109 protein-coding genes, 4 pseudogenes and 1 riboswitch (2 of these 114 cut by a window edge) are annotated in these 115,343 nt (G+C 37.7%); of the genes and pseudogenes, 64 read left to right on the top strand and 49 right to left on the bottom strand.

Going from position 1 to position 115,343, the window contains the following annotated elements:
* On the bottom strand, positions 1 to 839 hold the 5' portion of the coding sequence (locus DLJ74_RS03435; RefSeq protein WP_109983366.1) for a hypothetical protein. 319 nt of this gene lie to the left of the window's left edge; 839 of the gene's 1,158 nt are visible here — the first part of the coding sequence; the start codon lies at positions 837 to 839; its stop codon lies off the left edge, out of view.
* A gap of 173 nt (positions 840 to 1,012) precedes the next feature.
* Positions 1,013 to 1,261, bottom strand: a complete 249-nt coding sequence (locus tag DLJ74_RS03430) for a hypothetical protein (RefSeq protein ID WP_181397420.1) — start codon at positions 1,259 to 1,261, stop codon at positions 1,013 to 1,015.
* A 394-nt stretch (positions 1,262 to 1,655) separates the two neighbouring features.
* Here DLJ74_RS03430 and bla point away from each other — a divergent pair, with 394 nt between their 5' ends.
* From bla to blaI, 3 genes are all read left to right on the top strand, one after another.
* Positions 1,656 to 2,585 carry a class A beta-lactamase gene (gene bla / locus DLJ74_RS03425; protein WP_109983364.1) on the top strand — a complete coding sequence of 310 codons (930 nt, stop codon included), beginning with the start codon at positions 1,656 to 1,658 and terminating at the stop codon, positions 2,583 to 2,585.
* Positions 2,586 to 2,731: 146 nt separating this feature from the next.
* Positions 2,732 to 4,504, top strand: coding sequence for a BlaR1 family beta-lactam sensor/signal transducer (locus DLJ74_RS03420; RefSeq protein WP_109983363.1), 1,773 nt, complete (start codon positions 2,732 to 2,734; stop codon positions 4,502 to 4,504).
* A gap of 21 nt (positions 4,505 to 4,525) precedes the next feature.
* Positions 4,526 to 4,909, top strand: a complete 384-nt coding sequence (gene blaI, locus DLJ74_RS03415) for a penicillinase repressor BlaI (protein WP_109983362.1) — start codon at positions 4,526 to 4,528, stop codon at positions 4,907 to 4,909.
* A 311-nt stretch (positions 4,910 to 5,220) separates the two neighbouring features.
* Here the strand turns inward: blaI and DLJ74_RS03410 are convergent, their stop codons facing one another.
* Positions 5,221 to 6,171: a zinc-binding dehydrogenase gene (locus tag DLJ74_RS03410; protein WP_109983361.1), complete on the bottom strand. Its 951-nt coding sequence runs from the start codon at positions 6,169 to 6,171 to the stop codon at positions 5,221 to 5,223.
* Positions 6,172 to 6,301: 130 nt separating this feature from the next.
* On the opposite strand from DLJ74_RS03410, the gene DLJ74_RS03405 reads away from it, so the two are divergent.
* Positions 6,302 to 7,204 (top strand): hypothetical protein, encoded by a 903-nt coding sequence (locus DLJ74_RS03405; protein WP_109983360.1) that lies wholly within the window; start codon positions 6,302 to 6,304, stop codon positions 7,202 to 7,204.
* Between the two features lie 304 nt (positions 7,205 to 7,508).
* On the opposite strand, the gene DLJ74_RS03400 is transcribed toward DLJ74_RS03405, so the two are convergent.
* The gene (locus tag DLJ74_RS03400) at positions 7,509 to 8,420 is read right to left on the bottom strand and encodes an SDR family oxidoreductase (RefSeq protein WP_109983359.1); all 912 of its coding nucleotides are present in this window, start codon (positions 8,418 to 8,420) and stop codon (positions 7,509 to 7,511) included.
* Positions 8,421 to 8,555: 135 nt separating this feature from the next.
* Between DLJ74_RS03400 and DLJ74_RS03395 the strand changes: the two are divergent.
* Positions 8,556 to 8,753 (top strand): annotated as a pseudogene (locus tag DLJ74_RS03395) (helix-turn-helix transcriptional regulator); the annotation flags it as partial.
* A 736-nt stretch (positions 8,754 to 9,489) separates the two neighbouring features.
* Positions 9,490 to 10,053, top strand: a complete 564-nt coding sequence (locus DLJ74_RS03385) for a dihydrofolate reductase family protein (protein ID WP_109983357.1) — start codon at positions 9,490 to 9,492, stop codon at positions 10,051 to 10,053.
* 518 nt (positions 10,054 to 10,571) lie between these two features.
* Here DLJ74_RS03385 and DLJ74_RS03380 read toward each other — a convergent pair.
* The gene (locus tag DLJ74_RS03380; protein ID WP_245902250.1) at positions 10,572 to 10,781 is read right to left on the bottom strand and encodes a DinB family protein; all 210 of its coding nucleotides are present in this window, start codon (positions 10,779 to 10,781) and stop codon (positions 10,572 to 10,574) included.
* 181 nt (positions 10,782 to 10,962) lie between these two features.
* On the opposite strand from DLJ74_RS03380, the gene DLJ74_RS03375 reads away from it, so the two are divergent.
* Positions 10,963 to 11,469: a hypothetical protein gene (locus tag DLJ74_RS03375; protein ID WP_109983356.1), complete on the top strand. Its 507-nt coding sequence runs from the start codon at positions 10,963 to 10,965 to the stop codon at positions 11,467 to 11,469.
* A gap of 270 nt (positions 11,470 to 11,739) precedes the next feature.
* Positions 11,740 to 12,198, top strand: a complete 459-nt coding sequence (locus tag DLJ74_RS03370) for a helix-turn-helix domain-containing protein (RefSeq protein WP_109983355.1) — start codon at positions 11,740 to 11,742, stop codon at positions 12,196 to 12,198.
* Positions 12,199 to 12,315: 117 nt separating this feature from the next.
* Here DLJ74_RS03370 and DLJ74_RS03365 read toward each other — a convergent pair whose 3' ends face one another.
* The 5 genes from DLJ74_RS03365 to DLJ74_RS03345 all read right to left on the bottom strand — a co-directional run bounded on the left by DLJ74_RS03365 (position 12,316) and on the right by DLJ74_RS03345 (position 15,706).
* Positions 12,316 to 12,681, bottom strand: coding sequence for a GntR family transcriptional regulator (locus tag DLJ74_RS03365; protein ID WP_109983354.1), 366 nt, complete (start codon positions 12,679 to 12,681; stop codon positions 12,316 to 12,318).
* Positions 12,681 to 13,334 carry an ABC-2 transporter permease gene (locus DLJ74_RS03360; RefSeq protein WP_109983353.1) on the bottom strand — a complete coding sequence of 218 codons (654 nt, stop codon included), beginning with the start codon at positions 13,332 to 13,334 and terminating at the stop codon, positions 12,681 to 12,683. Before DLJ74_RS03360 ends, DLJ74_RS03365 begins: the two co-directional genes overlap by 1 nt.
* Positions 13,327 to 14,181, bottom strand: coding sequence for an ABC transporter ATP-binding protein (locus DLJ74_RS03355; protein WP_109983352.1), 855 nt, complete (start codon positions 14,179 to 14,181; stop codon positions 13,327 to 13,329). Before DLJ74_RS03355 ends, DLJ74_RS03360 begins: the two co-directional genes overlap by 8 nt.
* Positions 14,182 to 14,327: 146 nt before the next feature.
* Positions 14,328 to 15,113, bottom strand: a complete 786-nt coding sequence (locus DLJ74_RS03350; RefSeq protein ID WP_109983351.1) for a MerR family transcriptional regulator — start codon at positions 15,111 to 15,113, stop codon at positions 14,328 to 14,330.
* 116 nt (positions 15,114 to 15,229) lie between these two features.
* On the bottom strand, positions 15,230 to 15,706 hold the full coding sequence (locus DLJ74_RS03345; protein WP_109983350.1) for a DinB family protein: 477 nt from the start codon (positions 15,704 to 15,706) through the stop codon (positions 15,230 to 15,232).
* 216 nt (positions 15,707 to 15,922) lie between these two features.
* Here DLJ74_RS03345 and DLJ74_RS03340 point away from each other — a divergent pair, with 216 nt between their 5' ends.
* Positions 15,923 to 16,576: a hypothetical protein gene (locus DLJ74_RS03340; RefSeq protein ID WP_109983349.1), complete on the top strand. Its 654-nt coding sequence runs from the start codon at positions 15,923 to 15,925 to the stop codon at positions 16,574 to 16,576.
* A 113-nt stretch (positions 16,577 to 16,689) separates the two neighbouring features.
* Here DLJ74_RS03340 and DLJ74_RS03335 read toward each other — a convergent pair whose 3' ends face one another.
* From DLJ74_RS03335 to DLJ74_RS03310, 6 genes are all read right to left on the bottom strand, one after another.
* Complete coding sequence (locus DLJ74_RS03335) at positions 16,690 to 17,478, bottom strand: alpha/beta fold hydrolase (protein WP_109983348.1); 789 nt, start codon at positions 17,476 to 17,478, stop codon at positions 16,690 to 16,692.
* A gap of 61 nt (positions 17,479 to 17,539) precedes the next feature.
* On the bottom strand, positions 17,540 to 17,998 hold the full coding sequence (locus tag DLJ74_RS03330; protein ID WP_109983347.1) for an SRPBCC family protein: 459 nt from the start codon (positions 17,996 to 17,998) through the stop codon (positions 17,540 to 17,542).
* Entirely contained in the window at positions 17,991 to 18,308 is a 318-nt protein-coding gene (locus tag DLJ74_RS03325) for an ArsR/SmtB family transcription factor (RefSeq protein WP_219987214.1), read from the bottom strand. The genes DLJ74_RS03330 and DLJ74_RS03325 overlap by 8 nt, the downstream gene beginning before the upstream one ends.
* A gap of 190 nt (positions 18,309 to 18,498) precedes the next feature.
* Positions 18,499 to 19,278, bottom strand: a complete 780-nt coding sequence (locus tag DLJ74_RS03320) for an AraC family transcriptional regulator (RefSeq protein WP_109983469.1) — start codon at positions 19,276 to 19,278, stop codon at positions 18,499 to 18,501.
* A gap of 11 nt (positions 19,279 to 19,289) precedes the next feature.
* Positions 19,290 to 19,865: a LysE family translocator gene (locus tag DLJ74_RS03315; protein WP_109983346.1), complete on the bottom strand. Its 576-nt coding sequence runs from the start codon at positions 19,863 to 19,865 to the stop codon at positions 19,290 to 19,292.
* Positions 19,866 to 19,942: 77 nt separating this feature from the next.
* Positions 19,943 to 20,725: a PhzF family phenazine biosynthesis protein gene (locus DLJ74_RS03310; protein WP_109983345.1), complete on the bottom strand. Its 783-nt coding sequence runs from the start codon at positions 20,723 to 20,725 to the stop codon at positions 19,943 to 19,945.
* A 105-nt stretch (positions 20,726 to 20,830) separates the two neighbouring features.
* Here DLJ74_RS03310 and pdxR (DLJ74_RS03305) point away from each other — a divergent pair, with 105 nt between their 5' ends.
* Positions 20,831 to 22,309, top strand: coding sequence for a MocR-like pyridoxine biosynthesis transcription factor PdxR (gene pdxR, locus DLJ74_RS03305; RefSeq protein ID WP_109983344.1), 1,479 nt, complete (start codon positions 20,831 to 20,833; stop codon positions 22,307 to 22,309).
* Between the two features lie 44 nt (positions 22,310 to 22,353).
* Here the strand turns inward: pdxR (DLJ74_RS03305) and DLJ74_RS03300 are convergent, their stop codons facing one another.
* From DLJ74_RS03300 to DLJ74_RS03290, 3 genes are all read right to left on the bottom strand, one after another.
* Positions 22,354 to 23,193, bottom strand: a complete 840-nt coding sequence (locus DLJ74_RS03300; RefSeq protein WP_109983343.1) for a Cof-type HAD-IIB family hydrolase — start codon at positions 23,191 to 23,193, stop codon at positions 22,354 to 22,356.
* A gap of 87 nt (positions 23,194 to 23,280) precedes the next feature.
* Complete coding sequence (mgrA, locus tag DLJ74_RS03295) at positions 23,281 to 24,273, bottom strand: L-glyceraldehyde 3-phosphate reductase (protein ID WP_109983342.1); 993 nt, start codon at positions 24,271 to 24,273, stop codon at positions 23,281 to 23,283.
* Positions 24,274 to 24,298: 25 nt separating this feature from the next.
* Positions 24,299 to 24,658, bottom strand: a complete 360-nt coding sequence (locus tag DLJ74_RS03290) for a Lin0512 family protein (protein ID WP_054861303.1) — start codon at positions 24,656 to 24,658, stop codon at positions 24,299 to 24,301.
* Between the two features lie 163 nt (positions 24,659 to 24,821).
* Here DLJ74_RS03290 and rlmH point away from each other — a divergent pair, with 163 nt between their 5' ends.
* Entirely contained in the window at positions 24,822 to 25,301 is a 480-nt protein-coding gene (gene rlmH, locus DLJ74_RS20705; protein WP_109983341.1) for a 23S rRNA (pseudouridine(1915)-N(3))-methyltransferase RlmH, read from the top strand.
* A gap of 639 nt (positions 25,302 to 25,940) precedes the next feature.
* Here the strand turns inward: rlmH and DLJ74_RS20700 are convergent.
* From DLJ74_RS20700 to DLJ74_RS03270, 3 genes and pseudogenes are all read right to left on the bottom strand, one after another.
* Positions 25,941 to 26,969 (bottom strand): annotated as a pseudogene (locus DLJ74_RS20700) (recombinase family protein); the annotation flags it as partial.
* 5 nt (positions 26,970 to 26,974) lie between these two features.
* Positions 26,975 to 27,157, bottom strand: a complete 183-nt coding sequence (locus DLJ74_RS03275) for a hypothetical protein (RefSeq protein ID WP_109983339.1) — start codon at positions 27,155 to 27,157, stop codon at positions 26,975 to 26,977.
* A complete protein-coding gene (locus DLJ74_RS03270; RefSeq protein WP_109983338.1) occupies positions 27,144 to 27,716 on the bottom strand; it encodes a helix-turn-helix domain-containing protein in 573 nt (190 codons plus the stop codon). Before DLJ74_RS03270 ends, DLJ74_RS03275 begins: the two co-directional genes overlap by 14 nt.
* 290 nt (positions 27,717 to 28,006) lie before the next feature.
* Here DLJ74_RS03270 and DLJ74_RS03265 point away from each other — a divergent pair, with 290 nt between their 5' ends.
* The 3 genes from DLJ74_RS03265 (at position 28,007) to DLJ74_RS21010 (ending at position 29,678) form a co-directional block, all read left to right on the top strand.
* Positions 28,007 to 28,957, top strand: a complete 951-nt coding sequence (locus DLJ74_RS03265; protein ID WP_109983337.1) for a hypothetical protein — start codon at positions 28,007 to 28,009, stop codon at positions 28,955 to 28,957.
* A 423-nt stretch (positions 28,958 to 29,380) separates the two neighbouring features.
* Positions 29,381 to 29,569: a hypothetical protein gene (locus DLJ74_RS03260; RefSeq protein WP_109983336.1), complete on the top strand. Its 189-nt coding sequence runs from the start codon at positions 29,381 to 29,383 to the stop codon at positions 29,567 to 29,569.
* Positions 29,529 to 29,678 carry a helix-turn-helix domain-containing protein gene (locus DLJ74_RS21010; protein WP_109983335.1) on the top strand — a complete coding sequence of 50 codons (150 nt, stop codon included), beginning with the start codon at positions 29,529 to 29,531 and terminating at the stop codon, positions 29,676 to 29,678. The genes DLJ74_RS03260 and DLJ74_RS21010 overlap by 41 nt, the downstream gene beginning before the upstream one ends.
* A gap of 242 nt (positions 29,679 to 29,920) precedes the next feature.
* On the opposite strand, the gene DLJ74_RS20350 is transcribed toward DLJ74_RS21010, so the two are convergent.
* From DLJ74_RS20350 to DLJ74_RS03240, 4 genes are all read right to left on the bottom strand, one after another.
* Complete coding sequence (locus DLJ74_RS20350) at positions 29,921 to 30,079, bottom strand: hypothetical protein (RefSeq protein ID WP_181397418.1); 159 nt, start codon at positions 30,077 to 30,079, stop codon at positions 29,921 to 29,923.
* A 56-nt stretch (positions 30,080 to 30,135) separates the two neighbouring features.
* Complete coding sequence (gene radC, locus DLJ74_RS03250; RefSeq protein ID WP_109983334.1) at positions 30,136 to 30,744, bottom strand: RadC family protein; 609 nt, start codon at positions 30,742 to 30,744, stop codon at positions 30,136 to 30,138.
* Between the two features lie 195 nt (positions 30,745 to 30,939).
* Positions 30,940 to 31,653: a hypothetical protein gene (locus DLJ74_RS03245; RefSeq protein WP_109983333.1), complete on the bottom strand. Its 714-nt coding sequence runs from the start codon at positions 31,651 to 31,653 to the stop codon at positions 30,940 to 30,942.
* Positions 31,646 to 31,927 (bottom strand): hypothetical protein, encoded by a 282-nt coding sequence (locus tag DLJ74_RS03240; RefSeq protein WP_109983332.1) that lies wholly within the window; start codon positions 31,925 to 31,927, stop codon positions 31,646 to 31,648. The genes DLJ74_RS03245 and DLJ74_RS03240 overlap by 8 nt, the downstream gene beginning before the upstream one ends.
* A gap of 227 nt (positions 31,928 to 32,154) precedes the next feature.
* On the opposite strand from DLJ74_RS03240, the gene DLJ74_RS03235 reads away from it, so the two are divergent.
* From DLJ74_RS03235 to DLJ74_RS03220, 4 genes are all read left to right on the top strand, one after another.
* Positions 32,155 to 33,639, top strand: a complete 1,485-nt coding sequence (locus DLJ74_RS03235; RefSeq protein ID WP_109983331.1) for a type I restriction-modification system subunit M — start codon at positions 32,155 to 32,157, stop codon at positions 33,637 to 33,639.
* Positions 33,632 to 34,870, top strand: coding sequence for a restriction endonuclease subunit S (locus tag DLJ74_RS03230; RefSeq protein ID WP_109983330.1), 1,239 nt, complete (start codon positions 33,632 to 33,634; stop codon positions 34,868 to 34,870). The genes DLJ74_RS03235 and DLJ74_RS03230 overlap by 8 nt, the downstream gene beginning before the upstream one ends.
* Positions 34,867 to 37,812: a type I restriction endonuclease subunit R gene (locus tag DLJ74_RS03225; protein WP_109983329.1), complete on the top strand. Its 2,946-nt coding sequence runs from the start codon at positions 34,867 to 34,869 to the stop codon at positions 37,810 to 37,812. The genes DLJ74_RS03230 and DLJ74_RS03225 overlap by 4 nt, the downstream gene beginning before the upstream one ends.
* A gap of 72 nt (positions 37,813 to 37,884) precedes the next feature.
* On the top strand, positions 37,885 to 39,531 hold the full coding sequence (locus tag DLJ74_RS03220) for a hypothetical protein (RefSeq protein WP_109983328.1): 1,647 nt from the start codon (positions 37,885 to 37,887) through the stop codon (positions 39,529 to 39,531).
* Here the strand turns inward: DLJ74_RS03220 and DLJ74_RS03215 are convergent.
* Positions 39,520 to 40,251: a M48 family metallopeptidase gene (locus DLJ74_RS03215; protein ID WP_109983327.1), complete on the bottom strand. Its 732-nt coding sequence runs from the start codon at positions 40,249 to 40,251 to the stop codon at positions 39,520 to 39,522. The two genes, DLJ74_RS03220 and DLJ74_RS03215, sit on opposite strands and share 12 nt — an antisense overlap.
* Before the next feature lie 322 nt (positions 40,252 to 40,573).
* Here DLJ74_RS03215 and DLJ74_RS03210 point away from each other — a divergent pair, with 322 nt between their 5' ends.
* Complete coding sequence (locus DLJ74_RS03210; RefSeq protein WP_109983326.1) at positions 40,574 to 42,736, top strand: MarR family winged helix-turn-helix transcriptional regulator; 2,163 nt, start codon at positions 40,574 to 40,576, stop codon at positions 42,734 to 42,736.
* A gap of 341 nt (positions 42,737 to 43,077) precedes the next feature.
* Here the strand turns inward: DLJ74_RS03210 and DLJ74_RS03205 are convergent, their stop codons facing one another.
* Positions 43,078 to 43,527: a competence protein ComK gene (locus tag DLJ74_RS03205; RefSeq protein ID WP_109983325.1), complete on the bottom strand. Its 450-nt coding sequence runs from the start codon at positions 43,525 to 43,527 to the stop codon at positions 43,078 to 43,080.
* Positions 43,517 to 43,810 (bottom strand): helix-turn-helix transcriptional regulator, encoded by a 294-nt coding sequence (locus DLJ74_RS03200; protein WP_181397417.1) that lies wholly within the window; start codon positions 43,808 to 43,810, stop codon positions 43,517 to 43,519. Before DLJ74_RS03200 ends, DLJ74_RS03205 begins: the two co-directional genes overlap by 11 nt.
* A gap of 419 nt (positions 43,811 to 44,229) precedes the next feature.
* Here DLJ74_RS03200 and DLJ74_RS03195 point away from each other — a divergent pair, with 419 nt between their 5' ends.
* The 6 genes from DLJ74_RS03195 (at position 44,230) to DLJ74_RS03170 (ending at position 52,253) form a co-directional block, all read left to right on the top strand.
* Positions 44,230 to 45,666: an ABC transporter substrate-binding protein gene (locus DLJ74_RS03195; protein WP_245902249.1), complete on the top strand. Its 1,437-nt coding sequence runs from the start codon at positions 44,230 to 44,232 to the stop codon at positions 45,664 to 45,666.
* A gap of 71 nt (positions 45,667 to 45,737) precedes the next feature.
* Positions 45,738 to 46,679 carry a carbohydrate ABC transporter permease gene (locus DLJ74_RS03190; protein WP_109983323.1) on the top strand — a complete coding sequence of 314 codons (942 nt, stop codon included), beginning with the start codon at positions 45,738 to 45,740 and terminating at the stop codon, positions 46,677 to 46,679.
* Positions 46,676 to 47,491, top strand: a complete 816-nt coding sequence (locus DLJ74_RS03185; protein WP_109983322.1) for a carbohydrate ABC transporter permease — start codon at positions 46,676 to 46,678, stop codon at positions 47,489 to 47,491. Before DLJ74_RS03190 ends, DLJ74_RS03185 begins: the two co-directional genes overlap by 4 nt.
* A 31-nt stretch (positions 47,492 to 47,522) precedes the next feature.
* The gene (locus DLJ74_RS03180; RefSeq protein ID WP_109983321.1) at positions 47,523 to 48,530 is read left to right on the top strand and encodes a zinc-dependent alcohol dehydrogenase family protein; all 1,008 of its coding nucleotides are present in this window, start codon (positions 47,523 to 47,525) and stop codon (positions 48,528 to 48,530) included.
* 169 nt (positions 48,531 to 48,699) lie between these two features.
* Positions 48,700 to 50,841 (top strand): BglG family transcription antiterminator, encoded by a 2,142-nt coding sequence (locus DLJ74_RS03175; RefSeq protein WP_109983320.1) that lies wholly within the window; start codon positions 48,700 to 48,702, stop codon positions 50,839 to 50,841.
* Positions 50,838 to 52,253, top strand: coding sequence for a PTS transporter subunit EIIC (locus DLJ74_RS03170; RefSeq protein WP_109983319.1), 1,416 nt, complete (start codon positions 50,838 to 50,840; stop codon positions 52,251 to 52,253). The genes DLJ74_RS03175 and DLJ74_RS03170 overlap by 4 nt, the downstream gene beginning before the upstream one ends.
* A 126-nt stretch (positions 52,254 to 52,379) precedes the next feature.
* On the opposite strand, the gene DLJ74_RS03165 is transcribed toward DLJ74_RS03170, so the two are convergent.
* Positions 52,380 to 53,825: an aminotransferase-like domain-containing protein gene (locus tag DLJ74_RS03165; RefSeq protein ID WP_109983318.1), complete on the bottom strand. Its 1,446-nt coding sequence runs from the start codon at positions 53,823 to 53,825 to the stop codon at positions 52,380 to 52,382.
* A gap of 132 nt (positions 53,826 to 53,957) precedes the next feature.
* Here DLJ74_RS03165 and DLJ74_RS03160 point away from each other — a divergent pair, with 132 nt between their 5' ends.
* The 3 genes from DLJ74_RS03160 (at position 53,958) to DLJ74_RS20875 (ending at position 56,593) form a co-directional block, all read left to right on the top strand.
* Positions 53,958 to 54,578 carry a LysE/ArgO family amino acid transporter gene (locus DLJ74_RS03160; RefSeq protein ID WP_109983317.1) on the top strand — a complete coding sequence of 207 codons (621 nt, stop codon included), beginning with the start codon at positions 53,958 to 53,960 and terminating at the stop codon, positions 54,576 to 54,578.
* A 334-nt stretch (positions 54,579 to 54,912) separates the two neighbouring features.
* Positions 54,913 to 56,361: a carbon starvation CstA family protein gene (locus tag DLJ74_RS03155; protein ID WP_109983316.1), complete on the top strand. Its 1,449-nt coding sequence runs from the start codon at positions 54,913 to 54,915 to the stop codon at positions 56,359 to 56,361.
* Between the two features lie 109 nt (positions 56,362 to 56,470).
* Complete coding sequence (locus tag DLJ74_RS20875) at positions 56,471 to 56,593, top strand: hypothetical protein (RefSeq protein ID WP_281269900.1); 123 nt, start codon at positions 56,471 to 56,473, stop codon at positions 56,591 to 56,593.
* Between the two features lie 252 nt (positions 56,594 to 56,845).
* On the opposite strand, the gene DLJ74_RS03145 is transcribed toward DLJ74_RS20875, so the two are convergent.
* Complete coding sequence (locus DLJ74_RS03145; RefSeq protein ID WP_109983315.1) at positions 56,846 to 58,042, bottom strand: MFS transporter; 1,197 nt, start codon at positions 58,040 to 58,042, stop codon at positions 56,846 to 56,848.
* Positions 58,043 to 58,107: 65 nt separating this feature from the next.
* A riboswitch (purine riboswitch) is annotated at positions 58,108 to 58,206 on the bottom strand.
* Positions 58,207 to 58,482: 276 nt separating this feature from the next.
* Here DLJ74_RS03145 and iolG point away from each other — a divergent pair.
* The 12 genes from iolG (at position 58,483) to DLJ74_RS03085 (ending at position 72,680) form a co-directional block, all read left to right on the top strand.
* Positions 58,483 to 59,493, top strand: a complete 1,011-nt coding sequence (gene iolG / locus DLJ74_RS03140; RefSeq protein ID WP_109983314.1) for an inositol 2-dehydrogenase — start codon at positions 58,483 to 58,485, stop codon at positions 59,491 to 59,493.
* Between the two features lie 15 nt (positions 59,494 to 59,508).
* On the top strand, positions 59,509 to 60,306 hold the full coding sequence (gene iolB / locus DLJ74_RS03135; protein ID WP_109983313.1) for a 5-deoxy-glucuronate isomerase: 798 nt from the start codon (positions 59,509 to 59,511) through the stop codon (positions 60,304 to 60,306).
* A 36-nt stretch (positions 60,307 to 60,342) separates the two neighbouring features.
* Positions 60,343 to 61,335 carry a 5-dehydro-2-deoxygluconokinase gene (iolC, locus tag DLJ74_RS03130; RefSeq protein ID WP_109983312.1) on the top strand — a complete coding sequence of 331 codons (993 nt, stop codon included), beginning with the start codon at positions 60,343 to 60,345 and terminating at the stop codon, positions 61,333 to 61,335.
* A 13-nt stretch (positions 61,336 to 61,348) separates the two neighbouring features.
* The gene (locus DLJ74_RS03125) at positions 61,349 to 62,188 is read left to right on the top strand and encodes a class II fructose-bisphosphate aldolase (RefSeq protein WP_109983311.1); all 840 of its coding nucleotides are present in this window, start codon (positions 61,349 to 61,351) and stop codon (positions 62,186 to 62,188) included.
* 21 nt (positions 62,189 to 62,209) lie between these two features.
* A complete protein-coding gene (locus DLJ74_RS03120; protein WP_109983310.1) occupies positions 62,210 to 63,655 on the top strand; it encodes a CoA-acylating methylmalonate-semialdehyde dehydrogenase in 1,446 nt (481 codons plus the stop codon).
* 36 nt (positions 63,656 to 63,691) lie between these two features.
* Complete coding sequence (iolD, locus tag DLJ74_RS03115; protein ID WP_109983309.1) at positions 63,692 to 65,614, top strand: 3D-(3,5/4)-trihydroxycyclohexane-1,2-dione acylhydrolase (decyclizing); 1,923 nt, start codon at positions 63,692 to 63,694, stop codon at positions 65,612 to 65,614.
* 11 nt (positions 65,615 to 65,625) lie between these two features.
* Entirely contained in the window at positions 65,626 to 66,522 is an 897-nt protein-coding gene (gene iolE, locus DLJ74_RS03110) for a myo-inosose-2 dehydratase (RefSeq protein WP_109983308.1), read from the top strand.
* Positions 66,523 to 66,632: 110 nt separating this feature from the next.
* On the top strand, positions 66,633 to 67,640 hold the full coding sequence (locus DLJ74_RS03105; protein ID WP_054861327.1) for a LacI family DNA-binding transcriptional regulator: 1,008 nt from the start codon (positions 66,633 to 66,635) through the stop codon (positions 67,638 to 67,640).
* Between the two features lie 285 nt (positions 67,641 to 67,925).
* Positions 67,926 to 69,176: an ABC transporter substrate-binding protein gene (locus tag DLJ74_RS03100; protein ID WP_109983307.1), complete on the top strand. Its 1,251-nt coding sequence runs from the start codon at positions 67,926 to 67,928 to the stop codon at positions 69,174 to 69,176.
* A 67-nt stretch (positions 69,177 to 69,243) separates the two neighbouring features.
* A complete protein-coding gene (locus DLJ74_RS03095; RefSeq protein ID WP_109983306.1) occupies positions 69,244 to 70,113 on the top strand; it encodes a carbohydrate ABC transporter permease in 870 nt (289 codons plus the stop codon).
* Positions 70,106 to 70,939 (top strand): carbohydrate ABC transporter permease, encoded by an 834-nt coding sequence (locus DLJ74_RS03090; RefSeq protein WP_054788779.1) that lies wholly within the window; start codon positions 70,106 to 70,108, stop codon positions 70,937 to 70,939. Before DLJ74_RS03095 ends, DLJ74_RS03090 begins: the two co-directional genes overlap by 8 nt.
* A 28-nt stretch (positions 70,940 to 70,967) precedes the next feature.
* Positions 70,968 to 72,680, top strand: coding sequence for a hypothetical protein (locus tag DLJ74_RS03085; protein WP_109983305.1), 1,713 nt, complete (start codon positions 70,968 to 70,970; stop codon positions 72,678 to 72,680).
* 161 nt (positions 72,681 to 72,841) lie between these two features.
* Here DLJ74_RS03085 and DLJ74_RS03080 read toward each other — a convergent pair whose 3' ends face one another.
* A complete protein-coding gene (locus DLJ74_RS03080) occupies positions 72,842 to 73,867 on the bottom strand; it encodes a sensor histidine kinase (protein WP_109983304.1) in 1,026 nt (341 codons plus the stop codon).
* On the bottom strand, positions 73,864 to 74,535 hold the full coding sequence (locus DLJ74_RS03075; RefSeq protein ID WP_109983303.1) for a response regulator transcription factor: 672 nt from the start codon (positions 74,533 to 74,535) through the stop codon (positions 73,864 to 73,866). The genes DLJ74_RS03080 and DLJ74_RS03075 overlap by 4 nt, the downstream gene beginning before the upstream one ends.
* A 176-nt stretch (positions 74,536 to 74,711) precedes the next feature.
* Between DLJ74_RS03075 and DLJ74_RS03070 the strand changes: the two genes are divergently transcribed.
* Positions 74,712 to 75,479, top strand: coding sequence for an ABC transporter ATP-binding protein (locus tag DLJ74_RS03070; RefSeq protein ID WP_109983302.1), 768 nt, complete (start codon positions 74,712 to 74,714; stop codon positions 75,477 to 75,479).
* Positions 75,466 to 77,391 (top strand): ABC transporter permease, encoded by a 1,926-nt coding sequence (locus DLJ74_RS03065; protein ID WP_109983301.1) that lies wholly within the window; start codon positions 75,466 to 75,468, stop codon positions 77,389 to 77,391. Before DLJ74_RS03070 ends, DLJ74_RS03065 begins: the two co-directional genes overlap by 14 nt.
* A 108-nt stretch (positions 77,392 to 77,499) precedes the next feature.
* Here the strand turns inward: DLJ74_RS03065 and DLJ74_RS03060 are convergent, their stop codons facing one another.
* The 4 genes from DLJ74_RS03060 to DLJ74_RS03045 form a co-directional block, all read right to left on the bottom strand.
* The gene (locus tag DLJ74_RS03060) at positions 77,500 to 77,622 is read right to left on the bottom strand and encodes a hypothetical protein (RefSeq protein ID WP_342767708.1); all 123 of its coding nucleotides are present in this window, start codon (positions 77,620 to 77,622) and stop codon (positions 77,500 to 77,502) included.
* A gap of 52 nt (positions 77,623 to 77,674) precedes the next feature.
* The gene (locus tag DLJ74_RS03055; protein WP_109983300.1) at positions 77,675 to 78,196 is read right to left on the bottom strand and encodes a DUF4352 domain-containing protein; all 522 of its coding nucleotides are present in this window, start codon (positions 78,194 to 78,196) and stop codon (positions 77,675 to 77,677) included.
* 548 nt (positions 78,197 to 78,744) lie between these two features.
* Positions 78,745 to 79,209 carry a phage tail protein gene (locus DLJ74_RS03050; RefSeq protein WP_109983299.1) on the bottom strand — a complete coding sequence of 155 codons (465 nt, stop codon included), beginning with the start codon at positions 79,207 to 79,209 and terminating at the stop codon, positions 78,745 to 78,747.
* Positions 79,210 to 79,231: 22 nt separating this feature from the next.
* On the bottom strand, positions 79,232 to 79,711 hold the full coding sequence (locus DLJ74_RS03045; RefSeq protein ID WP_054859980.1) for a GyrI-like domain-containing protein: 480 nt from the start codon (positions 79,709 to 79,711) through the stop codon (positions 79,232 to 79,234).
* Positions 79,712 to 79,820: 109 nt separating this feature from the next.
* On the opposite strand from DLJ74_RS03045, the gene DLJ74_RS03040 reads away from it, so the two are divergent.
* The 4 genes from DLJ74_RS03040 to DLJ74_RS03020 all read left to right on the top strand — a co-directional run bounded on the left by DLJ74_RS03040 (position 79,821) and on the right by DLJ74_RS03020 (position 83,742).
* Positions 79,821 to 80,780 (top strand): helix-turn-helix transcriptional regulator, encoded by a 960-nt coding sequence (locus DLJ74_RS03040; RefSeq protein ID WP_109983298.1) that lies wholly within the window; start codon positions 79,821 to 79,823, stop codon positions 80,778 to 80,780.
* A 438-nt stretch (positions 80,781 to 81,218) separates the two neighbouring features.
* Positions 81,219 to 81,698, top strand: coding sequence for an IS200/IS605 family transposase (gene tnpA / locus DLJ74_RS03035; protein WP_109983297.1), 480 nt, complete (start codon positions 81,219 to 81,221; stop codon positions 81,696 to 81,698).
* A gap of 462 nt (positions 81,699 to 82,160) precedes the next feature.
* Complete coding sequence (locus DLJ74_RS03025) at positions 82,161 to 83,000, top strand: hypothetical protein (RefSeq protein ID WP_109983296.1); 840 nt, start codon at positions 82,161 to 82,163, stop codon at positions 82,998 to 83,000.
* A gap of 16 nt (positions 83,001 to 83,016) precedes the next feature.
* Entirely contained in the window at positions 83,017 to 83,742 is a 726-nt protein-coding gene (locus tag DLJ74_RS03020) for a hypothetical protein (protein ID WP_054789290.1), read from the top strand.
* Between the two features lie 86 nt (positions 83,743 to 83,828).
* Here the strand turns inward: DLJ74_RS03020 and DLJ74_RS03015 are convergent.
* Positions 83,829 to 85,141, bottom strand: a pseudogene (locus DLJ74_RS03015) (ISL3 family transposase).
* A gap of 595 nt (positions 85,142 to 85,736) precedes the next feature.
* Positions 85,737 to 86,660, bottom strand: coding sequence for a DMT family transporter (locus tag DLJ74_RS03010; RefSeq protein ID WP_109983295.1), 924 nt, complete (start codon positions 86,658 to 86,660; stop codon positions 85,737 to 85,739).
* 141 nt (positions 86,661 to 86,801) lie between these two features.
* On the opposite strand from DLJ74_RS03010, the gene pdxR (DLJ74_RS03005) reads away from it, so the two are divergent.
* Positions 86,802 to 88,217: a MocR-like pyridoxine biosynthesis transcription factor PdxR gene (gene pdxR, locus DLJ74_RS03005; RefSeq protein WP_109983294.1), complete on the top strand. Its 1,416-nt coding sequence runs from the start codon at positions 86,802 to 86,804 to the stop codon at positions 88,215 to 88,217.
* An 85-nt stretch (positions 88,218 to 88,302) separates the two neighbouring features.
* On the opposite strand, the gene DLJ74_RS03000 is transcribed toward pdxR (DLJ74_RS03005), so the two are convergent.
* Entirely contained in the window at positions 88,303 to 88,902 is a 600-nt protein-coding gene (locus tag DLJ74_RS03000) for a hypothetical protein (protein WP_054789292.1), read from the bottom strand.
* Positions 88,903 to 88,922: 20 nt separating this feature from the next.
* Positions 88,923 to 89,519, bottom strand: coding sequence for a TetR/AcrR family transcriptional regulator (locus DLJ74_RS02995; protein WP_109983293.1), 597 nt, complete (start codon positions 89,517 to 89,519; stop codon positions 88,923 to 88,925).
* 172 nt (positions 89,520 to 89,691) lie between these two features.
* Between DLJ74_RS02995 and DLJ74_RS02990 the strand changes: the two genes are divergently transcribed.
* Entirely contained in the window at positions 89,692 to 90,261 is a 570-nt protein-coding gene (locus tag DLJ74_RS02990) for a hypothetical protein (RefSeq protein WP_054859985.1), read from the top strand.
* Positions 90,262 to 90,498: 237 nt separating this feature from the next.
* Positions 90,499 to 91,482 (top strand): DUF3231 family protein, encoded by a 984-nt coding sequence (locus DLJ74_RS02985; protein WP_109983292.1) that lies wholly within the window; start codon positions 90,499 to 90,501, stop codon positions 91,480 to 91,482.
* A 60-nt stretch (positions 91,483 to 91,542) separates the two neighbouring features.
* Here DLJ74_RS02985 and DLJ74_RS02980 read toward each other — a convergent pair whose 3' ends face one another.
* On the bottom strand, positions 91,543 to 92,394 hold the full coding sequence (locus DLJ74_RS02980; RefSeq protein WP_109983291.1) for an aldo/keto reductase: 852 nt from the start codon (positions 92,392 to 92,394) through the stop codon (positions 91,543 to 91,545).
* Between the two features lie 170 nt (positions 92,395 to 92,564).
* Here DLJ74_RS02980 and DLJ74_RS02975 point away from each other — a divergent pair, with 170 nt between their 5' ends.
* Positions 92,565 to 92,978: a MerR family transcriptional regulator gene (locus DLJ74_RS02975; protein ID WP_054859986.1), complete on the top strand. Its 414-nt coding sequence runs from the start codon at positions 92,565 to 92,567 to the stop codon at positions 92,976 to 92,978.
* Between the two features lie 160 nt (positions 92,979 to 93,138).
* On the opposite strand, the gene DLJ74_RS02970 is transcribed toward DLJ74_RS02975, so the two are convergent.
* From DLJ74_RS02970 to DLJ74_RS20345, 3 genes are all read right to left on the bottom strand, one after another.
* Entirely contained in the window at positions 93,139 to 94,764 is a 1,626-nt protein-coding gene (locus DLJ74_RS02970) for a type 2 periplasmic-binding domain-containing protein (protein ID WP_109983290.1), read from the bottom strand.
* A 93-nt stretch (positions 94,765 to 94,857) separates the two neighbouring features.
* Positions 94,858 to 94,986 carry a hypothetical protein gene (locus tag DLJ74_RS20870; RefSeq protein WP_281269899.1) on the bottom strand — a complete coding sequence of 43 codons (129 nt, stop codon included), beginning with the start codon at positions 94,984 to 94,986 and terminating at the stop codon, positions 94,858 to 94,860.
* Between the two features lie 305 nt (positions 94,987 to 95,291).
* Entirely contained in the window at positions 95,292 to 95,486 is a 195-nt protein-coding gene (locus DLJ74_RS20345; RefSeq protein WP_181397416.1) for a hypothetical protein, read from the bottom strand.
* Between the two features lie 557 nt (positions 95,487 to 96,043).
* Between DLJ74_RS20345 and DLJ74_RS02960 the strand changes: the two genes are divergently transcribed.
* A complete protein-coding gene (locus tag DLJ74_RS02960; RefSeq protein WP_109983289.1) occupies positions 96,044 to 96,607 on the top strand; it encodes a dihydrofolate reductase family protein in 564 nt (187 codons plus the stop codon).
* 344 nt (positions 96,608 to 96,951) lie between these two features.
* Here DLJ74_RS02960 and DLJ74_RS02955 read toward each other — a convergent pair whose 3' ends face one another.
* Positions 96,952 to 97,833: an AraC family transcriptional regulator gene (locus DLJ74_RS02955; RefSeq protein WP_245902248.1), complete on the bottom strand. Its 882-nt coding sequence runs from the start codon at positions 97,831 to 97,833 to the stop codon at positions 96,952 to 96,954.
* 170 nt (positions 97,834 to 98,003) lie between these two features.
* Between DLJ74_RS02955 and DLJ74_RS02950 the strand changes: the two are divergent.
* From DLJ74_RS02950 to DLJ74_RS02940, 3 genes and pseudogenes are all read left to right on the top strand, one after another.
* Positions 98,004 to 98,281, top strand: a pseudogene (locus DLJ74_RS02950) (Atu4866 domain-containing protein).
* A complete protein-coding gene (locus DLJ74_RS02945; RefSeq protein WP_109983288.1) occupies positions 98,281 to 99,012 on the top strand; it encodes an SDR family oxidoreductase in 732 nt (243 codons plus the stop codon). The pseudogene DLJ74_RS02950 and the gene DLJ74_RS02945 overlap by 1 nt, the downstream one beginning before the upstream one ends.
* Positions 99,013 to 99,322: 310 nt before the next feature.
* On the top strand, positions 99,323 to 100,840 hold the full coding sequence (locus DLJ74_RS02940) for a bifunctional metallophosphatase/5'-nucleotidase (RefSeq protein WP_109983287.1): 1,518 nt from the start codon (positions 99,323 to 99,325) through the stop codon (positions 100,838 to 100,840).
* Between the two features lie 180 nt (positions 100,841 to 101,020).
* Here the strand turns inward: DLJ74_RS02940 and DLJ74_RS02935 are convergent, their stop codons facing one another.
* Positions 101,021 to 102,181: an MFS transporter gene (locus tag DLJ74_RS02935; RefSeq protein ID WP_109983286.1), complete on the bottom strand. Its 1,161-nt coding sequence runs from the start codon at positions 102,179 to 102,181 to the stop codon at positions 101,021 to 101,023.
* A gap of 82 nt (positions 102,182 to 102,263) precedes the next feature.
* Between DLJ74_RS02935 and yeiL the strand changes: the two genes are divergently transcribed.
* The 6 genes from yeiL (at position 102,264) to DLJ74_RS02905 (ending at position 109,657) form a co-directional block, all read left to right on the top strand.
* On the top strand, positions 102,264 to 102,932 hold the full coding sequence (gene yeiL, locus DLJ74_RS02930) for a transcriptional regulator YeiL (RefSeq protein ID WP_054789027.1): 669 nt from the start codon (positions 102,264 to 102,266) through the stop codon (positions 102,930 to 102,932).
* A 258-nt stretch (positions 102,933 to 103,190) separates the two neighbouring features.
* Positions 103,191 to 105,242: a choice-of-anchor J domain-containing protein gene (locus tag DLJ74_RS02925; protein WP_109983285.1), complete on the top strand. Its 2,052-nt coding sequence runs from the start codon at positions 103,191 to 103,193 to the stop codon at positions 105,240 to 105,242.
* Between the two features lie 479 nt (positions 105,243 to 105,721).
* Positions 105,722 to 106,459: a MerR family transcriptional regulator gene (locus tag DLJ74_RS02920; RefSeq protein WP_109983284.1), complete on the top strand. Its 738-nt coding sequence runs from the start codon at positions 105,722 to 105,724 to the stop codon at positions 106,457 to 106,459.
* Positions 106,456 to 107,391 (top strand): ABC transporter ATP-binding protein, encoded by a 936-nt coding sequence (locus DLJ74_RS02915; protein ID WP_109983283.1) that lies wholly within the window; start codon positions 106,456 to 106,458, stop codon positions 107,389 to 107,391. Before DLJ74_RS02920 ends, DLJ74_RS02915 begins: the two co-directional genes overlap by 4 nt.
* Positions 107,391 to 108,122, top strand: coding sequence for an ABC transporter permease (locus DLJ74_RS02910; protein WP_109983282.1), 732 nt, complete (start codon positions 107,391 to 107,393; stop codon positions 108,120 to 108,122). The genes DLJ74_RS02915 and DLJ74_RS02910 overlap by 1 nt, the downstream gene beginning before the upstream one ends.
* A 527-nt stretch (positions 108,123 to 108,649) precedes the next feature.
* On the top strand, positions 108,650 to 109,657 hold the full coding sequence (locus DLJ74_RS02905) for a DUF3231 family protein (protein WP_109983281.1): 1,008 nt from the start codon (positions 108,650 to 108,652) through the stop codon (positions 109,655 to 109,657).
* A 296-nt stretch (positions 109,658 to 109,953) separates the two neighbouring features.
* Here DLJ74_RS02905 and DLJ74_RS02900 read toward each other — a convergent pair whose 3' ends face one another.
* Positions 109,954 to 110,670 carry an AraC family transcriptional regulator gene (locus DLJ74_RS02900; protein ID WP_245902247.1) on the bottom strand — a complete coding sequence of 239 codons (717 nt, stop codon included), beginning with the start codon at positions 110,668 to 110,670 and terminating at the stop codon, positions 109,954 to 109,956.
* A gap of 234 nt (positions 110,671 to 110,904) precedes the next feature.
* On the opposite strand from DLJ74_RS02900, the gene DLJ74_RS02895 reads away from it, so the two are divergent.
* The 4 genes from DLJ74_RS02895 (at position 110,905) to DLJ74_RS02880 (ending at position 115,092) form a co-directional block, all read left to right on the top strand.
* Positions 110,905 to 112,449, top strand: a complete 1,545-nt coding sequence (locus DLJ74_RS02895) for an MGH1-like glycoside hydrolase domain-containing protein (protein ID WP_109983280.1) — start codon at positions 110,905 to 110,907, stop codon at positions 112,447 to 112,449.
* 379 nt (positions 112,450 to 112,828) lie between these two features.
* Positions 112,829 to 113,629 carry a basic amino acid ABC transporter substrate-binding protein gene (locus tag DLJ74_RS02890; RefSeq protein WP_109983279.1) on the top strand — a complete coding sequence of 267 codons (801 nt, stop codon included), beginning with the start codon at positions 112,829 to 112,831 and terminating at the stop codon, positions 113,627 to 113,629.
* Positions 113,630 to 113,710: 81 nt separating this feature from the next.
* Positions 113,711 to 114,367 carry an amino acid ABC transporter permease gene (locus DLJ74_RS02885; RefSeq protein ID WP_054789022.1) on the top strand — a complete coding sequence of 219 codons (657 nt, stop codon included), beginning with the start codon at positions 113,711 to 113,713 and terminating at the stop codon, positions 114,365 to 114,367.
* Positions 114,368 to 114,369: 2 nt separating this feature from the next.
* Positions 114,370 to 115,092 carry an amino acid ABC transporter ATP-binding protein gene (locus tag DLJ74_RS02880; protein WP_109983466.1) on the top strand — a complete coding sequence of 241 codons (723 nt, stop codon included), beginning with the start codon at positions 114,370 to 114,372 and terminating at the stop codon, positions 115,090 to 115,092.
* Between the two features lie 47 nt (positions 115,093 to 115,139).
* On the opposite strand, the gene DLJ74_RS02875 is transcribed toward DLJ74_RS02880, so the two are convergent.
* Positions 115,140 to 115,343 carry the end of a glycoside hydrolase family 1 protein gene (locus DLJ74_RS02875; protein WP_109983278.1) on the bottom strand. The gene runs 1,266 nt beyond the window's last position, so only the last 204 of its 1,470 coding nucleotides appear in the window; the start codon falls outside the window, past its right edge; it ends in the stop codon at positions 115,140 to 115,142.

Here is a 115,343-nt window from a genome sequence, read left to right as displayed (position 1 = left end):
AACTCGTTCTCTCTCTTTTTCATTTCCAATCGAATTTTTTCTAATTCCTCATTTTTCCGTTGGATCTCGACATCTCTTTCTTTAGCAATTCTGTCTTTTTCAGCTTGTTCCTGTCGTTCTTTCTCAGCCAATATCTCAGAAATTGTGCCAACAGTAATCACATCTGGATCACCTTTTGATATATCCATCAGCATTTCTTGAGCAGATGCAGTATATCTTAGAAAATATATATCATCCTCTTTATATTGACTTTCATGAAGTTTAATTACTTCAATGAATTTCGCCCACACAGATTCTGGAGGTCTTGTTGCTGCAAAGGTCTCTGCGATTAATCTTTTTCTTGGTAGATCAGGTACATCAGAAGGGTTTTTTAACCACATAATATTAGTAAGTATTGAATCATGTAAAACTGGTGGAATTATTCTTGAAGTCTCTTCAGTGTAAAAATGTTTTTTCACATTATAACTAAGTAAATAATTATTTGTAATAAATATAGCTCTACATCTTTTTATTTCTTTAAATTTCTCTCCCTTTCTTAAACGCTCTATTGCTGAGATCGAGTTGACATCTTTTTCGATTGCAGTATCTCTATGATATTTAATATTATTTTTTAAACAATCATATAAGTCTTTATGTGATATTACAGAAGAGTGGTCATCATAATCAACTGATCCTTTCACTCTAATGGGTATCCTAGAAAGATCTTCTTCCAAACTACAAATAATACGATTTATAGCAACGTCATCCATTTTGTTATCTAAAAAATATTGAATAGTGCCATGTGGATCTGGAACATTCTTAGTTAGGTTATTTATGCAGTATTGTAAGGTACCTTCCATCTCTTCTATATTATTCCTAAAACCCTTAAAATAGAATTATTAGCTTTTAGCATATCTATAAGTTCAAGGCATGGCTGTTGCCTCGCTTTCCCTGAATAACCAAGGGCATAAATTAAAAATGGAGAGTCAAAATACACTTCTGTTCCCTTAAACTTCATCTTCATTCGTGACAATCATCTATTCTGTGTTTGAAAATCTTTTTTGGTTGTAATTAAAACATTAGCACCAGGATAAAGCCGCATAAATTCTTTAGCCCACTGATCTACTGTATGATTTATAGGCTTTTTAACAGCTCCAATTTGTTTCAGTTTCATTCCAGCAGCAATCATTGCAGCTGTTTTTCTAGCTCCTACTTCTAATAATCCTGTTCCTGTTGTCATAATTCTAGCCACTACATTTTTCTGGTGCTCTCGCAATGCCATTTCTTCATTCATTTCTGGAAATGTCAGATTCTGGCCATTGTATGTCCGAGGACGGATAGATTCTCATACGTTCTGTATTCAACAGTTTTTCTTCACTGATGCCGGAAATTGTTTCTACCCATCGACTGATTCACCAAAAGGAATTTTTCTTGTTCCTTGGTGATAGCTATGATTAGCTCGTTCACATAAGTTTTGAACAAGTTCATATGGCACATCACTCTCCATTTTCAGAGAAAAATACTTCAAGATTGTTTTGACTTGACATTTTATAGACTACAATTGTAATATTGTACTACAGTTGTAATCCATAGAGTAATAAGGTATAAAATGCTTATGGTTGGTGACTGAAGAAACAAATAAGAGAGATTCAATCTAATAGAGAGAAGGTATCAATATGAGAAAAACTAGCCCACACAAAATCGGCATGCTTCTTTTTATCATGTCCATCACATTGCTTTTACTAACAATACTAACCGCATGCGTAAATGCAGATAATAAGACCGATGCATCATCCAACAAAGAAAATGCATCAAAAGAAACGATCAGTAAGGATGAAAAGTTTGCACAGCTTGAAAATGAATTTAATGTCCAGCTAGGTGTCTATGCAATGGATACAGGGACGAATCAAACAGTCGAATACCGACCAGAAGAACGTTTTGCTTATTCATCCACCTTCAAACCATTGGCTGCAGCAATCTTGCTTGAGCAAAATAACATAGAAGATCTGGAAAAAATCGTTACGTATACCAAAGATGATTTGGTTACTTATTCTCCGGTTACTGAGAAACATGTAGATACCGGAATGACGCTATTGGAAATCAGTGAAGCGGCCATTCGAAAAAGTGACAACACTGCGGGGAATCTCCTACTTGAGGCTCTTGGGGGTCCAGATAAATTTGAGCAAGCCTTACGTGACATTGGTGATGACATTACCCAGCCCGAACGATACGAAACAGAATTGAATGAATTCATACCGGGGAATAATCGTGATACAAGCACACCGAGAGCTATGGCCACCAATCTGAAGAAGGTCACCCTTGATGACTTTCTTTCAGATGATAAGCGTGAATTACTTATTGACTGGATGAAAGGAAATGCAACAGGAGATGCACTAATACGTGCAGGCGCACCAGAAGGATGGATAGTTGGTGACAAAAGTGGTGCAGGAAGCTACGGAACAAGAAATGACGTTGCCATTGTATGGCCACCGAACAGAGAACCAATCGTCATGGCAATTATGTCTCGGCACGATACAGAAAATGCGGAATATGATGATGCGCTGATTGCAAAGGCTGCCGAAATCACACTGAACGCTTTAAAATAAGAAATTCGGGATAACACAGGTCCGTTAGGGAGAGACTGTGTTATCCTTCTTTGTTATAGTATTTCTTTCCATGGCGATAAAATGGACTCAAGTGGTAAAATGGAAGAGCTTTGAGTAAATAACTTCGTGGTTAAGGAGATGAAGAAATGTCTGTCCTCCATCTGGCTGTTAGCTTGTCCATATCTTCTATCATGGTCATTGTTATCATGCTGATCCGAAAGATTTTTAAGCATCAATTGTCATCCAAATGGAAATACAATCTCTGGTTCTTGTTACTGATTGCTTTACTATTACCTTATCTTCCTACAAAATTATTAAAATTCGGGGATAATTTCACGTGGAATGGGAACCGAAACAGTAATCCGTTACCATCCGTTACCAAAACCGAAAACGTTAGTTCATGGGAAAATAGTAACTGGATGCACGATTTTTCAATATCTGTTCACCGGGTTGATTTGACATGGATGAATCATGTTTTAACCATCATATGGATTCTAGGCATGCTTGTGCTTATTGCTTTTTCCTTTCACGCATGGATAAAACTGCGACAAATAAAAAGGTCCACAAGCCCAATAAACAATAACGAAGTGATTTCATTATTCGAAGAGTGCAAACAACGGATGAATGTATCACGGCAACTGCTGTTGGGGGAATCACCACTAGTCAAATCCCCAATGACGTTCGGGATATTTAAAACCTATATAATACTGCCGAGTCATGCTAAAGCATGGCTGTCCACGGATGAAATTAAATACATCTTGCTACATGAATTACATCACTATAAAAATAAAGACATCGCCACAAATTTCCTGATCGTCCTATTCCAGATTTTATACTGGTATAATCCATTGATTTGGATGGCGTTCAGGGAAATGCGATTGGACCGGGAAATCGCATGTGATCGTGCTGTCCTAAATACATTGGATCAAAATCAGCATGTAGCATACGGAAACACGATTATAATGTTTGCGGATAAATCCTCTCTTTCAAGGCAATTCGCAATGGTTAACCAGCTCACTAGTTCAAAAAAGCAATTAAAAAAACGGATCGAGCGTATTGCTGCTTTTACAATGGAAACAAAGCTGTTACAACTGAAAAGTATTCTGATTTTTATACTTCTTGCCGGATTTGTCGTGAGTCAGATACCGATTGTCTCTGCAATGACTTATGATGATGACCGGATTGATTTTGACAATAATAATACAGTATATGAGGATTTAAGTGCATTTTTCAATGGATATGAAGGAAGCTTTATACTGTACGATTTGCAAGAGAAGCAATACAATATCTATAATAAAGATAAAAGCACATTACGGATTTCCCCCAATTCTACGTACAAAATTTACAGTGCATTATTTGCTTTAGAGTCTGAGGTCATCACACGAAACGACAACACCTTAAAGTGGAATGGGGAATCTTATCCTTATCAAGTCTGGAACCAGAGTCAAAATTTATTTACTGCACTTGAAAATTCCGTAAGCTGGTACTTCCAGCAGCTGGATGAAAAGGTGCAAATAAAAAACATTGAATCTTACCTTGATAAAATACAGTATGGTAATCAAAATCTGTCGGGTGGAATTGAAGACTATTGGCTCGAATCTTCCTTAAAAATTTCACCGATTGAACAGGTGCAGACACTTAGAGACTTTTATACAAATAAATTTGGGTTTGATGGTAAGAACATTCAATTCATAAAAGATGCCATCAAACTGGAGACGAAAGCCAATGCAACCCTCTATGGCAAAACTGGCACAGGCACGGTTAACGGGAAAAATGTGAATGGCTGGTTCATAGGATATGTAGAAATGGAAAACAATACGTACATTTTTGCAACTAATATCGAAAGCGGCCATCATGCCAGTGGCAGTAAAGCTGCTGAAATTACGAAAACCATTTTGCGCGATAAGGGCATCTATTAAAAGGTAAAGGTAGGGAATAACGTGACGAATAAAATACCCACTATTTCAGAGTCGGAATGGGAAGTCTTAAAAGTGCTCTGGGAACAAGCGCCGCTAACAGCAAATGATATTATTTCATCCTTGCAGGCACAAACGAACTGGAAGCCGAAAACCGTACGTACACTGTTGGATCGGCTCACTAAAAAAGAAGTCGTCGGCGTCCATAAGAATCAGAGAGTTTATACATTCTATCCGCTTTATTCCCAAGACGAATGCCAGCGTTCCAAAACAGAATCCTTTGTAAAACGATTCTATGACGGTGCCTTAAAATCGATGCTCGTTCAATTCATTCAGGATGAAGACCTGTCTGAAGAAGATATTAAAGAACTAAGGTCCATCCTGGATAAAAAGCAGAATGAAAAATAAGACTAACACAGCTTCAGTGGAGTTCAACCAGATTCAACTTATGATTACCGAATCCTTAATGAATACAAGAACGTTATTAAATGGGAGAAAAGCTATGTAGAATAAAAGCAATGATTTTAGAGGTATCTAAGAGGTTTTACGAGTATATTGTTAGTAATAAGAAAGAAGTTTTGCTTAGAAAACAAAACTTCTTTCTTATTTATGAAGATTCGTTTCTGCTATTCGTGACAATCATTTGGCGAACCTTTTGAAATGTTTCTCTCTATCTTTTAAAGTAATCTCTCTAAACAACCTCATCTAATAAACTTTTTTTAATTATCTCCATTAATCAAAAGTACAGCTTTACCTGAAAACTTTCGATCGATTAATTGTTGGGCGATTGTTCCGATAGTCTCCCATGGTGCTTCTACTGCTACAAGTGGTTTCAACTGGCCGTTCGCAATCAAGTCTCCTAAAATCTTCAAATCTTCCTTTGGTGAAAAACGATTTACCTCTTCTCCTAGATAAAAACGATGCAAGTTTACCCCACCTACATATGCGAGTTTAGAAAGATCAAAAGTAGCGATTGGTGATGCAGTATAGCCAACAGATACAAGTACCCCACCAGGCATCAGTTGAGATAGCAGAGATGGTAATGTTTCACCACCTAGAGAATCGATAATGAGATGATATGGACCATATTTTTCTACCGATTCCGTAATAGATTCACCTATAATGACCTTATTGGCTCCCGCCTCTAATATCATGTTAGCTTTCTCTTCAGTTCGTGCTATACCTACATTGAATGCCCCACTTAGGGATGCAAGCTGATGCGCAAAAAGCCCAACCCCACCGGTCGAACCAGTAATAAGTATTCGTTTACCTAGAAGCATTCCACCTTTTCTAAGTGTATAAAGGGCAGACAAGCCAGCTACTGGCAATGTTGCAGCTTGAGCATATGACACTGTATCAGGAATTTCAGCTATGAAGTTTACGGGGACCGCAACCTTTTCTGCCCATGAGCCCGATGGTAAAAGTCCAACAACTCGACTTCCTTTTCGTGGACCTTCTCCACTTTTTGCTTGCTCGATAACAATACCAGAAAAATCCCATCCAGGTCTCATTTGTTCCTCTTGAGTCTTCGCATTGGTAACTTCTCCCCGATTAAGAGAAAATGCTCTAACTTCAACCATCGCTTCCCATGGTTTGGGGTGAGGTGCACTCACCTCCTGTATTGTTAAGTGTCCTGAAGCCAATTTATCTGTTACAACTGCACGAATCATATTAATTCCCCCTTAGCTTTATTTTAGCTATGATAATAACTAAAGTGATGCTTCCTAATATACTATTTGATATTACTTATACCAAGTGTATAATTACACCTAATCGCTAGTTAAGAGTCAGGAGGATACCATGCAAAAGGAATTAAATGTTCAACATAACAAATTAAAGCAATTATTAGTTGAAATTGAAACAATTCGGATAAAGCGTCAGCAAGAATATTCTAATCCACAAACGCATCATCCATTATTAAAACGGTTTACCCAACAAGAGCTTAATGATGTAGCTTGTACAACATATAAAAATTTACTGGTTGGACGTTCCTTAAGAATGCCTAATCGTCAAACCCTAATAAATATTGCTGACTATCTAGAATGTACTCATGTTGAGCGTAATGACCTCCTGATCACTGCAGGTTACCTACCTGTTCAAAATTACTTAGAAGAGCAAACGAGCAATATTGCATTAGATCAAGCTCGTGATACCCTGAATACCATTCCTTTTCCGGGGATAATTGTAGATTATAACTTGGAAGTTAAAGCAATAAATAGGCCGTTTCACTATTTATTTGATATCCCTCTAGACATCAATAACAAATTAAATATGGTAGATTTGCATTTCAATCATGAGCTGCCTATACGCTCTCGTTCTACTTTTAATACAAATTCCTATCAACAATGGGAATTACATGCCATATCTGGTATACAAGCATTTAAACTAAATAATATGCTATTTCACAATGATGACTGGTATCAGTCCTTAACTAAAGATTTTCGGCAAAATTATGATGTGAATAAGTATTGGAAAATGTCCACAAAAGATTCGGATAACGAAGCTATGAAATCAAGACAAATTTTAGCGAAAACTGGAAATTCAAAGGCTCTAGTTCCTATTCATTATCGGGAAATTCATATTGCTGTAAGTAATCGTAAGTACCCTGAAATCGTAGTTTACTTACCTGTTGACACACTAGCGCGCAAGGCATTCGAATTTATAGGCTGTCCAACAGACTGTCTTTTCCCAAGTAATAACTAACCCTAAGATATGATTTCTTGTCCAGAATTAGACAAGTGAAAAGCGGAGTCGGTGGAGTTTATCCGAGGATTGGGATGTAGCTATAAAATAAAGTTTAATCAAAAATGGCCTCGTAAATTAAGTTTTATGGTAAATAAAAACAATCCATTTTGAAAATAAGATTAATCAAAATGGATTGTTATCCAGCAGATTTAAGTTTAGTTTTTATAAAAAAGTTTGATCATTTTCTACTTGTGTTGCTCCACAATCGCGCCCTATAATGGAACAAAAAAGATTATCTTTAACACTGAATCTAGCTGTTATTTTAACGATAACCTGTAGCATTTGCAGGCTTACCTGCATCTTGAACTTCCACAACATAACGCCAACAATCTGGCTGTGAACCATCAATATCAGTGAAACCATAAACTTGTGCAAGCTTTCCGCTCGACAGAGATTGACCGTTCCAACGTGAGACTTCGTGATCTCCGGCAAGGGCTGCAACGGCGCGCCCTACATAACGTGGTGTTTCTGAGATAACGAAATGAGGTTCCTCCTCAGTAGCGTCACGCCAATTTTCTTCCTTGACACCATAATGATCGAGCATGATTTCGGATCGCATCCAGCCTGGGGTTAAAGAGACAGCTGTGCAATTATGCTGTTTTAATTCGTGAGCGAGCCCTTCTGCTATACGGATGACTGAGCTTTTCGCTAGATCATAAAACATTGGAAAGCGATAGTTCTCACTATTATACTCCTTTGTACCATCGGTCATTTCAATGACAAGTCCGCCTTCGTTTTTGATGAGCAACGGTAATGCGTAGTGGTTCGTAATCAAATGAGTATCGATAGCTAAACGAAGCATTCTTAAGCCTTTTTTCAGCGAATGCTCCCATACTCTCGTATTCCCGTCAACGAGATACTCACCTCCCCAAATATCATTTACAAGTATATCTAACCTTCCATGTTCTTTCTCAATTCTTTCTATTAAGGTCTGTACTTCTTCATGTATAAGATGGTCAACTTGAACTGCTATACCTTGACCGCCTAACTGATTGACCAATTCAGCTGTTTCCTCAATCGTTTCAGGGCGCCCGTATTCAGAAATCTCGTGTCTTGTCGTACGGCCAGTGATATAGACAGTAGCTCCTGCAGCACCTAATTCCATAGCAATGCCACGTCCTGCTCCTCTTGTTCCACCAGCTACCAATGCTATTTGTCCCTTTAAAGATTTCATTTACATTCTCCTCACTTTACATAATTAAAATATTTTTCCATTGCTTCAATTCATAATATCTATAGTATAATCTATAATAATGACACCTTATGTCATATTAAACTTTTTAATATATTTTTTTTTAGGTGGGTATCCATGCGAGCAGACAGACTTATTACCATAATATTGTTGCTACAAAATAATAAAAAATTAACAACCAAAGCATTGGCGAGAGAATTAGGAGTGACCGAACGTACAATTCATAGGGATATGGAATCTTTAAGTACAGCAGGTATACTTGTTTTGGCAGAACGGGGAAAATTAGGCGGCTGGAGATTACTTGAGCACTATAGAAAGTAATTGTGGAGGAAAAACCATATCCGTCATAAAGAATTTGAAGTGATAGAACCAGTTAAGAGATGTATAAAGTACTTGGATAATAAGGGCAAAGCTCCAAATACCATTAAAAACATATTGTTATCATCTTTAGTTGTTTTATGAATTTATGAGCCAGAGAGGAATTGGATTAATGTATCAGAACTAGGGTAGAGACCTTAAGAGGGATGCAAATAAGTGAAGTAGCCCCTCTTAAATCAAAGTCCCCCGTTCAGAGGATGTATTAATAAAGACCTTTAAAAAGCCGTATAAAGGCACGAAGAGAACAAACAATTAAAGGATCCAGTTCAAAAATCACATGGTAAACTGTTTTAGCGTTATTGTATAACTCAGTACCAATATGGCGTTCGGATTAGTGTGAACTTTCGCTATGGGTTGTCAATATAAACTTATGAAGTATAATTTACGAGATCGATTTTCAACAATCGGGCCATTTAATTGAATAAATAGGAATGATGACACGGAATAGAGAAGGAATTTTGAGCAATCGAGAAGAAGTCCTTCGTATTTATGCGTGATAAACTATGAATGTATAAGTTAACAATAGCGAGAGGAGATAATTACAATGAATCAAAATTACAACACTTCTGCACTGTCTACATTGGTCGACCGGGCCACCTGGAAGGCCGAACTGCGAAAGGAAGGATCTCTATGGGTAAAGTAATCGCTGGTAAAAATGGAAGGGGTTACTGAAATGGCTAAACTGATCTACCCTATTAACGTATCTTTGGACGGTTACACTGAGGACAAGCAAGGCGATTTAGAGTGGTCGATATCCGATGACGAGGTGTTTGCGTTCTGGACTGACTTCCAGCGGCCGATTGGCACCTATCTATACGGGCGGCGGATGTACGAGTCGATGGTGTACTGGGAGACGGCGAGCGCCAAACCTGGCGATCAACCGGAGGTAATGCGGGAATTCGCGCAGATCTGGCGAGCGGCTGATAAGATCGTGTATTCTCGAACACTTCAGACGGTGCCAAGCGCCAAATCTAGGATCGAGCGTGAATTCGATCCTGATGCGATCCGACGGCTAAAGGAGTCCTCAGAAGCCAACATTACGATTGGCGGCCCTGAGCTTGCTGGGCAGGCGATGAGTGCGGGACTAATCGACGAGTGTCATCTGCTTATTAATCCAATCGTCTTGGGTGGAGGTAAGCGAGGATTGCCGGACAACCTCCACACGCGGCTCGAACTTCTCGGTGAGCGCCGCTTCCGAAGCGGCGTTGTTCATCTTCACTACCGCGTGATTGTCTGACCGAGATGCTAGAATGAAATTCAGGAGATACGCTTCAGACTTACTATAATCAAGTAAAATTTATGCCAATCCGTCTCGATTTGAAGAAAATTCTATTCAATAAAAGGGCGCGATTGTTGCAGATAAAAAGCCTAATTCCCCGATAAAATATAAAGAGGAGTTAGGTTTTTTATTTATGGTTCATTCTTATTGCCTGTAATCCATTGTCTTCTAACAATTACATTGTATTTTTCCGTTTGATTTAAAGTAAAAGTATTGATGTTAATGGATTTTTAGTAGTTTGCTCTTGATAAGACCCTTCTCCGTCACAAGAGGATATTCATGTAACGAAAAGCTAAATAGAATCAGGAAGGATCATGTCGTTGTAGGTGACATTGGCATGTCAGCCGAAAAGGAAAAAGTTATCTATAAGAAAAAAGGAATTATCCCCTCTAAAAAAGTATTTAGTAAAGGATTGTCTGAGAGTCTAATGAAAATCGGCAAAATAATTATCTTCCGGATAAAAGTTTAGGAAAAAACTATTTCGTGGAGCTGATTTCATAAAGATAGAAAACATAATCAGTAGGTACACTTGAATAACCTTGTTGACGTATCATTGCCGTAAGACTTCCGCGATGATATGTGCCGTGGTTAACAACATGCTGAACCAATTCAGAAAGATGAGTATCTAAACGCCCAAATTGAGGATGTTCGGGGGAAATCTTCTTATCCAAGTCATTTTCATACATAATTTCCTTTTAGGGAAGCCATTTCAATGACATCGAATACACCTATCTCCCTCACATATAAGAAAAGGCTAAGCCTCAAGCCCTAGCTTAAATACTTCTAAAGTTTATTACCATTAAGCCAAAAAGCAACTAAAATGAAAGTATTCAGGTTAGTACGAGTATAGGGATGGGGAGTGGGAGGATGAAAAGAACTATTCGTTTTTCTGAGAGATTACTAATCTTTGGTTATGCTATGATATTGCTGTTCATGATCGTACAGGATTTAGTTCCATTGGGGCCATTCAATGACATTCAAGCTATTGCTTCTGTACAGTCTTTGAGCGATACATTAGCAGTAACAATGATTGGCGTTGTTCAAATATTGCTTTTAATAGGAGGGGTTTTTCTTTTTATAGGAAAAAGATATCCGATTTGGGTAAGGATTTGGTTGATCGTACATCCATCATGTATTTTATTCGGAGCAATTATGTCATGGTGGATTCCATATTTATTTGGAATTGGTGCGGAGGAGAAAGTTGAGAGATACCAGATTATGTTTGGAGATACCCATGCTTTCTTCCCTGTTATGAACGGAATAGTGCCGAATACTCTCCACACTATTTTTCACTTGGCACTCCTTGCTTGTATCATTTTAACGATCTTTATCTTTTCAACAAAACCTCCCATAGTTTTACCAGAAAAAAGATAAAATTTTCATTAATAGGTCAGATGGTATGAAAAAAATCAAACAGATAATGTTCTATCTCTGCATGGTAAAGTGTGTTAGCTAAATTTGTCCCTTTACAATAAAATCATTTCATATAAAATAAAGATGTCTCATAATCGGGCCAGAATGCCTGAAAAGAGAGAAATGAAAGAGGGGTAACCAGAGGTTGCGCCTTGATGCGCGTATAACGATCTTTACTTTAATGACTCACTCCTATCATACTGGGATTGGAAGAGAAAGGGAGAGGATAACATGTTTTTTGGCGAAAAGTTGAAAAAAGAGAGGGAAAAAAGAGGTTGGTCACAAGTAGATCTCGCTGAAAAAATACATGTTAGTCGCCAATCCGTTTCAAAATGGGAAACTGGTAAGAATTATCCCAGCATCGAAGTGATTATCGATTTAAGTGATTTATTCGGGATCACCATTGATGAATTATTAAGGAGTGATGAAGAATTGAAGGAAAAAGTAATTCAAGATAGTAAGCAATTGGCGCACCCAAAATGGAAGGCGTTTTTTGATGGTGTATTTTTACTAGGAGTGTTTTTATTAGTCCTCAAACTACTGATCTTAGGTTTACATCATTTATTTGGTGCAACTATTATGATTCCAGATGGTCTGCCGAAAATCATATCTAACTTTTTGCCATTAGCTTTAATGGTCATCGGTGGCATTGGTTCAGATAGCCTGAAAAAGAAATATATCGATGAATGAAGCTAAAATATGCTTCTCCTATATAAAGGAATATAATTCACCTTAAAGAATATCTCCGGGTATTTCATCTACCCGGAGAAAAAGCTGGAGAGCGCAATGGAAACATTTTAAATGCTGTTAATTAATCTCTTTTAACAGATTAATGATTTCATCCATAGTCAACCCAAAGGATTTATAGTAGGAAACATCTTTCATCATTTGCTTCCTAATCATGTCATTACGTTTTTGAAGCTTATCATCGGAGGATAGTTCGGAGACAAAACACCCTTTACCAGTTATCGTATAAATCAAACCACATCGTTCGAGCTCTTCCCAAGCTTTTTTTATGGTAATAATACTAACACGTAGTTCCTTGGCTGCTTGTCGTATTGGTGGTAAGTTATAGCCTTGGTCTATCTCACCCATAAGAATTTGGGCGCTAATTTGTTCAAAAAGTTGCTGATAGATTGGTTTTTCAGATGTGTTTGAAATATCTATTTTCATTAAATATCCACTTTCTCAAATCGTTTAATGGCTATATTGTAGGATACAATAGTGAATACTGCAAATATTGCAATTCCTACAAGTAGAATCGTTAGTTGAAGCATCGTATTATCAGCACCAGTACCATTAAACGTATCAAATATGAAAGAATTCTGGATTGCCAACCATTGTACACCTATAGAAAAAAGTAAAGTAGCCACAACAGATGCAATCATCGCAGCACCATATTTATACGCCGTTTTGTAAAACATTGGTATAAAAATAATGTTGAAGATTCCAAGCATCACAAAACAGACTCCCCAAAAGCCCATATGTGGAGCGAAGAAAAGGTAGTCCACATTCGGGTATAAGTGAATTGTGAACAAACCAAAGATCATGGCAACCCCAATATGCAATAATTCCAAGATAACCATAACGATTACCCTTGCCTTCACCTTGTCTTTTTTGGATACAGGCAATGTCATGGTAAGCATCAGATCATTCTGTGCTTTAAATTGACCAAAAATATTCGGTACCGATATCCAAAAAAAATACTGAGGAACTAATAAATAAATCCAACCGGGAATAAGCATTAAGGCACCTAATAAAAAAGGCATTGCCAGAAACCAAGGATTGATACCTAATTTAAAGTCCTTCATCACTAAATTATACATACATATCCTCCCTTTTCGCGAAGAAAATCATAATTTCCTCCAAGGTCGGTACGGATGCTTTCATATCGGAGGACGGGTCGAAATCCTTGAGGTGGATCAATCCTGTAAAGCCGAATGAATTGATTTTGTAGGAAATCAGCTTTTCTTTTACTTGGTTTAGCTGGCTTTCGTTACCGTTCAACAGGCGATAGGACTCCTTAAATTCTTCTTTTTCCATGCTTTGAATGATTTGGCCATCTTCGATAAACGTAATAAAATCGGCGCATTTCTCCAAATCAGATGTGATATGGGTAGAGAAAAGAATACTGATCTCTCCATCTACTACGAGTTCTTGAAAAATATCCAACAGATTGTCTCTAGCAACCGGATCCAGACCGCTTGTCGGTTCGTCAAGGATGAGAAGCTTCGCGCCATGGGACAGGGCAAGAGATAAGCTGTATTTTATTTTCATTCCCTCCGACAATTCGATAATTTTCTTGTTCTCGTCTAACTTGAATTTCCTCAAACAGTTGCGATAGGTCACCTCATCCCAATTCTTATAGAACTTCTTAATCCTATTGGTCAATGTCTTGATTTTGCTTCTCGTATAGAAATTCATGCCACCAACGGCGACCCCGATGTCCTGTTTCAATTCTAGCTCATGTTCGACCATATTCTTACCTAGAATATGTATTTCTCCACTATCGAGATGAATCATATTCAAGATCGATTTTATAGTGGTTGTTTTTCCTGCACCATTGGCACCGATAAAGCCCATAATATAACCCTTTTCCAGCTGAAAGGATACATCCTTTAAATGAAAATCTGGATACTTTTTGTTTAAGTCCTTCACTTCTAAAGCAATCATCTGGCATCCCCTTTTGTGTATATCGTATATGCACAATGTAACAAATGTGAGGATGGTTGTCAATAAATTTATAACCCTAAAATTGCGAAGTGGGCGCTATCCTTTATACGAATAAGCGCCCACTTCTTAAAAATATTAGGTTAACGTTAGGATCTATCATGCTGACTAAGGTTTATTTTCCTGCTAATCAGTTCATCCATAACCTTCTCCATAAACTTTTCCTCTTCTTTAGTAAAAGCACTAGGAAATAAATAAGGATGAAGCTCTTCGAAAGAACCATCATTATTCGCGAGCGGCTTCTTTGCTTCATCGTCTAGATGGGGCTCGACTAAAGGCTTCATCATCGACACCATGGCTTCTGTGTGTTCAAGCACCTCAGGATCACTCGGTTTTCTTCCTTCTCGAATGAATCGCTTCATTTGACTATTCCATGTGGCCATTTCCTTATCTGATTCAAGCTGGACAATGTACGAGTGTAGCTTATTATTCACCGAGTCGCCCGCATGCTCATTTATCCAGCGGTTTCGTTCCTCTTCATTTTTTAAGGCGTGAATGAGTACGAGGAGGGAATCAGGATCGACGGATTCTGGCCCGGAAACAGTGCCTTGAACACGGGAAATGGTTTGTAAAACCGTTTCAATCTGTTTTCGTTTTTCTTCCAGCATCCTCGCCTGATGGTCCAGTATCTTCGAAAAATCCTGCTCAGGTTGCTTAAGATATTCGGAAATTTCCTCCAGTGACAAATCCAAAAATTTTAGCATTAATATTTTTTGAAGCTCTGCAATGGAATGGTTGTTATACTTCCGATGTCCATGTTCTGTGTACTCCGAAGGCTTCAACAGCCCAATCTGATCATAGTGACGCAGTGTACGTTCCGTGATTCCTGTTAGTTTTGCAAATTCTCCAATAGAGTATTTTTTCTCCATTGTCATTTGTCCTCACTTCCTTTCCTTTTGAACTATATCACTTGACGTTACGTCAATAGCAAGGACATTTTGAGATTTTATGTTATTGTGTAGAAATGAGCGCCTAATAACAAGGCAACTTATTAATCAAATAATCCTCTTCCAATTAAATTTGCAGTCACCGGCTCCTTCCCCAATTCACGCGACCATACCGATAATTGACCAATGTGATGGATTTCGTGAGCAATGACATGACGCATAATCTCTCCATACTTAAAGTTAATCGTCTCTCCACTAGAATTCGTTTCTGAAAGTGTCTGAGATTCTATTTCGCTTGTCCAAGATATAACAAAAGGTTTCACTTCCTTGTGGCAAAGTTTTGAAAATTCCTTCACTCTTGCTAGGCTGGCATAGGCTTCAAAAGGTGGCTCCTCGGGCTCTGGTTCACCTTTTAGACTTAAAATCCAACTGTACTCCACATCCACAATGTGAAACAAAGTGTAAAGGATACTGCCAACTCCTCCTGTTCGTTTCTTTAATAATTCTTCTTCAGGAACATCCTCACACCATGTAAACCAATCCTCACGAACTTGCCAGTTATATTGAAACAGTTTTAACATCACGACGTCCTCCTTATCATAATTTCGTATCTATACTTCTTCTTCAAAAAGCTTTAAATTCCTTTTTATTCAATACTAATTAGAGTGTTTTCCATGCCTCTCGAAAAGAAACTATTACAACGAGTTTGCCATTAATGTATAAATAAGGGATAATTTAGTAAATAGAATGGGGCGTTCTTTTGAAGAAGAGTCGTATAAAGCGGAAGGGGGATTAAATTGATTAAAAGCAAATCCATGTTTTATATTTCACTCGTTTTTCTGTTCGTTGCTATCCTATTAAATTTTCCTTTTCCACATTCGTATCCATTTGGGGAAGTAATTTTGATCGCATGGAATATACCAATTAGATTCGCTGATGGGCTTATTACTGTGGGAATTGTTGTGATATTTTTACTAATAATAGGTCTGTTTTTGTTGGTGAGCTCCCTTAAGAAATATCGTGGCAGAATCGGATTCCTTGTTTTTATCCTTATTATTTTTACTCCAGGGTTTATGGTTAATGCCTATCAAGAGAACTTTGCAACAGGGATATATGCCGTTTCCTACGCGGCTGAAGAAAGTGAGTGTAGGTTTGAAATGAAAAGCGGGGAAACTGTACATGGAGAATGTGAGCTATCCTTTATAAACTATAGCAATCATGATGTTCCATTTACGGTTGAATTTAATGAATATGATGATCCACCAATGGTTTCCCTTATGAATAACAACGCCCCTTATAAAATAACGCTGGGCGCGAATGAAACGAAACGAATTAGATTGGAAACGGATATTGATGTATCAGATATTCAAAACCATGTTGAAAGTGGCGAGGCGATGGGTATGGATATTATTATAAGATCAAAAGGGAAGCATAGAGATATAGGAATTTAATCTGATATTATCTGGAGGCAAAGAGCAAGCCGAACGCCAAGCTTGCTCATCGGGAGTGGCTTGAAATGATGTAATGCACGACATCCCTCCGTTTATCAGGAGAAGTCATTCGTTTAGTCTCCAATGTAAAAACTTTTTAAGCTCGGAGCAAGCACCTCCGGATCGACATCATGTGTTTGTCCTTCCAGTGTGGACCGGCTCCCTAATGGCAAAGCCTTTGTAAGTGTATCCGCTGCTTCGTGCATAAATGCGGGACTATTGCCACCATCTAGCACGAGGGTAGGAATCTTGACAGACTCTGCATCTGCAATGGGGACCGAGCTATCACCCATAATGGCGTTATCGTATGCAAGCGTAGGTGCCAAAGCCTCCGACGCTGACCACATTGGTGACTGACGCATACCAGCGATCGCCTCGGACGGTACGCCAACCTTTTTCATGAAGAGTTCTACAGCGTCACCCCGTCGATCAGCAGAAAGTAATTCGTTAAGCGAGTTAGTGTAAGCTTCCGATTCTTTTCGGGCATCGTCTCCGAACGTAAAGGGTGGTTCATACAACGCCAGCTTTTGAATGTTATGTCCGAGGGCCCCAGCTGTTTTTAGTGCCAATACCGCACCAGACGAAATACCATACATAAACACGGAACTACCCGTCTTTTCAATAATTGCTTTTATATCCTCTATTTCTCGTTCAATCGCATATGGCTGTGTGTCACCGCTTTCACCTCGGCCGCGACGGTCATACGTATAGACGGTAAACCACCTGGACAACTGTGATGCGAGCGGGTCCATTGGACCTGATGAGCTATAGCACATTGCCCCATCTACGAGAATGAGTGGAGGCCCAGCTCCAATTTTGTTATAAGCAATGCGTGTTCCATCTTTTGAAATTACATTCTTCATAATTTTTCTCCTTTGATTATTTTTTATAATTAGTCACAGGGGAAGGGCCTGATCCTAAATATTAAAGGACAATTTCGGGCAGTATCCTTTCGGTTTCGAGTAAGCTCTTCAAGTTACTCATTATAGCAGGCCATCCATTATTGATTCCTATAAATCCTTCGCCCTCATCTTTAAACGCACCTTCCGAAAGATATTCGTGTTTAAGTGTTAATTTCACAATCGATCCCATTTGCTTCAGTTCAAAAGTCACCTTCGGCATGACTTGGTATTCTGTTGCATCTTGCACACATTTTAGCGTGTAAGAAAGGAGGTGATACGGATTGCTCTTTATTACGATTCCTTGGTCTGTGATTTCTTTATTTTTGTCCAGAAAGGTAACAGCTGAGCCCTCTTCCCAATCAGATTGCAGTTCTTTACCAAACCAATATTGTTTGGTGAATTCACTACTAGTTAAAGCTTTCCATAGTTTTTCGGGTGATGTCCGGATATAAGTCGCATAGACAAATGTAGAATTATTCACGGTTCTCCTCCTTCAAGCTATTTTTTAATTCTTTCAATGCTACGATGCGATGATGTTCGAATTTTTTAACCCATCGTCCATAAATTTCGCCAATAGGAGCAGTATTCAAGTAATGAAGTTTACTTCTTCCTTGCCACTCAACAATGATAAGGTTCGCCTCCTCTAATATGGTTAAGTGCTTTGTAACTGATTGGCGGGTCATATCCAAATGCCCGCATAGCTCGTTTAGCGTCTGCCCGTTCTTTTCGAAAAGCTGATCAAGCAGTTTTCTTCGATTGGAGTCAGCAAGCGCTTTAAATATCTTGTCCATCTCATCCATCTTTTCCATAATTTTATTATATGCAACCATATGACTGCATGTCAATACTAATTTGGCAAAACCTCATCTAACAGGCAAAAACCGCATTCTTCCATTGGAAAAATGCGGCTGATTAAAAAAGTTATTAAGTTTTTATCTTATTAGGTAATCTTGTTCTAAGGAATTTATAAAAAGGAAAGGTTCAATTCATATGCGAAATATACTCCAATGCTGTGGTCCCATAAACACTCTTAAAATGTTTATTTAAATGGGCTAAATCAACAAAGCCACATTCCGCAACAGCTGTATAAATATCACGATGTTCTTCGATTAATGCCTTGGCGCGCTCCACCTTACAGTTAAGAAAATATTGGTAAGGGGAAATACCGGTATGGGATTTGAATAATCGAATAAACTGGAATTTCGATAGCCCAAGCTCTTTACATATTTCATCAAGCTTTAGCACATTTTCCATGTTGGCATGAAGCATTTCCTTCGCTTTTCGTATCAGCACATTATCTTTTTTCGTATCTGCAGCAAGGTTATTTCGCATCATAAGACTATCTGTCAAAGATAGGAACCATTCACTACATAACGCCTCATCTTTTTCATTTAAAATCGCATGAGATAGACGCAGTATTTTTTGTTGGATATTCACATCATAGACAACAGGGGTGGAAAAATGAATCAAATCCTTCTTTTCCGTTGCTTCAAAGAGTAATTCAGGATCAATGTATAGCATAACGTAGTCCAGCCCTGTTTCATCATGGGCCATTCCATCATGTGCCTGTTCTGGATTAAATAGCATCACACCATTTTGATAGGACAATTGCAAGCTACCGTCCATGTTAAAGTGTTGAATACCACGTAAGGTAACCCCCATCGCATATTCCTTATGGGAATGTTTTTTATAGGAAAATTCAGAAATGCTCGCTGACAATGCCGTAATACCGGCAGCTTTTTTATAAATAAATTTGTCCAAATCAATCACCTCTACATCCAGATCATCACAGCAGAATAAGCTAAAAATAATGCCATCACTACATTCACTATTTTACTATGCTTCTGTAAAAACGTCCTGAAAATGGAACCGAAAAGCAACCATGTTATAAATGCCAAAAATCCAATCACCGTGATCCCGATAACGCTAATTGTTAGCGCAGATGGTGCTTTTGTGTACGGTAGAATAAAGCTAGGGATGACTGTCATACAAAACAGTAGTACCTTCGGATTTAAAAACTGCATCAGGAATCCTGATAGAAAGGTGCCGGTATCGTGTACCTTTCGGTTGGAGGCATCTGATTGATAGATTTGATAGGCAAGATAGAGCATATAAAGTGTTCCAATGACCTGCATGAAAATTAAAAGCTTAGGAATGACCGTAACAAGTAATGTATTTAGCATCGCAGAGAGACCGAGTAGTAAACCAAAGGCAATCGTAGCCCCGTAAGTATATCTCAGTGCTTTTTTCGTCCCTGATTGATGAACGGTCGATAATATCACAATATTCGTAGGTCCAGGGGTAAAGGTCACAATAAAACAATATGTTAAAAAAGATAGGATATTCATAAGGATAACTCCCTTCCGTGTTTCTTCTGTTATTTTACAGTGAAAGAGGGAAGGGGTTATAGTATATTATTGCAGAATTAAATCTCAATAGTTAATTCGGCTTCTGAATATAACACTGCTCTTCCAGCAATTTTCACTCGAGTATCCTCGTATTTACAATATAGCGTCCCACCTCTATCTGATATTTGTCTCGCCACCATTTCCTTTTTCCCTAGTCTATTCGACCAAAGCGGAATTAAACTACAATGTAAAGAACCTGTTACGGGGTCTTCCTTTACCTTTAGCTTAGGAAAAAAACCTCGAGAAACAAAATCATAGTCTCTCCCTTTCGCTGTTACACAAACCCCCAATCCATCTGGTAATGCTTCTAATTTGGCAAAGTCAGGACTTATGTTTCTCACTTCTTCCTCCGAATCTAATACGAAAATAAGATCTCTATTTAAGAATGCTTCTTTTGGCACGATTCCCAGAGCATGGATCATTTCTTCAGAAACCTCCATCTCTTCGGAAGGAACAGCAGGAAAGTCCAATTCATATAAATTATCTTGTTGATTTACAATTAACTCCCCACTGATTGTGCGAAACTTGACTTGATTGGATTTCCTTTCATGATTATTTAATAATATAAATGCTGTTGCTAATGTAGCATGACCACAAAGATTAATTTCTGCTCCAGGTGTAAACCATCTCAGTCCATAATGTGTTCCTTCCTTTACGGCAAATGCTGTTTCCGAGAGGTTATTCTCCATCGCTATTTTCTGCATGAGCTCATCCGAAATCCAATCCCTCATGATACAGATGCCTGCTGGATTTCCTTCAAATACCTTTTCTGCAAAAGCATCTACTACGAAATATTTCATTTCATTCCCTCCAGTGTTATACTATTTTAATCATTTGCGGTTATTTTACATCTACAAAGGTATAACACTCAATGTCAGAGTATAACACTTAAAGGAGGTAAACTCATGCACATAGAAATACAACGTAATGCTGACATGTCTATTACGAACCAAATATATCATTCTGTTCTCGATCAAATACGTTCTGATTTCTTAGAAGAAGGATCGCCTCTGCCATCTGTTCGCAAGCTCTCAAAACAGCTTGGTGTAAGCTTAGTTACAGTAGTGAAAGCCTATCAAAAGCTAGAACAGGATGGATTTATCACATCTGTTCAAGGTAAGGGAACTTTTATAAAAAAGACAAAAAAGGAAGTGGTAGAAGGGAAGAAAGGGAGCAGTTCATACGATTGGCAACTGTCAGTAGAAGATTATTTACCAAGGTCTCAATTTGCTCGCTTTCATCAAGTACCAGAGAAAATCCATCTTTCCTCTTCTATGATCGATCCTGGACTTTTACCTAATCGATACTTAGAACAGGAAATTCATCGCATGCTTTCTAAAAATCCAAGGGTTCTATCGAAATATGGGGAGATCCAAGGTGATAAGGCACTTAGGCAGGCAATGGTGGAGTATTTACAGAAAATGAACTTGTCGACAGATCCGGAAAATATTTTAGTGACAAATGGTTCACAGCAAGGAATTGACCTCATTGCTCGTACTTTTGTTGGCCCAGGTGATGTAGTAGTGATGGAAGCTCCAACTTATCCAGGAGCTATTGATGTGTTTCGCGGTAGAGGTGCTACCATTCTAACTGTTCCAGTTGATAGTGAAGGAATGAGGGTAGACTTACTGCACCATTTGTGTGATAAATATAAACCAAAAATCATTTATACTGTTCCTACATTTCATAACCCTACTGGGGCCGTAATGCCGACTAAGCGTCGTAGAGAGATTCTTGAAATTGCCGAAAGTACGCAGAGCTTAGTCATTGAGGATGATCCTTGCAGTGAAATCTATTTTGACAGAAAGCCTCCAGCAGCCATGAAAAGCCTTGATAAAGAAGGACATGTCATTTACTTAAAAGGCTTAAGCAAAATATTAGCACCGGGTTGTAGAATAGGAATTTTAGCAGCCTCTGGTTCTATATTCAAACGTTTATTAGCTGCGAAAGCTAACACCGACTTAGGAAGTCCCTTATTAACGCAGAAAGCCATCATTCCATTTATTACTTCCAAAAGAATGATGGATCATTTAAAAAAATTAAGAATAGCTTTAAAAATTAGGCGGGATCTTGTTCTGGATATTTTGTCACAACACGCACCTGAAGAAGTTTCTTGGTTCCTACCAAAAGGAGGATTAAATATATGGCTCACTCTCCCTTCTTGGATGGACACCAATCACTTCTTAGTCGAAACAAAAAAAGAACAAATCACTTTTTTACCGGGAGCAGCTTGTTATCCAGCAGACCAAGAGAATCATCATTTGCGGTTGAGCTTTTCTTATATGAATGAACAACCATTAACACAAGGAGTAACCACCATTTGTCATCTCCTGCAATCAGCTGTTTATTTGAAGAACAAACAAGGTAGCTCTCCTCACTTTTGAAAAGAAAAGCCCTTGGATAACGCTTATCCAAAGGGTTCCATTATTTAGTCTATTAACCCATATTTCAAAAAGCTATTCCAGATCCCAGCCTCATCATGTGTATCGGTCACATCATCTGCTGCTTGCTTTAAGGCTTCCTTGGCATTGCCCATCGCAATTCCGTGCTGTACGTATTCGATCATTTCTAAATCATTCATCCCATCTCCATAGGCAAAGGTATCTTTCTTATCTATGTTTAGATGCTCCAGCAATTTGGCGATGGCTGTAGCTTTATGAATTCCTGGAATCGAGAGCTCACCACTATTTTCTCCAAATAAAGGAACCGTACTACGAATGACGGTAAATGTTGAAGCAAATTCCTGCTCGATTCGCTCGAACGGTAGGTCAGATGCAAGGAAGGAAATCTTGTTAATATCCTCTCTGATTAAATCCTCGTCATCGATCAAAGTATCATGAAATGGTTGCAGTCCTTTTTCGACTTCTTCCTTTGCCTCGGGCTTTTCCTGGACATAATCCTCGATAATCGAACGAAGGTGCTGCTTACAGTTTTTGCTTGCAAACAGCCCACCATTGGACTCTAAATAAAAGTCGACGCCATGTTCATCAAAGAACGCTACAAGCTGTCGTACATCCTCAGCCTTGACATTCTCATGGAAAATAACCTCTTGATTCACTTCTATATATCCACCAGCTGCCCCAATAATACCATCAAAGCCCACCTCTAATATGTCGTCAAATAGCTCTGCCTTCGAGCGACCTGTACAGATAAATACGAGATGTCCATTTTCTCTTGCCTTCTTTACCGCAAGCCTTGCTGATTCTGGAATCACGCCATTATCATTCACGAGTGTTCCGTCTATGTCCATAAAAATAACCTTTGTCATATTCCCACCTGCTAACATTATGTCTATTCTTGATCGTTTAGAAAAAATGAAACAAACACCTCGATTTAGTGAGGTGTCTGATCTCTTTTATATTAACACATCATCAATTACTTTTAATTCTTCCTCTGTAAAAGTTAAGTTCTGTAATGCCTTCACATTTTCCTCGATTTGACTGACACGGCTTGCACCAATTAATGCCGAAACAACCGTTTTCTCCTGTAATACCCAGGCTAGTGCCATTTGGGCAAGTGATTGTCCACGTGATAAGGCCAAATCATTGAGGCGTTTAATTTTTTGTAGTACATCAGAGGATATATCCTTTGAATTAAGGAAAGGAATATATTCTTTTGCCGCTCGTGAATCCTTAGGAATGCCATTTAAATATTTATTGGTTAGAAGCCCTTGTGCTAATGGTACATAGGCAATACAGCCAACACCATGCTCCTCGAGTACATCTGTTAAACCCGATTCAATCGAACGATCTAGCATTGAATAAGCAGCTTGATGAATAATAAATGGTGTCTTTTGTTGTTCGAGAATTTTCACTGCTTGTTTGGTTTGTTCTGCATTATAGTTGGAGATTCCGACATATAAGGCTTTTCCTTGTCGGACAATGTGATCGAGCGCGGCCATTGTTTCTTCAAGGGGTGTTTCCGGATCTGGGCGGTGGTGATAAAAGATATCGACATAATCAAGACCCATTCTCTGTAAGCTTTGATCCAGGCTAGAGATTAAGTATTTACGTGATCCCCAGTCTCCATACGGACCATCCCACATTCGATAGCCAGCCTTGGTCGAAATAATCATTTCATCCCGATAGGCAGAAAAGGTTTCCTTTAAAATTCGCCCAAAATTACGCTCCGCTATACCTGGTGGTGGACCATAATTGTTCGCAAGGTCAAAATGGGTAATTCCTAAATCAAATGCCTTCATCAGCATTCTCCGCTGATTAGCAATCGCATCCTCGCAACCGAAATTATTCCACAAGCCAAACGAAATAGCTGGTAGCTTAATCCCAGACCTCCCACAACGATTGTATGTCATTTCATGATAACGCCTTACCTTCGCGATATACTGCATCGACATTCCTCCCTGAAAAATTTTTCTAGTAGCCTACTTCTACGGCGGCATTAACAATATACATCAGATCATTCTTGTCCTCTTTATCCTCTAAGACAATACCTGAAGTTGTCGCCATTCCTCCATCGATTACTTCGACCGTAACCGTACCATAAGGGATCTCTGCTTTGACTTTCTCAATGTCGACTTTTTCCTTGTCCATTGGTACAGCCAATCGGACATTGACCTTCATATTATGTAGATCTTGTTCTGGTAAGTAATCCTTAATCCCTGGCATCGAATTATAATGAATGGCGTTTTCCACCGCCCGTAAGCAAGCTTTCGTCACATTCTGACCATGGACATCAATTCCTGTCCCTGTTTCAATAAAGATGATTTTCTCCATGTAATCGCCTCCAGTTCCAAATGGAGTGCATCGTTTTCGCTACGACTCCTACTTATAAGATTAAGGTAAAAGTGGGGGAAAAGCAATAAGCGTGATTCGTGTATGGGATGAGAATTTGCTACAATAGCAGTATGAATGTTAACGGAAGGGATGTTATTAGCCAGTGAAAATAACGATCATAGCGGTTGGAAAATTAAAGGAGAAATATTTAAAACAGGGTATACAAGAGTATATGAAGCGATTAAGCGCATATGCCAATATGGAAATAATCGAAGTCCCCGACGAAAAAGCCCCAGAAAACATGAGTGAAGCAGAGCAAGAGGAAGTCAAACGCAAGGAAGGCGAAAAAATATTGTCGAAAATTCCCCGAGATGCGTATATTATTTCCCTGGAAATAAAGGGTCAAATGATCACCTCCGAGAAATTTGCCGAAAAATTGGACCAGCTTATGATTCATGGGAAGAGTAAAATTGTGTTTGTTATTGGGGGATCACTTGGGTTGAGTGAGGAAGTTAGGCAGCAAAGTGATTATGCGTTGTCTTTTTCGAAGATGACGTTTCCGCATCAGTTGATGAGACTGGTTTTGGTGGAGCAGGTTTATCGGGGGGTTCGGATTTTGAAGGGGGAACCGTACCATAAGTGAGGGTAAAACTGAGAGGGACCTCAATGTGTCCCTCAGCTCTTTTTCTGTAGGATTCACTTTATTCAAGGGCGCCAAATCAACATTCTTATCATGAGCATAGCTCGCCATCTTTAGGAGCAGGCTTTTTGACTTTTTTTTTACTGCTTCTGGAGTAAAGTCAAAGTATAACTTAATGTTAGTAACCTCCCGTCCCTTCTGTCTACTGTGGCTCCTTTTCTCAGCCGACGGCGTAATCTCAATCTGTTCCACAATCATACGTAATAGCTCTTTCTTTTCTTCACCACTTACTTTTTCCAGTATTTCATCGATATTTTTAATAAAATGATGAAGCGCCATTAAATTAATTGGTTTTGTATTGATGTTTGCGAGCTCTTCCTCGATTCTTTCTAACTTTATTTGACTGGCTGCGATTACTTGTTGGTGTTCTTTTATTTTCTCTGTAATAAGCGGCTTTAAATCTGTGTCATCCATTAGCTCCTCTATTGCATTATTAATCTTTTTCTCATTTTCCTTTATTTTTGATTCAATATATTCCTTCTGAGCTATTAGTGGTTCAAAGGCATTTTTTCTCTCTTGATTCATTTTTTGGACCAATTGTTGTATGAAGTTAGAATCTGTGACTATACGTTTAATTTCCTCAAGTACTTGCGCCTCTGCCAGGTCAGCATTAATACTATTGGATGAACATACAGATGCACCTTTGTTATGGAAGTTACCACACTTGTAATATCGGTATTTTTTGGTTTTTCCATTAGATGTTCCAGCTACCATACCAGCGCCACATTGAGGACAACGTATTAGTTTAGATAGAAAATAAGGGTTATTGGACTGCACGGCTTTAAATGAGCGTTCTTGTCTTTTTATTTGCACACGTTCCCATAAATCTGTATCAATAATTGGTTCGTGTTTACCATCAACAATGATAGGGTCTTTATTTTTTCCTTTCCGCCTTTTTTCCGCCCAATTCTCATGTTGATTAAATCGGACTTTTCCAATATAAACAGGATTATCTAATATCCCTTTTAATGTAGCAATGGAAAATTCCCTGCCTCGTTTCGTTTTATACCCTTTACGGTTTACGATTCCAGCTATTTTTTTGTACCCGTATCCTCTGTCGGCAAGTTCGAATATCTCTCTTACTATTTTTGCTTCATCATGATTTACAAAAAGTTGCTTTTCTTTGGAATCGTAACCAAGACATAGACCACCATTCCATTTGCCTTCTTTTGCTCTCTGAGTCATACCCATTTTCACACGGCCAGCTATCTGCTCGCGTTCGTTTTCTGCAATAGCACTTAAAATATTGTAAATTAACTTTCCATGTATTGTTGTTGTATCAATACCCTCTGATAAACTAATCAACTGTACATTGTGAGTTCCTAAAGTTTCGACTATAACAGATGCATCACTAACTCTTCTCGCAATACGGTCTAATTTATAGGTCATAACAGCATCAAATTTATTTTGACTAGCATCTTCTAGCAGACGAGTCATTTGAGGGCGCCCATCTATACTTTTTCCACTTTTCCCTTCGTCAATATATTCATCTATAATTGTGAGTCCATGTCTTTCTGCATATTCTACTAACAACTCTTTTTGAGCTGCAATACTATAGCCTTCTCTAGCTTGGTCTTCTGTACTAACACGTGCATAAATAACGGCATTCATTGTTTTCATTCTAGCTCCTCCTTTGCTTGAGTTGGTATTTCTACTTCCACTATTGCTTGTTTTTCTGTGTTGTGCTGGTATTCATTCATCACTTCTTTTGCTATGGTTGTAAATCTTTTAAGAAACTGTGTTTGTCTAATAGTTAATTTTTCTTTATTTGGGGCGCTTTCTGGATTAGTCATTTTCATCATTTACTCCTTTCAAACGATTATAAGCATTTCTTTTTAATTCCCAAGTTTGTCTCCTTTTCTTCACCTTTTCTACAAGAGTAGTTAAATCATCGATAAACTCCTCATAATCTAGTGCTGTTAATTCAACTTTATCTTCGAAGGTAACTTCATTGGTGTTTGCCATGATTGACTTTGTTAATGCAGTTAGTTCTACCACATATGAAACGCCTTCTAAGTCTATTTCTTTGATTGATTCATCTTCTGGTTCACATATTATAAAGCTTTTTGTCTCACCCACATAAAAATCATCGAAAAATGCTTCAACAGGAACTCGAAGATATGCTGCAATACCCTCCAGTTTTTTGCGTTGCGGGTTTGTTACTTCATTTTCTTCAATACGTTTAATGGTTGATTGGGAAAGGTTGCTTTTTTCAGCTACACGATACCTAGTAAAAAATGCTGGATTCATTTCATTAGCTTTTTCTCTTATCCACTGCACTCTCTCACCAATCGATGTCATTTTCTTTAATGCATTGAAGTCTTCATGTTTTATTACGTACGGCTCTAGTTTATTCATTTCATTCACTCCTTGTTATTTCTATTGTAATCATACTGAAGAAAAAAATAATTTGCAAGTAATTTAGTTTAATAATTCCAAAAGTACTTCCATTTATAACGGAATGATGTTATAATCCTGAACAACATGAACCTGATGATTTATTGCAGGAGCCGATGAATCAATAATCAGTATGGGTTTTACTCATATTGAGCCAAAATAATGAGGCAGAACTAATAAAAGAATCATTTTATTGGCTTCTTGTGAATACATCGGAGTTCAGACTTTAACGATATCGGAGGTATTATGAAATGGGAACAAAAGATGAGAATTTTGATGAAGTAATTGATTTGTTTATGAAGGAATTAACAAACTTTATTAAGCAGTTATTGAGTATTCATCTAAAAGTATCAAAGAATGGACCATTAAGCTTACAAGATGAAACTCCAAAAAATAAATTACTCTTTCTACAACAACAACTAGTAAAAGGAAAGCTTGATAAAGTACCACTAGACTATGGAGTGCAAAGGGCGGCAAGAGAAATCTCACAATCAGAAATGCTTGCTCTAGCGAAAGTATTTAATTCAGGTCCATTCTCAAAAGATAAGAAAGGTGTTGAGTATGATGCCATATTTGCAAACATTGCTGTGCAATATTGTGTCCATAATGCCATAATGCAAAATGAACATGAAATATACAATGGAGGCTTTACTCATTATATGGATGATGCTTTAAGTGAAGCGTATTTTATGGTGAGGGGGTTTTTTAACTTCTACAATCCTAATAAAGCAAGAAAGACTGACATTGGACTTGAAGACAATGTAGAGTGGAAATTTATTATGTTTACGAAAAAATTGTTGCCTTCTAAAATAAGGCATTGGTATTTAACGAAAATACAATCGTATAGTTACGTCCAAACGAAATATCGACTCGCCAAACAAAAAAAGAAGTATAGAAGAAGAGTCGTACCAGTAGAGGATAAAACTCTAATGGAAATGCAAGCTAAAGAAATTCATCATAGAACAATAGTAGACAAATATGGTGAAACAATAGGAGACAAATCTTACTGTCAGTTGATACAGGAAGTTAAAGAAGAGCGTAACCCACAGTATGCTTTGTATATGGATGGTAGTTATAGAGAAAGAAAGACCTACAAAATGATAGCCCATGAATATGAAGTATCTGAAGGTGCTGTCAAAGCAGGTGTCAGTAGAGGGGTAGCCTATTTAAGAAAAAAGTATTATAAAACTGCAACCAATTAGTGACTACTGTAACTATTAATAAGTAGAGGTAACATTAATCGTACTACTCACAATCAGATGCAGCAGATGGTAACTAGTGAACTGACTACTCTAGCGAGAAACAAATACTACTAAAAGTGGTTGTGGAGTCACACCAATTAAGAGTATATAGAATGTGCACAACAACTTGTTAGTATTAATCGGCGTATATAAAGTTACTGATTGAGGACGGTTCCATAAGTACCACCTAGTAATAATAAATAAGTCTTTGTATTTGCTTAGGGGAAAGTATGGGTGCGGGGAAAACTCTTTCAAATGGTCAAGAGGGGAAATCTCCCTTCCATTGGATATTATTTTACAGAAATGATTTTTATTTCAGTAATTACTAAGTAGTCAGTATTGCTGACGAATAGCATGAGAACTTGAAAAGGAGAATATTGTAATATGGTCTATGAACATAATTTAGATTCAACATGTGAGAATTGCTGGGTAGATGAGGCAGATGATATAACAGAAGAGGAGATGGAAGCGTTTCGTGCATTACAAGAGAACCCTGAGCATCAAAACCGAGTATTGGGAATGCACTTACAGGATGAAAGGAAAGCACTCGGTATGTCTCAAAAGTATGTTTGAGAAAATTGGAATTAGTGTAGATACAATATCCAAATTGGAAAAAGGACACACAAACTTTAGAAAAGCAACATTAGATAAGGTCAAGCTGTTTCTGGGGATAGAAGAATAATAACTATTCGTCTATGGTTTATATATTGCCTTCATTATTATATGGGTACACGCTCAGGGGAAAGTATAAACTATATGATATACGAATAAACTGATGGCTAAATTTAAGTCCATACCAGTTAAGGGTTCTGCGACTATTTTGAATAAATTTATTCGATATAGGTGTAAGCAATGTTATTTTTCATAGATTAATTAATGGGGGCAACCTATTTAGCTGCCCCTGTTGTTTAATGAGTTCCTATATTAATAGCTGATAGATGTTATGAACGATATTGCTAGTATAAACACTAGTAATATAACAAGCAGGCATCCAACAGCAAAATGACTAGTTGATTCTCTATCTGAATCGTAAAATACAGCAAAGCAAATAATGATGCCGACGATTATCGCTCCAATACTCATATGGCATATCCCTCCTTCTATTAATTGTTAGACTGCATAGAAGCTATCATTAACTCTTAAAGGTATCCTTTTTCTTTTAGGCTAATGTATTTTCCACCAGCTATAATAAGGTGGTCAAGCACTTCAATACCTAAAACTTTGCCTGCTTCACCCAGCCTTTTTGTAACATGTACATCTTCTTGGCTTGGCGATGGCGAACCACTGGGATGGTTGTGTGCTACAATAGCTGATGCACAGCTTCTTCTGATTAATTCCTTGAACGTTTCTCTTGGATGAACAATGCTAGAATTCAGCGACCCAGTAAAAACTGTTTTCTTAAACATAATCTCATTCTTCGTATTCAGCCCAAGAACAACAAATTCTTCACGTTGCAAATACTGCATGTCTGATAAATATTCATACGCATCTTCAGGACTTCGAATTGTGAAGCGTTCTTCTGCGCAAACTGGATTTAATCTAGCTAATCTTAGTGCAGAAACAATCTGTTGTGCTTTGACGTTACCAATACCTTTAATAGCAACCAGTTCCTCCTCTGTAACGTCTAGTAGTTCTTGGATAGAAGGATAACGGTTAAACAATTCAGACACGATGTAGCTATCATCCTTTTCACGTAAAGTGGTTGTTAGTAATGATTGGAAAGTTGTTTTATCAATAAAATTCTTCATTATAGTTTCCTCCTTGAAATAGAAAAAGGAGAGACCATTACAGCCTCTCCCTCTTGAAATTATTAGTTATTTTGTTAAACTTAAATTAATTGGTTAGGGCTCTTTATGAGCTCTTTTTTTGTGCATAAAAATAACTCATTAAATTGTCGTTACAATGAGTTAATCAGTGGTATATTCTGTTATTCAACTTATCATTCACCTCCTTGATTCACTTAATAGCAAAAGGTCTTGGATGAAGGATGATGCCTGTGTCTTGGATAGTTTCGTGCTATGGTCCACTCCAAACATTAGCCTCATCATTTCTCTTGCTGTGTCTGGATTCATCCGTTGGCCGTTTACTAGTTCATGAATCTTCTTTAATTGGCGCTTCGTAATAGTTCCATCACCTCCTTTGAGTTCTGTTGATTTAGGCATATCTTCAATGTCCTGCGTAAAGATACCACTTGTAGCAGATACGTTTAATACAGCATCAACTAATGCACGTTTCTTTGCCATTTTAAGAACGGTATTAACGATTGTGTAAGGACTTTGTTCGTTGTATTGTTCTTCTTTTGTATTTGATGAGCCGATGCCTTCAGCAATTTTTTGTGTACTATTAATAGCTGTTAAAGTTACACGCACTTCATAATGAAAGATGCCTTGTTCCCAATCTTCAAATCGATGATTTACTTCATACTGAATCGTGAGCTTTAAATGCTGGCATATCTTTTCTGCTCCAGGTTTAAGTAAGGTTGGTCTGGAATAACCTGTGACCTTACCATAATCAATTCCTTCAACCATTTGTTCCTGTATGAATTTAGCTAAATATTTACCTGTCTTTCTGGCATCTGGTAACGAGTCAGTAATACGTGATTCAAATGGCTGCTCGTGTTGGGTTAACGTGACGATATTGTTTTGATTTCTAGACACTTCTGACCCTCCTTTCATTGACTAAACGGTTGTTTTGTAATTGGTAGAAATGCACTTGCTTTCTTAATCCATTACCGTTTATGTCGGTTACATACTTTTTAACCACTTCTTCCAGTTCCTCCAGTTCCTCTAAGCTTGGAATCGTCACTCTCCTTCCACAGCACCATAGTCCATTACATTGTGTTGAGTTGACCATACTTACCATTAAGAATCCAGTCCAATAACCTTTAAACTGAATGACATTGGCTACGGCCCTTTTATCCTGACTTAACATATTCTCACCTCCTTTCAATTCAAATAAAAAAGCCTCTATAAAAGAGGCGGTGGGCAACAAACAAATTCATTAGGAAATCAACCATACATAACTTGGGATTGGATTTATTGTGTAATTTTTCTTCGTATAAGGGAATTATCTGTCAATTTAGTATCAATTCTATCTATTTCACCCTAAATTTGATATATTTGTAATATAGGTAAAAAGAAATATATGGGGGTAAAGCAATGTCTAAGTTGACGTTACAACAATTAGAATCACATTTATGGGAATCAGCTAATATCTTACGAGGAAGCATTGATTCATCTGATTATAAAAATTACATATTTGGTTTGTTGTTTTTAAAACGATTAAGTGATGTTTTTATTGAAACTGCGAAAGAAATAGAACGAGAAGAAAATGATGATTATGGTTGGTATGACCGTGATGAACACCAATTCTTTGTTCCAGAAAGGGCTCGCTGGACACATATTCAAATTCAAACACAAGATATTGGTAATACAATTAACAAAGCCTTTGAAGCATTAGAAGAAGAAAATCCGTCATTAGATGGTGTGTTAGCTAATATTGATTTTAATGATAAAGATAAATTACCTGATAAGTTATTAATGCAGCTTGTTCAACATTTTTCATCCATAGATTTAAGTAATGGCAATCTATCGGAACCAGACATGTTAGGTCGTGCTTATGAATATTTAATTAAACAGTTCGCTGATGATGCTGGAAAAAAAGGTGGCGAATTCTATACACCTACAAAAGTCGTAGAACTGATTGTCAACCTAATTAAACCTGAAGAAGGAATGCGGGTATGTGACCCAACGGTTGGTTCTGGTGGTATGCTGATTCAATCAGTAGATTTTATTAAATCACAAGGTGGCGATGCACGTAATTTGACGTTGCATGGTCAAGAGAGAAACTTAAATACGTGGGCAATTTGTAAAATGAATCTATTATTACATGGTTTAAGTGACCACAGAATTGAGCGTGGGGATACGATTCGTGACCCTAAGCTTTTAGGTGATGATAAAGAACTTCTATTATATGACCGTGTCATTGCGAATCCACCTTTTTCATTAAAGAACTGGGGAAGGGAAGAAGCTGAAGCCGATGAATATGGGCGTTTCCGTTTTGGCATCCCGCCTAAAAATGCTGGCGACTATGGATTTGTTCAACACATGGTATCGACACTAAACCATGAAGGGAAAGCGGGTGTGGTTATGCCACATGGTGTATTATTCCGTGGTGGTGCAGAAGGAAAAATTCGAGAAGGGCTGATAAAAGAAGATTTAGTTGAAGCCATTATTGGTTTACCATCGAATCTCTTCTATGGTACAGGTATTCCAGCTTGTATCTTAATTTTAAACCGCAAGAAAACAGATAATCACAAAGGTAAAGTTTTTATTTTAGATGGGTCGAAAGAATATCAAGAAGGAACAAATCAGAATATTCTTGGAGATAAAGATATTGAGAGAATTGTACAAGCTTATGATGCATGGGAAGACAAAGACAAATACTGTCGTGTAGTTGACTTAAAAGAAGTTGAAGAAAATGAATACAACTTAAACATTGCCCGCTACATTGACACAACTGAAGAAGAAGAGGAGATAGATGTTAATTCTGTTTTGAAAGATTTAAAGCAACTGGAAAATGAAAGAAATGATATTGAATCCAAGATGAATATGTATTTAAAGGAGTTGGGGTTCGATGAGTAGTAATTTTAAAAAGACCCCGTTTGGGTTTGTGCCTCCTAATTGGAGTTTAAATCCACTACATTCAATAGTTGAAAGAGTAACGGAAAAAAATGAGAATCGTTCTGAAAATGTACTAACAATATCAGCTAGAGATGGACTTGTTAATCAAAAAGATTATTTTAATAAATCAGTAGCTAGTAAAAATTTATCTAAGTACTTCTACTTAAGAAAAGGAGATTTTGCTTATAATAAAAGTTACTCCAAAGGATACCCATACGGCGTTATAAAAATGCTTGAAAAGTACCCTGTAGGTGTTGTATCAACTTTGTATATTTGTTTCAGAAATAAGAAGAAAGATGTTAATAATGAATTTCTGAAATATCTATTTGAAAGTTCTCTCTGGTATAACGAGGTCAGAATGATTGCAAAAGAGGGTGGAAGAGCTCACGGCTTATTGAACATAGGTGTAAAAGAATTTTTTGATATTATGCTTCCTTTTCCGACAATCAAAGAACAACAAAAAATTGCAGCAATCCTAACCTCCGTTGATGAGGCCATTGAAAAAACAGAACAAATCATCGAACAAACAGAGACGGTAAAAAAAGGATTAATGCAACAGTTGTTTACAAAGGGGATTAAACATACGGAATTTAAGGATTCAGACATAGGTGAACTCCCAGTAAGTTGGAGTGTAATTGAATTATCTGAGGTAGTTGAAATATTAGATGGGCAAAGAAAGCCAATTAAAAAAGCAGACCGTGAACTGATAGATGGTGAAATTCCATATTATGGCGCATCAGGAATAATTGATTGGGTTAATGATTTTATTTTCGATGAACCATTAGTACTGTTAGCAGAAGATGGGGAAAATTTAAAGTCAAGAAATTTGCCAATTGCTTTTAAAATTGTCGGAAAAACTTGGGTTAATAATCATGCTCATGTGCTAAGACCCACATCTATTAACATAGATTATTTGGAATACTATTTAGAATCAATTGATTATGAAAAATATATTTCAGGGTCTGCACAACCTAAATTGAATCAACAAACTATTAGGAAGATAAAAGTAGCATATCCCAGCGAATTAGAACAAAACAAAATTGCTAGCATATTAAATGAAATAGACGAAAAATTAATATCTGAAAAAAAAGGAATTGAATATTTAAATAGTTTAAAACAAGGGCTTATGCAACAACTCCTAACAGGCAGAGTCCGTGTCCCAATCAACGATAACGAGGAGGTTTCGTCATGAGTGAAGCGCAAGCTTGGAATGAAGAGACGTTAGTGGAAAATCGAATGATTGACCAACTTCAGAAGCTTGGCTACACCTATGTTCATGGCACAGAACTTGACGACGAACGCTCCTCTCAAACAGAGGTTGTTTTGAAAGGGCGTCTTCAAGCAGCAATTCAGCGCTTGAATCCATGGATTAATGAAAATAACTTAAACAAAGTCGTTCGTAGCCTTACCCGTATGGAAGCAACGAGCCTCATGGAAGCAAATCAACATTTTCATGAATTATTAATTAATCAACTATCAGTGCAACAAGATGTCGGGAGTGGACGAAAAAACCAGACGGTGAATCTGGTTGATTTTGACAATATTGATAACAACGATTTCATCATCACGAGTCAATTCAGTTATACCCATGCGAATGATACGATTCGTCCAGATATTATGCTGTATGTTAATGGTTTACCATTAGTCATCATTGAGTGTAAAAGCCCAGCTTTACCACCCGATGAACAAATCGGACAAGGGGTCAAGCAATTACGTCGCTACCAACAAGAAAACGAAGCACTTTTCCATTATAATCAGTTTGTTATTGCTACGAGTAATGACCGTTCAAAAGTGGGAACTATTGGTGCTAAAGCCCAACATTATAGTGCTTGGAAAGAACCTTATCCTTTATCCGTTCAAGATGTCGGTGAGAACGCAACTTCCCAAGATATTTTAACAACGGGTATATTGGATAAAGAGAGACTTTTCGATATCATTTTAAACTTTATCGTTTATGAGCCAGAAGATGGTCGAGTGATTAAGAAAATGGCTCGTTATCAGCAGTATAGAGCTGTGAACAAAGCAGTAGAACGAATCATGATTGGTGAACACCCACAAGCTCGTGGTGGGGTTGTATGGGCAACTCAGGGTTCAGGTAAATCATTATCAATGGTCTTCTTATCGATGAAATTACGTCGTTTGAAACAGTTAGAAAACCCTGTAATAGTCGTTGTCACGGATAGACAAGATTTAGATGCGCAAATAACAGCTACCTTTAAACGGTGTGGATTCCCGAACCCGAAACAAGCGGAGTCTGTAGAAGAACTCCAAAAGTTACTACAACAAGGCCCAGGTTCTACGGTAATGACCTTAGTACAGAAATTCCAAACAGAAGAAGATGAGGAATACCCATTACTGACAGATTCAGATAATGTCATTGTGTTAGTCGATGAGTCACACCGTTCCCAGTATAGTTCGCTAGCGATGAATATGCGCATTGGCTTGCCAAACGCAACTTATATCGGATTTACAGGTACACCAATTGATAAAGAAGATAAAAGTACCGTTCGAACGTTTGGGACGTATATTGATAAGTATCCTATCGAAAAAGCGGTACAAGATGGAGCTACCGTTCCTATCTTTTACGAAGCTCGATTGGTTGATTTACATGTCCAAGGGGAAACGATTGATACATTATTTGACCGTTTCTTTCGTGATTATTCGGATGAAGATAAAGAACGGATTAAACAGAAGTATGTCACAGAGGAAGCATTAACAGCATCACCTAAACGTCTTAAAACTGTTGTCCTTGATATGATAGAGCATTATGAACAACATATTCAGCCAAACGGATTTAAAGCCCAAATTGTTTCTGTATCTCGTCAAGCAGCAGTTGCATATAAGAAATTAATGGACGAACTAAGTGATTATGAATCAGCAGTTATCATTTCAAGTGGTCATAACGATTCGGAGGAAATGAAACAATATGGCATATCACGAGCGGAGGAAAAAGAACTCATCCAACGCTTTAAGAAACCATTAGATGAAGACCCATTAGCCTTTTTAATTGTATGCGATAAATTGCTAACAGGCTTCGATGCACCTATTGAACAAGTGATGTATTTGGACAAACCTTTGAAAGAACATAACTTGCTTCAAGCCATTGCTAGAACGAACCGAACCTATGATAAAAAAACACATGGATTAATTGTTGATTATTATGGTGTATCGCAATTTTTAGAAGAAGCATTGGGTATTTTCCATGAAGAAGATATTAAAGGCGCCATGCATCACGTAGATGAAGAGTTACCACGATTACAATCTCGTCATCGCCGAGTGATGCAATTCTTTGATTATATTAATAAGAGTGACCTTGAAGCTTGTTTGAAGGTGCTGGAACCAGAAGATGTTCGTAATAAGTTTGATACAGCCTTTAAGAAGTTTTCAGAAAGCATGGATATGGTGATGCCTAGTCCGAAAGCGAAAGCATATGTTGATGATTTGAAATGGCTAGGTAAAATAAGAAAACTAGCAAAGTCTCGTTACTATGTCGATGATGGCACGATGGATATATCCGACTGTGGTGGAAAGGTACGTGAACTTATTGAGGAATATGTGTACGCATCAACACCTGAGATTCTATTTGAGCCAGTAAATATACTGACAAATAAATTTGATGAGAAGCTAGATGAATTGAAAACACCTGAAGCTAAAGCAGCTGAAATGGAACATGCCATTAAGCATGAAATAAGAATCAAGTTAGATGAGAATCCAGTCAAATATACCTCATTAAGAGAACGGTTAGAGCAACTAATCGAACAACGAAAGGCACGTCAATTAACGATTGAAGAACTACTAGAAGAATATCATGCTATGCGAGAAGAAATGATGGACATGGAACAAGAAAGTCAGTCTTTTGGGCTAAAGGATGCCAAGCAGTTACCGTTTTATCAGTTACTAGAACAACAAATTCCAGTTGAAATGGAACTAGAAAGTTTAAGAGATTTAACTGAGATTATTACAGATATTATTCAAGCCAATGCAGTGATAGATTGGATAGAAAAAGAAGACGTGAAACGTGAAATGCGAAAGAAATTGAAGAAACAACTTAGAGCAAGCTCCGTTCCTAATAAGCAAGTTGAACAAGTAGCTAGGCAATTAATGGAACTGGGTGAAATACATTATAAACAATAGCTCATTCAACAAGAGAGGCATAACATCATGAGGAGGTGTTATGTCTTTTTTAAAATACGAAAGGAGGTCCGTATGAATATATTGAAATTTTTAAGTAAAGAATGTCATTTTACGCTTGTTAATTATGGACCAAATGATTTAAGTACAGGCTACAATATTCGTAAATTAATGGACAACTCCAAGGAGATTATTAGTTATTATACAGCGAAAGAAAAAACCGAAATAAACGATATAGATGATTATATTGATTTATTGTTTTTAGATTTTGTAAAAAGTTTCGACGAATTTGTAGATATTATTAAGCCTCCACACAATACAACTATTAAAAATATAATAAACAATGCTTCGGCTTTTAGACTAGATTATAACAATAAACAAATAATTACATTTATTAATGAGCGTTATGACGTGATTTTATCTTATAAAGATAAGTATATTAGAAAAGGGTTAAAAGAAAGAACTTTAGATTACATTATTGAATTTAATAAAGGATTAGACTTTGAGAAAATAACTAATTACTTACTACAACAGCATATTATCTTCTTTATAGATAACATAGAATCTCTTTATCCCATTGTAAAAAAGTATAATAAAGGAATAATGGAGAATCTTTTCGATGAAAATGTACCATTTTATAAACTTGTCAATTACAGGTTTGAAGATGTGTGTAAGCTATGTATTAATTTTTATAGGCTAAATGAAAGTAGGCTTTCACAACGACTGGCCAATAAAATATACTCTTTTATAAAAATTGAATATGATTCATTCGTGGAGAAAGAACAACCGTATGGACTCGTGAATAATTTTAAAATAATTACACGCACACTTAAAATTATTAAGAACAAACATTATTATGAATCAAAAGAGATATTCAATAGACTTGAACAACTGTCAAATGACTTCCTAAAGAATCATGGCCAAGTTCACAAATATGAAATATCGAATAAAGAATACATAAATCTAATTGAAAAAAACGAAGCATCAAAACTGCATGATATGGATAAAGTTTTTTTGTTAAGTCATAGATTTGATAGTAATAGATTATGGGCATCACTCTTAGAAGAATTTAATAATCAAATTGAGCCCAGTATAATTGATATGGCTTCATCACCAACTGATACAAATGATTATTTCACGTTAAGTCGACAACAAATGAATTACGAATTTATTGATAAACAATCAGTAAATGTAGCTTATTGGTTAACAGAAGACAAAATAAATGTTTTTTTCTCTGTATTAATATCTAATGTTCAAGTATTATCATCTGAGCTACGACTTACGTTGGAACTAGCCGAGGAAATGAACTATTTGCAAAGTGCTATAGCCACGATATATGAATCGGAAAATACGAGGCAAGATATCTTAATCTATAACACCATTTTTTATGTTATAACATTAATTGAAAGAATCCTAAGAGAACTATTTGTTTATTTTGAAGAAGATGCAATATTTAATATTGAACAGCACACCATGTCTAAATTGCTTGATGAAAAAAGTCCAATCGTAAATATAGTTGGACAGCACCAAGTCAATTGGCTAAGGTTTTATCTGTTAAAAAGAGACAATATTGGGTTTGATTTAAGAAATAGAATAGCACACATGCGAGACATCTCAATAAGTAACTTTATCATCTTTGATTTATATAGAATGCTATGGTTTCTTACTTCAACCATTAATTCTATCTTAATAAATAGTATTAACAAGGAATTAAATAAATAGGTTTGCTACTGAATAACCGTTTACTCGCAGCCATTCTTTTGCTTCCTTATAGTGAGGAAGAGTCGTTCTGACTAAGCGCCAAAATTTATCGTTATGTTCAGGAACAACTAAATGAGCTAATTCGTGAACGATAATATAATCAATCACTCGTAAAGGCGCCATCACAATTCGCCAATTTAGATAGATATCGCCATTTGGGGTGCATGTTCCCCAACGTTTATGTTGCGTTTTTAATTGTAAGGAATGAGGTTCTATACCTAATATTGATTGATAATAGCTAGCTCGTTCTGCTATTTTTTTTGAACCGTGAAGTTGGTACCATTTTATGAGTTGTTTTTTAAGTGTTTGTTGTATGTATTCTTGAGACGAGTTTAGTGTCACCGTCGCTATAAAACGCCCTTGTAATAATTTGATATTTGAATCTTGAATTGGCTCTCTGAAAACTTTTAGTTTGTAATAACGCCCTAGATAAGGGAGTTTTTCACCACTTACGAACTCTATTGGATGAATTGTAGTTTTGATTTCATTAAGTTCCATAAGCTTTTGAGTAATCCATGGTGCTTTTTGCCTTACTATATTAGCTAATTTGGCATCACTCACATTTATAGGAGTGTAAACTTCAATTCCATTAATGAGGTCAACTGATATCTTAATATCTTTTCGACTTTGCTTAAAATGAAAATAATGTATTATAGTTTCTCCATAATTGATACTAGGCATGTTACGTCCCACCTTCTCTTTGCTTTATTTTACATTGATGCGAAGGTTTGGGCAATAAAATTAGAATTAACTATACACGAACTAATTGGTAGCATCGCTGATTATATATATCTACATGAATCTTCTATGCAAAAAATTTAATTAATAAGGTCATTTAGGCTTATCTAAAGAATTCCTGGGGTTTTTAAATATAGTTATATTATGGTAGATTTATAAGATAAATAAAAAGTTGTTAAAATGGAGAACTATTGATTTAAATCAAGCAAAATGAAAGCACGTTTTAACCAAAAAATATTATGGTAAACCTTAAGGGGGGAAGGTTATGTATTCGCAAGAACAACGAGAGGGTTTTATAAGAGTATACGAAACTTTAAAATTGTACAAACGAATTACTCCAAAGAAGTTAAATGGAGAAGAATCAATAGATAAACAAAATATTATTAAGGATTTATACGTAGATTTATTACCTAATAAAGGAATTATAAGGAAATTATTATCTGATGAAACTTTTATATTATTAGGCCGAAGAGGTACTGGAAAATCTACGCTATTTGCAAGAGCTCAATATGATATTATAACTCAAAGAAAAAATTTATCTGCATATGTCAATGCAAAGTCGGTTGTAGACGATATGAAATTTCAGAATAATAGTTTGAATATACCAGATTTAGAGGGTGTTTTAGAGTCTGAACAATTGGGAAGGTTGTTATTAATAAAAAAATTCTTAAACGACCTATTTGAAAGTATTGTTGTCGAATTAAAAAGAGAAGAGCAAAATCTTTTTGAGAAGATAACTAGTAGGTTCAGAGATAACAGAATAGACTCTTTAATAAAAAGAATAGAAGATAAAATCGAAAATCCTGATATTCTAAATATAAATAGTATAGTTTCTAAGCAAACAAGAGAAACTGAAACTACTAATAAAACTAAGTCAGCTGAGGCAGGAGCAACAGGAAGTACTAGTGCAAATGGTGTCAAAGATGCGTTAGTAAAGATATATGCAAAGGCTGGATACAAGAAAGAAATAGCAAGTGGATTAGAAAATGAATCGTTAAATATTTTTGCCAAACTTTTTAATGTAGGAGATATTATAAGCGACATCAAACAGTTACTGGACATTACCAGTAGGGACAAGTTATATATTTTTATTGATGACTTTTCAGAGCTTACAGAAGGTGACATGGAGCTCTTCTATCAAACATTACTTAATCCAATATATAATTCAGCGAGAGATGAAATAGTTTTGAAAATCGCAGCTTATCCAGGAAGAATAACTTACGGAGAGTTAGAAGCAGGTAAATACGATTCTATTCAAATTGACGCTTTTGAGTTATATGGCCAAAATATAGTTGAAATAGAAAGGAAATCCAGTGATTTCATAAGAAGGTTGATTAAAAATAGAATAAGTTTTTATTGTAAAACCACACCAGATACATTCTTTGATACTAGTGAGCATTCCATGGAAGAGTATTATCTTTTATTATTTGAAGCCTCTATGAACATCCCAAGGACCCTAGGACATATACTTAGTCAGTGTTATGATAATGTAGTATCGTATGATAAAAAAATTACTAAATCTGATATTCTCAATGCTGTGGAAATGGTATACAGAAAAATTACTAAAACATATTTTGATAAAGAACATAAAAGTCAAGGAGTTTATAAGGAAAAATTGGACGTATATACACAGCATAATTTAATTGAGGCTTTATGTGAAATGGCATTAGAGTTAAAAGTTGAACTACCCAAAACTAATAATCAACATTTTAGTAAATTGGAGTATGCCCATTCGAGTCATTTTCAGATTAGAGCTGAGCTAGTTTCTTTCTTGGAATCTCTAGAATTTAACGGTCTAGTTCATAAGGTGAGTACAATTGCTCCAAAATCAACTAAAAATAAAAAAGCTAATATAGACGTATTTATTTATGCTTTTGATTATGGCCTATGTCAGTTTAATAAGATTTTATATGGAAGACCCGAAAGAACCTCAAGATATTCAAAGTATTATCAACAAAGAAGGTTTGATTTAAGCGAAACATTGATTAATACATTATCTAGTAATAAAAAAATTGTTTGTAAAAATGCTGATTGCGGAGCCCAATATGATATTAATGAGTTACCAATGATTGAACAGTTTGATATGATGTGTAGAAAATGTTATCAGAAGACCTGTGAGGTTGATTATGATGAGAGTATAACAGAATTAGTGAAGGAAAACTTAAAAAAGGCACAGTTTACTAAGGAAGAATTAGATATTTTGCAGGTTTTGGAAATGTACGTTGTTACATCGACAAATTTTAAAGCATACCCATTAGAAATTGGACAAGAACTTGATATTTCGTATCAACTTGTTTCAAGGATAGCAAGAGGGCTTATTGATTCCGAATTAGTAATAAGGAAGGAAGACAAAACAAATAATAATAGGCCATATTATGAAATAACTGAGAAAGGGAAAAAGACATTATCAACTATTTTGGAAATATGAAGAGAGCCGATAATGCCTTTCATATATATTACCCTATCCAACGTCACTTTAATCCTTCTAATTATGTAATATTGTTGTTAAAAAATCATATTATGCTAATATAACTAGAAGCATATTTTATTATAAATCGTGTGCACTAGTGAGACACGAAACTAATTAAATATTGTGATGGTAAGGGTTCTGGAGAATTGAAGTAAGGCACGATATATTAAATAGAGTTAGGGTAGCAATCATTTAATAAAGCTACCCTTTTTTATATGTTATTTTACCCTAACCAACGTTACGGTGAACCGTACCATAAATACAACTCAATTCATTTTGAAATATATTATATCCTCATCCTACATCAACTGCTCCATTAACACTTTAACCATCCCAGTTCGATTATATTGTTTTTGAATCGTGTAATAGGACGTCTCCATATTCACTGTTTGACCATTAATAAAGGTAATAGTGGACTGTTGTTCTTTATTTTCTATATATTTAATAGCGTGAAAAAATAACCAAATACAATCAAACGATGTAGTGGATTGTGTAGGAAAAGTATAGATATTTTGGGTAGGTTGTATGGGAACGGGGATTTTCTGTCTGAATTCTAAATGGTGTTGGACAGCTACTTTTCGGCCATGATAGCTAGATCCGTAGTGTAAACAATTTTCTTGGATAATATCAATTGGTCTTTCTTCACTTGAGATGATTTGATCATATTCAAGGATGGACGATTGATACATCGCATCATACAAGGGGAAAATGGCCATTGTATCTGGGGTAATTCGATAATTATTCCTCATCTACTTCACCAGTTCTTCTCTTATATGCTAAAAGTTCTCTTTCGTAATTTTCAAAAAGGGTATCTAGAGAGCAATTTAGTGCTTTTGCTATTTTTGCTATCGTAAGAAATGAGGTTTGAGGGTATTTACCACGTTCAATTTTGCCATAGTGCCTTTCATCAATCCCAGCAAGTCTGCCAACATATTCTTGCGTCCATTTTGGATCCTCTGCTTTTAAATTTTCTCGGAATTGTCTGATGCAATACCCAAGTATTTTTCCCTCAATATTATCGTGATACACCACAGTTTTACCCCTCATTATCCCTTTTCATCTATTATCATGGAAATGATTTTGGGTTAACACGTGGAGTATCACGTATTGGGGAGGTAGGAGCTTAACTCTTACTTGTTCTGCAATAGCTCGTTTTTCACAGGCTATGCTTCGAATAAAACAAGAGTGATGGATTAAAATTATTACTTAAATAGATGGGGAATGCCTTCATTCTCAAAGTGCAGTTAGCTGATAACAAATAGGAGAAAACACGTCAACTCTGAGCCTTTAAACTTAGCAAAGAAAGACCGCGAATCTGTTATAAAGGAAGTGGATTAAATTTTGTCACCAACTAATTGTGACAAATATATGACAAGTTACATGACAAAGGTAATAGGTAATTTGCTATGATTAAAAATGTAAGCGCGCTCAAAAATTAAGGAGGGAAATTGATGAAGAAATTTTGGGGTCTAATATTTGTCATGGTCATTATGCCAACATTGATTTTAGCAGGATGTAATACGAGTTCTCCTAATAATGCAACAGGACCATCAGGTAGTCCAAGTACCGGAACGGAAGATGCAAATGGGGGAACTGATTCCGAATCGGAAACTGGGTCAGATGGTGATACACTTACTGTTGCAACAGTAAATAATCCAGATATGAAAATTATGCAGAGAATGACAGAGGAGTTTTTTGAAAAGGATACTGGAATTAACGTAGAATTTGTTGTTTTACCTGAAAATGACCTTCGTAAAAAGGTAACAGAAGATGTGGCACTTGGAGCAGGACTATTTGATATTGTCACAATAAGTACTTACGATACACCAATTTGGGCGGAAAATGGATGGATTGAACCATTAACTCCGATGTTCGAGGAATTAGATGCTGATGAATTAGAAGCATATGACATGGAAGATGTGTTCCAAGTACTAAGAGATGCACTTTCGTATGAGGATACGCAATACGCCTTACCATTCTATGGGGAAAGTAGTATGCTCTACTACAATAAAACAATCTTTGAAGAGCTTGGACTAGAAATGCCATTAGAGCCTACATGGGAAGAAATTGGAGAACTAGCTAGAACGATCAAGGAGGAAACTGGAAAGCCTGGTATAACGTTAAGAGGTTTACCTGGTTGGGGTGAAGTAATGGCACCTTTAACAACGGTTATCAATGCGTTCGGAGGTTCTTGGTATGACATGGATTGGAATGCACAATTAAACAGTGAAAAAACGGTAGAGGCAGTTCAATTCTATGCTGACTTAATTCAAGATGCAGGACAGCCTGGAGCAATTAATACAGGGTTTACAGAAGCGCTAACATTAATGTCTACAGGAGAAACTGCTATGTGGTACGATGCGACTGTTGCAGCAGGTTTCTTAAACAACCCTGATGACTCTCAGGTTGTAGGTGAAATCGGATATGCATTTGCACCTAAAATGGAAAAAGAACATACAGGATGGCTTTATGCATGGTCACTTGCAATAGAATCTGCAAGTAAAAACAAGGATGCTGCTTTTGAATTTATCAAGTGGGCAACAAGTAAAGAATATATTGAGTTAGTTGGTGAAAAGGAAGGCTGGGTTGTTGCTCCATCAGGAACACGGACATCAACGTATGAAAATCCAAACTATCAAGAAGCGGCACCATTTGCTGAAATGGTATTAGAAGCAATTGAAAGAGTAGATTACGAACAGCCAACAGTTGATCCAGTTCCGTATGAAGGGGTGCAATATGTGGTTATTCCTGAATTCCAAGAGCTAGGGACAGAAGTAAGCCAGCATATCGCATCTGCCATTGCGGGAGATGTCACAGTAGAAGAAGCAATGAATGAAGCCCAGAAGCTAGCAGAAGCAGTCGCAGAAGAAGGCGGTTATAAAGAGTAGGGCAGTATAGTAGAAGGGGATTGAAGGATCCTCTTCTTACTATTCTAAATGTAAGCTGAGGAGAGTGAATCATGAATCAAAATGAGGCTGTTCAACAAAAATTAAAACCAAGAAGGGTATCTAAGCAGAACAGAAAAGCCCTAAATAACCCCCCAGTGAAAAGATTATTACTACCAACGGTCATCTATCTTATTATTGCAACCCAAATTCCGTTTATTGTTACCATTTATTATAGCTTTCAAGAATGGAACCTAATGAGGCCTGATAAAGGCGTAACCTTTACTTGGTTTGCAAATTTCATGAAAGCTTTACGTACACCTTCTTTTTATGAAGTGGCAATGAACACGTTAATTTTAACGATATCGGTACTAACGATTTGTTTTGTATGCGGCTTATTACTAGCGCTATTAATGAATCGAAACTTCATAGGCAAAGGAATTGTTAGAACCATGTTTATATCCCCGTTTTTCATTATGCCTACCGTTTCAGGTATTATTTGGAAAACAATGATCTACAACCCAAGTTTTGGATTCTCCTCTTATTTCGCTGAGTTATTTGGAGTAGAGCCATTTGATTGGTTTACGCAAAATCCACTGCTGGCAGTTATTTTTATTATTTCATGGATGTGGATTCCGTTTTTTATGCTGATACTGCTTGCAGGTTTGCAGTCATTACCGATCGAATTAATCGAAGCGGCACAATTAGATGGAGCAAATCGGTTGCAACAATTTTTTAATGTAACGATCCCACATCTTGTACGATATATCGAAGTAGTAGTTTTACTTGGATTAATGTTTATCCTACAAGTATTTGGTGAAATTTATGTAACCACTTCCGGTGGTCCAGGATTTGCGTCTACCAACCTATCCTTCTTAGTGTACCGTACAGGCTTCCAAAGTTGGGATGTTGGTGGAGCTTCAGCAATTGGGGTAATTACCGTTATTTTAACCATCGTTATGATGATGTTAATGTTTAAAGTCTTACGACGGATGTTTAAGGAGGAACAAGCATGAAAAAACTTACGTCAGGTGGATTGACTTTTCTTACCTATCTCTTAGCATTCTTGTTCTTCTTCCCTATTTTATGGGTGCTCATTACAGGGTTTAAAAGTGAAGGAGAAGCCGTCATTATACCACCAACGATTGCTTTTAAACCAACATTAGAAAACTATCAGATGATTTTGGATTTAGGTGTAGTTGGTTATTTCTTAAACTCGGTCACTGCTACTTTAGTATCCACATTGATTGCCTTATTAATTGGTGTACCAGCAGCATATGCCCTGACCATGTATCGTGTAAAAAAGAGAGACGATATTTTGTTCTGGATTATCTCTACTCGTTTTTTGCCTATAGCGGGTGTAATTATCCCACTATATCTCATTTTTAAAAATATGAATTTATTAGATTCCTTGACAGGATTAATTATTTTATATGCTGGGATGAATATTCCTTTAATTATCTGGATGATGCGTTCTTTCTTTAATGATGTATCCTATGAAATTATCGAAGCAGCTCAGATTGATGGTGCTACAGGAATTCAAAGTTTCTTTCAGATTGTTTTACCATTAGTAAGACCAGGGCTTGTTTCTACTGCGCTATTATCCATGGTATTTGCGTGGAATGAGTTTTTCTTCGCAGTTACGTTGAGCTACCATAAAGCAGCTACATTGCCTGTATATATGGCATCTTTCATGACACAAGAAGGATTATTCTGGGCAAGTATGTCAGCAGCAGCTACTATTGCCATTCTACCTGTTTTAATTTTAGGTTGGTTGACACAGAACCAACTTGTTAGAGGGTTAACGATGGGTGCTGTGAAAGGATAAAAGTATTAACATAAAATTGGAGGTAATTGTTATGAAAGCATTAGTTATTGAAAAACCAAATCACGCCGTCATTAAGGAGGTTCCATATCCTAAACCAGGGCCAAATGATGTAACCATCCGTGTGAAAAACGTAGGGATTTGTGGCACAGATATCCATATATTTTTAGGTGAGTTTATTTCACCATATCCTATTATTCCGGGGCATGAGTTCTCTGGCGTAGTGGAGGAAGTGGGGGCAAATGTAACAGAATATCAAGTAGGTGATCGAGTAACGGCAGATCCTTCCTTATTTTGTGGTCATTGTGAATTTTGTTTAACGAATAGGGGTAATCAGTGTGAGAATTGGGGAGCGCTTGGGAACACAGTTGACGGTAGTATGGCGGAATTTGTAAAGGTTCCAAGTAGCAATGTTGTCAAAATTCCTGATACTATGACATTTGCGGAAGCTGCCTTTATTGAACCAATGGCTTGTGTCGTCCATGGTATGAATCGATTACAGCTTCAAGTCGGTGATCGGGTGCTAATGTTTGGTGCAGGGGCAATGGGACAACAACTTATTCAATCCGTAAAAATGGCCGGAGCATCCGAGTTAGTAGTGGTTGATATTTCTCCAGATAAACTGGACATGGCTTTAAAATGGGGCGCTACCAAGGTGGTTACAAGTGATAATGTAAATGACGAATTATCAGATGAGTATTATCCGAATGGATTTGATGTCGTCATTGATGCTACTGGTATTCCTAAAGTAATTGAACAAGCATTCGGATTCATGGGCAAAACGGCTAAATACTTGCAATTCGGCGTGACACCAATAGGGTCAACTGTACCACTAGACCCTTTTCGGTTATATAATAAAGATTGGACATTAATTGGTTCCATGGCTATTAATCATACCTTTTATCCAGCTTTTCATTGGGTGAAGGAAGGCCGAATACAATTAAACCATTTAATCTCAAAGGAAATTTCGCTAGAAGAAACAGTAGATTATTTGAAGGGACCAAGAGATCCGAACAATCTTAAAGTTCAAATCAAAATATAATATTTAAAAAATACGCATTCGCTCATTCTTTCGCCAATGAGTTCATTTCTCTTATCCTTTAGACTATTGCATTGTAATTTTATATTCACTGTAAACGTACGAAAAGCCACAATATTTCTGTGGCTTTTCATCATATTATTCTCTAAAAAGGCGTTTAGGAGGGATTCAAGTGCAGCAATCGATGATGCTTAATTCTAGACAACGAGAGTTGTTGAGAGTGTTATTAAGTATGGATAAACCCATTTCCTATAAAGAATTATCCGAAATCTTTAAGTTAAGCATACGAACGATTCAAAGAGAAATGAAAGCGTTACATTCCTATTTCGATGCTTATAATTTGAAACTAGTCAAAAGAATGGGAAAAGGGATTGAACTAAATGGAGAGTTACAAGATAAACAAAAGTTAAATCAAGCATTAGAACAGGTGAAAATTTTAAACGCCTACTCACAAAGTGAACGTCAAGAAGGAATTATTTATGATTTATTGCTTGCGAAAGAACCTATTAAACAATATACGTTAAGTAAGAAATATGATGTAGCGGAATTAACGATTAGTAATGATCTGGAGAAAATAAGCAAATGGTTAGAAAAGGATACGGTAGAAATAGTAAAGACTCCAGGAATTGGAGTGTACATAGACGGAACGGAACAACAACGCAGAACGATCTTATCTCGTTTGCTTCATCGAGATATTACCTTTGAGGATTGGATAGAACTATTTCAAGGGAAAAAAGGGGAAGATAGATTGAATGGGAAGTTAGGGTTAGTCATTCGTAATCGCTTATTAAAATTTGTTCAGACTGACAAAATTCTAGATATTGACCGTGTTTTACAAAACGCACTTCTTGAACATCCTCATATCGTTCTAACAGATCGAAATTATGTTAACCTTATTGTCCATGTTATTCTTGCCTTGGAGAGAATCCAAAGTGGTGAAGTGATAGAGGAGGACACTACCATAGCTAGTGATGACTGGCATGATCCAGAGATATATTCATTAGCAGTATTAATAGTAGAAGGCTTAGAAAAATTGACGTCTCTGAGAATTCCAAGAATAGAGATAAACTATATTGCGCTTCATTTAGCAGGAACGAGAATCGATTATCAGAAGAAGCCGTTTGAAGATGATAATCAAGAGTTTACATGGATTGAACTAACGAAAAGTTTTATACGTGCGATAGAACATCATCTAGATGAAAGTCTAATAGAAGATAAGATTCTCTTTGAGGGGTTACTCTCACATTTTGCACCTGCATTTAACCGGTTAAAGCATGGGCTTCAAATTCATAATCCCATGCAAGATAAAATAATGGAGATGTATCCCGAGATATATCAAGCTTGTCAGAAGGCATGTGAATTATTAGCTAAAAAAACAGGTTATCATATTCCAGAAGAAGAAGTAGGTTATTTAGCCATGCATATCGGAGCATCCCAACTGAGAAAACATGAGCAAATCAGGCAATCCTATCGATGTATTGTTGTTTGTACAAGTGGTGTAGGATCCTCTACGTATTTAGCAACAAGAATTCGAACAGAAATGCCTAATCTTAGTGTAGAAGCGGTGTTATCATTAAAAGAACTTGAAGAGTGGTTAGAGAAGGATGAAAATTTTGATATTGTCATTTCGACTGTAAATGTTCCTTTTTTACAAGAGGAAAAAATCGTGATTGTTACCCCTTTTTTAAAGAAAGAGGATATTAAAGATATTGAACATGCACTAATAGAAATTGACAAGCATCAATTGGTTTTGAAAAGTGAAGAACAGACCTCACGGCAACCTTCACCAATACTTCCATTAGCGAAGTATGGCGAAGCACTACTCCAAATCTTAAAGAACTTTGTTATGTTTCAAGAAGTGAGATTAATGGAAAAAATGATCGATCAAATGGCTAGCTTATTAGTAAGTCATCAGGTTGTACGCGATATTAAAAAAATAGCAGTTGATTTAGAAAAAAGAGAAGAACAAGGTGGCTTCGTGCTAGGAAACCTGGCCATGATGCACGCTAAAACGGAAGGGGTTAATGAAATAATTGTCGCGATTTATCGCACGGAAGAACCAATATTATGGGAAAACGATAACGAAGAATTGTGTAGGATAAACGTAATATTAATGTTAGCTGTACCTGTTGAGGCGCCAAAGGAACATAAGGAGATGATAAGCGAAATTACGGCAATGTTAGTGGATGATCAGTTTGTCAATACCATTATGAATGGATCGCAAGAATCAGTGGGAAATTCACTGAAGGATATTTTATTAAATGCCTATGAATTAAAAATAACTGCATCTATAAAGGAGTTACAAAGACAATGAAGAAATTAGCACAAATATGGAGTGCTATGGTATACCAAAACATTGTTATTATTATAGTTGTTGGAGTAATTCGTGAGTTATTTGGAAATTATGGCTGGTGGTATAATCAAGAAATATTGAATATCGTCAATCCTGCTTACCACATTTTATTACCAATATTAATAAGTCACACAGGTGGGAGAATTATTGGTGGTCAAAGAGGAGCAGTGGTTGCTTCCATTGTTACATTTGGTTTGACTCTTTCCAGCACAGTTCCAGCGATAATGGGGGCCATGATAATTGGTCCACTAACTGGTTGGATTATAAAAAAGTTAGATCAAATGATTAAGAAAAAGCTCCCTGGTGTTGGATATGAACTGCTTATCAGTAATGTCTTGGCATCAGTAGTTGCCATTGCCCTCACTTTAATTAGTTATCATTATATTGGCGAGATCTTATCTGTTGGAGTGGAACGAGCAACTGACATATTAGCATCTATTATTAATTCTCATTGGCTTCCTTTAGCTGCAGTTATTATAGAGCCAGCCAAGGTAGTATTTTTAAATAATATTATAAATTTCGGTTTCCTATCACCTCTAGGCATACAACAAGCTAATGAGCTAGGTAAGTCTATTTTATTCTTGTTAGAGGCGAATCCTGGACCAGGGTTAGGGGTTCTCCTTGCTTATTGGATGAAAACAAAGGGGGAGCAAAGGAAGGGAGCGAAATTAGCTACATATATCCACTTTTTAGGTGGTATACATGAAGTTTATTTTCCTTACGTATTGAAGAATCCTCGACTTATTATTTCGCTAGCCTTAGGTGGAATGGCTGGAATCTACGTTTTTCAATGGTTTAAAGTAGGGCTTGTTGCTGTATCATCTCCTGGAAGTATTTTTCTAATTGTCGGGTTAGCTCCTAGAAATGATATGCTTTATGTCGTATTAGCTGTTTTAATTTCTGCACTTATTTCTTTTGGTTTAAGTTTAATTCTAATAAAAAGCGTATCTAACTCACCTACTGTTTCCGAAAATGAGAATACAATTATTGAATTCTACCAAATAGATAAAGAAGATGTATTAAACGAGACTAAGCAAAATGAAGACATTCATTCGATTAAATCAGTGGAAGGCAGGAACCCCTTTAATGACAAAAAGATAAAAACTATTTATTTCGTTTGTGAAGCAGGTATTGGATCCAGTGCCATGGGGGCTTCCATGCTAAGAAAAAAACTAGAACAAACTAGTCATCACATTACTGTTGAGAATGCCTCGATTGACGAAATTCCTGCGTATGCAGATTTAGTTATTTGTCATCAAAAGCTGTTACAAACTGTTCAAAAGGAGTTTCCTAAAAAGTCGATCTATCCACTGCCTACTTTTACTGACATGAAGGAATATGATTATCTAGTTAATAAGTTGATAGGGACATAGGGACAGGTCCCTTGTCCCTTTTTCGTTGAGATATTTTCTCCATATAATTATAACTTAAGCTAAAATCATTTGGAATAAAAGCAGAAGGCGGTTATTAGCTGAGTAAGACATCAAAAGTAATCCTGTTTATAAAACCCCCTTAATCAATCGAGCCAACCCAACCAATCCTTCCTCTAACTCCCCCAATGAAGCATAAGAATACGACAACCGAAGATGCTTATAGTCACTCTTATCATACACAATCCCTGGATTTAATAAGATATGCTCTTTCAGTGCTAGTCCAAACAGCTTCTTCGTGGAAATATCTATTTCCAGCCTAAGCCATATATAAAATCCACCTTCTGGAATACTCCAAGTAGCGATCTCCGAAAAATACGCTTTTAAAAGTTGAATGGTAAAATCCCTTCTATACATTAATTCTGCTTTTATTTCTTTTAGGTAATCTGTGTATAATCCATTAGAAAGCCACTTCTCTACAGCATATTGGGATAAAGAACTGGAACCATAGTCTGTTTGCATTTTGATATCGGCTAAGCGATCTATCACAGGTTCAGGACCTACAATCCATCCTACTCGTAGACCGGGGCTTAGTGTCTTCGATACGCTCCCAATATATAAAACATTTCCTTGCGTATCATCTGCTTTTAAAGGCTTTGGTGGAGGATTTTCGAACCATAAGTCCCCATAAACATCATCCTCAATAATAGGTAACGATATATTTTGGCACACCTTTAAGAGATTCGCGCGCCTTTCTTCCGTCATTAGGGTACCTGTTGGATTGTGGAAGTTAGGAATGGTGTACAGTAAAGCAGCAAGTTGTTGTTTCTTTAAACGTTCGATTTCCTTTATTTTGATCCCTTCTTGATCCATTGGTACGCCAAATAAATGCATTCCGGCTGATTGGAAAACATGAACAGAGTTTAAATAGGACGGTGTTTCATGAAGGATGGTGGAGCCCCTTTCTAATAGTCCCATAGAAATTAATTGGAGTGCTTGTAGTCCTCCCGAAACAATTAAAATCGATTCTGGAGATGCTACCATTCCTTTTGTTTTCAAATATTCACTAACCGTCTTACGAAGAGATAATAGCCCTTTTGGTTCCACATATCCAAGCGATAGGTTCTCGTGACCTGTTCGTAATATCTTCCTCATTCTATCATTCGGTAGTAGGCTTGGAGACAGTTCGCCAGTTCCTAGTCTAATAAATGTTGGATCTGCTTCTGCTCGATTAATTTCTTGGATAATATCGATGTTTGGCTTATAGATGCCGGAAGAAACATAGCTTTTCCAATCAGGAGGAGGTGTTGAAGTAAGTAAGCTCCACGTATTATTGATAACCCTCGTTCCATCCCCTACTTTGGTTTCTAATAAACCGTCTGCAATCAAACCTTCTAGAGCATACACGACAGTGCTCCGATTTACCTGGAATTGTTTCGCCATTTCCCTTTGGGTGGGGATTTTCGTTCCTACGGTCCATTCCCCATGCATTATTTTCTGCTTTAAGTAATGATAAATTTGTAAATGTAGTGGCTCGGAAGAATCTTTTAGTGGCTTCCATTGCATTTCATTCATAAGGGACCCCTCTATCTTATTTGTACTTTCTTTCTATACTATCAAATTGGTTGGGTCAATTACCATCCAATTGGTTGAAGACATCTTAAAACATAGGAAGTATGCTAGAAGAAAAAGTTGGGGGATGAAAAAATGCAGGCACTTATTCATGGAATCATTTTAGCGTTTGGGCTCATCTTACCATTAGGAGTCCAAAATGTATTTATTTTTAACCAAGGGGCAACACATAAGAAATTCATAGATGCTTTTCCTGCTATCATTACGGCGGGGATTTGTGATACGATCCTTATCTTTATGGCTGTCAGAGGGATATCGGTCGTGGTATTTAATGTGGAGTGGCTCTCGACTTTGTTATTTTTAGTTGGATGTATCTTTTTAATCTATATGGGATTTGTGATGTGGAGAAGTAGTCCAGAAGCAACGAACACGGAAGAGCAACACCCTTTTTCTTTAAAGCGACAGGTTACTTTTGCTGCTTCGGTATCTATATTTAATCCACATGCTATTCTAGATACGGTTGGTGTGATTGGGACTAGCTCTCTTGCTTACACTGGTCATGAAAAACTGCTCTTTACTGTTGCATGTATAGTAGTTTCTTGGATTTGGTTTTTCCTATTAGCAATTTTAGGTAGCAAGATTGGGAAGCTTGGAAACAGTGGGATGCTGTTAAAGCGAGTGAATCAAATTTCAGCAATGATTATTTGGGGGATGGCTGTCTATTTAGCGTATAATTTTTATTTGTTTTTTGATTAATTTTTATTCGAAATATAGTTCGTTCTCTATAGATTTAAAAACTTCTTAGAATATCCCGAAAAGAAGTCACAAAGTTGTACTTTTTGAAACGCTCCTCTAGTTGTCTCGTCCATTGGATAAAATGGGTTTTTTATAAGAAAAAGGATGGAGACACCCCCATCCCTTTCATTTGTCTTCATTAAAATAAGAACTACCTTTAAATTTGATACGCATAACTGCACCACAAGTAAAGGAGATTCGGAAAAAGTATCTGAAAATTTCGAAATAACATTGCTTTTTCCTCCTATACTATATTATTATAATACTACTTTTCAAATAAAGGGAGGGTTCAGCGGTGGTTACTTTTATAGCATCTATTGTATTGTTAATTGTTGGCTACATTGTTTACGGGAAGGTGGTTGAACGAATTTTTGGCATTAATGACCAGAATGCAACACCTGCCTATACAAACAACGATGGTCTTGATTATATGCCAATGAGTTGGTGGAAAGCGAGTTTGATTCAGCTATTAAATATCGCTGGAACCGGCCCGATATTTGGTGCAATAATGGGCGCACTATATGGTCCAGTCGCATTTATATGGATTGTTATTGGTTGTATTTTTGCTGGGGCGGTACATGATTACTTTTCAGGGATGATATCGCTTAGACATAATGGAGCTCAATTTCCGACACTTGTCGGTAAATATTTGGGCGGTAAAATGAAATTCTTTACGACGATTGTTTCAATTATTTTAATGGTGTTGGTAGCAGCAGCTTTTACGGCAGCGCCTGCCCAGTTATTAACACAAATAACACCACTTAACACGACGACTTGGTTGGTGATCATTTTCGCGTATCTTATACTTGCGGCGATTCTACCAATTAATAAAATAATCGGAAGAGTCTATCCTATATTTGGAGCTATCTTAATTTTTATGGCTGTATCAATCGGTATTGGAATGTTCTTCTTTTTTGATCATCCCATTCCAAATTTAACATTAAGCAATTTACACCCTGGGGAAATGCCTATTTGGCCATTGTTAATGGTAACCATATCTTGTGGAGCGATTTCTGGATTTCATAGTACACAAAGTCCAATTTTAGCTCGAACTTTAAGAAAAGAAAGTGAAGGTAGAAAAGTATTTTATGGAGCAATGATTGGTGAAGGCATTATTGCTATGGTTTGGGCAGCAGCAGGGATGACCTTTTTTGGTAGTACGGGTGCATTACAATCAGCACTTACAGCAGGAGGTCCAGCGGGAGTGGTTAATGAAATCAGTATAATCACGTTAGGTGCATTTGGCGGATTCATCGCCATTTTAGGTATTGTTGTTCTCCCAATTACCACGGGTGATACGGCATTACGTTCTTCCAGAATGATGTTGGCGGAAATGTTAACCCAACTGACGAAGAAAGATTTTAATGGGAAAAAGAAATTAGCTTTACTTACCATACCTGTGACTGGTGCAACACTATATCTAATGACGATTGATTATAGCTTCCTCTGGCGTTATGTTGGGGGCTCGAATCAGATTGTTGCTGCGGTGATGTTGTGGACAGCAACCATGTATTTAGTAAAAAATAACAAGTTTCATTGGATCTGCAGTATTCCCGCTTTGTTCATGACAGCGGTAGTAAGTACGTATTTCTTCTATGCACCAGAAAGCTATAACCTAGACTATGGTATTTCTCTGGTTTTAGGAATGGTTATTTGGTTGGCTGTACTTGCTTGGTTTGTATCGCAACTTATTAAACATAAAAGAGCTAGCACTCGTGAAGATTCGCAGTTAAGAGTAGGATAGTGAGGGAAATTGCTAACCTCATGTAGAAAAACGCTATGTTGAAAAAGAGGGAATATTTGAGGATGGCCGTCAAAATAAAGTAATAACAGCTTATACAGAGGAAGCTACCATGAAATCGACCGAGCAAAATTTAGATCGTCTTAACACAGGTCATTTAGATATGGTCTTCGTTCATGATGTTTCGCTTAATCCCCATAGAGATGAATGGATTACAAAATTTGATGAAGTTTGAAATGGCGCCTTTCGTATCTTAAGCCCCCTTCGTGAAGAGGGGGTGATCAAATCATGGGAGTTGGGGTCAATACAACCGAACCTATGGAACTAGTGATGGATCTGGAAGAAGCTCAGCTTAATGTCGGCTTATCTGCCACTCAATCCACGCTTTTACAGCATGAGCATGCCTTAGAGCGCATGCTGCCAAAAGCTGAGGAAAAAGGTGTAGGAAGTCCATTTTCTAGGCTGTCTTCTACTATTTTCGCTTCGGTTAATCATTCATTTGATTTTGCAAAGCTATGGTCGCACGATTATTTTCTCTTGCAGTCGTTTTCCTTGTTAAAGAAAAAACAGCACACCCTAAAGATACGATGATAAGAACCCCACCAAACCAAGACGTATGAGCTACAGTACCAGTTTGACTTAACACAATACCCCCAAAACCTGATCCAATCGAAATACCTACTTGCAAGGCTGAATTATTAAAGCTTTGTTGAATATCCGATGTAGCAGGATCAGTTTGAATCAAATAGCTTTGTTGTGGAGGAGCTAAACTCCAGCTTAACGCAGCCCAAATCATCATAATTGGTATAAATACAATAAGCGAAAAAGTAGTGAATGGTAAGAGGAATAACACGACAGCAAAAGAAAAAATAACGACAATGATACTTTTTTGAGCTCCCATCGAATCGGAAAGAGCCCCTCCGAATGCTCCACCACTTACCGCTGCAATTCCAAATAATAGATAACAGATACTGATCCAACTTGAATTTAGCTGAAGTTCCGTTTCTAAAAATGGAGTGAAGTACGCATAAAGTGTGTAATGTCCTGCTAGCATAAACATGGTTGCAAGATGTGCACTACCTATCTTTAAGCTGCTCACTGCCTTTAATTGTTGTGAAAGTGGAACCGTGTTTTCCCCAGATAACCGCTCCAAGAAGATCGAAATAAGCACAAAGGAACCTATCGATAAAATAGCAATCCCGAGAAAAATAATACGCCAGCCAAATTTATCGGAAATCAGAATTCCCAGTGGCACGCCCATGACAAGCGAGGAACTAATGCCCATATAAATGAGGCCTAGAGCCTTTGCTCGGTGTGCTGGTGAAACAACTTTTGCAGCTATCGTTAAGGACAGTACAACGATAAGTGCTGTACTCATTGCGGTGATAACTCTTGCAATCATCATAAAGGTAAAATTCGGACTGAAATAGGTCATGATATTACCTATGAAGAAAACAGATAGAGATAGGAGATATAATTTCTTTCGCTCCATTTTGCTAGTTAAGACTAATAGCACAGGGCCGGATACAGCATAAATAAGTGCAAAAATCGTGATGAGTTGTCCTGCTGAGCTTAAGGAGATATTTAAATCATCTGCAATAGTTGGAAGGATGCCACCAATAATTAATTCAACTAGTCCAACTGCAACAGTGGATAATGCTAGTATGAAAACTTTGACATTCATATTTTGTTTTACGTCCTTTCTAGTAAAAATTTTTTAGGAAATATAAAAAAATCCTGATTACAGAAAACGAATCATTCATTTTCTGTAATCAGGATTTTACGGTTCCTGGTAGAGACCCTCACGCCATATTCTGAGGTTATACAGGTATTATTCATTTATAAGCGAGCACTTTAAATAGTCTACTAGCTATTGTATAATTTTTCAAGTAGTAAAACTTAGTTGCAACACTACTTTTAACCAATAGAAGTGTTAATTATCCATAAAAAATAATTTCATAACTGTTGACTACACCTCCATAAAATATTATGATGATATTAGTTAAGCGCTTTCCCTAAAAAAGAGCATATTAAACAAAAAGCAATTCCATTTATTTTTTTTAAAAAAGTTAAGCGTTTTCTTTTCGTAAAATGTTGGTCATCTTGATTAAAGGAGTATATGCTATGGCGGATATGACAGTAGGAATTATTGGTGCCGGGAGAATTGGACAATTACATGCCGAATATATCATGAGTATGTCCTCCATTGAGTTGAAAGGTATTTGTGATATTGAAATCGACCATTTGAAAGGGTCCATGATGGAGAAGCATGTTCCGGTGATAACAACAGACCCATCTATCCTTATAGAGGATGAAGAAATGGATGCAATATTTATCTGTTCCTCTACAGATACACATTGCTACTATATCGAAAAGTGTGCACAAGCAGGAAAACATATTTTTTGTGAGAAGCCTATTAGCTTTAGTCTAGAAGAAACAAAGGCTGCTTTGCGAAAGGTGAAGGAAGCAGGTGTTCATTTACAAATCGGCTTCAATAGGAGATTTGATACACATTTCAGCAAGGTATATGAAGCTGTATCAGCAGGGAAGATTGGCAGGCCTCATATTATTAAAATTACCTCACGAGATCCTGAACCTCCGAGCGAGGCGTATATTCAATCATCTGGCGGTATGTTTATCGATATGACGATCCATGATTTTGATATGATCAGGTATTTATCTTCCAATGAAGTCGAGTCCGTATCTGTCGTTGCTGCTAATTTGGTTGATCCATGTTTTCAGAAGTATGATGATGTCGATACGGCGATTATTACCCTGACATTTGAGGATGGGTCGATCGGGGTTATCGATAATAGTCGGCGAGCGGTATATGGGTATGATCAACGGATCGAAGTATTTGGCGAAAAAGGTGTCGTAATGGCGGATAATGAGCGGGAATCAAATGTTCAGATTGCAACAAAGGAGTCGGTGACATTGGATCACCCTAAGTATTTCTTTTTAGATAGGTATAAACAGGCTTTTTATCGGGAGATTCAAGCTTTCGCTAGAGCGATTATCGATCAAACACCAGTAAGCTGTACAGGGGAGGATGGACTAGAAGCGCAAAGGCTAGCAATTGCGACAAGGCTGGCATGGAAGGAAAATCGTACAGTCCTACTGAGTGAAATTGAATAGAGGGAGGAATGCGTGATGGCTTCATTATTACAAAAGCCTCATCCGAAAGATCATGAAGGTAATATTATTCGAGTCAGTCCTGAATCTGCTGGATGGAAGTATGTAGGCTTTGAAGTGTATCAGCTCTCATCAGGGGAGATTTTGAGAAAGGATACGAATGAAAATGAGGTGTGTATCGTACTTCTTAGTGGAAAGGCCGATGTGCAAACAAAGGATCAAACTTTTGAGAATATAGGGGAAAGAATGAGTATTTTTGAAAAAATTCCTCCATATTCTGTTTATGTGCCGAATCAGGATCAATTTATGATTGAAGCAAAAACAAAGCTTGAGGTTGCTGTATGTTTAGCGCCAGGGAAGTCCCATTACAAAGCAAGGCTAATCGAACCGAAGGATGTTGATCAAGAGGAGCGCGGTTCAGGGAAAATGAGTAGGAGGATTCATCATATTTTACCTGAGCAAAAAGAAGCGGATAGCTTACTCGTAGTGGAGGTTTTTACACCTGATGGGAATACCTCGAGCTATCCCCCACATAAGCACGATCAGAACAATCTACCAGAAGAGTCTTATTTAGAGGAAACGTATTATCATCGTGTGAATCCATCACAAGGGTTTGTGTTTCAACGAGTGTATAATGATGACAGAAGCTTGGATGAGACAGTGAGTGTGGAAAATCGTGATGTCGTCCTCGTGCCAGAAGGTTATCACCCTGTATCATCTGTACCTGGCTATGAGTCGTATTATTTAAATGTGATGGCAGGACCAGTGCGAACATGGAAATTTCATAATGACAAGGATCATGAGTGGTTATTTTAGACTAGGTTAAGCGCTTTACAAAAAAGGAGGATAAGGATGTATCACTTAGACTTTCGATCAGATCGCTCCATGGATTTAGTCGGGATTGGCAGGCTTTGTATTGATTTAAATGCCGATCAATTTAATCGCCCAATGGAAGAAACGACGTCGTTTACGAAGTATGTCGGTGGCTCACCAGCGAATATAGCGATTGGAGCAGCTCGGCTTGGATTAAAGAGTGGATTTATTGGAAAAGTGTCTGATGATCAGATGGGCCGCTTTATTCAGCAATACTTGAAGGAAAACAATCTTGATGTAAGTGGTCTATCCCTTGATGATACGGGTGCTGTCACAGGGCTTGCTTTTACCGAAATAAAAAGTCCGGAAGAATGTAGTATCTTAATGTATCGAGATAATGTCGCTGATCTTAAGCTAGACACTTCGAATGTATCAGAGGAATATATTCGCCAAACAAAAGCATTATTAATATCAGGGACAGCCTTGGCGGCAAGTCCTTCTCGGGAAGCGGTTTTTCTCGCATTAGATTATGCGAAAAAGCATGGAGTAGTCGTCTTCTTCGATTTAGATTATCGCGCGTATACTTGGAATAATGAGCAGGAAACAGCGATTTATTATAATCTGATAGCGGAAAAATGTGATGTGATCATTGGTACTCGAGAAGAGTTTGATATGATGGAGCAATTTGAGAGCTTCCGTCAAGATGATCATCAAACAGCACAAAAATGGTTCCACTATGCTGCCGAAATTGTAGTAATCAAACATGGCGAAGCAGGATCGATCGCCTATACAAAGGAAGGGAAATCAGAGCGAAGTGGTATTTTCAAAACAAAGGTATTAAAAACCTTTGGAGCAGGAGATGCCTATGCGTCGTCTTTTATCTACGGATTAATGAATGGCTGGGAGTTAAATCGAGCCATGGAGTTCGGAAGTGCTTCTGCCTCGATTGTTATTTCTAAGCATAGCTGTTCAGAGGCGATGCCAACTGTCGAAGAAATTCAAACCTTTTTAAAAACAAGCAGAAAAGAATGAGAGTGGATGAACGATGCTAGTAACCTTAAATGAGCTATTAGATCAGGCTTTAGCAAAAAAATGTGCGATTCCTGCCTTTAATGTATTCGGTTATGAGGATGCGAAAGCAGTAATCGATGCGGCGGAGGAGCTTCGTGCACCTGTGATTTTGGCAACAAACAAAGTCGCGATACATCATATGCCGATTGATGTAATCGGAGCCATGCTTGGGAAAATGGCGAAAAAAGCAAGTGTGCCTGTAGTGGTGCACCTCGATCATGGGCAGGATTATGAGACAGTGGCAAAGGCAATCGCAGCAGGCTATAGCTCTGTCATGTATGATGGATCTGCCTTACCATTTGAGGAAAATGTCAAGAATACAAAGGATGTAGTAAAGCTAGGTCATGGATTTGGCGTTTCTGTAGAAGGAGAAATCGGATCGGTAGGATATAGTGATGCGACACAGAACCATGGTCGGTTAACAGATCCTCAAGAGGCAAAGGAATTTGCGGAAAGAACAGGGGTAGACGCATTAGCAGTCGCGGTCGGAACGACACATCGAATGGAGACACAATCGGCTTCTGTGGATTATCCGTTGATTGAAACGATTCAAGGGCTTGTTCGTCAACCACTAGTCATGCATGGTTCGACTGGCTTACCCGATAAAGCTTTACGACAAATTAGTCAAATGCATTTTTGCAAAGTAAACATTGGGACAGCGATTCGGATGCGTTTTGGTCATAGTCTGCGCAAAGCTATGCAGGAAAAGCCGGATGTGTTTGATCGGCTTGAGCTAATAAAAGAACCAATGCGAGAAGTGAAAGAGGAAGCGATAAATAAGATGAAATTGTTACAGGCAAACCTTATGAATTAACAGGAAAGGGTGAAGGGTCCCATGACTAGATTACAAAATTTTATTGGTGGAGAATGGGTCGATATAGAGAGTCATCAAGAAGAGGTTGTCTTTAATCCCGCAACAGGAGAAGAATTAGCACGTGTCCCATTATCGACAAAGGAAGATCTAGATAGGGCGGTGAATGCAGCCAAAGAAGCATTTGCCTCATGGAAGGAAGTAGCTGTACCGAAACGCGCGAGAATTCTGTTTAAGTACCAGCAATTATTAGTCGAGCATTGGGATGAGCTAGCGGAAATCATTACAACAGAGAATGGAAAAAATTTAAAGGAAGCACATGGGGAAATGCTTCGTGCCATTGAATGTGTAGAATTTGCTTCCGGTGCACCTACTTTAATGATGGGGTCACAGCTTCCATCGATTGCGACAGGACTAGAATCAGGCGTTTATCGCTATCCGATCGGCGTGGTTGGTGGAATTACGCCATTTAATTTCCCTGGAATGGTACCTTGCTGGATGTTTCCGTTGGCGATTGTAGCAGGAAATACGTTTATTTTAAAGCCATCAGAAAAAACACCACTCCTCGCCAATCGTTTGGCTGAACTGTTTACAGAAGCAGGACTGCCAAAAGGGGTGTTAAATATTGTGCATGGTGCGCATGATGTCGTAAATGGCTTATTGGATCATCAGGATGTGAAGGCGATTTCCTTTGTAGGATCACAGCCTGTAGCGGAATATGTCTATAAAAGAGGGACACAGAATCTGAAACGAGTGCAAGCACTAGCGGGAGCTAAAAATCATTCGATTGTTTTACAGGATGCCCATTTAGATAATGCAGTAACCCAAATTCTAAATGCATCCTTTGGTTCAGCTGGAGAGAGATGCATGGCGTGTTCTGTAGTGGCCGTAGAAGAAGAGATTGCTGATGACTTTATCGATTTATTAGTGAAGAAGGCGAATGAAATTACGATTGGTAGTGGGCTTGACGAGAATGTCTTCTTAGGACCTGTGATTCGTGACGAGCATAAAAAGCGGACATTGCAATATATCGAAACAGGACTAGAAGAAGGGGCCCAATTGATCCGTGATGGCAGAACGGACCAAAAGAGTCAAGCGAAAGGGTATTTTGTTGGACCGACGATCTTTGACCAGGTTACGAGTAAAATGAAAATTTGGCAGGATGAAATCTTTGCACCAGTCTTGTCGATTGCACGAGTCAAGAATCTGGAGGAGGCGATCGAGCTTACAAATCAATCCAGATTTGCGAATGGTGCCTGTTTATTTACCAATCATGGTGGAAAGGTTCGAGAATTTCGCGAAAAAATCGATGCTGGTATGCTAGGGGTCAATATCGGGGTGCCTGCACCGATGGCGTTCTTTCCTTTCTCAGGCTGGAAGGATTCCTTTTATGGGGATTTGCATGCGAATGGAAAAGATGGATTAGAATTTTACACACGTAAGAAAGTAGTCACCACACGCTGGGTATAGAAATAGTCTTCTGATTAAATCAAATGGGGTGATCGGATGAAATTAACCACTTCACAAGCACTAATGAAGTTTCTTAATCAGCAATATATCGAAATAGATGGCCATGAGCAAAAATTATTTAAAGGGATATTCACTATTTTTGGACATGGAAATGTATTGGGGATTGGTCAAGCGTTGGAAGAAGATAGTGGGGATTTAGAAGTATATCAAGGGAGAAGTGAGCAAGGGATGGCCCATGCTGCGGCCGCCTTTGCTAAGCAAACGGGCCATCAGCAGCTAATGGCATGCACGACATCTGTTGGCCCAGGATCTGCGAATATGGTGACAGCAGCGGCCACCGCAACGGCAAACAATATTCCCATATTATTAATTCCTGGGGACACATTTGCCTCTAGACAGCCAGACCCTGTTCTACAGCAGATTGAACAACCACACGATTCGACGATCTCGACAAATGATGCCTTTAAGCCAGTGAGTAAATATTGGGATCGAATCACAAGACCAGAACAGCTAATGACAGCACTAATTCAAGCGATGAGGGTACTAACAAGGCAAGCCGACACAGGTGCTGTAACGATCGCTATCCCACAGGATGTGCAAGCAGAAGCCTATGATTTTCCTGCGTATTTTTTCGATAAAAGGGTGCATCGTTTTGATAAGAGAAAGCCGGATGATCGTGCATTAGATCGTGTGGTTGAATTAATCGCTAACAAGAAAAAACCGCTGATTATTTGTGGTGGCGGTGTTCGGTATAGTGATGCTGGGAAAGAGCTAGCCAAGTTCACCGAGAAATATCAGATCCCATTTGCGGAGACACAAGCAGGTAAGAGTGCGGTGATTAGCGATCATCCAATGAATTTAGGTGGTATCGGGGTAACGGGCAATTTTGCTGCTAATCAGATCGCGAAGGAAGCAGACGTCATCATCGGCATTGGTACAAGGTTTACAGATTTCACGACATCCTCCAAGCACTTGTTTCAGCATCAAGACGTCGAATTTGTGACGATCAATAATTCAGCCTATCATGCATCGAAATTAGATGCTCACCCATTAGTAGCGGATGCAAAAGTGGCTATTGAACAGCTTGATCAGCAACTAGCCCATCGTCAATACCAAACAGAATACAGTGACGAAATTAGCAAAATAAAACGAGCATGGCAGCAGGAAGTCGAGCGCTTATCATCGATTCAATATGTGAAGGGCTTGAAGCCAGAGGTGGAGGGACATCTGGACGAGGAATTAGCGGAATACGAAAAGGCTTTAAATACGTCACTTACCCAGACACAGGCAATTGGGGTTATTCAACAGCATATTGCCGATGATGCAATTATTGTTGGTTCATCAGGTAGTCTTCCAGGGGACCTTCAACGAATGTGGATCAACCGTAAGCCAAATACGTATCATCTAGAATATGGCTATTCCTGTATGGGTTATGAAATTTCCGGATCATTAGGAGTAAAATTGGCTTCCCCTGACCAGGAGGTATATGCAATGGTGGGGGATGGTAGCTATTTAATGCTCCATTCTGAATTAATTACAAGTGTTCAAGAAGGGCAGAAAATCAATGTACTACTGTTTGATAATGCAGGATTTGGCTGTATTAATAATTTACAAATGGATCATGGAATGGGTAGCTTTGGCACAGAGTTTCGCAAGAGGGATCATCAAACAAAGCAGCTGACAGGCGAAATCATGGCGATTTCTTATGCCCAAAGTGCGGCTGCATATGGGGTGAAAACCTATACGGCAACAAATGCCCAGGAGCTAGTCGAAGCATTAGAGGATGCGAAACATCAATCTATTTCCACCTTGATAGATATAAAGGTTTTACCAAAGACAATGACACATGGATATGATGCTTGGTGGAATGTAGGTGTGGCGGAAGTGGCTAAAAAACCAGTGATTGAGCAAGCAGCAAAAGAACGGCAAGTGAATCTAGCAGCTGCAAGAAAATATTAAGGGGGGAGAAGATGTTTCGTAAAGAAGATATCCAATTAGGGATTGCACCGATTGGCTGGACCAATGATGATATGCCAGAATTAGGTGGGGACATCCCATTTGAGCAATGTATTAGTGAAATGGCATTAGCAGGCTTTACTGGTACAGAGATAGGCAATAAATATCCGAGGAATATCGATGAGCTAAAGCAGGCATTGCAGCTGAGGGGACTTCAGATTGCTAGTGCCTGGTTTAGTGCCTATTTAACGACAAAGCCATATGAGGAGACGGAAGCGGCCTTTATTCAGCATCGGGATTTCCTCCATGCCATGGGAGCTGAGGTGATCGTGGTATCGGAGCAGGGTAAAAGCATTCAAGGGGAGATGGATACTCCGTTGTTTGAAAAGAAGCCAAAATTCAGCGATCAAGAATGGCAGACACTAGCACAAGGGTTAAATCGATTAGGAGAGCTAGCACAGCAAAAAGGATTGAATTTGGTCTATCATCATCATATGGGGACAGGTGTACAGACGGCAGACGAAATAGATCAGCTAATGAATCTCACAGATGAGAATCTAGTCTATCTATTATTTGATACTGGTCATCTCTATTTCTCTGGTGACGATCCGCTCTATATTCTAAAAAAGTATCTTGACCGTATTAAGCATGTCCATTTAAAGGACGTAAGAGCCGATATTGCCAAACAGGTTCGAAATGGACAGCAAAGCTTTTTACAAGCAGTGAAGCAAGGCGTATTTACCGTTCCAGGAGATGGTGCCTATGATTTTCTACCAGCATTTGAGATATTAGCAAAATCGAGCTATAAAGGCTGGCTCTTAGTGGAGGCAGAACAAGATCCTATCAAGGCAAATCCACTTCAATATGCTCTAATTGCAAGAAATTATATACGAGATAAAGCAGGTATTTAAAACGATAAATAGTTTGAACTATAATTACAATATTATTTTGTCGATCAAATATGATAAGATAATATTGTAATTTTATTTAAGTCATAGGTTAATAGAAGTTGGTGAGATGATTGAAGGTTACCATTTATGATGTGGCCGAAAAAGCAGGCGTTTCTATCGCAACAGTATCGAAGGTAATTAATAATACGGGTAATATGCGAGAATCCACAAGGCAAAAGGTCATGAGGGTAATGGAGGAACTGAATTATTATCCGAGTGTGATGGCTTCTGCTTTAACGGGAAAGAAGACACAAACACTCGGTTTATTAGTACCAGATATATCAAACCCTTTCTTCTCGGAAATGGCGAGGACCATAGAAGACAGTGCACATGAACAAGGTATGAGTGTGATCATGTGCAGTACGGATGAGGATGAAGAAAAAGAAAAAAAATATTTAGAATTGCTACGAAGAAAACAGGTAGACGGATTTATCATCGCCTCCTCCTTTCGTGAAAAAAAGCTATTAGAGGGTATCAAGAGTGCAGGAATTCCAATGGTGATGTTAACGCAAAATTCAGGTACATTAGGAGTTACCTCGATATCTGTCGATGATTTCACTGGTGGCTATGAAGCTACCTCTCATTTACTGTCATTAGGTCATGAGAATATTGTCATTATTACCGAACCAAGGCTAAGCAGTAAAATGAGGTTGTACGGGTTTAGAGAGGCCTATGAGACTTATGGCTTTTCCTATAAAGAAGAGCTCGTAATGGAAACAGTCGCCTCGATGGAGAATGGCAAGCAATGCTTCCAGGAAATTTTTCAGAAAAAAAAGCGTCCTACGGCTGTGTTTGCTTGTAATGATTTAATAGCGATTGGTGTCATTCAAGGGGCTAGAGAGCATGGCTTGAACATACCAGAGGATCTTTCCATTGTTGGTTTCGATAATACAATTCTTGCAACGACAACTGTTCCTTCCCTAACAACTGTTGCCCAGCCGATCAAGGAGATGGGAAAAAAGGTGGTGGATGTGATTGTCGATCATATTCAACATGGCGAAAAGAACGCAGAGCGGATTTTGTTTAAGCCAACATTAATTGCAAGAGATACTACAGGGAAACCGCATAAAAATGGATAAATTTAGATTAAACGCTTAACTTAATATGCTAGATAAGTTAGAAGAACAATGTGAATGGCATTGTTCTTTTTTCTGTTATAGCATAGATGATAGATTAGAAACCCAATATTAGCAAGCTTTTAAGGAAAAAAATAAAAAAACTCTTGTATTATTCTATCATAGTTGTTACAATACAATTTAAGAAAGCGCTTAACTAAAACAAGGTTATTAGGGAAAAGTACTATTTTTTTACACGATAAGGAAAGCCCTTACAATTAAACGATTTTTAAAAAGGAGAGGTTATGTGTGAAGAGAGCATTTTTATTGGTCATCGTATTCCTAACGACTTTTTTGGCAGCCTGTTCAGAGTCAGGATCTAGTGGTGATGGTGGGTCAGAATCAAGTGACAAAATGCAATTTTATGTTTCAGGCGATACGGTAGAAGGCTCTGCCTTAACAAAAATGTCCGAGAAGTATACAGAAGAAACAGGAGTAGAAATTGAAGTAGTAGATGTTCCTTATGATGATATGGTCACGAAGATTACGAATATGATGCGTGCAGAAGAACCTCCAGCACTTGCTCGTGTGACAGGATTTAACCCTGCCTGGCAAGGAAAGCTCATGGATTTAACAGAGATTGCAGAGAAAAATAATGTCATGGTCGATATGGGAATTTCGGTTGACGATCAATTAGTCGCACCACCATTAGATCTTACTGCTGTTGGGATGTTTATTAATAAGTCATTGTTTGAAGAAGCGGGAGTAGCTTATCCAACAACAGAAGAAGAGATTTGGACATGGGAAGAATTTATTGATGCAATTCATTCCGTCGTGGAAGCCACCGATGCCCAATATGGCATGGTAATGGATAATTCCGAGCATCGATTAAATGCCTTTTTATACCAGCATGGAAGTAAAGGGTTTTATCAAGAGGGTGATGAATATACCACAAATGATGAAACAAAGGATGCACTAAAAAGATTTATCGATTGGAATGATAATACGATCATGCCGAAAGCGGTTTGGACAGCAGGCGAAGATGCGTCGTCCATGTTCAAGAGTGGTCGAGTAGCCGCATATATGTCAGGCTCTTGGCAAATCACGGACTTTGCATCGAATATTAAAGATTTTGAATGGGAATCCGTTTATATGCCGTACGAAGATGTAAGGGCTACCAACCTAGGTGGTAACTATTTAGTTGGGTTTGAAGGATCTGGTCAAGAAGAGCAAGCAAAAGAATTTATTGATTGGTTATATCAAAAGGAAAACTATGAACAGTTAGCGACATATGGTGGTTACTTACCTGTAACAGAGGATGCAGAAGTGGATTATGAATTAGCTCCAGAAGCCTATGAAATCTATCAAAAAGAGATTGCGGCATCTGATCCGATTGCAAGTCAGCAACGGAATGAATTAGTGAAAAAACAATTGGTATCACAAAGAAGCCTAGGTAGTGTTCTAGCAGAAGAAATGATTACCACATTAAATGGTGAACAGAGCCTAGATGAGGCGATAGAAAATGTAAAAAACCAAATGACAGATGCTTATGTAGAGTGATCGAAGGAATAGCGACCATTGTAGATGGTCGTTATTCCTTCACAAGTACGAAAGGGGGGCGAACTCCATGAAGGATACGAATAAAAAATGGGCGTTTTTATTTATCGCTGCAAACCTCGTGTTGTTTTTAATCTTTTTTGCATGGCCAGCTATTTTAGGCGTCTATTATTCTTTAACCGAATACAACGGGAATGTAGCCACATTTATCGGGTTGGATAATTATATCAATCTATTTCAAGATTCTAGCTTTTATAAGGCTTTATCAAGAACATTTATCTACACGGCATTAGGTGTTCCGTTAGTCTATGTCACCTCCTTATTTGTATCGGTGATGCTTACAAGCAAGCATACGAAGGGTAAAAATGTCGCTAAGATTATTTTCTTCTTTCCATGGTTAGTTTCTCCGATTGTCGTAGGGGTGCTTTGGAGATGGATGTTTGGGGAGAGCTTTGGTTTTGTTAATTTTATCATTCAATTGATTGGCGGAGACCCGGTTCCGTGGTCATCCAATGGTAATTTTGCCTTCATCGTTGTTTTATTTGCAACGGCATGGGGAGGTACCGCTTTTAATATGCTGATATTTATAGGGGCGATTATTAGTATCCCTCAATCGTTATATGAAGCGGCAGATGTGGATGGGGGTTCAGGATGGCAAAAATTCTGGCATATTACGCTTCCTTCCATTCGATCAACCTCTTTCTTAGTCATTTTATTAGCTGTCTTTAATTTGATGAAGGAGTTCCCGATGGTTCAATCCTTAACAAATGGCGGACCAGGAACGGACACGACGTTTATTGTGCAATATATCTATGAAACAGGCTTTGACCAAATGAGGGTAGGATATGCAAGTGCCGCATCGATGGTGTTATTTGTGATCCTGTTAGTTTTCTCATTAATCCAATTTAAATTTGCGAAAGGGGGAAGGGTAGATGAATAGTAAATTAACCGATAGATTTTCTACCGTCATGTTGACTACGGCACTGTTTATCGTTGCTTTAATGTACCTTTTCCCTATTCTTTGGCTACTATTAAGTTCCCTAAAACCAGGAAGTGAATTGTTTTCGTATCCTCTATCTATTATTCCGGAAAATCCAACCGTTGATGGTTTTGTATATTCATGGTCTACGATGGAGTTTATTAAATATTTTTGGAACACCTTAGTCGTAGCGATTATTACCACTGTATTAACGGTCATTGCAAGTGCAACGTGTGGATATGCCTTAGCGAAATACCATTATAAGTGGTTAAATGTCTTTTTGATCTGTATGCTCGCGACAACGATGCTACCAACAGAGGTTATCATGACTCCTACCTTCTCTGTTATCCTAGATCTCGGTCTATATGATAGCTTATCTGGGTTAATTATTCCTTCGATCAATACGGCGACAGGTATATTCATGTTTCGGCAGTACTTCATGACAGTACCAAATGATTTAATCGAATCAGCAAGGATTGATGGAGCGAATGAGGGTAGAATCTTTTTCGGATTAATGCTACCAATCGCAAAGCCTGTCGTGATCACATTAGCGATATTCTCGTTTCAATGGCGATGGAATGATTATATTTGGCCACTCATTGTACTAAGTGACCCTAATAAATATACGGTACAAATCGCATTACGTAGCTTAATTGGAGCAGATAATATTGATTGGGTGCTACTGCTTTCATCCTCTATCATCTCACTTGTTCCAATGATTCTCATTTTTATTGTATTCCAGCGTTATATCATGGATACAGGCGCTACATCCGGACTCAAAGGATAGAATAGGGATATCTGCGGGAGGTAAGGTAATGAAATGGTATCACCAAATAGTCGAGAAAAATGATGACATAACGGAAAGTCAATTAGAACATCAAGTGATGGATAAAAATAGTAAATACTTTGGCGGAATTACGAATCAAGCTACTGGGATTCCAAGTCCTAGTCATACGGGTACGTGTAGTGTAATAGGAAGTTGGGTATGCTCCTATGTGAATGCAGATGCTGAATACTATCATTCCCATGAACTAGCAGAGAGAATGGAATTGGCATTAGATTATATGTTAACCCAGCAGCACGAGGATGGGACGATATCACCAGGCTGGACAAATTACCATTCCCCACCAGATACGGCATTTATCATAACAGGTTTTGCCCAAATATATTGGTTACTACAAAAAGATGGTTCTAGATTGGCTGAAAAAGTAAACTTATTTCTTAAAAGAACGATCCCAGCAATGTTAACAGGTGGTTGTCATACGCCTAACCATCGATGGGTGTTAACCTCTGCGCTTTCCCATCTTTACACCATTTTCGAGGACCCCGCCTTAAAGGAAAGGGCGGAGCAATGGCTACAGGAAGGCATGGATATAACGAAAGACGGGGAATGGACAGAGCGCAGTAACGGAATCTACAATTCTGTCAGTAATATATGTCTATATCACACGGCATCATTGTTGGGCAAACCAGCATTATTCCAATATATTAGAGAAAACCTTGATATGATGAAGTTTCTTGTGCATCCAGATGGAGAGGTTGTAACAGATTACTCTGGCAGACAGGATTTAGGGAACCGATATGATCTAACCCCATATCATTTAATCTATCATTTAATGGCATACAAGGATGATAACCCGCAATATATGGCGATGGCTGAATTAGCATTAGATCGATTGAGTGAAGTAGGACCTGTCAATAACCATCTCATGCTCGGGTATTTGTCGTTTCCTTTTTTGCAAGAGGAGAAGGTGGAGAAAGCAGAGCTACCAAAGGAGTACGAGATTTTCATTAATGAGAATTATCCGGTGAAGGAAAGCCTGGATAAAATGGATGAGGTGGGTCACCATTCGAAAATAGTCCATAGTAGTATACATCCATCATTCGGTGCCCAAACCGTAAGATATCGAAAGCAAAATAGAAGTGCAACTATTATGGGAATGAATCCATCGATTTTTTCTTTGTATAATGGAAAGGCAAAATTATTAGGAACACAAATCTATACAAGCTTTTCGCCAGGTGTGGTTGAATTTGATGCTATTCATAGGATAGAAGGTGGTTACCGGTTATCCACTACTTTAGAGAAGGGCTATACAGGACCACTGCCAAGCTCGTACACGAATCAGGAAGGGGAAAGAAGCACATGGTACTTACTTCCTCATCAATTAAGGCCACCGACCCATACACAATTCCTCCAAATAAGTGTAGATATCTTGAAGGAAGAAAATAATTGGACGATAGCTTTACAAACTGATCCGTTAGAGGATGTTTTTATACAGGTTGTCTTTATTTTTAATCAGGAGGCAATGATTCGTTCGGATGGTGTTAGTGAAATTGATAAGAATAACTACCTCTGGAAGGATGGTCAGCTAAATATCCGTGAGGGCAATGATCGCATGTCCATTTCGCTGGGAGCATATGAGCATTGGCAAAAGTCTTTAGGTAGCATGAACAGTAGTGAGAACATTCAAGAGTGTCGGGTGAATGTCCTTTCTCCTGTGAATAAACGGTTTTTGATAACTATTTAAAAGATGAATGTCATACAGGGTAAGGAGCTTAAATTGGTTAAAGTTTTTAGTCACCATATTTTATCTTGGGGAGAATTTCGGTGACTTTAAATAAAAATCGTGGGAGGCATCTAAGCGATGATTCCCGCGATTTCTTTATAAACATATAGCTTTGTCAATCATTAAAACTGATAGTAATTTCGGATTTTAGGAAAATGAATCGTAAGTCTCGTGTATTCCTGCATTTCTGATTCAACTGAAATTTTGTGGCCTAATTTATTCGCCAATTGTTTAGCAAGATATAAGCCCATTCCAGTGGATTTAGCATCATTTCTTCCAGTAACTCCGGTAAATCCTTTTTCAAATACACGATCGATATCTTCAGGCGCAATACCAATTCCGTTATCTTGAATAACAAGTCGTTTTTCCTTGCTGTCTTCTTCGAATAGAACAGTAATCGTGCCACCCTCATCGGTATACTTTAAAGCATTTGCCAACAGTTGATCAATAATGAACACAAACCACTTTTTATCACTTTGGACAAGCTGTTCTGTGTCATCCATTTCCAAATGAATCCCTTTATTAATAAATAGCTTGGCGTATTTTTTTACACTTTTTTTGATAAGTTGATTGGTATTCACCTCAGATATAAAATAGTCCTTAGAAAATGAATCAATCCGAGAGTAGTAAAGGGCTTGTTCAACGTAATCATCAATTTTATGGAGTTCATCCTCTAATTTATCGATTAGAAAATCTGTTGTCTTATTTTCACTGTTTTCCATTAATAGACGGCTTGCTGCTATCGGGATCTTCACCTCATGAATCCAAGACATAATAAACTCCTGTTGATCGCGTTTTTGATCATATAATGTTTCTAATTGGCTAGCATGCTGCTTATGTTTATTTTTTAATAAGTTTAAGATTAGCTTCTGCTCGTTATTCTGGGCTTCTGGCATCATGGCGATCGTCTCTTCCTGGCTACTTTCAATCAAGTCCTTGATTTCCTGGTAAAACTTCCTTCTATAGAAATATCCAATGGTAATGTACAGGCATGCAATAACTAAGCAGACAATGTTGGTATATACAATTTTGTTAAATGGATTTACTTGATGAAAACCGACAAACATGATCAGCGATATGAAGAACATGATGATCATGTAAAATAGTAGAAAATAACGTTTATCTTTTATATATTCTAAAAAACTCATTGGATGACATACCCCTCGCCTTTTTTGGTGGTAATATAATTCTCTTTACCAAATGCAGCTAATTTTTTGCGTAATCGATTAACGTTTACGGTTAAGGTATTGTCATCTACAAAGCTTTCATCCTTCCAAAGTGTCCGCATGATCTTTTTTCGATGGACGATGTTCCCTTTGTTTTGGATTAGGAGCTTTAAAATTATGAACTCTGTTTTCGTTAGTTCTGCCTTTTCATCTGCACAATACACATCCCAGCTCCTTAAATCCAAGACTATCCCATTATGCTCAAGTACGTGTGATTGTGTATCCGTATACGAATAGGATCTGCGTAGGAGAGCATTCACTTTGGCCATTAATACATCCATATCAAACGGTTTTTGAATAAAGTCATCGCCACCCATATTCATTGCCATAATCATGTCCATTGATGTGTTACGTGATGAAATAAAAATGATAGGTACCTTGGAAACCTCTCTAATTTGGTTACACCAGTAAAATCCATCAAATGAGGGAAGATTAATATCTAATAATAGAAGATTAGGCTTTTCCTTTAAAAATTCCTGCAATACCATATCAAATGCTTCTAATTTAACTACTTCCAATCCCCATTTTTCAATTGTTTCTCCTAGTAAATCTCTGATCATTGGTTCATCTTCTATGATCATAATTTTCATGGAACTCCACCCCAATCTTCCTTCCTTCTATCTAATACTAACGGAATTCATCCATTTTTGCATCGTAGTGACAAAATTGTAAGATTGACAGGAATAACTGTAAGATTAGATAACCAATCGTTATAGTAGAATAAATTTAAGATAAAAAAGGAAACTCTCAAAAGGAGGAGAAATAAATGAAAACAATAGTAGATGCAAAACGTGTGAAGAAGATATATGGAGCAAAGGGAAATGTATTTTCCGCATTGGATGAGATTGATTTAACAGTAAAACAAGGGGAATTTGTAGGAATTATGGGTCCTTCAGGTGCTGGAAAATCTACGCTCTTAAATATATTGGCAACCATTGATGAAGCAACATCTGGTGTTATTACCATTGACGGAACAAATATGATGAACATGGATGAGGAGCAGCTATCCTCCTTTAGGCGCGATAAACTAGGGTTTATTTTTCAGGATTATAACCTTTTAAATACTTTAACCATTAAAGAAAATATTGTCCTTCCACTCGCGTTAGCAAAAATGAACCCGATAGAATTAGAGAATAGAGTGATCACAGTCGCGAATAGATTCGGGATAAGCTCCATTTTAGAGAAATATCCCTATCAGGTATCTGGTGGACAAAAACAGCGAACAGCAGCGGCTCGGGCAATTGTTACGAAGCCTAGTCTTATACTGGCAGATGAACCTACAGGTGCATTAGACTCCAAGTCGACAACAGAACTTTTAGAAAGTTTGAAAGAGCTCGTTGAAAATGATCAGGCTACGATTCTAATGGTCACACATGATGCGTACGCAGCGAGTTATTGTGGTCGTGTCCTATTTATTAAAGATGGGCAGCTTTTCACAGAACTAGTAAAAGGAAAGAAATCCCGCAAAGAATATTTCGACAAATTACTGGATGTATTGTCTGCGCTCGGAGGTGGAGCAAATGACATTATTTAGTTTAGCGGGTAAAAATATGAAAGGGAATTATGGTAATTACCTTGTTTATTTTATTTCGCTTGTTTTCAGCATTGTGATTTATTATACGTTTGTTTCGTTACAGTATAGTGAGAAAATCCAAGACAGCATTGAGCTGTCAGATACGATGAGCTTTATGTTTATGGTATCATCTGTCGTACTCATTCTCTTTGTAGCTGTCTTTATTTTGTATTCGAATTCCTTTTTCACAAGACAAAGGAAAAAAGAAGTTGGATTGTATTCCATGCTTGGACTACCTAAGAAGACGATTGGGAAAATGCTCTTCTATGAAAATTTAATAATGGGTTTCATCGCATTAGTAATTGGGATTTTGCTCGGAACATTATTATCCAACCTGTTTTCTATGATATTGGTTAATCTAATGGGGTCGGCTGCTGAAATAGACTTCGGTATATCCATTCAAGCAATTATGCAAACGGCTATTGTATTTATGGTAATCATCTTATTTACGTCCTTTCAAGGTTATCGTTTGATTTTTCGTTTTAAATTAATTGAACTATTCCATGCAGAGAAGCAAGGAGAACAGGAACCGAAGTCCTCTCTTGTTTCCACTATAATGGCGGTAATTTTGCTTGTAGGTAGCTACTTGCTCATATTAAGGCAATTCCCTGATGAGCTTACCATTGAATATTTAATGAAAAATTACGGAGTTGCACTAGTTGCGCTAATTATTGGAACCCATTTATTTTTCCGCTCTGTGACAGTATTTTTATTAAAATTATCTAAACGAAATAAGTCACATTTATACAAAGGAACAAGGTTAATTGAGACATCCCAGTTGCTACATCGTATTAGAGGAAATGCTCGTACATTTACGGTCATCGCATTATTGAGTGCGGCAACCATCAGCTTCTTCGGTGTCACTTATAGTGGTTACTACAGTAATGAAAAAAATGCGGAAGAAATGGTGCCGTTCAGCTATGTACACTTATCCAAAGGACAGGAGTTTGATGCGAAAGTAAAAAATATTATAGTAAATGATAACGAGCATCCGGTCAAAGCAGAGCTGGAAGTTCCTATTATAGAAGTAACGGGAGAGCTTTTGTTTCCATTAGATTATGAATGGAATCCGGTGAAAGTTCTCTCTGCCTCTACTTTTAATGAAGTTTCGAAAGCCTTGGATAGAGATCAAATGGTCACCTTATCAGGAAATCAAGCAGCAGTAATCCGACCAAGATTAACTGAATATACGGAGGAAACCTTTCTGAATAAAGAAATAGCATTAAATTTGCCACAGGGTAAACGAACCTTGGAAATTACTAATATGATAGTAGGCAGTGTTTTACCATTTAATTATCCAGATTTCTATGTCGTGGTTAGCAACGACACATTTGCTGAAGTTGTTAAGCAAAAGGAAGCTTTAATCTACAACTCTTACGAAGTGGAAGATGAAAAAACGACAGAAGCTACATCTAAAAAATTTGAAGAAATAGTTGGGCAAGATTTTCAAGTATCATCATCCTTTTACATGGACTATAAAGAAGGAAAAGAAGGGAACGCATTAATGCTTTTCATCTTGGGATTCCTAGGTCTTGTGTTCTTAGCGGCTACGGGGAGTATCATTTATTTTAAACAACTGACTGAAGCCAATGAAGCCAAGGATAATTATGAGATTCTGCGCAAGCTTGGCGTCAGTAAAAAAGATATTCGAAATTCCATCCGCAAGCAGACATTTTTTGTGTTCGGGTTGCCTTTATTACTAGGGATCTTGCACGGTAGTATTATCTTAAATTTTACTACCAACTTTATCTCAGATCTGATAGGTGCTAGTATTATTGTTCCCATCCTCACAGCCATGATCGCCTTTGTTATGATCTACCTAGGTTATTATGTGTTGACAGTTAATACCTACAATAAAATGGTGAATAAGTAAAAAGAATCGTCCTCTAATATAGGGTACGTTAGCCGAGCAGGCACCTTAAATCTTGTATATAACTTGGAGGCTAATCAGAAAATGATTAGCCTCCAACTCCATTAGACACTATTTCATAAAGTAGCTTTTATGCTCAGATACCCACTCAGCAAATGTTCTTGCTGGACGCCCTGTTACTTCTTCGACCGTTTGTAATACGGTACAACCCATTTCGGGTGGATTTGTACTCATTTGAACCATAATAAAAGGGTGTTAATATTTATCTAAATTATAAAAAAGCCACTTAGTTGAATTTATCCAAATCATTAATTAACCATGGTGTAACACTAGGTGAGTCAAAGCTATCTACTTCAAACATGTATTTATCTTGTATTAAGGGCACTTTAAAAGTGATATTTAACGTTATTTTATCACTTGGTGCTAAATTAGTATCTGAAGGATTTTTGTCAGATAAAATCTCTCCTTGATAAGTATTATCTTCTTCATTTAGCCTATAAGATAGGGTAGTAACGTTCAACGGTGTTTCACTGCTTACATTTTCAACAGTAATAATAGCTGAGATGGAGAAATTGTTATCAGGATCATCTGAGCTACCTATCATCTCGGAGTAAGCTGTATGCATCGTCACTATTTTATCTTTATCTTTGTAAGCCTCACCTGGTAATAATACATTTGATTGAATAGCATTTGAATTTTCTTCTGTTTCATCTTCCTTATTATTCTTTTCTGAAGATATATCTTCTTGTCTACAAGCTGATAATAAACAAATACTCATAATTATTAACGTAATAAGAATCTTTTTCATTATTAGCAAACTCCTATATTTTGGGATTTAATATCTTCAATTTCTAATTCTAACATGTCTGCAGTTACATGTATAAATAAATACATTTATAGGATTTTTTCCTTACATCTAATCAATAATAGTTATATTTACTTAATACATTTTAATTGAAGTTTTTATTTACAATGAATTTAACGATAAATACTTATCGTTGAAGGGAGGCCCATAAAATAAAAAGGAGGAGACACATGATTGCAGGTTTTAGACGTGATTATATCTGATCTATTCACCATATATTTGGGGAGAGATAGATGCCAACACCTAATATAAAGGTGCAACATCAATTGATTTTGATATATCACATAATTATATGCAAACATCATATTATGTAGAATGTATATTGGTATTTATTAACCCATCAATTTCAAACAATTTTTACTGATATTATGTCATCATTGGCTATGGACTGGACCAAAAAAGTAACAGCACCTCTAATCATAGAAAAGTGCTGTGTGTACAACCTATTATTTTTGTAGATGCCATGATGCAATTACCCCTTTTATCCTCCTCTAATATTCCCCTTTAATGACAAAGAACGACCCGCGTATCGTTCCAGCCAGCTTAGACTTTTGCCTCGCAAACTTGAATTTCCCTTCTAACTCCTCGGGAATCTCCATCCCTTCAGAGAGCTTAAACCCAACTGCTCGCTTCTTAGCGTTATCAACTGTGTACATAACGTTGACTGCAAGACCATCCTCATAAAAGACGTAAGTCATTTTGATATTCTCTACTTGGAAACGAGATGTTTCTAAAGGCTTAGCCACAAACTCGATATCTCGTTCCTCCTTCAAAATTCGATTGACATAATCCAGCGTATCCTGAGTCTCGCTGGCTTTCTCCACCGTAAATTCATGTTTATATTTGTTCATGAAGTAACGAGCTTCATTTGCGCGTAAACCAGCAAGCGCTTCTGCTACAGGGGAGGATTCTAATCCAACTGTTGATACATTTTTAAAATCAACGATATAGCTCATTTTTTTATCCACCTTTGTCATCTTATTTCCTCACAACAGGAATCCACATTTCGCCATAAACGATGCCATTTTTCTTCTCCATCTCAACCGTGGCATTTGGGCCACCAACATAAGCAAAATCTGATGCTCCTGGCAACACTTCACCAAAGGCAATCCCAGTAAGCGTTTGGCTTAATTCTTCTGCCGTATTTCCTTCCCCTTTAATCACTACATATTCTCCCTCAGGAAATTGGATCATCCTTGTTGCTTCCGGCAATGTTTGTTCCGATAGGACACCAGCATAGTACATCATTTTATTATTTACTGCTTCATTCACGGCAAAAATGTAGTCATTGGTGGCAACAGCCTTTAATGTATCAAGTCTGCCGTCTAGTTTAGCTGTCTCCCAAAAATCTTCCTTCTCCTTATTGATACCCGAATAATCTGTGTAGTCACTCTTAAGCTCTGTTCCGATACCTACAACCGTAAAACTGTTCTTTTCTTCCAACGTATAATTCGCCATATAAAAAACCTTCCTTCTTTAAATTTTATCAAATGTCTTGTCATTTCATTTGATGAGTTTATAATAACCTTAAATCATGTCAAAAAATGATACTGTTTAGGAGGCCGAGATGAAAAAAGTGGAGCGAATTAATGTCATTATGCGATATATCAACAATCGTGGACATTTTACCATTTCTGAAATCATGCAAGAATTTAATATTTCTCGTTCGACAGCGATTCGTGATATTAGGGAAATTGAGGCAATGGGTATGCCACTTGTAGCGGAGGTTGGAAGGGATGGTGGATATTCTGTCATGAATAATTCTGTCCTACCAACTGTACGCTTTACCGATACGGAGATCAAAGCCCTTTTTATTGCCTTTATGGCGACAAGAAATCAACAGCTCCCTTACCTAAAAAGTCGCCAGTCCTTAGCCGAAAAACTACTTGGTCTCATCTCGGAAAATCAGCAGGATGACCTCGTTCTATTAAATCAAATTTTACTGTTTGAAGGGACCAACCCCCATAATCCAGATCTACTGGATTTGTCAGACTTACCCCATCCTATGTTAGAGCAACTCATCCAGAGCATTCTTTCAGATAGCTATTTATGGGTTACCGTTCAAGAGGAGAAGCTAATGAATTCTTACCCAATTTATATCTTGCACCTTTACCGAGAAAAAAGCATTTGGCTGATAGAAGGCTTTGATTTAGAGGAAGAAAAGAGACAGATTTTTTCCGTGGACAATCTCATCGATGTTAAGCCATACACGGAGAAAAAAAGATTACGGAAGAAAAAGATACAAGAGAAATTAAAAATGCAGGAAGAGGTAGCGAACCTTGTTGTGGAGCTTGGACCAAAAGCGATCGTTCAGTTTAAAAAATATCACCCTTTAAAGGCATCCATTTCTTATACGAACCCTTATCAGACGGAAGCTGTTTTGAGGATGTTTGTTGATGTGAAGAATAGCGAAGAACTGACGGAAATGATCAACTGGTTACTATTTCTTGGAAGAGATATGAAGGTTAGGGAAATACCTGTGGAGGTTTTGGAGGGTGTGCGAGAGAGGTTGGATTTGTTTTTGTAGAATATAGTTCTTAGAGTATGATCGGCTAACCCCCTCTATGAGTATGTATGAGGGCCTTCGGGATGAAGGTCATGCAAGTGTTGCCACAGGACGTGGCGAGATAAACCCTTTCTTCCTCTTAAATACTTTCGCTACGTTCTTGATTGCATTACTTGCATTGATCGTTTCTCTGATCAATAGAAAATAGACCTCCCTATTTACCCAACAAGTAGCTAGGAGAGGTCTATCCCAAATTACAATAGCCGATCCCTCTGGGGGAATCGCTTATCTGTAACCCGTAGTACCAGCTACGGGTTATTTATTAATGGCTATGAAAACCCCTGGCTATGCCAGGGGTTCCAGAAAGCTTTAAGCGAGGGATAAAAAATGCCTCACTTCATGGTAAGATTGAATTGGTTTCCCGACCACAAAATCTCACCAAAGAAGGAGGCGTGTCCAATGAAGGACAAGAATAGTTTAGCACATACCACATGGAATTGTAAGTACCATATTGTATTCGCTCCAAAGTATAGAAGACAAATCATTTATGGAAAATATAAAAGGAGCATCGGTCAAATCATCCGAGACTTATGTGAACGGAAAGGGGTTACCATACACGAAGCCAATGCATGCCGAGACCACATACACATGTTAGTAAGTATCCCGCCAAAGCTAAGTGTTTCCCAATTTATGGGCTATTTAAAAGGAAAAAGTAGTCTCATGATATTTGATCGTCATGCCAATTTAAAATATAAATATGGAAATCGGAAATTTTGGTGCAGAGGTTTCTATGTAGATACAGTGGGCAGAAACAGGAAGCAAATACAAGAATACATTAGAAATCAGCTCAAAGAAGACTATATGGCGGATCAATTAACTTTATTCGAAGAGTTTGATCCATTTACAGGCCAAAAAAATAAGGGTCTTCGGAATATATAGTGGAAAAGGGCTTATAATTCACCCTTCTTCAATTTCTTTAGAAATATGGAAAAACGAATACCAAAGTTAACTAAATTCCATAAAGATGCTCTTTCGTTATAGATGAATTATGAAAAAAATATCCAATATACTTTAGAAGTTAAAAAACTATAAAAAAAGCATTTAATTTACTTTTCTATTCATCTACCCATATAGTTATAGTAAAGTTTTAGTTCAAAAGCCTTCTGTTGCAATACCTAATGCAATGTATAATTAGTGCGAATCTAAATATAAATTGAAAATTTGAATAAAAATTAAATAAAAAATAGTACATTATATCTATTAAATTAATGGGATTTTTTCCGATATTAAAAATAATATCTTTTTAAGGAGGGATATTACTTATAGCTTTATAATGACTATTATATTTGTTGTAGTTGTAAGTAAATCAATTCCCAAAATTTTTGAAAGGTGGTACTCAAAATGAAAAAGTTTATTTTAATATTTCTTGTAACTTTATTAATGTCCCCAATTGCTATTAGTGCGGATACGAGCACCCCGGATCAAGTAGAAGATGCCATAGAATTGCCTAGAAACGATAAGACCGATAGAACAATGCCGGAGAAGAATCACCTAACTGAAATCAACTCAGATACTGACAGTAGAGTTTATAAAATTGAGTTAGGAATGAACCCTACAGAGAAATTAACTATTGTATCACAAAAAACCTATGACATAGTGATAACTGATTCGAATGGTAATACTATTATACAAAGAAATGAAATTGGCGAGGAAGGTAGTAGACAAGTAGAATTCCCAACTGACAATTATGGTGACTATTACTTATTCATCACACCTTCAGATGATGGGAGAACCCAATATCCCTATAGTTTAAGAGTCATAGTTGGGGAACCTATTTATTTATATTATGGAAATGAGTACCAAATCAATCTTCTGAATTCGTCTTTAACACCTACTAACACTACCAGTAGGATACAATACTTTGATTTATCAGACATAGATTCTATACCTGAAGGCTCGATATTAACAGGCTTTACAGTGGGGGGTACTGAAGTTAACCGATCTTCTCTTAGCCTTTATAGTATAAAAAGAAGTTTGAGACCTAATTCTAGCTTAAATTGGATAGATGCAACCTATCCTTTATATAGCCCTAGTGATTTAGATGTTGCACCTAAGAGTGATCAAATCTTGGTAAAGCAGGGTTGGGCATTTAGGCATTCTGCCGACTTTTATCCAGGCGAAACTGCTACCTATACTTTAACTCCAAAGATTACTTTAGATTATAAAATAGAGATGAAGTGAGGTTTGAAAAGGTCAAATGGTCTCTAGTATTCAAAGATTACTAAATAATTATTTTGATAAAAGTAATGTCCAACAACAAAATTTCCGTAACACAGTTTCACAATCAATAGAGAGAACTGATGGTGTTCATTCTAATAAGAATGTAGAAATATATAATCCCAAAACTAATAAAGTGAAATACAATGATAAATCTATTTCACCACGGTTACAGGTTGACAGAAATTACAATTTAACTATTGAAGAAAACAAAGTATACAGTGTGGATACAGATTATGGATTGATAAACTATCAATTTAATAATGATTCAAATTCAAGTTACGTTCAAACACTGCATTACGATAATCAAATTAGTGATGAGAAACGTGTCCATCTAGAGAAAAACAGGCAATTTTTAACTCATTTACAGACGTTTGCAGAGACTGGAAGAATTAATATTATGTATACTGCAAGAGAAGCTAGTGAAGTACTAGAAGGATTTAATAGATTGGGAATCAATACCGAAGAGCCTTTCACTATAAATAATAAACCGACAAGATATAGGATCGATCCTTCTGGTGTTATTCATGAAGTTGATCTTGAGAGTAGAGGAATGAAAGAGAAGGACTGGAGAAAGTTTGGACATGATGAAAATACTATATTTATAATTCAAGGTAAAGAGTACAAAATGGACGAGAATGGTCAACTTCCTTTACCAGAAGATTATGTCCATAAACATGAGCAAGTACAAATTATTAATAAATAATGTTCAGTAACATAATATTTCTAGCACCCTGAAATTTATATAGGGTGCTTTTTTCTTGGATTTTCGGATTTATGGTGGAACGGAACTTATAGCTCTCCCTTTTCCAACTCCTTAATAAATGTGGTGAAGTCGATACCAAAGTTATCTGAAACGTTGTGATCTGTAACGTGGTCAAACATATTTGGTAAAGCATCGTAAAAAGCATTTTTATTAAAACGAGGTTTCCGCTTTTTATGAAGCTTTTCGTTGAATAAAATTTTTGCCCTTAAAGAATCAAAAGAATATCCTTTTCCCAGTCGTTCAACATGACGTATAATGCTATTTATAGACTCTGTATATGCGTTAGTAAGTCTTTTATCAAAGTGATTGAATATTTCTTCATTCCAATTGTCTACGGCTCTAACAAGGTCTTTATAAGCATCTTTAACATTACTGGATACACAACGCTGACGCCAATTTATATATCGTTTTTCACCTTCTTGTGAACTTGGCGTATCCCATATCTTATAGAATTCTTCTTTGAGTTCATAGGCTTCCTTCAAATCAGGAATATTTCCAAGCCAAGTTTCTAAAAGTAGCAATTCACGGTCGATTAGATCGTGCCTGCGTTTGAGAAGTATAAACCTATCACGCATAAGTGTTCTTCTTCCTTTTGGTGTCATATTAGTTCTTAAAGATTTCCTAACACTATCCAAGGCTTGATTTGCCATACGGACTACATGAAACTTATCTACCACCACTTTAGCGTGTGGAAGGACGATATTCACTGCATCTTTGTAAGGTTTCCACATATCCATTGTGACGTATTCGATATAAGACCTATCTTCAATCTCTAAAAGGCGTTTAATGACTGTATCCTTGTTACGATCCTTTTTGATGTCATAGATAGTTCTCCGTTCGACGTTGGTAAGTACCAGACGAGGTTTACGAATGATGTGTATTTCATCTATCCCAAGCCATTTAGGAGTCTCAAATTGGTATTCTCTTTCTTTAAATGCCGCATAGTCCTTAAAGACGTTCCTAACGGTCTTCTCGTCAACACCGACGCTTTCTGCGACTTCTACAAAGGTCTTAGACATTGATTGCTCTTCAATGGATTCTAACAGCCTTCTGGTCATACTACGCTTTTCGTCAATGGATATAAGACGTTCCCAAAAGGTCGAGTCACACTCACGACACTTATAACGTCTACGGTTCAATTGTAAGCCAACTCGCTTTAAACGAATGGGCAAATCCATAATCAATTGTTTTCGTGAGCTGTGCTTATATACTTGTCAAAACCACATTCTGGACAACGTTCTGGAGGATAGATTGCTTCCACTTTAAACATCATATCGGTTTCATTCTCTTGTGGTGGTTCGATTGCTGTAAGATCTGGGAGGAATAATAAGTCGTTCATATTACACCTGAACCAACTCTGGATTTTGATAGATATTACCAATAATTTTTAAATTGCATTCAAGTGTCTTATCATCCACATATTGTACTTCATTTGTCATATGCCAATGTGAGTACAAATTTATCCAAGCACGAAACTTAAACTCTCTAAATTACCATCACTCCTATCATTTGATAGGTTAATTATACCAATAAAGGATAATGATATTCCACTAAATAATCCGATTTATGATTAAATTGTTGTTAAACTATTAAACTGGGTTTTCCACTATATATTCCGAAGACCCAAAAATAAAAAGAAATAAGAGATTCTTAAAGAATCAGTGAGTAAATGTGGTGCAAGAGGGAGACCCATTCGGTAGGCCTTTAAGGCCGAGGCCGGTAACAAAGGCTTTTAGCCGCAGAGCAAACCACCAGTTCACACTGGTGGTTTTGATTGCTATTGAAGTACCCTTGATAAAAGATAAAATTACTTTAGAAGTAGATAGTTTTGATTCACCTAACAGTTCAACATGGTTAATAGGTGATTTGAATAAACGAGAATAAGTGTCTACAGAAAGAATGCTTGGTTTGGGGAAACTCAAGCATTACAGTCTCTATTTGCTAGTACACGATCGATCAACAGACTTAGTAGAAGTAGGTTGGTTATTCTGTTTTTTTATATATGACAAAAATACTCCCACCAACGTGATAAACCCACCAATTATTGCATAAGTAGTTGGAAGTTCTCCAAGCCAGAGCCATGCTATAAGAAAAGCAATAACAGGAGTTAAATAAAGAGAACTTGTTGCTTCTGATGCACCTGTTTGTGAAGTAATATACGCTAGAGTAAAGTAAGGAATAACGGTTGGAAAAATTCCTAGATAAATAACTACTACTGTTATATCTATGGGAGCATCTATAATCGCATCTCCAAGGCCAGGAAAAAATATCATCATGAAAATAGTACCTGACCAAATCGTATACATGGTAAAGGTAACAAAGCCATATTTTTTTAGATAAGCATTTTGAAAAACAAAGTAAATACTTTCTGAAAGCGATGCAACTAAAATTAGGATAATTCCGATATTCAATGATAAATTTTCCGTTGCACCACCTAAAGAAATAAATGCCACGCCAGAAAACCCAATTAAGGAACCAATCCACCCTAAAATTCCTAACTTCTCACGAAAAAAGAGCAACGCCAACAAGGCTGTGAAAATAGGTGTTGTGGAAACTAATAAACTAGCAACCCCTGCATTAATTGTTTGTTCCCCATAATTTAACGCTGTCTGATAGACCGTAAATCCTAAAAAACCAAGTAATAAAATAATCGGTACATCTTGTAATTCTGGTAAACGAATTCCTTGAATAACCGCAACAAGAATTAAGGTTAATGATCCAATTAATAATCTCAAAAGGGACACATGTTCAGGTGAATAAGCGGTCAGTGCAGCTCTAATCCCAGGGAAGGCTGAGGCCCATAAAGTAATGGTAATCAAATGAGCAAAAAGAAGTTTTAAATTTAATGGATTTGTCATAATTACACCCCATTCCATATTTTTATCCAACCAGTCAAATCTAATTGTTCTCATCTTAATACGGCTTTGGTAAAATGTCTTCAACAGGCTAAATAGAAAAAACCCAACCAATTAGAGAGTGGTTAGGAAGAAGGAGTTCATATGCAAAAGCCAAAATATCAATTGATTGTTGATTTCATAAAAGACAAAATTTCTAAGGGCGAGTGGACAATAGGAAGTCGCATACCAAGTCAACGTCATCTAGCTAAAATGTTTGACGTCAATCGAAGTACCGTCATAACTGCACTAGAAGAACTAATGGCAGACGGACTGATAGAAGGGAAAGCAGGAATGGGGACTATTGTCACCAATAATACTTGGACTTTGATGGGGGAACAATCCTCAACCAATTGGAATGAAAAAGTCACTTTAGGCATTCATAAACCGAGTATTTCAACGGTACAGGAGATCAATGAAGCCGAATCTAATCATCATCTAATCCAATTAAGTAAAGGAGAATTATCACCAGAGATCTTCCCTTTAGAAGAAATGAGGTCGATATTACAAAAGGTTTCGAATCAAATGACCCCCTTTGGATACGAAGAACCAAAGGGGAATTTAAAGTTACGCCAAGCAATAAGTGATTATCTGAAAAATAGAGGAATAGATGTATCGCCATCATCCATTCTTGTAGTTTCAGGTGCACTTCAGGCCTTACATCTCATTTCAATAGGACTTTTACAAAGAGGATCAAGTGTATTTTTAGAAGTGCCATCTTACCTTTATTCGTTAACTGTTTTTCAATCTATGGGTATGGAGTTGAAGGGAATACCAATGGATAAGAAGGGAATTAAGGTAGACTCCATTTATCAGACGAAGGGAAAAGGAAAGAGTATTCTATATACCATTCCTACCTTTCATAATCCTACAGGCACGTTAATGCAGAAGAATAGAAGGGAGGAACTCCTAGAATACTGTAAAAGGGAACAACTTCCCATTATTGAAGATGATGTGTATCGTGATTTATGGATAGATACCATACCACCAGAGCCATTGAAATCAATGGATTATTATGGGAGTGTTTTATATATTGGTAGTTTGTCAAAAACGTTAAGTCCTGGTTTGCGAATTGGATGGGTAGTTGGCGCCGAATCAGTGATAAACCGATTAGCTGATTTAAAAATGCAATCAGATTATGGATCAAGTACGTTTTCTCAGCTTGTTGCAATGGAGTGGTTATCTAGTGGATTATATGATCAACATCTTGAAACAGTAAGAGAGCAGCTTAAAGTTCGAAGAAGAACCGCTTTAGAAGCTTTGAACAAACATTTAAGCTCTTATGCTACGTGGGAAGTCCCAACAGGGGGGTTCTTCATTTGGATTAAAATAAAACCTGCGTTTAAAGTGAAAAGGTTATTTGATAAAGCATTATCCAAAGGTCTTCTCCTTAATCCTGGTAGTATTTATGCAGAACAATCCGGGCAGTTTATACGATTATCCTTTGGGTTTGCTTCTATAAATGAAATTAAAGTAGGTATATTTCAGTTAAGTCAAATCATTAAGGATGTGGATGATTAAATGCTTCTTTTAAACACCGGTCCAAAACTGCTCCATTACGGATGCTTTTCTACAAGATATGAATGTTCCGTTTGATATCTTTTTATTAATGAGTATTGTTGTTGCGACTTCTCAGCCATTGATTGAATTCGGCCGGTGTGCGCACATTATTATCTAATACAGCAGTATAGATATCGAAGCTTTTTACTTCCTTCCCATACTCTCTTTGTTGGGCCCAAACGGTTTTAATGCTTAATATAGAAATAATCGCTTCAGATGTAAGACGATCAGGCATTGTCCGGATATGGTATAAATCTGGCTGTTTTTCTGGCTCGTCTATGAACCAAATATCTAGTTCCCATTTGTTTCCGATTCTGGATTCGTAAGTTATACCTAGAAAATAACCGTCAGGGTATGTTGGATCAATGTTCCAATTGCCAGTATCGTTGATAAATTTCAAGTCCCGGACTTGAGGATTCGACATCAATTTCAAAGCAATTCTGGAAATTGGATCGATGCTCAACTTAGAACAAACAACCGTAATATCAAGGTCTCTCCATGCCATTAAACCTAGTGCTGCACTTCCCACTTTTACTGGTGTTCCGGCTGTTAGCAGCAATTGCTTAAGGTGCATCTCATCAGCAATCTCATCAGCTTCAGCTTGTAGCTGTAGTTGACGAGCAAGCAATTTATCCGGTTTTATCATTTTTTACTCTCCTTTTTCTACTAAGACGATTCTCTTCCAGCTACCCCATAGAAGAACAGCTCCATCAATTGATCCATATTCCAAGTTGTCCGTTCTGGAGTCGACCCTTCCCAATATCGACACAGTTCTTTCTGGAACATCGTGAAATATTGCAGCATCATCTCCTCAGTTTGGCCCTTGTGGATATAGCCCTCTTGCTTTCCGATTCTGACAAACTTCTTGAAAAATTGTACGATTTTCCGTTCACTATAACTATTCATCATTTGCATTAACCCCTTCCGCTCGGGGGAGGGGGCATTCGGAAACTCTTCCCCTAAAATTGTCAGATTTTTAGCCTCCAATAGCATAATTTCTTTCGTCTTTTCAGGAAAAGACAATGCGGAATCCAGAATGTCCTCATACTGTGCCAACTGCTTGTCCATCCAATTGATCAGAGAATCGGTATATAGCTGTTCTTTAGTACCAAAGTAATTATATATCGTTGCAGGAGATACCTTTGCTTTATGCGCAATCTCATTGATGCTGACCTTCTGAAAGCCATACTTAAAAAATAATTCAATCGATGCGCTGAATATTTGCTTTATTTTTTGCTGTTTCCGTCGTTCGTAGCCGTCCATCATCTTTCACCTCATATGTAGTGTAAACAAAGTTTTAGATATTTTCAATAAAAACACTCTAAAACATTGAAAATTCGAATTCGTTTAGTTATAATGTTTTAGAGTAAAACGCTATATACCGTACATAACTATCATATCATAGGTTGTTCATTAATTCATAGGAGGTAAGGGAATGAGACAATTTCGAATTCCTTCTTATTTGCACGATGTATTTGGTGAAAAACAATCTGTTGGGTCCATTCTGACAATACTATTTTTTGGAGGAATCCTAACAGCTGCTTTATATTACAGATTTCCCGAAATGACGGACAATTTGCCGAAGTGGCGTATTGCCCTGGCATTGTTATTGATATTCGATGTTTTTGCCGGCTGTTTAGCAAATTTTACGATTTCAACTAGCAACTTTTATGCGGCTCGAAAGACAAATCGAATCGTATTTATAGCAATCCATTTCCATATCCTGCTAATAGCCTTTCTTCTCAATACCGATATTGGGTATTCACTGTGGATATGGGCTTACACAATTATTGGTGCATTTATCGTTACTACACTTAGCGGAAAGGATTCGCAATTATTCATAGCGGGCTTGCTTTTGTCGATTGCTCTTGGCTTCATACCTATGCTTCCAGGCATAACGCCTTACATGCTAATCATTAGTATATTGTTTTTAGTAAAGGTTATGTTTAGCTTTGCCGTTGATCATTATGGTAAAGCTAAATATATGAGCAATGAAGAAGCATGAATATATTTTATTAGGTGATGTCCATGACTATTAAGAGAGTTTTTTATGGTACTTTTTGTTGTATTGTCTTTCTTGCATGGATTAATTATCTGATTAATAGAAAACTCCCATCGGGTAACCTTATCTTATTTTTATAACTCAATACATTAAGCTGAGCGTATTTTTTGTATAATCACATTCAAAATGACAAATGCTATCTAGAGAAAAGCACGGATAAAATAGGGAGGATAAGAGTTAATGCCCGAAGAAACTAAAATGTCTGCCTCTGAACTCGGAGCTCTATGGATGACATATCATAAAAAAACCATGATTTTGCGTATATTGGAATATTTTATTGATAAATCTGATGATCAAAAAGCAACAGATCTCATGTCGGATTTATGGAATCAACTTCATTCCTTAACCTTAGAAATGGAAACCATGTTTAAAAATGAAGGCGCAGCAGTTCCAAATGGTTTCACTGAAAAGGATGTTCAATTAGAAGCGCCAAAATTATGGGATAACGGTTTTGATATTATGTTATGCCGAATATTAAAGGAAATAAGCGCAGGAATGTACGTATTACATTTGACGATGTCTTACCGTCAAGACATTATAAAACTGTACAGGGATATGTCGGAAGTAACAGAAACCTTTTATGGTCATTTCACTCAATACCTTCTTGACAAAAAACTTTATACTCGCCCGAACTACGTTAATATGCCAAAGTCAACGGATTATATAACAGATAAGAATTACTTAAAAGGAACCAATATTTTTGGGAAGAAGCGAACATTAAATACGGTTGAATACGGCTACCTATATCATGCAATGGAAACGAATATTGTTGGTATGCAACTTTTACAAGGTTTCACTCAAACTACCAAAGACGAAGAGGTAAAGAAATATTTTATGGAAGGAATCGCACTTACAAAGGAAATTATAAGGGAGACTTCCGACATCCTGCTTGAAAATAACATCCAACCGCCTGCCACACCAGGAGGAACCGTTACAAACTCAACAATGCCACCTTTCTCCGAAAAGCTGATGATGTTCTGTAATTACCTTTTAGATGGCCTTTCTCTTGGCGGAGGTGGGTTTAGTGTGGGCTTTAGTTTACGCAATGATTTGCAATACAAAAATATGATTTTCGCTAAAGACTTATTTCAATATCAACGTAAAGGGGTTAACCTCATGATGGCTAAAGGTTGGTTGGAAGAACCACCAAAAATGAATTTATAAGAAAAAGAAAAAAGGGATTAATCGTCGTGACGAGCAATCCCTTTTTAGCAGGAGGGAAATTTACAGATCGACTCTCAAAGTACCAAGCGACTTAGCGATTTCCGGATCGTGATAGTCTAAAAAAAGACTTTCACGCGTATCAAGGGTAGAAATTAATTCGAGATCGTCCTCGTTCAACTCAAAATCGAAAATGTCCATGTTCTCGATGATCCGTTCTTTGTGCACCGATTTTGGAATCGCAACAACCTTATGCTGAATTAGCCAGCGCAACACTACCTGTGCGACAGATTTGTTGTGTTTTTTTGCAATAGAGCTTAGCACTTCGTTACGGAATAGGTTGTTGCGACCTTCTGCGAATGGCCCCCATGATTGATGCTGCACTCCATGCTCTTTCATAAAAGCTGCACTCTCCATCTGCTGGTAGAATGGATGTGTTTCTATCTGGTTGATGGCGGGTACGACTTCGTTATGCACGATGAGATCCATCAGACGGTCTGGCAGAAAGTTACTGACACCGATCGCCATGATCTTGCCTTCCTTGTAAAGCTCTTCCATTGCTCGCCAAGCGCCATAATAGTCTCCGAACGGCTGGTGAATGAGATATAAGTCGAGATAGTCAAGCTGTAGCTTTTTCAACAATTTGGAGAAGGCCAGTTTAGCACTCTCATAGTCAGCATCCTGAACCCAAAGCTTGGTCGTGATGAACAGCTCCTCACGTGGCACACCGCTACGCTTGATTGCACGTCCGACCGCTTCCTCATTCAGGTAACCAGCTGCAGTGTCAATCAGGCGGTAGCCAGCCATTAGCGCTTCATATACCGCGTTCTCGCACTCCTCTGCATCTGGAATTTGATAGACTCCGAAGCCAATGATCGGCATTTTGACTCCATTGTTTAAAGTGACAGTTTTCATTGTCATCCCTCCTATTGTTTGTGATACGACAAACAGCAGAAAATCCCGGAAAATGAACACAACATAAGGGATTGCGCTTACAGCCGATTCACATTACAATAAGTTTACCGACTTCGTGTTACACGAAGTCAAGTCGTTTCAACCCATTTTTTTCTTGAGGAGGATGACACATGTATACGGTCAAAGAAGCCGCCCTAATAACGGGACTTACCGAGCACGCGGTGCGCTATTATACGGATAAAGGCTTGGTGCCAAGTGTGCAGCGCAATAAAAACAATATTCGGATGTTCGACGAAGAATCGATCAACTGGCTATATGGCGCCAAGTGCCTCAAACAGACAGGGATGCCAATTAAAGTGATTAAAATGTATGTCGACCTCTGCCTTGAAGGAGATTCTACAGTCCAAGAACGCTGTGCCCTAATGATGGAGTATAGAGAAGCCGCACTCACTCAGCTCGAAGATGCCAAACGTCGTGTGGATCATCTAGAACAGAAAGCTGCTCAATATCAGGCCATCTTGGAGCAACGCGCTCCAGACACGACTAATCCCGCTAACTGGCATAAAATTGAGAAACAAGTGTAGCAGTCAAAAAGCAACCATAGATGGCACTTTGAGACGTCGATGTATTTCTGTATGCCTCCACAAAAAATTGGCTAAATGGAGTCCTGTATTTTGTCTCCATTTAGCCAATTCGTTGCTTTAATAAAATTCGAACATTAAGGGTTGTTAGCACCCTTACCATTTAATCTTCGTTTAAATAATTATCATATGCTTCTTGATTAATTTCCACATATCTATCCACTCCGAGAGATTCTAGACCGTTCACATAGTCATCCCAATCATCCTCTAAGCTTAATTCACCTGTTATAAATTGGGTGGCACTTTGTTCGACATTATCTAAAATATTTGTTTCCAACGTGGAATATTCATCTTGAACTTCTTCAGGATACCATGCTGCCCAGAATGGAAAGGTTTCTTCTGGTTCCTTACCTTCATATAGATAGGTTGCTTCCTGAAGTCTTCGTTCATACCCCTCATCTGTATAGATATCCTCAGCTTGAACTTGTCCATCACGGAACTCTCTCGGTTGGTAATACTGTGCAGCGGCGGACCAGTTATTATTGGTAGGTTCTTCAGGATGCAACAATTTCACATTTGGTTCCACATCTTCATTAATTGCCACATCACTCTCTTCAGAAGTCACCCAATCTTCTCCTTCTACTCCTAGGTGAGCACGGACCATTCCGTCTATAGTAAACATATAATCCAATAGTTTAATAGCTTTGACTTGAGTCTTTTCACTCGCCTTATTCGTAATGGCAAAAGTAGCACCATTAGTTACTGGATAATTGTACGTAGCATATTGATGATTTGGACCCTGCAAAGGAGCAATAGGATTATAGGCATACTGATTTTCATTATCTACGAATTCCCATGGATGCTGAGCAGCAGCAGCACCTAAAATAACATTGTCAGCATTATTTCCCAACTGAATAAAAGCATCACGATTTTGTGTGAACGCACCAGAGTCAATGAGTCCTTCTTCATACAAGGAATGAATATATTCTAAGCCTTCTCGCCACTCTGGTGTATTAGCTGCAAAACTAACTTCCCCATTTTTAACGAGTAATCTAGTTTGTGCATCGTCATATACAAAACCATTCATTAAAATAGGAATGATAGAATGATTAGGTGAAGCTGCAGAACCACTGAGCGGTAGTTCATCTTGTTTCCCGTTTCCATTAGGATCCTGTTCCTTAAAGGCAGTTAATACCTCTTTCAGCTCCTCGTGAGTGGAAGGGATATCTAAATTTAATTTTTCTAACCAGTCAGTGTTTAACCACAACTTATTCGGCCAGGTACAATGAAAACATTCTTCTAATCCTGGGATGCCATAAATATTTCCGTCGGGAGCGGTAGCAATCTTACGAAAGGAGTCCCGTTCATCCAAAACCTTAGATAAATTGGGTGCGTGCTCCTCAATCAAATCATTTAAAGGAATTAATGCTCCTTGTTCTCCATACTTTAATAATTCACTAGGCTCAAATTTATCTACCCAATCGACTAAAAAAAACACATCTGGATAATCTCCGCTAGCTAATGAAATTTGTCTTTTCTCCTTGGCGGACGAAGAATCATAAGATGTTTTTTGAAACTCAAAATGGATGTCAAATTCATCTTCGGCGAATTCAGTGAAAGAATTGGTCTCTAAATCCATTTCCCCATTTTCTGCAATAAATACGGACATATTTGTGTAACCATCCGAATTTTCCACTTCCTCACTTGCTTCTTCACCTGAGTCACAGGCACTTGCGATGATCATTAGGAACATAAATAGTAACAAAGCATGAAAATGCTTCTGTTTCATTCTAATTTCCTCCCTTTAATTTATAAAAATAAATTCTTAAAATAGTGACAAAAACGAATCACTTATCACCCCCTTTCTTAGTCAGAATCCGAATTATCCTTTAACAGAGCCAAGTAGCATGCCTTGCACAAAATATTTCTGTGCAAATGGATAAATGATCAACACTGGAATAGATCCTGTTATTTGCCAAGCGTCAGACCAAACGAATATTGATCTAAACATATCGCTTTGTCCTCCTATAAGTTCTATCAAATTATTCACTATTCCGGTTCTTGGTGATAACATCAATATAATCATAGAGACAATCACAACAGTGGAGATAAAATAAGGTGCATATGTAAACATTTGAACGGATCGTTTAAAAATACCATCTTTTATTTCATTCAAGGCTAGTGCTAATAGTATGGGAAGTGGAAAAGTTATAGCTATCTGATAAATACTTAGAAGAAAGGTATTCTTAATCAAGTCCCAGGCTACTGGATTATTAAAAAAATTCTCAAAATGCTTCCAACCAACCCAAGGATTTCCTAATATACTTGAACGACATTGTAGTCTTTAAAAGCAATGACCGCACCAAGCATAGGTACATATTTGAAAATGATGAAATACAATACAGGCAGTATCATTAGAATATATAATTGCCAGTGCCTTTGGAAACTTTTTATGGCAGGATGACGTTTTACTACCTTAAGGTTTTTCGATTGATTGATAGACTGATCCATTTTTATGCCCTCTTTAAATAAGATTCTTTGATAGTTAACGCTTTCAAAATTAGCATGTATGTTTTACATAGCAAACAGACAATGGAGTTTATGAGGTACAATATCAGACATTTATTTTTATAGAAAAACGTACATTATTAATGAGAGAGTACATTTTAGGATTTAGTCCATCTACTTCTATTTAGCCTCTAGTTTTCTTCAACATTTTCTAAAGATTAAAGAAAGTAACGATATATTAATATTTATTTGTTTATTCAAATTACTGGAAATGCTATTTATGTTATGGATTTTTAAGTTGTGTTAGAAAGTTAGAAGATTGCTATGGATGCTTTAGTTGATCATATGTCATTAGGTAGGAAAACTAGAAGGAGGGTCGTTTTATCAAGCAGATTAGCCCAGAAATTCAAGAATTGACCATCGAATCCTTGGAGAACTTTCTAAAATCATAGCAATTTAAAAGAAATCTTTTGATCCAATACAATGTAAAATAAATATAACTTTTTTATCTGCTAGAGTTTGTACTGAAAATCAAAAATACTATATGGAAGGTGAGATGTATGGCTAAGCTGATCTACTCAATGCTCACTTCGCTAGATGGTTACACGGAGGACAAGCATGGAAAATTTGGCTGGGGTGTTCCCGAAGATGAGGAGGTGCACTCTTACATTAACGAACTCACGTCGTCAGTCGGTATTTATCTCTACGGGCGGAAGATGTACGAGGTGATGGCTTATTGGGAGACGGCACACAGGATCCCTGACCAACCAGAGTTCGTACTAGACTGGGCACACCAATGGAAGGCTGCTGAGAAAATTGTCTACTCAAGTACCCTTACCGAGCCGCGTAGCGCAAGGACGTTGATCAAGCGGTACTTTGATCCTGAGGAGATCCAGAAGCTCAAGTCTGATGCGGAGTATGACATCACTGTTGATGGTCCTGAACTTGCTTCTCAGGCGATAAAGGCCGGTCTTGTTGACGAGTTCCAGATGATTATGTGCCCCGTGATTGTTGGGGGCGGTAAGCGATTTTTTCCAGCTGGTGTTAGGCAGGAACTGGAACTGATTGAGGATCGCCGGTTTGACAATGGTTTAGTCGTTCTACGGTATGCTGCTCGTAACTGATAAAGACGAAAAATTAAGAAGTTTGAACTTGTACTTAGTCTATTTCCTATCCTAATTTGTTTTTCATGATTTCAATTGTATTGCCTAAACCCACCGCCTGGTGTACTATTATCAGGTGGTTTTATTATTTTATTGTTTGGCATAGCTATTCTTATTTAATCCCGCTAAAAAACAGGAGAAAAGACCTGTTATGGAGATTAATACCTCTACATCAACTATCTTAGTCAACTTTCCTATGAAGCTTTTTCTATATGTAAAAACTACAGAGGGTACCACTGAGAAGACGATCCATTAATAGTTTTTAATGGAACTGGTTTCCTACATAAGAGACCTCCCAATTATACTTAAAAAAATTCGAGTATCCGTTTTAAGTCTCTCTTGGGGGACAACCCGAACTTTCTACGGTATTCCCGGCTGAAATGAGACGGACTTTCATAACCTACTTGGAACGCAGCTTCGGCGGCTTCTAGATTTTCTGTTAAAAGTAGTCGACGTGCCTCTTGGAGCCGGATTTGTTTTTGATATTGGATCGGGCTCATGCCTGTAGCTTCCTTGAAATAATGATACAAGGATGAAGAACTCATTCTAGCTTCCTTCGCCAATTCCTCCACTTTCAATGGCTTTCTGTATTCATGGTTCAGTAGCTCAACCACCTTTGCAATTCGTTGATATTGACTGCCAACGAGTGCGAAATGCTTCAGGGTACCATTCTGATCATTCTGAAGAACTCGATATATGATCTCATGATGGATACTGGCCGCAAGTACTGGGATATCCTGTGGAGTCTCTAGCAATTTGATTAGTCGGATAACGGCTTCGAGGAGAGATTCGCTCTTTGGGTTGATTACCAGTCCTCGACCAGAGGAGTGTTTAGGAATTTCTTGATTCATGGATTGAATGACCTCGAACACTTGATTCATGTCAAGCTGTAGATTTACACATAAATAGGGCTTTTCTGGTGTTGCCTTTATGACCTGCCCTGTTATTGGCAAATGAACGGAAGCTGTCAAATAACTTGCTGAATCATATTTATAGCTCTCTTCCCCAAGTATGACTACCTTAGAGCCTTGTGCCACCACACATAATGATGGCTCGTAAACAGAATAAATCGGTTCAGAAACCTGGGATGCACGTACAAGGTGCAAACCTGGAATAGCCGTTTCATGCGTACCATCATTTATAACAAACCTCTCCATTAACTCAGCTAATTCTTTGTCTCGTCTCACGGTAACTCCTCCAACTTTTTCTGTACATGTATCAAGGTATCTTGCTATTTATATTATAGCCTTTTGGAGGATTAGGCAATGATTGTGTATTTCTCAGCTACCTCCCTCTATTCGTATTGAATTAAAATCATTTGTGTTCGCACTATTCAAATATGAAAGGAGATAGTGAAATGGCAAAAGAACATGTAAATTCGCATCCCTATGTCGGCATGTGGGTGACTTCAGATGGATACATTCGTCACGAGTTATTACCAAACGGAAGATACGATGAAGCTCGTGGGGACATCGAAAGTGCTTATCAGGGAAGAGCTATACTGTCAAAGGCAATCATATCGAGTATCAGGATGATACAGGCTTTACAGCCAATGGTGATTTTGTCAATGGAGTGCTGTACCATGCAGGTATGGTTCTATATCGGGAAGAACTTAGTGAAGGGAGAAAGGAGTGATGTCTGGACTAAATGGAAAAGTTGTTGTTATTACAGGGGCAAGTAGTGGAATTGGCGAAGCAACTGCACGACTACTTGCAAAGAGAGGTGTTCATATTGTAATCGGAGCAAGACGTTTAGAAAAGCTAGAAGCTATAGCATCTGCTATTCGTACAGAAGGTGGTTCTGTGATCGTTCAACAGCTCGACGTGACAGACCTTAAACAGATGCAGGCAATCATAGATGTAGCCGAAAGCCACTTTGGAGGAATCGATGCAATAGTGAACAATGCTGGTGTGATGCCACTCTCTCCGATGGATGCCTTAAAAACAGAGGAATGGAACCAGATGATTGATGTCAATATTCGCGGTGTTCTTAATGGAATTGCAGCAGGTATACCTATTATGAAAAAACAAGGCTTTGGGCATTTCCTTAACTTAGCATCTATTGGTGCTTACGAGGTATCCCCGACAGCGGCTGTTTACTGTGCTACCAAGTTTGCCGTTCGGGCAATTACAGATGGATTACGGCAAGAGATGGCGGGGCAAGGCATTCGAGTGACTCTCGTAGCTCCAGGAGTAACAGAATCAGAATTAGCTGGGAGCATAACAGACAATGAGGCAAAAGAGCTCATGAAAGAATATCGGCGCATTGCTCTCCCAGCTTCGGCTATTGCCCATGCAATCGCCTATGCTATTGAGCAACCGACTAATGTCGATGTGAATGAAATGGTGATTAGACCAGTAGTTTAGATTGACTTAAAGAACAATTCAGTTATCTCCGGTACGGTGGCAAGGTCTATGAGACCTAATGGACCACCGAGCAAGGCAAATCGGTGGCACCGTCGCCTGCTGGGTTAGACTTTCTACGGTTGCCAGAAGTTCTGGGGGAATCGCCAGAGGGTTGACCGTAGACGCTCTGGCACCGCTCAAAGCTGATTAAACCTCTGTTTTCCTTAAACGTTCTCTAAAGATTTAAGAAAATGTAACAATAAATTAAAATTCATTTGTTAAAATTTGCTGAAAGGAGATCTGAAATGTAAAAACTATAGGGAGGATACTAATGAAAAGACGACCCATTATTCTATTATTATTTGTAGTAATGATAACTGCTTTATTGACAGATGATGTAAATGCAAAAGCAGAAAGTAGTAATAGAAAAGCAACTATTCTATACTTTAATGATGCCCATGAGGTGAGTCCAGTTGTCAACGATTATGGAGATCGGGGTGGAGTGGCGAGGCTTAAAACAGCTATTGATCAGGTCCGAAAAAAGAATAAGCATACACTCGTAGCATTTGGTGGTGACTTAGGTGGAGGAACCTTATTTGGCGGTGTATATCAAGGGTTTCCGATGGTAGAAGCTTTCAATCGAATAGATATTGATATAGCCAATTTTGGACAGCATGATTTTGATTTCGGTTCTGAAGTGACGAAAGATTTAGTTAAGACATCAGCATTTCCGTGGATTTCTTCTAATTTAGTAGATCCAGAAGGAAACCCATTTGCCGACGTAGCCACCTATAAAATCTTTAATAAGCGGGGAATTAAAATTGGCATCATTGGACTTACGGATGATATGAATACCACAACAGTGGATGATCAAGTAAAACAGCAGGATATGATTCAGTCCGCAAAAAATGCTATTGCCAAGATGAAGAAAGCGAAAAAAGTCGATGTTATCATTGCCTTAACACAGGAAAGCCTGGAAAAAGACAAACAATTATTAGCAGCAGTTCCTGAAATAGACGCGGTCTTCACCGAAGAAAAGGCGGAAAATCAATCTTTTATCCATGAATGGAATGATCGATATATTTTTGCCCCAGAAGGCAATATTGGCTCAATTATCCAGTTGGATATTAGTAAAAAAGGAAAAAATATTCGCTTAACACCTAAAATCATTAAAGTCGATCACACGGTGCCGGAGGACCCGGAATTAAAGGCTTTTGCAGCTTACTATCAGGAAAAATTGGAAAAGGATTTAGGCCAACCCATTGCCCAAGTAGGAATACCACTCATCTATGGGGAAAACCATGAGTCAAGGTATCAAGAAACGAATATTGGTAATTTCATTGCGGATAGCTATCGTTCCTATTTCAAAGCAGACATTGGGCTAATGAATGGTGGTGGAATTCGTGCGAGCGTACCGGCAGGAAAATTTACATTGCGTGATGCTTATTCCATCCTTCCATTTCGGAATAAGGTGATTTTGGCTTCTGTTACAGGAGAAACGATTCGAACAGCTCTAGAACACGGAGTATCCAATGTAGAAAATCTGGGTGGCGGTTTTTTACAGGTTTCTGGAATCACCTATTCTTATGATCGGAGTAACCCGAAAGGAATGAGGGTTGGTCATATTTTAGTAAATAACCAACCACTTGAGCTACAAAAAAATTATACAGTCGCAATGCCTCATTATATTTTTAATGGTGGAGATGGATTTACGATGTTCGATCCGAATAAGCTAATGGTTGAAGAAACAAATGCTCGTACCGATGCGGAAGTGTTAATAGAGTACGCTAAAAATATAGGGGTCATCCATGAGACAATAGAAGGAAGGATTACGGTATTGGTAGACTAAGCTGTTTGCTTTCTATACAACATATATACTACCTGTGAGTAGTACCTTATTTAATGATTATGGAAACCCCAGGATATGCCAGGGGTTTCAGAAAGTTTTAGAGTGGTGACTTTTTTCCATTACACTCTTTAAATTATTATATATAGATTGGGATACCTTGACTTTCGAATAGTGCTACATCTAAATGTTCTTGCTATTTTCAAACCTTTTATATACAAGCGCCAGCAACATGGCAGGAATAGTACACAAAATCATCCCAATAAAGGATAGCTTCGGCTCGATCTCATACAAATATCCACCTAGAATCGTGAAAACAGCTGTGCTCCAGCTAAGGGCTAACGCGGAATAAACACCTTGTGCCTTTGGTATTTGTCGATGTGGAATGTTCTTAATTAAGTATTTCATAAAAGCATAATGTGCCATCGCGAACGATAATGCGTGCAATGTTTGGGCAATAGCGAATATGATTACATTCGGAAAGACAAAAACTAAAATCCACCGCGCAGATGAACCAATAGCTGAAATTGTCAGTAAGGCGCCAATCGAAAATTGATTAAATTTTTTATCGGCTATCGAGAAAAAGACAATTTCCGCAATTACGGCAATATTAATGATAAAACCAATCAAGTAGGTAGGTGCCTGAATCTCTTGTAAAAAAATATAGCCATAATTGTAATAAGTAGCATGTGATGCTTGTAATAAAATGACAATAACCAGAACTAGACGGAAATGCTTGATACGGAATAATTGAAATAGCCCTTCTTTTTTAGGTTGGTCCATTGGTGGCTTTTCGGATAAAATCATCGGCGTTTGTACAAAACCAAGGCTTACAAATCCGATGACACCACATAATAGTGACCAAAAAATGATTTCGTCTCCATATAAGCCTGTAAAAATGGTGATAATCATGCCGATGGAGACAAAGCCAATTGATCCCCATTGTCGACTTCTGCCATAATGTTTTAATTGTTTACTCTGCACCAGAACACCAGCAACACTATCTAAGGCAGGCATTAATGTTGGGTAAAACAGGTGTAGGGCGCTAGTAGCGATTAATAAACTGGTAAACGAATTTGCCGGTATGTAACAGACAATCGCCACAAGTGTTCCGATCCCCATTATACTCAGTAGTCTTTTACTACTAACCCTTGCAGATAGATAAGGAAAGGCAAATAAAGTAGAAACTCCCCTGACTACCAATCCTAAGCTCATGATCAAGCTAGCTTCTGAGACGGAAATCCCTTTTGTATCAATCATCCAACCTGACCAGTAGGGTAGAAAAATCCCCCATGTCAAAAAGAAGCTAAAAAAATGTATACTCATCCAGCGTTGTGTGCTCATTTCATGTCCCCCTCATAGATTGCATGATATCATGGAGATAGAATGAAGTAATAGGAGATATCTCATATTTTGAGGTGAAGGTATGGAAATTTATAAAAATAAAAAGAAAAAGATCTATTTGGAAAAGAACTCTATTGCCCATTTATTTTCCTTTCCCGTGGAGGATTTTATCGAAGTCCGTGAGTATCAACGGAATGATTGGATTATTCAAGAAGGTAGGAGACCAGATTATCTCTTTTACGTTATCGAGGGAAAAGCAAAAATATATATAACCCATCAAAATGGCAAGGTATCGTTAATTAATTTCATTAATGCAAAGGAATATATCGGAGAAATGGAATTATTACATGATGTGTATTATACAAAAGGGATTCAAGCATCAACGAAGACGATTTGTTTTGCTATTCCTATTCATTACTATCGCAAACAATTGCTAGAAGACGCGAAATTTCTACGGGAATTATCCAAGTTTTTGAGTGTAAAGGCTTCTATTATGGCAGCTAAATATACTCAAAGTCTAGCATTCCCGCTAGAAAACAGACTTGCGGATTTTATTTTACAAACGGCTGATGGAGGAATCTATAAGGAGAAGCATGTGACAGTTTGTGATTATTTAGGTGTTTCCTATAGGCACTTATTACATGTGCTTACCCAATTTTGTGAGAAGGGATACTTAGAAAAGGAAGGCAGAAACTATCAAATTAAGCAGCATCAATCCTTGCACGAACTTGCTGAGGTATTGAAAAATTAGAGAGGAAAATCGACAAGTATCCCATTTGTCGGTTTTCTTCTTCGTCAAGTGTTCCTACCAGGCTAAAACGTCACAATCTCCCGCAGAGCTCTCCTAATAAAGCCCTAATTTCTTGATTCAATAGGTAAAATCCCTGCCGAAGAATATCAGATTTTCACGATAAAAAACCCTTTTACTAGCCTAGTTTTGACAAATTATTTACAAATCTAGTGATAGGATAATAGGTATTACCTATTGATAATAGAAAGGAGAACGACTATGGGAAAAACTAAAAAAGTATTATTCCTGCTATCTTTTCTTGCGCTAGTAGGAGGTCTATCATTCCCTACGATGGCAAGTGCAGAGGATGGGGATGGGGAGTATAACCCAGATCCAACTGCTAAAGAGATAGATGCAGAATTTCGCTCTGAGACAGTAGAAGAGGCTCTGAAGGAAGGAAAGGTAGATTTTAGTAGAGCATTCATTCAAGGTAAACAAGCACAAACCCCTTCATCCGTCACACCTGATGATATTGGTGTTTCGAAGCCATGGGTGACGGTGAATAATGTAACAGGACAGTACGTCCTTACCTCTTTCACCCTAAAAGGTGTAGGCGAATATGGGGAGGTGTGGGTATCGAATGAACTGGCGTATCCGGAAGGAGATCCTAGAAATGAGGAAGAATTATCGGTTATTACCGATCAACAGGTTCAATATCTTTTAAATGAATTTGATGAAAAAATCTATGAACAAGAGGTGGAGTTCTTTGCCCCACCAGCTGAGCGAAAGGGAGATAACTCCATGTTCCCTGAATATCATCAGGACGATTCTGGGCGTGTGGTGATCTTAATCGATAATATTAAGGATGAGAATTATTATGACCCGAATTATCCGAGCTATATTGCAGGATATTTTTCTCCAGCTATCAGTGAATTTACCGATCGCAATGTCATGACGATTGATAGCTTTGATTGGGCAAGTCGGACAGGCCCTGATGCGGAACGCCCATTTTTATATGAAGGAACCTTTGCACATGAGTTCCAGCACCTATTACACCATGATAGTGATGGGGCCGAAGAAAACTTTATCAACGAAGGGCTAGCTGACTTTGCTCAATTTTTAGTAGGGTATGGTCATTCCGATTCACATGTCGACTTTTTCATGAATAATCTAAAAAACTCCTTAACCCAATGGGGGGATCAGTCCGATCTACAAATACTAGGTGACTACGGAGTTGCTTACCTTTTTCAGCTTTATCTGAATGAACAATTTGGATCAGAATTTCTTCAGAAGGAATTCAAGCATCCGGAACAAGGTATTGATAGTATTAATGCCGTTCTAGAAGAGATGGGAAGTAAGCGTGATTTTAAGGAAGTCTATCAAGATTTTATGATGGCATTAGTGATAGATGGAAAGTATCAAGGAGATAATAAGACCTACCAATTTCAATCCATAGACTTAGAACCTAATCTAGAAGCAGCAGCAGCGTTAGATAAGATCGCTCCAGCTTGGGGAACTGATATAAAATTTATTACACCGAATAAGAAGATTGATCATTTATATTTTAAAGGGATTGATTTCCTCAGTACTAACTGGGAGGCAGTCAGTGATCCAGATAAGGGTCAGGTCCTCTGGGGGAGTGAAGGGGACCAAGCCGATAATTTTCTTATAAAAGAGCTAGATCTCACTGGCGAAACCAATCCTGCTCTATCCTTTGAAACAAAATATGAAATCGAAGAAAGTTGGGACTATGGCGTGGTTCAAGTCTCAACAGATAATGGACAATCATGGACTTCGTTGGCCAATGAACATACAAGTGGTGAGGTAGATGAAAATGGCTATCCAGCAATCAAAGAAAATGTTCCAGGTTTTACTGGAAGCTCAGGTGGCTGGACAACAGAAAGCTTCGACCTATCGGCATATGCTGGTCAAAAGGTTCATCTCGCATTCCGCTACATGACAGACTGGGCTCATAATGAAGAGGGCTGGTACTTAGCCAATTTAAAAATAAATGATAGATTAATAGATACAATGGAATCGACGGAGTCTTTCATGAGCCTAGAGCAAGTAACAGAGGAGTATGTGGATTATCAAGTGCAGTTTATCGGATTTAAGAAAGGGAAGGCAAAAGGAAAAGCGAATCATGTGAAAGTCATTCAATTCCCAAATTTACTCAATATGAAGGAAAAGGATAAGATCGATCTGAAGGATATGTTAAAAAGCGCCCAATATTCTAAGATTTTAATGATGGTTACGTATGCACCTAAACCAGGTAAGGGTGGAAGTGCGGAGTATGATTATGAAGTAGTGATGAAGGGGAAAAGGAGATAGCTGATTCTCTTTTCATTGTGACCGGATGTATATAAATACAAAGGGTTGTGTGAATAAAAGCCGTTTGATGCTTGCAACATCTAACAGCTTAGTGCAATAGCCCTTTAAGGGAAATAACCACCTATTTGCTAACCGGCTTGGGTGGTTATTTTTTTAAAAAGAAATGGTGGTATAGCACAATTATTTTACTTCTAATTCGTACAGGTACATATTCCTTTCTTACTTTCATTCACATACTTATTTCTTTCAGCGAAGGATAAGATGATTAATGTTATTAAAGATAAGATGCAAGTAATTATTACATTCCAATACGTATACTTTGTGGACAATTAAATTCCTCTTCCTCTTTTCCCGCATGCCTTCAACGAGCCGTTACCTACAGGTAAACGTAAATCTCTTTTTAAAATTTTTTCATTTAACTATTGAACAACACGTTACGTGCTGTTTTATACTATAGAAAATAAAGATGAGGTGAAGTAATGTACACGATTGGAAAACTCTCGAAAAATACAGGAGTTACTGTGAGGACATTGGATTATTATGATGAAATTGGTCTGATTAAACCTTCATCAAAAACGGAGGGAGGGCACCGCTTATACAGTGAGGATGACGTTATGCGGCTGGAACGAGTTTTAGCTTTAAAATATATGGGATTTTCACTGGAGCAAATTAAAGATATTCTGGAAAATTCCACTTCGACCTGGCAAGAGTCGATCCAGCAGCAGCTGGAATTGGTTAAACGAGAACAGGAACGTCTGCAGGTCCTGGAGCAAGCACTGCTTGGTATCTCGTATTCCATTGAGATCGAGGGAGAAATTAACTGGAAAATTATTTTTAATATTATTCAGCTTTATCAACAGGATCCTGAAGATGCCTTACAGCAATATAAAGATTACTTGAATGATGATGAAATGAAAAAAATCATGGATATGAATGTGCAAAATATGAGTGAGGAGGACATAAGGAGATGGATGAAGGTCATTCATGATATCAAAAATAATCTGAACATTGATCCGGCTTCAGAAAAGGCACAGCAGCTGGTGGAAAGCTGGTTAAACCAAGCAGAGAAAATGTATGGAAATGATGAAGAATTACTGGGAGATATGTGGGAAGCACTGCAAAATTTAAAGGAAGGCATTGCTTTTTACCCAATGAACAAAGATGTTATTCAATTCATTGAACGTGTTTTTATAGTAAAGGAGGAATTAAAAAAATGATCCTCGATATAAAAGGTGTTACGAAGATTTTTCGTAGTAAAGGAGAATCCAAAATTGTTGCCAATGACAACATCACATTTTCGATTAATGAAGGAGAAATATTTGGGCTTCTTGGACATAATGGTGCAGGAAAAACGACGTTGGTTAATCAAATATTAGGACTATTAACACCTGATCATGGTGACATTCATTTGCTGGGGGAATCAGTAATGCAATCATCTGCACGTGCCAGGTCCATTTGTTCCGTACAGCCGCAATCCCAAGTGTCATTGGGCTTACTTACTCCAAAGCAGGCAGTGACGCTGATAGGGAAAATGCGGATGGGTAAAAAGTTTGAACCAAAGCGGGTGGGGGCGCTATTTGAAGCGTTGGATATGGGGGCTTGGGCGAATACAGAAGGCGAAAAACTGTCAGGGGGAGTGCGAAGGCTGACAGCCTTTTGTATGGCGGTGATCGCCCCAGGTGAGTTAGTGATCCTTGATGAGCCAACGAATGATGTTGATCCGGTTCGCCGAAGTTACCTTTGGCAGGTAATACGGGACTTGACGAAAAACGGGAGCTCCGTTATTTTAGTAACGCACAATGTTCTCGAAGCAGAAAAGGCAGTGGATCGGGTGGCTATTATGGATAAAGGAAAAATAGTGACACAAGGGAATCCATCGGAAGTAAAAAGTTTAGTAGGAGACCGAATGCGAATAGAACTTAGTCTGGAAAAGGAATTTAAAAATATCGAGGTTCCTGGCTGGGCACTTTCCCCGCATCAAAACGGATCCCGTCTTATTTTCTCTTTAGACCCCTCAAAAGTATCATCCACGATTGATTGGGCAAAGAATCAGACAGATAAAGGACTTGTTATAGACTACTCCCTGTCTCCCACTACAATTGAGGATGTTTATATTGAATTAACATCTAAAAAGGGGGTAGTATCGTAATGAATATGGCCAGCCATTATCAGTATGTTTTTCAAATGCAGCTTCTTAGAAATGCAGGGTTTTTTATATTTATGGCTTTATTACAAATACTGATATCCATAGGGATTGTTATAGGATTTTCCTATCTTATACCAAACCCTGATACGGAAACGATTCTATTTTTAGCAACAGGAGCCCCAACGATTATTTTGATTATTGCAGGAATGGTTATCCTGCCTCAGCAAATTGGTACTGCAAAGACAGATGGATATATGGAGTACATGCGTACCTGGCCTGTGAGTCGCTCCGTTATCCTAGGGGCAGATACAACCATATGGTTATTGATTACCTTGCCGGGAATAATTGTTTCATCTATTGTTGCACACCTCATGTTCACTCCGGGATATGATATCTCTTGGACGGTAGTTCCGGCACTACTCATGATTGCATTAACTTCAATTGGTGTTGGATATGGATTTTCGTATCTGTTGTCACCTACATCCTCAATGGGTATTTCCCAGGTTGTTGTATTTGGAGCACTTATGTTTTCACCGGTAAATTTCCCAATGGATCGGCTGCCCGAATGGCTTCAGTCACTTCATGCAGTGTTACCAATTTATTCGATGGCAGAAGTGATGCGTGCTTCCCTAGCTGCATCTACCTTTGATGCAACGATGGGAAATTATATTAATTTAATGGTATGGTGCATTTTAGGATATGGTGGTGCTATATTTATTTTGAATCGGAAATAACGGTAAAAAAAGGAAAAAGGACTTGGAGGGAAGTCCTTTTTCTGTTTCTGTGCATTAGCATTGCTTATATAACAGTCTAATTTGTCCTGCTAATTTACAAAAGGCTGCTAAAAAAGATAAGCATATAATAAAATACATACATTATTTAGATTATTGCTGGATTCTTCAAGCTATAATTTCAACTAAAATCGAGCATTTCCCTCGATCATATGAAGAAGCATTATTAAGAGTTCAGTGCCAAACTCCGTATTCATTAATTTTTTATGTACATATCAATATAACGGACACGTTCAATAGTAAAGACTAAATTTTTTTGGCAAGGTTCTCTTTATCCATTATCTATGAGCACAACTATGCTAATTATATCTCTTACTGAACTAACCTGCTCGTAAGAAATACTTAATAATTATCAATAAAAATCGTGGTCTAACTAAGAATTTGAAATTTAGAATCACTTATTTACATATTATTCTTTGTTCTGTAAAGGATATAAATAACAATCATCTTAAATCACCTTGGAGGTTTCGATGAGAAACAATAATATTAGACTTACTTCAACTGAAATTGGCGGCATGTGGACTACATATATGCAAGATAGTATGGCTGTTTGTTTTTTTAAATATTTTCAACATCATACAGAAGATAACGAAATTTTGACAATAGTTGAAGAAGCATTAGTTACGTCACAAAATCACCTTAAACAAATTGAAAAAATATTTAATGAAGAAAACCTTCCAATTCCAAACGCTTTTACAGAAAATGATTACCATTTATCAACTCCACCATTATTTTATGATTTATTTTCACTTTCTTTTGTGTACGGTCTGAGTCGACTCGCAATGCCTACATATGGAAATATTGTTTCCACTGTGGCTCGTAAAGATATTGTTGAATTTTTCAGCAATTGTATGATTACTTCAAAAGACTTATATAACAAAACTCTAAAACTTATGCTTTCTAAAGGGATTTATGATAGACCCCCTAAAATTCCATATCCTAAAGAAGTTTCATTTGCTTCGGATAAATCATATTTAGGGAATTTTTTCGGAAGCAAAAGACCTTTAAATGTAGTAGAGTTAACCGAATTATTCTTTCAAATTGAACAAAACTATTTTGGTACTATTTTACTCACTGGTTTTCTACAAGTGGTAAAAGATAAAGAAATTAAACAGTATTTCAAGACGGGTAAAAAACTAGCAGAAAAACAAATTAATATTAGTATTGAAATTCTTCGAAAGGATGGTATGCAAGGCAATGTTCCCGTTAGTTTAGAAGTAACAGACTCCACTACTGCACCATTTTCTGATAAATTAATGCTTTATATTATTAACTCGTTGAACTCTAGTTGGATTAATTATCTAGGACATGCTCTTTCTACAACAATGAGAAAGGATTTAGGTACAAAATATTTCCGACTTCTACCTGAAATCTTAACGTATGCAGAAGAAGGACTTGAATTATTAATCGAACGTAACTGGTTTGAGCAGCCACCACAATCGTTAGACAGAGAAAAACTAATAAAACAAGAAAAATAATTTTTTTAAATTACTTTTAAATAATCACGCTTTAAAAAATTTAATATCAACATAAACTACATGAACTAGAATTTTTTGATTACAAAACCTCTACAACGAAACTGATTCTTTAAAAAAAGAGTTGATATAGGTTATCTGCTTTAATTATTTGAAGAGTACATATTGAGATTGTCATATAATGACTTGTAGAGTTTACATTTAAATTTTTCTTACTTTTCATACTGTTTACGGAACTGTAGTGGTGAGATTCCCTCTTGCTGCTTAAAGCAACTTGAAAAATACGGTGAGTATTGAAATCAGACATAATCTGCAATTCGAGTAATCGTCCAGTCTGTCTTGATCAAAAGAAGTTTGGCTTGGTCCAGTCTATATTGATGAAGGTAGGCCATTGGGGTACAGTGAAAAACCTCCCGCATACACCGGATAATATAATTTGAGTGAAAATGCAAAGCCTCTGATAAATCTCTATTACTTATTCGTGAACGATAGTGCCTTTTGATATATGCTTCCGTCATCTCTGCAAGCTGTATGGAAGGTGAAAGAACCTCTGTTTTTTGCTTATTCTCAATAATTTTCAGCAAATCGATGAACAATTGTTGTTCCTGCCAGAAAGCATGACTTCGATGTTCCGTAGATAGTCTAATTAAACGTTGGATTAAATCGTATACCTGCGTTGATTCAGTCATGTCTTCATATTTAGGTAGCATGATGTGATATGACTCTATTCTGCTCAACTTGCCCTTCCCTCTGAAATTTGAAACAGAGGAATGAGCGTCGTTCTCCTCCGGTCGGGCTGCTTCCTTAAAATGTAGCCAATAAAAACAAGTCTCATCATCACATGGATTTACTGCGTAATGATACTTATCCGGGCACAATATGAGCATTTGGCCAGGAGAAACCGCCCAGTTCTGATCTTCTTCCCCTATATAAAGTCTACCACTGACGACTACCAACAAATCGAAGACACCAATACGATTTCGATCAGGATGCTGTTCTCCCGGAAAGTAGGTCACTTTGCCACATTCCAAATAATAAGGCAACGGTGGTGAATAGATGGAAAGGTGTTTAGTTGCGCTGATTTAGACCATCCCTCTCTGCTTAAAATATATTAGTGTGAAATTTTATAATAATTAGGTTGGATTCACTTATATTTTCTATTTATTATAAACGTTATAATACTATTTTGTAAGGTTACTATTTTGATGTTTTTATTTTGATAGAACACGTAGAAAGGTAGAGATTGTATCATGTTGTTAACTCCAGAAACTTTTAAAAAACATTTCGAAACGTTTAACAGGCATGACGAAGAAACTGTTATCCAGCATGTTGATAATGCTACAGCCTGGGACTGGCTTCGTGATCAGATTCCTCTTTTTCATTGTCCTGATTCTTACTTAGAAGAGACTTATTATTTTCGCTGGTGGGTGTATCGAAAACATATTAAGCTAACTTCTGACGGATTCGTGATTACGGAGTTTCATCCCTCCGTATCTTGGGCAGGTAAGCATAACACGATCAACTGTGCTGTAGGACATCATTTAAATGAAGGTCGTTGGCTGCGAAACCGCCAAGACTTTTTAAAGGATTATATCTTGTTTTGGTTTAAAGGGAACGGAAATCTCCGCTCTTATAGCTGTTGGATAGCAGATGCTGTTTGGAATTATTGTAAAGTAGATGGTGACTTCCAGCTCGCAATTGATTTACTACCGGATATGATCGAGAACTATATAATGTGGGAGAAAAGTAATCGGAACGAAAGTGGCTTATTCTGGTCAATTGACGACCGCGATGCAATGGAGATTTCTATTAGCGGATCTGGTCTAAGACCAACTCTGAATGCCTATATGTATGCCGATGCAATGGCGATTGCCAACATTGCACGCCTAGCAGGAGATGATGAGTCGAACAAAAGGTTTAAGGAAAAGGCGAATCAGTTAAAACAGCTTGTCCAAAAGTATTTATGGGACGAGCATGCGCAGTTCTTCAAGGTCATCCCACTGAAAAACTCAAATGACATGGTCAAATATTGGGATTTCCAAAAGATGGACCCAGCTTATAACGTACGCGAGCTACTTGGATATATCCCTTGGGCTTTCCATCTTCCAGACTCTGGTTACGAACAAGCGTGGACGCAGTTATTAGATACTGAAGGTTTCTATGCTCCTTACGGGCCCACAACTGCAGAACAACGTCATTCTCGATTCATGTTTTCCTATGAGCACGAATGTCTATGGAATGGACCGTCTTGGCCATTCGCCACATCTCAGACGTTAACGGCAATGGCTAACGTATTAAATGATTATGAACAGCAAGTGATTCATAAAGAAGATTACTGGAACATACTAAGCACTTATGCGCAATGTCATTACCGTACAAATGCTGACGGCAAGTCGGTATCCTGGTTGGATGAAAATATTGATCCTTTTACAGGTGAATGGCTGTCCAGACGGATATTAGAGGAATGGGGTTGGCCAGAAAACAAAGGTGGCCGTGAACGTGGGAAGGACTATAACCATTCTACATTTAACGATCTAATCATTACCGGACTCATTGGGTTTCGTGTAAGAGAAGATGGTAGTTTTGAGGTGAATCCACTTGTTCCTAAAGAATGGGAATATTTCTGTTTAGACTGTTTGTATTCTCATGGCAAAGAAATCACTATCATTTATGACAAGCTCGGCCTTCAGTACAACATGGGAATAGGTTTAGCCGTTTATATTGACGGTATAAAGGTTGCATGCTCGGAGGAATTAGGTCGTCTTGTCGTTCTTAGCAATGTTAATAACATCTAATGAGCCACATTACCCAATAAGAATCCTCCCTCCAATGTGAAGAGGGCGGTTCTTTTATTTTAGTGCACATGAAGAATCTACTATGCACTAAAGAATGACGACTTTTTTATTCAACATTCCTATAATTCTACACAACCTTACTAAAGCTAAGTAAGGTTATTTTTCATTATTCTTGAAAATTCAATCTTAGAGGATATGACAGTATACCTAACTCTCTATAAGGATTTCTACATAATTAACGATATAAGTAACGATAGCTTAAAAAACATAAACATATCCTCACAAACCAATATTAATCTAATTTGGAAATAAGAGATTGGATCGATACAATAGATAAGGTTGCTTTTATTACATTATTTTGGGTAGGAGGATATACATAATGAATAAACAAAGGAAAAACACTTTTGTTCAAAAGGGTATATTGATCGTTTTAGTTGGTGTCATTGCCCTAGTCTTAGCAGGATGTGGAACAAGTGATACTACTAGTAACGCATCGGGTGAAACAAAAGAAGAAATCATCGTAGCAGCTGTTCAAGATTACCCACCATTTGAATATAAAGAAGATGGAAAATTAACAGGTTTTGATGTCGAATTAGTGGAAGCGATTGCAGATAAGGCGAATCTATCGGTTAAATGGAAAACGATGAAATTTGATGGAATTATTCCGGCACTTCAAGCTAATCAGGTAGACGCAGCTGTGTCGGCTATTGGAATAAGAGAGGATCGTTTAGAAGTGGTTCATTTCTCTGATCCCTATTTTGAATCTGGTTTATCCTTAATTACTTTAAAAGATAGTGCAGTTGAGGAAGAGGCAGATTTAGAGGGAAAAACAATCGTAGCCAAACAAGGAACGTCCAGTCTGAAGTTAGCGAATGAGCTTGCAGAAAAATATAATGCAAAAGTCACGAAGCTCCAGGATGATGCGACAATGTATATGGAATTAGAAAATGGTAATGCCGATGCGGTGATCAATGATTATCCTAGTGTTGCTTATAAAATCAACCAAGATGGAGGGGACTCCAAGCTTCGATTAGTTGGGGATAAGTATCCGAGTGAAGACTACGGAATTGCCATTTCAAAAGGTAGTGAAGAGCTAGTAGACAAAATCAATACTGGTCTTCAGGAGCTAAAGGATAGCGGTGAGTTTGACGAGCTTTATAGCAAGTATTTTGCTGAATAAGAAGTCACCGGAAAAATTTGATCCAACCAAAAGGTGTGGCGGCTTGTCACACCTTTTCTAAGAGAAAGAGGGATACCACGTATGATGGAATCGATAAATATAATTCTTGAGGGATTACCCACCTTGTTAAAAGGGATGGGGATGACAGTAGAAGTAACGGTTATATCACTTATTCTTGCCATGATTATCGGACTGATACTGGGTGTATTTAGTATTACGAAAAGTAAAGTCTTAAGAGCGATTGCCACTGCTTTTGTGGATATCATTCGCGGGACACCATTACTTGTGCAAATCTTATTTATTTACTTCGGTATACCCAGTGTAGTCGATATCAGTCTTACCGCATTTTCTGCAGGTGTGATCGCGATAACAGTTAATGCTACGGCCTATTTAGTCGAAATATTCCGTGCGGGAATTAATTCGATTGATAAAGGGCAAATGGAGGCAGGAAGAACAATCGGGCTTTCTTACGCCCAAACAATGAGGCTGATTATCTTGCCACAAGCTACACGGCGTATGATTCCGGCATTTGTTAATCAATTTATTGTCAGCATTAAGGATACCTCACTCCTTTCCGTGATCGGGTTGGCCGAACTAACTTTATCTGGACAGTCTATTTACGCGGTTAATTTTCGTGCATTCGAAATACTATTTGCGGTTGGTGTATTATATTTTGTTATTATTTATTCCTTAACCTTATTCTCTCGTTGGCTTGAAAGGAGATTAGATGTCGCATGAAAATGATTGAAATTCAAAATCTTAAAAAATCCTTTGGGGAGTTAGAGGTTCTAAAGGATATTAATATGAGTGTGGATGCACAAGAAGTAGTGTGTGTTATCGGCCCTTCTGGTTCAGGAAAGAGTACCTTATTACGTTGTATGAATCGATTAGAAGAACCTACAGCTGGGGATATTTTTATTGAGGGAGATAATCTGACTTCTTCTAAGACAAATATTAACGAGTTACGCCAGCGGATGGGAATGGTATTTCAACAATTTAATCTCTTCCCACACATGACCGTAATGGAAAACATTACGCTTGGACCGAAACGATTAAAGGGTAAATCTCCAGCAGAAGCAAAGGATTTAGGAATAAAGCTACTCACAAAAGTCGGATTAGTAGACAAGGCGGAGACCTATCCCGATAACTTGTCTGGCGGACAAAAGCAACGGATAGCAATGGCTCGTGCCCTAGCGATGGAACCTCACATTATGTTATTTGACGAGCCTACCTCCGCTCTCGATCCTGAAATGGTCGGAGAGGTCCTTCAGGTTATGAAGGATTTAGCGGAAGAAGGAATGACGATGATCATCGTGACACATGAAATGGGCTTTGCCAAGGAAGTCGCCGATCGTGTAATTTTTATGGATGAAGGCTTCATTGTAGAACAAGGAACGCCTGATGAATTATTTAACCATCCACAAAACGCGAGAACCCAAGCATTTTTGTCAAAAGTATTATAGCAAAGGAGAAGTGCGCTACCTCAAAAGGTAACGCACTTGATCACTTCTTATAATTCTTCCCCATTCGTAGCAATCACTTGCTTATACCAATCAAAAGAATCCTTCTTGGAACGGTTTAATGTTCCATTTCCGTCATCGTCTTGGTCGACATAGATAAATCCATAACGCTTCGACATTTCTGATGTGGACATACTGATTAAGTCGATTGGCCCCCAAGCTGTATAACCCATTAGGTCCACGCCATCTTTGAC

The organism is Gracilibacillus dipsosauri (genome assembly GCF_003176895.1).
GTDB classification, from domain to species: Bacteria; Bacillota; Bacilli; order Bacillales; family Amphibacillaceae; genus Gracilibacillus; species Gracilibacillus dipsosauri.
The sequence above is the reverse complement of the archived record's forward strand: the minus strand, read 5'-3'. Positions and strand labels throughout refer to the sequence as shown.

Excerpts from the sequence above, each read along its gene's own strand:
- DLJ74_RS03430 (WP_181397420.1), bottom strand. The coding sequence starts at position 1,261 with ATGGCATTGCGAGAGCACCAGAAAAATGTAGTGGCTAGAATTATGACA.
- bla (WP_109983364.1), top strand. The coding sequence starts at position 1,656 with ATGAGAAAAACTAGCCCACACAAAATCGGCATGCTTCTTTTTATCATG.
- DLJ74_RS03420 (WP_109983363.1), top strand. The coding sequence starts at position 2,732 with ATGTCTGTCCTCCATCTGGCTGTTAGCTTGTCCATATCTTCTATCATG.
- DLJ74_RS03410 (WP_109983361.1), bottom strand. The coding sequence starts at position 6,171 with ATGATTCGTGCAGTTGTAACAGATAAATTGGCTTCAGGACACTTAACA.
- DLJ74_RS03405 (WP_109983360.1), top strand. The coding sequence starts at position 6,302 with ATGCAAAAGGAATTAAATGTTCAACATAACAAATTAAAGCAATTATTA.
- DLJ74_RS03400 (WP_109983359.1), bottom strand. The coding sequence starts at position 8,420 with ATGAAATCTTTAAAGGGACAAATAGCATTGGTAGCTGGTGGAACAAGA.
- DLJ74_RS03385 (WP_109983357.1), top strand. The coding sequence starts at position 9,490 with ATGGCTAAACTGATCTACCCTATTAACGTATCTTTGGACGGTTACACT.
- DLJ74_RS03380 (WP_245902250.1), bottom strand. The coding sequence starts at position 10,781 with ATGTATGAAAATGACTTGGATAAGAAGATTTCCCCCGAACATCCTCAA.
- DLJ74_RS03375 (WP_109983356.1), top strand. The coding sequence starts at position 10,963 with ATGAAAAGAACTATTCGTTTTTCTGAGAGATTACTAATCTTTGGTTAT.
- DLJ74_RS03370 (WP_109983355.1), top strand. The coding sequence starts at position 11,740 with ATGTTTTTTGGCGAAAAGTTGAAAAAAGAGAGGGAAAAAAGAGGTTGG.
- DLJ74_RS03365 (WP_109983354.1), bottom strand. The coding sequence starts at position 12,681 with ATGAAAATAGATATTTCAAACACATCTGAAAAACCAATCTATCAGCAA.
- DLJ74_RS03360 (WP_109983353.1), bottom strand. The coding sequence starts at position 13,334 with ATGTATAATTTAGTGATGAAGGACTTTAAATTAGGTATCAATCCTTGG.
- DLJ74_RS03355 (WP_109983352.1), bottom strand. The coding sequence starts at position 14,181 with ATGATTGCTTTAGAAGTGAAGGACTTAAACAAAAAGTATCCAGATTTT.
- DLJ74_RS03350 (WP_109983351.1), bottom strand. The coding sequence starts at position 15,113 with ATGACAATGGAGAAAAAATACTCTATTGGAGAATTTGCAAAACTAACA.
- DLJ74_RS03345 (WP_109983350.1), bottom strand. The coding sequence starts at position 15,706 with ATGTTAAAACTGTTTCAATATAACTGGCAAGTTCGTGAGGATTGGTTT.
- DLJ74_RS03335 (WP_109983348.1), bottom strand. The coding sequence starts at position 17,478 with ATGAAGAATGTAATTTCAAAAGATGGAACACGCATTGCTTATAACAAA.
- DLJ74_RS03325 (WP_219987214.1), bottom strand. The coding sequence starts at position 18,308 with ATGGACAAGATATTTAAAGCGCTTGCTGACTCCAATCGAAGAAAACTG.
- DLJ74_RS03315 (WP_109983346.1), bottom strand. The coding sequence starts at position 19,865 with ATGAATATCCTATCTTTTTTAACATATTGTTTTATTGTGACCTTTACC.
- DLJ74_RS03310 (WP_109983345.1), bottom strand. The coding sequence starts at position 20,725 with ATGAAATATTTCGTAGTAGATGCTTTTGCAGAAAAGGTATTTGAAGGA.
- pdxR (WP_109983344.1), top strand. The coding sequence starts at position 20,831 with ATGCACATAGAAATACAACGTAATGCTGACATGTCTATTACGAACCAA.
- DLJ74_RS03300 (WP_109983343.1), bottom strand. The coding sequence starts at position 23,193 with ATGACAAAGGTTATTTTTATGGACATAGACGGAACACTCGTGAATGAT.
- mgrA (WP_109983342.1), bottom strand. The coding sequence starts at position 24,273 with ATGCAGTATATCGCGAAGGTAAGGCGTTATCATGAAATGACATACAAT.
- DLJ74_RS03290 (WP_054861303.1), bottom strand. The coding sequence starts at position 24,658 with ATGGAGAAAATCATCTTTATTGAAACAGGGACAGGAATTGATGTCCAT.
- DLJ74_RS03275 (WP_109983339.1), bottom strand. The coding sequence starts at position 27,157 with ATGAAAATGACTAATCCAGAAAGCGCCCCAAATAAAGAAAAATTAACT.
- DLJ74_RS03270 (WP_109983338.1), bottom strand. The coding sequence starts at position 27,716 with ATGAATAAACTAGAGCCGTACGTAATAAAACATGAAGACTTCAATGCA.
- DLJ74_RS03265 (WP_109983337.1), top strand. The coding sequence starts at position 28,007 with ATGGGAACAAAAGATGAGAATTTTGATGAAGTAATTGATTTGTTTATG.
- DLJ74_RS03260 (WP_109983336.1), top strand. The coding sequence starts at position 29,381 with ATGGTCTATGAACATAATTTAGATTCAACATGTGAGAATTGCTGGGTA.
- DLJ74_RS21010 (WP_109983335.1), top strand. The coding sequence starts at position 29,529 with ATGAAAGGAAAGCACTCGGTATGTCTCAAAAGTATGTTTGAGAAAATT.
- DLJ74_RS20350 (WP_181397418.1), bottom strand. The coding sequence starts at position 30,079 with ATGAGTATTGGAGCGATAATCGTCGGCATCATTATTTGCTTTGCTGTA.
- radC (WP_109983334.1), bottom strand. The coding sequence starts at position 30,744 with ATGAAGAATTTTATTGATAAAACAACTTTCCAATCATTACTAACAACC.
- DLJ74_RS03240 (WP_109983332.1), bottom strand. The coding sequence starts at position 31,927 with ATGTTAAGTCAGGATAAAAGGGCCGTAGCCAATGTCATTCAGTTTAAA.
- DLJ74_RS03235 (WP_109983331.1), top strand. The coding sequence starts at position 32,155 with ATGTCTAAGTTGACGTTACAACAATTAGAATCACATTTATGGGAATCA.
- DLJ74_RS03230 (WP_109983330.1), top strand. The coding sequence starts at position 33,632 with ATGAGTAGTAATTTTAAAAAGACCCCGTTTGGGTTTGTGCCTCCTAAT.
- DLJ74_RS03225 (WP_109983329.1), top strand. The coding sequence starts at position 34,867 with ATGAGTGAAGCGCAAGCTTGGAATGAAGAGACGTTAGTGGAAAATCGA.
- DLJ74_RS03220 (WP_109983328.1), top strand. The coding sequence starts at position 37,885 with ATGAATATATTGAAATTTTTAAGTAAAGAATGTCATTTTACGCTTGTT.
- DLJ74_RS03215 (WP_109983327.1), bottom strand. The coding sequence starts at position 40,251 with ATGCCTAGTATCAATTATGGAGAAACTATAATACATTATTTTCATTTT.
- DLJ74_RS03210 (WP_109983326.1), top strand. The coding sequence starts at position 40,574 with ATGTATTCGCAAGAACAACGAGAGGGTTTTATAAGAGTATACGAAACT.
- DLJ74_RS03205 (WP_109983325.1), bottom strand. The coding sequence starts at position 43,527 with ATGAGGAATAATTATCGAATTACCCCAGATACAATGGCCATTTTCCCC.
- DLJ74_RS03195 (WP_245902249.1), top strand. The coding sequence starts at position 44,230 with ATGAAGAAATTTTGGGGTCTAATATTTGTCATGGTCATTATGCCAACA.
- DLJ74_RS03190 (WP_109983323.1), top strand. The coding sequence starts at position 45,738 with ATGAATCAAAATGAGGCTGTTCAACAAAAATTAAAACCAAGAAGGGTA.
- DLJ74_RS03185 (WP_109983322.1), top strand. The coding sequence starts at position 46,676 with ATGAAAAAACTTACGTCAGGTGGATTGACTTTTCTTACCTATCTCTTA.
- DLJ74_RS03180 (WP_109983321.1), top strand. The coding sequence starts at position 47,523 with ATGAAAGCATTAGTTATTGAAAAACCAAATCACGCCGTCATTAAGGAG.
- DLJ74_RS03170 (WP_109983319.1), top strand. The coding sequence starts at position 50,838 with ATGAAGAAATTAGCACAAATATGGAGTGCTATGGTATACCAAAACATT.
- DLJ74_RS03165 (WP_109983318.1), bottom strand. The coding sequence starts at position 53,825 with ATGAATGAAATGCAATGGAAGCCACTAAAAGATTCTTCCGAGCCACTA.
- DLJ74_RS03160 (WP_109983317.1), top strand. The coding sequence starts at position 53,958 with ATGCAGGCACTTATTCATGGAATCATTTTAGCGTTTGGGCTCATCTTA.
- DLJ74_RS20875 (WP_281269900.1), top strand. The coding sequence starts at position 56,471 with ATGAAATCGACCGAGCAAAATTTAGATCGTCTTAACACAGGTCATTTA.
- DLJ74_RS03145 (WP_109983315.1), bottom strand. The coding sequence starts at position 58,042 with ATGAATGTCAAAGTTTTCATACTAGCATTATCCACTGTTGCAGTTGGA.
- iolG (WP_109983314.1), top strand. The coding sequence starts at position 58,483 with ATGGCGGATATGACAGTAGGAATTATTGGTGCCGGGAGAATTGGACAA.
- iolB (WP_109983313.1), top strand. The coding sequence starts at position 59,509 with ATGGCTTCATTATTACAAAAGCCTCATCCGAAAGATCATGAAGGTAAT.
- iolC (WP_109983312.1), top strand. The coding sequence starts at position 60,343 with ATGTATCACTTAGACTTTCGATCAGATCGCTCCATGGATTTAGTCGGG.
- DLJ74_RS03125 (WP_109983311.1), top strand. The coding sequence starts at position 61,349 with ATGCTAGTAACCTTAAATGAGCTATTAGATCAGGCTTTAGCAAAAAAA.
- DLJ74_RS03120 (WP_109983310.1), top strand. The coding sequence starts at position 62,210 with ATGACTAGATTACAAAATTTTATTGGTGGAGAATGGGTCGATATAGAG.
- iolD (WP_109983309.1), top strand. The coding sequence starts at position 63,692 with ATGAAATTAACCACTTCACAAGCACTAATGAAGTTTCTTAATCAGCAA.
- iolE (WP_109983308.1), top strand. The coding sequence starts at position 65,626 with ATGTTTCGTAAAGAAGATATCCAATTAGGGATTGCACCGATTGGCTGG.
- DLJ74_RS03095 (WP_109983306.1), top strand. The coding sequence starts at position 69,244 with ATGAAGGATACGAATAAAAAATGGGCGTTTTTATTTATCGCTGCAAAC.
- DLJ74_RS03090 (WP_054788779.1), top strand. The coding sequence starts at position 70,106 with ATGAATAGTAAATTAACCGATAGATTTTCTACCGTCATGTTGACTACG.
- DLJ74_RS03085 (WP_109983305.1), top strand. The coding sequence starts at position 70,968 with ATGAAATGGTATCACCAAATAGTCGAGAAAAATGATGACATAACGGAA.
- DLJ74_RS03080 (WP_109983304.1), bottom strand. The coding sequence starts at position 73,867 with ATGAGTTTTTTAGAATATATAAAAGATAAACGTTATTTTCTACTATTT.
- DLJ74_RS03075 (WP_109983303.1), bottom strand. The coding sequence starts at position 74,535 with ATGAAAATTATGATCATAGAAGATGAACCAATGATCAGAGATTTACTA.
- DLJ74_RS03070 (WP_109983302.1), top strand. The coding sequence starts at position 74,712 with ATGAAAACAATAGTAGATGCAAAACGTGTGAAGAAGATATATGGAGCA.
- DLJ74_RS03065 (WP_109983301.1), top strand. The coding sequence starts at position 75,466 with ATGACATTATTTAGTTTAGCGGGTAAAAATATGAAAGGGAATTATGGT.
- DLJ74_RS03060 (WP_342767708.1), bottom strand. The coding sequence starts at position 77,622 with ATGAGTACAAATCCACCCGAAATGGGTTGTACCGTATTACAAACGGTC.
- DLJ74_RS03055 (WP_109983300.1), bottom strand. The coding sequence starts at position 78,196 with ATGAAAAAGATTCTTATTACGTTAATAATTATGAGTATTTGTTTATTA.
- DLJ74_RS03050 (WP_109983299.1), bottom strand. The coding sequence starts at position 79,209 with ATGAGCTATATCGTTGATTTTAAAAATGTATCAACAGTTGGATTAGAA.
- DLJ74_RS03045 (WP_054859980.1), bottom strand. The coding sequence starts at position 79,711 with ATGGCGAATTATACGTTGGAAGAAAAGAACAGTTTTACGGTTGTAGGT.
- DLJ74_RS03040 (WP_109983298.1), top strand. The coding sequence starts at position 79,821 with ATGAAAAAAGTGGAGCGAATTAATGTCATTATGCGATATATCAACAAT.
- tnpA (WP_109983297.1), top strand. The coding sequence starts at position 81,219 with ATGAAGGACAAGAATAGTTTAGCACATACCACATGGAATTGTAAGTAC.
- DLJ74_RS03025 (WP_109983296.1), top strand. The coding sequence starts at position 82,161 with ATGAAAAAGTTTATTTTAATATTTCTTGTAACTTTATTAATGTCCCCA.
- DLJ74_RS03020 (WP_054789290.1), top strand. The coding sequence starts at position 83,017 with ATGGTCTCTAGTATTCAAAGATTACTAAATAATTATTTTGATAAAAGT.
- DLJ74_RS03010 (WP_109983295.1), bottom strand. The coding sequence starts at position 86,660 with ATGACAAATCCATTAAATTTAAAACTTCTTTTTGCTCATTTGATTACC.
- pdxR (WP_109983294.1), top strand. The coding sequence starts at position 86,802 with ATGCAAAAGCCAAAATATCAATTGATTGTTGATTTCATAAAAGACAAA.
- DLJ74_RS03000 (WP_054789292.1), bottom strand. The coding sequence starts at position 88,902 with ATGATAAAACCGGATAAATTGCTTGCTCGTCAACTACAGCTACAAGCT.
- DLJ74_RS02995 (WP_109983293.1), bottom strand. The coding sequence starts at position 89,519 with ATGGACGGCTACGAACGACGGAAACAGCAAAAAATAAAGCAAATATTC.
- DLJ74_RS02990 (WP_054859985.1), top strand. The coding sequence starts at position 89,692 with ATGAGACAATTTCGAATTCCTTCTTATTTGCACGATGTATTTGGTGAA.
- DLJ74_RS02985 (WP_109983292.1), top strand. The coding sequence starts at position 90,499 with ATGCCCGAAGAAACTAAAATGTCTGCCTCTGAACTCGGAGCTCTATGG.
- DLJ74_RS02980 (WP_109983291.1), bottom strand. The coding sequence starts at position 92,394 with ATGAAAACTGTCACTTTAAACAATGGAGTCAAAATGCCGATCATTGGC.
- DLJ74_RS02975 (WP_054859986.1), top strand. The coding sequence starts at position 92,565 with ATGTATACGGTCAAAGAAGCCGCCCTAATAACGGGACTTACCGAGCAC.
- DLJ74_RS02970 (WP_109983290.1), bottom strand. The coding sequence starts at position 94,764 with ATGAAACAGAAGCATTTTCATGCTTTGTTACTATTTATGTTCCTAATG.
- DLJ74_RS20870 (WP_281269899.1), bottom strand. The coding sequence starts at position 94,986 with ATGTTTAGATCAATATTCGTTTGGTCTGACGCTTGGCAAATAACAGGA.
- DLJ74_RS20345 (WP_181397416.1), bottom strand. The coding sequence starts at position 95,486 with ATGGATCAGTCTATCAATCAATCGAAAAACCTTAAGGTAGTAAAACGT.
- DLJ74_RS02960 (WP_109983289.1), top strand. The coding sequence starts at position 96,044 with ATGGCTAAGCTGATCTACTCAATGCTCACTTCGCTAGATGGTTACACG.
- DLJ74_RS02945 (WP_109983288.1), top strand. The coding sequence starts at position 98,281 with ATGTCTGGACTAAATGGAAAAGTTGTTGTTATTACAGGGGCAAGTAGT.
- DLJ74_RS02940 (WP_109983287.1), top strand. The coding sequence starts at position 99,323 with ATGAAAAGACGACCCATTATTCTATTATTATTTGTAGTAATGATAACT.
- DLJ74_RS02935 (WP_109983286.1), bottom strand. The coding sequence starts at position 102,181 with ATGAGCACACAACGCTGGATGAGTATACATTTTTTTAGCTTCTTTTTG.
- yeiL (WP_054789027.1), top strand. The coding sequence starts at position 102,264 with ATGGAAATTTATAAAAATAAAAAGAAAAAGATCTATTTGGAAAAGAAC.
- DLJ74_RS02925 (WP_109983285.1), top strand. The coding sequence starts at position 103,191 with ATGGGAAAAACTAAAAAAGTATTATTCCTGCTATCTTTTCTTGCGCTA.
- DLJ74_RS02920 (WP_109983284.1), top strand. The coding sequence starts at position 105,722 with ATGTACACGATTGGAAAACTCTCGAAAAATACAGGAGTTACTGTGAGG.
- DLJ74_RS02915 (WP_109983283.1), top strand. The coding sequence starts at position 106,456 with ATGATCCTCGATATAAAAGGTGTTACGAAGATTTTTCGTAGTAAAGGA.
- DLJ74_RS02910 (WP_109983282.1), top strand. The coding sequence starts at position 107,391 with ATGAATATGGCCAGCCATTATCAGTATGTTTTTCAAATGCAGCTTCTT.
- DLJ74_RS02905 (WP_109983281.1), top strand. The coding sequence starts at position 108,650 with ATGAGAAACAATAATATTAGACTTACTTCAACTGAAATTGGCGGCATG.
- DLJ74_RS02895 (WP_109983280.1), top strand. The coding sequence starts at position 110,905 with ATGTTGTTAACTCCAGAAACTTTTAAAAAACATTTCGAAACGTTTAAC.
- DLJ74_RS02890 (WP_109983279.1), top strand. The coding sequence starts at position 112,829 with ATGAATAAACAAAGGAAAAACACTTTTGTTCAAAAGGGTATATTGATC.
- DLJ74_RS02885 (WP_054789022.1), top strand. The coding sequence starts at position 113,711 with ATGATGGAATCGATAAATATAATTCTTGAGGGATTACCCACCTTGTTA.
- DLJ74_RS02880 (WP_109983466.1), top strand. The coding sequence starts at position 114,370 with ATGATTGAAATTCAAAATCTTAAAAAATCCTTTGGGGAGTTAGAGGTT.